At 61.6% G+C, this 114,625-nt stretch carries 106 protein-coding genes and 1 pseudogene; 30 read left to right on the top strand and 77 right to left on the bottom strand.

Annotation, left to right across the window (positions count from 1 at the left end):
- Positions 1-190: 190 nt before the first annotated feature.
- From ACTJLD_RS26045 to ACTJLD_RS26025, 5 genes are all read right to left on the bottom strand, one after another.
- A complete protein-coding gene (locus ACTJLD_RS26045; RefSeq protein ID WP_151062586.1) occupies positions 191-1,045 on the bottom strand; it encodes a peptidylprolyl isomerase in 855 nt (284 codons plus the stop codon).
- A gap of 96 nt (positions 1,046-1,141) precedes the next feature.
- Positions 1,142-2,875, bottom strand: a complete 1,734-nt coding sequence (locus ACTJLD_RS26040; protein WP_151062710.1) for a ShlB/FhaC/HecB family hemolysin secretion/activation protein — start codon at positions 2,873-2,875, stop codon at positions 1,142-1,144.
- Between the two features lie 207 nt (positions 2,876-3,082).
- Entirely contained in the window at positions 3,083-5,149 is a 2,067-nt protein-coding gene (locus ACTJLD_RS26035) for a two-partner secretion domain-containing protein (RefSeq protein ID WP_151062587.1), read from the bottom strand.
- Between the two features lie 132 nt (positions 5,150-5,281).
- Positions 5,282-5,794, bottom strand: a complete 513-nt coding sequence (locus tag ACTJLD_RS26030) for a replication initiation protein (protein WP_151062588.1) — start codon at positions 5,792-5,794, stop codon at positions 5,282-5,284.
- Positions 5,722-13,956 (bottom strand): beta strand repeat-containing protein, encoded by an 8,235-nt coding sequence (locus ACTJLD_RS26025; protein ID WP_151062589.1) that lies wholly within the window; start codon positions 13,954-13,956, stop codon positions 5,722-5,724. The genes ACTJLD_RS26030 and ACTJLD_RS26025 overlap by 73 nt, the downstream gene beginning before the upstream one ends.
- Positions 13,957-14,497: 541 nt before the next feature.
- Between ACTJLD_RS26025 and ACTJLD_RS26020 the strand changes: the two genes are divergently transcribed.
- From ACTJLD_RS26020 to ACTJLD_RS26005, 4 genes are all read left to right on the top strand, one after another.
- Complete coding sequence (locus tag ACTJLD_RS26020; RefSeq protein WP_151062590.1) at positions 14,498-14,791, top strand: H-NS histone family protein; 294 nt, start codon at positions 14,498-14,500, stop codon at positions 14,789-14,791.
- A gap of 107 nt (positions 14,792-14,898) precedes the next feature.
- Complete coding sequence (locus ACTJLD_RS26015; RefSeq protein ID WP_151062591.1) at positions 14,899-15,291, top strand: DUF2471 family protein; 393 nt, start codon at positions 14,899-14,901, stop codon at positions 15,289-15,291.
- A 149-nt stretch (positions 15,292-15,440) separates the two neighbouring features.
- On the top strand, positions 15,441-16,370 hold the full coding sequence (locus ACTJLD_RS26010) for a tyrosine-type recombinase/integrase (protein ID WP_151062592.1): 930 nt from the start codon (positions 15,441-15,443) through the stop codon (positions 16,368-16,370).
- Positions 16,371-16,441: 71 nt separating this feature from the next.
- On the top strand, positions 16,442-16,921 hold the full coding sequence (locus ACTJLD_RS26005) for a hypothetical protein (protein WP_151062593.1): 480 nt from the start codon (positions 16,442-16,444) through the stop codon (positions 16,919-16,921).
- Between the two features lie 131 nt (positions 16,922-17,052).
- Here ACTJLD_RS26005 and ACTJLD_RS26000 read toward each other — a convergent pair whose 3' ends face one another.
- From ACTJLD_RS26000 to ACTJLD_RS25955, 10 genes are all read right to left on the bottom strand, one after another.
- Positions 17,053-18,855 carry a phosphoadenosine phosphosulfate reductase domain-containing protein gene (locus ACTJLD_RS26000; protein ID WP_151062594.1) on the bottom strand — a complete coding sequence of 601 codons (1,803 nt, stop codon included), beginning with the start codon at positions 18,853-18,855 and terminating at the stop codon, positions 17,053-17,055.
- 72 nt (positions 18,856-18,927) lie between these two features.
- Positions 18,928-19,491, bottom strand: coding sequence for a phospholipase D family protein (locus tag ACTJLD_RS25995; protein ID WP_151062595.1), 564 nt, complete (start codon positions 19,489-19,491; stop codon positions 18,928-18,930).
- A gap of 67 nt (positions 19,492-19,558) precedes the next feature.
- Positions 19,559-19,756 (bottom strand): hypothetical protein, encoded by a 198-nt coding sequence (locus ACTJLD_RS25990; RefSeq protein ID WP_151062596.1) that lies wholly within the window; start codon positions 19,754-19,756, stop codon positions 19,559-19,561.
- A 22-nt stretch (positions 19,757-19,778) separates the two neighbouring features.
- Complete coding sequence (locus ACTJLD_RS25985) at positions 19,779-19,955, bottom strand: hypothetical protein (RefSeq protein ID WP_170297403.1); 177 nt, start codon at positions 19,953-19,955, stop codon at positions 19,779-19,781.
- Between the two features lie 80 nt (positions 19,956-20,035).
- Positions 20,036-22,357 (bottom strand): SMC family ATPase, encoded by a 2,322-nt coding sequence (locus ACTJLD_RS25980; protein ID WP_151062597.1) that lies wholly within the window; start codon positions 22,355-22,357, stop codon positions 20,036-20,038.
- The gene (locus tag ACTJLD_RS25975) at positions 22,345-22,869 is read right to left on the bottom strand and encodes a hypothetical protein (protein WP_151062598.1); all 525 of its coding nucleotides are present in this window, start codon (positions 22,867-22,869) and stop codon (positions 22,345-22,347) included. Before ACTJLD_RS25975 ends, ACTJLD_RS25980 begins: the two co-directional genes overlap by 13 nt.
- Before the next feature lie 192 nt (positions 22,870-23,061).
- Positions 23,062-24,426 carry a metallophosphoesterase family protein gene (locus ACTJLD_RS25970; RefSeq protein WP_151062599.1) on the bottom strand — a complete coding sequence of 455 codons (1,365 nt, stop codon included), beginning with the start codon at positions 24,424-24,426 and terminating at the stop codon, positions 23,062-23,064.
- A gap of 78 nt (positions 24,427-24,504) precedes the next feature.
- The gene (locus ACTJLD_RS25965) at positions 24,505-24,990 is read right to left on the bottom strand and encodes an NADAR family protein (protein ID WP_062911882.1); all 486 of its coding nucleotides are present in this window, start codon (positions 24,988-24,990) and stop codon (positions 24,505-24,507) included.
- A gap of 170 nt (positions 24,991-25,160) precedes the next feature.
- Positions 25,161-26,435, bottom strand: a complete 1,275-nt coding sequence (locus tag ACTJLD_RS25960) for a recombination directionality factor (protein ID WP_151062600.1) — start codon at positions 26,433-26,435, stop codon at positions 25,161-25,163.
- Complete coding sequence (locus tag ACTJLD_RS25955) at positions 26,432-26,698, bottom strand: DUF7696 family protein (protein WP_062911857.1); 267 nt, start codon at positions 26,696-26,698, stop codon at positions 26,432-26,434. Before ACTJLD_RS25955 ends, ACTJLD_RS25960 begins: the two co-directional genes overlap by 4 nt.
- A 616-nt stretch (positions 26,699-27,314) precedes the next feature.
- Between ACTJLD_RS25955 and ACTJLD_RS25950 the strand changes: the two genes are divergently transcribed.
- Entirely contained in the window at positions 27,315-27,923 is a 609-nt protein-coding gene (locus ACTJLD_RS25950) for an AcaB family transcriptional regulator (protein WP_151062601.1), read from the top strand.
- 950 nt (positions 27,924-28,873) lie between these two features.
- The gene (locus ACTJLD_RS25945) at positions 28,874-29,281 is read left to right on the top strand and encodes a bactofilin family protein (protein WP_151062603.1); all 408 of its coding nucleotides are present in this window, start codon (positions 28,874-28,876) and stop codon (positions 29,279-29,281) included.
- Positions 29,282-29,904: 623 nt separating this feature from the next.
- Here ACTJLD_RS25945 and ACTJLD_RS25940 read toward each other — a convergent pair.
- From ACTJLD_RS25940 to ACTJLD_RS25770, 35 genes are all read right to left on the bottom strand, one after another.
- Positions 29,905-31,626 carry an ATP-dependent helicase gene (locus ACTJLD_RS25940; RefSeq protein WP_151062604.1) on the bottom strand — a complete coding sequence of 574 codons (1,722 nt, stop codon included), beginning with the start codon at positions 31,624-31,626 and terminating at the stop codon, positions 29,905-29,907.
- 17 nt (positions 31,627-31,643) lie between these two features.
- A complete protein-coding gene (locus ACTJLD_RS25935) occupies positions 31,644-32,537 on the bottom strand; it encodes a hypothetical protein (protein ID WP_062911853.1) in 894 nt (297 codons plus the stop codon).
- Between the two features lie 347 nt (positions 32,538-32,884).
- Positions 32,885-33,490, bottom strand: coding sequence for a DUF4400 domain-containing protein (locus ACTJLD_RS25930; RefSeq protein ID WP_006757252.1), 606 nt, complete (start codon positions 33,488-33,490; stop codon positions 32,885-32,887).
- The gene (locus ACTJLD_RS25925; RefSeq protein ID WP_062911852.1) at positions 33,480-33,743 is read right to left on the bottom strand and encodes a hypothetical protein; all 264 of its coding nucleotides are present in this window, start codon (positions 33,741-33,743) and stop codon (positions 33,480-33,482) included. The genes ACTJLD_RS25930 and ACTJLD_RS25925 overlap by 11 nt, the downstream gene beginning before the upstream one ends.
- Entirely contained in the window at positions 33,697-34,215 is a 519-nt protein-coding gene (locus ACTJLD_RS25920) for a hypothetical protein (RefSeq protein ID WP_062883856.1), read from the bottom strand. The genes ACTJLD_RS25925 and ACTJLD_RS25920 overlap by 47 nt, the downstream gene beginning before the upstream one ends.
- 10 nt (positions 34,216-34,225) lie before the next feature.
- A complete protein-coding gene (gene traD / locus ACTJLD_RS25915) occupies positions 34,226-36,094 on the bottom strand; it encodes a conjugative transfer system coupling protein TraD (protein ID WP_151062605.1) in 1,869 nt (622 codons plus the stop codon).
- Positions 36,091-37,431, bottom strand: coding sequence for a TraI domain-containing protein (locus ACTJLD_RS25910; RefSeq protein WP_151062606.1), 1,341 nt, complete (start codon positions 37,429-37,431; stop codon positions 36,091-36,093). The genes traD and ACTJLD_RS25910 overlap by 4 nt, the downstream gene beginning before the upstream one ends.
- Positions 37,431-38,441, bottom strand: coding sequence for a type IV secretion system protein (locus ACTJLD_RS25905; protein WP_062911850.1), 1,011 nt, complete (start codon positions 38,439-38,441; stop codon positions 37,431-37,433). Before ACTJLD_RS25905 ends, ACTJLD_RS25910 begins: the two co-directional genes overlap by 1 nt.
- A complete protein-coding gene (locus ACTJLD_RS25900; protein WP_062911849.1) occupies positions 38,438-39,178 on the bottom strand; it encodes a hypothetical protein in 741 nt (246 codons plus the stop codon). Before ACTJLD_RS25900 ends, ACTJLD_RS25905 begins: the two co-directional genes overlap by 4 nt.
- 11 nt (positions 39,179-39,189) lie before the next feature.
- Positions 39,190-39,405, bottom strand: coding sequence for a hypothetical protein (locus tag ACTJLD_RS25895; protein ID WP_062911848.1), 216 nt, complete (start codon positions 39,403-39,405; stop codon positions 39,190-39,192).
- 10 nt (positions 39,406-39,415) lie between these two features.
- A complete protein-coding gene (locus ACTJLD_RS25890; protein ID WP_151062607.1) occupies positions 39,416-41,893 on the bottom strand; it encodes a VirB4 family type IV secretion system protein in 2,478 nt (825 codons plus the stop codon).
- On the bottom strand, positions 41,890-42,201 hold the full coding sequence (locus ACTJLD_RS25885) for a VirB3 family type IV secretion system protein (RefSeq protein ID WP_076889324.1): 312 nt from the start codon (positions 42,199-42,201) through the stop codon (positions 41,890-41,892). The genes ACTJLD_RS25890 and ACTJLD_RS25885 overlap by 4 nt, the downstream gene beginning before the upstream one ends.
- A complete protein-coding gene (locus tag ACTJLD_RS25880) occupies positions 42,194-42,574 on the bottom strand; it encodes a TrbC/VirB2 family protein (RefSeq protein WP_151062608.1) in 381 nt (126 codons plus the stop codon). The genes ACTJLD_RS25885 and ACTJLD_RS25880 overlap by 8 nt, the downstream gene beginning before the upstream one ends.
- A gap of 16 nt (positions 42,575-42,590) precedes the next feature.
- Entirely contained in the window at positions 42,591-43,637 is a 1,047-nt protein-coding gene (locus ACTJLD_RS25875) for a CpaF family protein (protein ID WP_062911845.1), read from the bottom strand.
- Positions 43,638-43,912: 275 nt separating this feature from the next.
- Entirely contained in the window at positions 43,913-45,121 is a 1,209-nt protein-coding gene (locus tag ACTJLD_RS25870) for a vWA domain-containing protein (protein ID WP_151062609.1), read from the bottom strand.
- 7 nt (positions 45,122-45,128) lie between these two features.
- Positions 45,129-46,058, bottom strand: coding sequence for a hypothetical protein (locus ACTJLD_RS25865; RefSeq protein ID WP_151062610.1), 930 nt, complete (start codon positions 46,056-46,058; stop codon positions 45,129-45,131).
- A gap of 99 nt (positions 46,059-46,157) precedes the next feature.
- On the bottom strand, positions 46,158-47,183 hold the full coding sequence (locus ACTJLD_RS25860; protein ID WP_151062611.1) for an ATP-binding protein: 1,026 nt from the start codon (positions 47,181-47,183) through the stop codon (positions 46,158-46,160).
- Between the two features lie 119 nt (positions 47,184-47,302).
- Positions 47,303-47,554, bottom strand: a complete 252-nt coding sequence (locus ACTJLD_RS25855; protein ID WP_151062612.1) for a DUF3717 domain-containing protein — start codon at positions 47,552-47,554, stop codon at positions 47,303-47,305.
- Positions 47,555-47,810: 256 nt separating this feature from the next.
- Positions 47,811-48,275 carry a hypothetical protein gene (locus tag ACTJLD_RS25850; RefSeq protein ID WP_151062613.1) on the bottom strand — a complete coding sequence of 155 codons (465 nt, stop codon included), beginning with the start codon at positions 48,273-48,275 and terminating at the stop codon, positions 47,811-47,813.
- 14 nt (positions 48,276-48,289) lie between these two features.
- Positions 48,290-49,810: a hypothetical protein gene (locus ACTJLD_RS25845; RefSeq protein ID WP_151062614.1), complete on the bottom strand. Its 1,521-nt coding sequence runs from the start codon at positions 49,808-49,810 to the stop codon at positions 48,290-48,292.
- A gap of 78 nt (positions 49,811-49,888) precedes the next feature.
- The gene (locus tag ACTJLD_RS25840; RefSeq protein ID WP_151062615.1) at positions 49,889-50,284 is read right to left on the bottom strand and encodes a hypothetical protein; all 396 of its coding nucleotides are present in this window, start codon (positions 50,282-50,284) and stop codon (positions 49,889-49,891) included.
- Between the two features lie 88 nt (positions 50,285-50,372).
- Positions 50,373-50,504 carry a hypothetical protein gene (locus ACTJLD_RS25835; protein ID WP_257737063.1) on the bottom strand — a complete coding sequence of 44 codons (132 nt, stop codon included), beginning with the start codon at positions 50,502-50,504 and terminating at the stop codon, positions 50,373-50,375.
- Positions 50,501-50,974 (bottom strand): hypothetical protein, encoded by a 474-nt coding sequence (locus ACTJLD_RS25830; RefSeq protein WP_124680441.1) that lies wholly within the window; start codon positions 50,972-50,974, stop codon positions 50,501-50,503. The genes ACTJLD_RS25835 and ACTJLD_RS25830 overlap by 4 nt, the downstream gene beginning before the upstream one ends.
- 8 nt (positions 50,975-50,982) lie before the next feature.
- A complete protein-coding gene (locus ACTJLD_RS25825; protein ID WP_151062616.1) occupies positions 50,983-51,375 on the bottom strand; it encodes a hypothetical protein in 393 nt (130 codons plus the stop codon).
- Positions 51,376-51,461: 86 nt separating this feature from the next.
- Positions 51,462-51,923: a hypothetical protein gene (locus ACTJLD_RS25820; RefSeq protein ID WP_151062617.1), complete on the bottom strand. Its 462-nt coding sequence runs from the start codon at positions 51,921-51,923 to the stop codon at positions 51,462-51,464.
- A gap of 268 nt (positions 51,924-52,191) precedes the next feature.
- A complete protein-coding gene (locus ACTJLD_RS25815) occupies positions 52,192-53,019 on the bottom strand; it encodes a PRTRC system ThiF family protein (RefSeq protein WP_151062618.1) in 828 nt (275 codons plus the stop codon).
- Positions 53,019-53,654 (bottom strand): PRTRC system protein A, encoded by a 636-nt coding sequence (locus ACTJLD_RS25810; RefSeq protein WP_151062619.1) that lies wholly within the window; start codon positions 53,652-53,654, stop codon positions 53,019-53,021. The genes ACTJLD_RS25815 and ACTJLD_RS25810 overlap by 1 nt, the downstream gene beginning before the upstream one ends.
- Positions 53,651-54,379 carry a PRTRC system protein B gene (locus tag ACTJLD_RS25805; RefSeq protein ID WP_062911837.1) on the bottom strand — a complete coding sequence of 243 codons (729 nt, stop codon included), beginning with the start codon at positions 54,377-54,379 and terminating at the stop codon, positions 53,651-53,653. The genes ACTJLD_RS25810 and ACTJLD_RS25805 overlap by 4 nt, the downstream gene beginning before the upstream one ends.
- Positions 54,380-54,390: 11 nt before the next feature.
- Complete coding sequence (locus ACTJLD_RS25800) at positions 54,391-55,533, bottom strand: PRTRC system protein F (RefSeq protein ID WP_151062620.1); 1,143 nt, start codon at positions 55,531-55,533, stop codon at positions 54,391-54,393.
- A gap of 99 nt (positions 55,534-55,632) precedes the next feature.
- Entirely contained in the window at positions 55,633-55,851 is a 219-nt protein-coding gene (locus ACTJLD_RS25795; RefSeq protein WP_046424183.1) for a PRTRC system protein C, read from the bottom strand.
- 8 nt (positions 55,852-55,859) lie between these two features.
- Complete coding sequence (locus ACTJLD_RS25790; protein ID WP_062911835.1) at positions 55,860-56,294, bottom strand: PRTRC system protein E; 435 nt, start codon at positions 56,292-56,294, stop codon at positions 55,860-55,862.
- Between the two features lie 77 nt (positions 56,295-56,371).
- Entirely contained in the window at positions 56,372-58,045 is a 1,674-nt protein-coding gene (locus tag ACTJLD_RS25785; protein WP_151062621.1) for a PRTRC system ParB family protein, read from the bottom strand.
- A gap of 265 nt (positions 58,046-58,310) precedes the next feature.
- On the bottom strand, positions 58,311-58,553 hold the full coding sequence (locus tag ACTJLD_RS25780) for a hypothetical protein (protein ID WP_062911834.1): 243 nt from the start codon (positions 58,551-58,553) through the stop codon (positions 58,311-58,313).
- The gene (locus ACTJLD_RS25775; RefSeq protein ID WP_233629406.1) at positions 58,553-61,684 is read right to left on the bottom strand and encodes an SNF2-related protein; all 3,132 of its coding nucleotides are present in this window, start codon (positions 61,682-61,684) and stop codon (positions 58,553-58,555) included. Before ACTJLD_RS25775 ends, ACTJLD_RS25780 begins: the two co-directional genes overlap by 1 nt.
- A gap of 70 nt (positions 61,685-61,754) precedes the next feature.
- The gene (locus ACTJLD_RS25770; RefSeq protein WP_151062622.1) at positions 61,755-62,543 is read right to left on the bottom strand and encodes a hypothetical protein; all 789 of its coding nucleotides are present in this window, start codon (positions 62,541-62,543) and stop codon (positions 61,755-61,757) included.
- A gap of 449 nt (positions 62,544-62,992) precedes the next feature.
- Here ACTJLD_RS25770 and ACTJLD_RS25765 point away from each other — a divergent pair, with 449 nt between their 5' ends.
- From ACTJLD_RS25765 to ACTJLD_RS25735, 7 genes are all read left to right on the top strand, one after another.
- Complete coding sequence (locus ACTJLD_RS25765) at positions 62,993-63,445, top strand: hypothetical protein (protein ID WP_151062623.1); 453 nt, start codon at positions 62,993-62,995, stop codon at positions 63,443-63,445.
- Between the two features lie 24 nt (positions 63,446-63,469).
- Positions 63,470-63,790, top strand: a complete 321-nt coding sequence (locus ACTJLD_RS25760) for a hypothetical protein (protein ID WP_062911832.1) — start codon at positions 63,470-63,472, stop codon at positions 63,788-63,790.
- A 66-nt stretch (positions 63,791-63,856) separates the two neighbouring features.
- Positions 63,857-64,192 carry a hypothetical protein gene (locus ACTJLD_RS25755; protein WP_151062624.1) on the top strand — a complete coding sequence of 112 codons (336 nt, stop codon included), beginning with the start codon at positions 63,857-63,859 and terminating at the stop codon, positions 64,190-64,192.
- Positions 64,189-65,418 (top strand): DUF1173 family protein, encoded by a 1,230-nt coding sequence (locus tag ACTJLD_RS25750; protein WP_151062625.1) that lies wholly within the window; start codon positions 64,189-64,191, stop codon positions 65,416-65,418. Before ACTJLD_RS25755 ends, ACTJLD_RS25750 begins: the two co-directional genes overlap by 4 nt.
- A 53-nt stretch (positions 65,419-65,471) precedes the next feature.
- The gene (locus ACTJLD_RS25745) at positions 65,472-65,891 is read left to right on the top strand and encodes a hypothetical protein (protein ID WP_151062626.1); all 420 of its coding nucleotides are present in this window, start codon (positions 65,472-65,474) and stop codon (positions 65,889-65,891) included.
- A gap of 110 nt (positions 65,892-66,001) precedes the next feature.
- Entirely contained in the window at positions 66,002-66,673 is a 672-nt protein-coding gene (locus ACTJLD_RS25740) for a Lar family restriction alleviation protein (protein WP_151062627.1), read from the top strand.
- An 81-nt stretch (positions 66,674-66,754) separates the two neighbouring features.
- Positions 66,755-67,336 (top strand): cold shock domain-containing protein, encoded by a 582-nt coding sequence (locus ACTJLD_RS25735; RefSeq protein WP_151062628.1) that lies wholly within the window; start codon positions 66,755-66,757, stop codon positions 67,334-67,336.
- A 78-nt stretch (positions 67,337-67,414) separates the two neighbouring features.
- Here ACTJLD_RS25735 and ltrA read toward each other — a convergent pair whose 3' ends face one another.
- The gene (gene ltrA / locus ACTJLD_RS25730) at positions 67,415-68,704 is read right to left on the bottom strand and encodes a group II intron reverse transcriptase/maturase (RefSeq protein ID WP_170297404.1); all 1,290 of its coding nucleotides are present in this window, start codon (positions 68,702-68,704) and stop codon (positions 67,415-67,417) included.
- 509 nt (positions 68,705-69,213) lie between these two features.
- The gene (locus ACTJLD_RS25725; RefSeq protein ID WP_044844244.1) at positions 69,214-70,434 is read right to left on the bottom strand and encodes an ISL3 family transposase; all 1,221 of its coding nucleotides are present in this window, start codon (positions 70,432-70,434) and stop codon (positions 69,214-69,216) included.
- 507 nt (positions 70,435-70,941) lie between these two features.
- Between ACTJLD_RS25725 and ACTJLD_RS25720 the strand changes: the two genes are divergently transcribed.
- Entirely contained in the window at positions 70,942-71,313 is a 372-nt protein-coding gene (locus ACTJLD_RS25720; RefSeq protein ID WP_151062630.1) for a hypothetical protein, read from the top strand.
- Between the two features lie 88 nt (positions 71,314-71,401).
- Here the strand turns inward: ACTJLD_RS25720 and ACTJLD_RS25715 are convergent, their stop codons facing one another.
- Positions 71,402-72,544, bottom strand: a complete 1,143-nt coding sequence (locus tag ACTJLD_RS25715) for an integrase domain-containing protein (RefSeq protein WP_151062631.1) — start codon at positions 72,542-72,544, stop codon at positions 71,402-71,404.
- A 1,467-nt stretch (positions 72,545-74,011) separates the two neighbouring features.
- Between ACTJLD_RS25715 and ACTJLD_RS25710 the strand changes: the two genes are divergently transcribed.
- The 4 genes from ACTJLD_RS25710 (at position 74,012) to ACTJLD_RS25695 (ending at position 75,883) form a co-directional block, all read left to right on the top strand.
- Positions 74,012-75,016, top strand: coding sequence for a PRTRC system protein D (locus ACTJLD_RS25710; protein WP_062911823.1), 1,005 nt, complete (start codon positions 74,012-74,014; stop codon positions 75,014-75,016).
- A 9-nt stretch (positions 75,017-75,025) separates the two neighbouring features.
- Positions 75,026-75,364 (top strand): hypothetical protein, encoded by a 339-nt coding sequence (locus tag ACTJLD_RS25705; protein WP_062911822.1) that lies wholly within the window; start codon positions 75,026-75,028, stop codon positions 75,362-75,364.
- 118 nt (positions 75,365-75,482) lie between these two features.
- The gene (locus ACTJLD_RS25700; RefSeq protein ID WP_170297405.1) at positions 75,483-75,632 is read left to right on the top strand and encodes a hypothetical protein; all 150 of its coding nucleotides are present in this window, start codon (positions 75,483-75,485) and stop codon (positions 75,630-75,632) included.
- On the top strand, positions 75,629-75,883 hold the full coding sequence (locus ACTJLD_RS25695; protein WP_062911821.1) for a hypothetical protein: 255 nt from the start codon (positions 75,629-75,631) through the stop codon (positions 75,881-75,883). The genes ACTJLD_RS25700 and ACTJLD_RS25695 overlap by 4 nt, the downstream gene beginning before the upstream one ends.
- A gap of 46 nt (positions 75,884-75,929) precedes the next feature.
- On the opposite strand, the gene ACTJLD_RS25690 is transcribed toward ACTJLD_RS25695, so the two are convergent.
- The 6 genes from ACTJLD_RS25690 to ACTJLD_RS25665 form a co-directional block, all read right to left on the bottom strand.
- Complete coding sequence (locus ACTJLD_RS25690; RefSeq protein ID WP_211195073.1) at positions 75,930-76,157, bottom strand: hypothetical protein; 228 nt, start codon at positions 76,155-76,157, stop codon at positions 75,930-75,932.
- A 94-nt stretch (positions 76,158-76,251) separates the two neighbouring features.
- Complete coding sequence (locus tag ACTJLD_RS25685) at positions 76,252-77,394, bottom strand: DUF7146 domain-containing protein (protein WP_151062632.1); 1,143 nt, start codon at positions 77,392-77,394, stop codon at positions 76,252-76,254.
- A 435-nt stretch (positions 77,395-77,829) separates the two neighbouring features.
- Positions 77,830-78,384: a single-stranded DNA-binding protein gene (locus ACTJLD_RS25680; protein ID WP_151062634.1), complete on the bottom strand. Its 555-nt coding sequence runs from the start codon at positions 78,382-78,384 to the stop codon at positions 77,830-77,832.
- A gap of 11 nt (positions 78,385-78,395) precedes the next feature.
- Entirely contained in the window at positions 78,396-79,235 is an 840-nt protein-coding gene (locus tag ACTJLD_RS25675; RefSeq protein ID WP_151062635.1) for a hypothetical protein, read from the bottom strand.
- Entirely contained in the window at positions 79,223-79,672 is a 450-nt protein-coding gene (locus tag ACTJLD_RS25670) for a hypothetical protein (RefSeq protein WP_062911817.1), read from the bottom strand. Before ACTJLD_RS25670 ends, ACTJLD_RS25675 begins: the two co-directional genes overlap by 13 nt.
- A 112-nt stretch (positions 79,673-79,784) precedes the next feature.
- Complete coding sequence (locus tag ACTJLD_RS25665) at positions 79,785-80,147, bottom strand: hypothetical protein (protein WP_062911816.1); 363 nt, start codon at positions 80,145-80,147, stop codon at positions 79,785-79,787.
- A gap of 425 nt (positions 80,148-80,572) precedes the next feature.
- On the opposite strand from ACTJLD_RS25665, the gene ACTJLD_RS25660 reads away from it, so the two are divergent.
- The 6 genes from ACTJLD_RS25660 (at position 80,573) to ACTJLD_RS25635 (ending at position 85,788) form a co-directional block, all read left to right on the top strand.
- Positions 80,573-81,274: a nuclease-related domain-containing protein gene (locus tag ACTJLD_RS25660; RefSeq protein ID WP_151062636.1), complete on the top strand. Its 702-nt coding sequence runs from the start codon at positions 80,573-80,575 to the stop codon at positions 81,272-81,274.
- A gap of 230 nt (positions 81,275-81,504) precedes the next feature.
- Positions 81,505-82,740, top strand: a complete 1,236-nt coding sequence (locus ACTJLD_RS25655; protein ID WP_062911814.1) for a hypothetical protein — start codon at positions 81,505-81,507, stop codon at positions 82,738-82,740.
- Between the two features lie 52 nt (positions 82,741-82,792).
- Positions 82,793-83,992: a FlhC family transcriptional regulator gene (locus ACTJLD_RS25650; RefSeq protein WP_062911813.1), complete on the top strand. Its 1,200-nt coding sequence runs from the start codon at positions 82,793-82,795 to the stop codon at positions 83,990-83,992.
- Positions 83,982-84,179, top strand: a complete 198-nt coding sequence (locus ACTJLD_RS25645) for a hypothetical protein (RefSeq protein ID WP_062911812.1) — start codon at positions 83,982-83,984, stop codon at positions 84,177-84,179. The genes ACTJLD_RS25650 and ACTJLD_RS25645 overlap by 11 nt, the downstream gene beginning before the upstream one ends.
- 7 nt (positions 84,180-84,186) lie before the next feature.
- Positions 84,187-84,552 carry a hypothetical protein gene (locus ACTJLD_RS25640; RefSeq protein ID WP_151062638.1) on the top strand — a complete coding sequence of 122 codons (366 nt, stop codon included), beginning with the start codon at positions 84,187-84,189 and terminating at the stop codon, positions 84,550-84,552.
- Between the two features lie 222 nt (positions 84,553-84,774).
- On the top strand, positions 84,775-85,788 hold the full coding sequence (locus tag ACTJLD_RS25635; protein ID WP_151062639.1) for a CAP domain-containing protein: 1,014 nt from the start codon (positions 84,775-84,777) through the stop codon (positions 85,786-85,788).
- Positions 85,789-86,665: 877 nt separating this feature from the next.
- Here the strand turns inward: ACTJLD_RS25635 and ACTJLD_RS25630 are convergent.
- The 14 genes from ACTJLD_RS25630 to ACTJLD_RS25565 are packed head-to-tail and all read right to left on the bottom strand — an operon-like array spanning position 86,666 to position 101,339.
- Positions 86,666-87,868: a hypothetical protein gene (locus ACTJLD_RS25630; RefSeq protein ID WP_151062641.1), complete on the bottom strand. Its 1,203-nt coding sequence runs from the start codon at positions 87,866-87,868 to the stop codon at positions 86,666-86,668.
- 10 nt (positions 87,869-87,878) lie between these two features.
- Complete coding sequence (locus ACTJLD_RS25625) at positions 87,879-88,472, bottom strand: type 4 pilus major pilin (RefSeq protein WP_151062642.1); 594 nt, start codon at positions 88,470-88,472, stop codon at positions 87,879-87,881.
- Positions 88,473-88,483: 11 nt separating this feature from the next.
- Positions 88,484-89,617 (bottom strand): type II secretion system protein, encoded by a 1,134-nt coding sequence (locus tag ACTJLD_RS25620; protein ID WP_151062643.1) that lies wholly within the window; start codon positions 89,615-89,617, stop codon positions 88,484-88,486.
- On the bottom strand, positions 89,614-91,920 hold the full coding sequence (locus ACTJLD_RS25615) for an ATPase, T2SS/T4P/T4SS family (RefSeq protein WP_151062644.1): 2,307 nt from the start codon (positions 91,918-91,920) through the stop codon (positions 89,614-89,616). Before ACTJLD_RS25615 ends, ACTJLD_RS25620 begins: the two co-directional genes overlap by 4 nt.
- The gene (locus tag ACTJLD_RS25610) at positions 91,917-92,495 is read right to left on the bottom strand and encodes a hypothetical protein (protein WP_151062645.1); all 579 of its coding nucleotides are present in this window, start codon (positions 92,493-92,495) and stop codon (positions 91,917-91,919) included. The genes ACTJLD_RS25615 and ACTJLD_RS25610 overlap by 4 nt, the downstream gene beginning before the upstream one ends.
- The gene (locus ACTJLD_RS25605; RefSeq protein WP_151062646.1) at positions 92,482-93,810 is read right to left on the bottom strand and encodes a hypothetical protein; all 1,329 of its coding nucleotides are present in this window, start codon (positions 93,808-93,810) and stop codon (positions 92,482-92,484) included. Before ACTJLD_RS25605 ends, ACTJLD_RS25610 begins: the two co-directional genes overlap by 14 nt.
- Before the next feature lie 2 nt (positions 93,811-93,812).
- Positions 93,813-95,417, bottom strand: coding sequence for a type II secretory pathway protein (locus ACTJLD_RS25600; RefSeq protein WP_151062647.1), 1,605 nt, complete (start codon positions 95,415-95,417; stop codon positions 93,813-93,815).
- Positions 95,418-95,422: 5 nt separating this feature from the next.
- Positions 95,423-95,980: a toxin co-regulated pilus biosynthesis Q family protein gene (locus ACTJLD_RS25595; RefSeq protein ID WP_151062648.1), complete on the bottom strand. Its 558-nt coding sequence runs from the start codon at positions 95,978-95,980 to the stop codon at positions 95,423-95,425.
- Positions 95,981-95,982: 2 nt separating this feature from the next.
- Positions 95,983-96,378 carry a lytic transglycosylase domain-containing protein gene (locus tag ACTJLD_RS25590; RefSeq protein WP_062911873.1) on the bottom strand — a complete coding sequence of 132 codons (396 nt, stop codon included), beginning with the start codon at positions 96,376-96,378 and terminating at the stop codon, positions 95,983-95,985.
- Between the two features lie 26 nt (positions 96,379-96,404).
- Positions 96,405-97,670, bottom strand: a complete 1,266-nt coding sequence (locus tag ACTJLD_RS25585) for a TrbG/VirB9 family P-type conjugative transfer protein (RefSeq protein ID WP_151062649.1) — start codon at positions 97,668-97,670, stop codon at positions 96,405-96,407.
- Positions 97,667-98,473: a transglycosylase SLT domain-containing protein gene (locus ACTJLD_RS25580; RefSeq protein WP_151062650.1), complete on the bottom strand. Its 807-nt coding sequence runs from the start codon at positions 98,471-98,473 to the stop codon at positions 97,667-97,669. The genes ACTJLD_RS25585 and ACTJLD_RS25580 overlap by 4 nt, the downstream gene beginning before the upstream one ends.
- Positions 98,470-99,744 (bottom strand): TrbI/VirB10 family protein, encoded by a 1,275-nt coding sequence (locus tag ACTJLD_RS25575; RefSeq protein WP_151062651.1) that lies wholly within the window; start codon positions 99,742-99,744, stop codon positions 98,470-98,472. Before ACTJLD_RS25575 ends, ACTJLD_RS25580 begins: the two co-directional genes overlap by 4 nt.
- A gap of 6 nt (positions 99,745-99,750) precedes the next feature.
- Positions 99,751-100,626, bottom strand: coding sequence for a TrbG/VirB9 family P-type conjugative transfer protein (locus tag ACTJLD_RS25570; RefSeq protein WP_151062652.1), 876 nt, complete (start codon positions 100,624-100,626; stop codon positions 99,751-99,753).
- Positions 100,623-101,339: a type IV secretion system protein gene (locus ACTJLD_RS25565; protein ID WP_062911797.1), complete on the bottom strand. Its 717-nt coding sequence runs from the start codon at positions 101,337-101,339 to the stop codon at positions 100,623-100,625. Before ACTJLD_RS25565 ends, ACTJLD_RS25570 begins: the two co-directional genes overlap by 4 nt.
- A 2,063-nt stretch (positions 101,340-103,402) precedes the next feature.
- On the opposite strand from ACTJLD_RS25565, the gene ACTJLD_RS25560 reads away from it, so the two are divergent.
- Positions 103,403-104,284 carry a replication initiation protein gene (locus ACTJLD_RS25560; protein WP_151062654.1) on the top strand — a complete coding sequence of 294 codons (882 nt, stop codon included), beginning with the start codon at positions 103,403-103,405 and terminating at the stop codon, positions 104,282-104,284.
- A gap of 117 nt (positions 104,285-104,401) precedes the next feature.
- Here ACTJLD_RS25560 and ACTJLD_RS25555 read toward each other — a convergent pair whose 3' ends face one another.
- From ACTJLD_RS25555 to ACTJLD_RS25545, 3 genes are all read right to left on the bottom strand, one after another.
- Entirely contained in the window at positions 104,402-105,433 is a 1,032-nt protein-coding gene (locus ACTJLD_RS25555; protein WP_151062655.1) for a ParB/RepB/Spo0J family partition protein, read from the bottom strand.
- Positions 105,430-106,089 (bottom strand): AAA family ATPase, encoded by a 660-nt coding sequence (locus ACTJLD_RS25550; RefSeq protein WP_151062656.1) that lies wholly within the window; start codon positions 106,087-106,089, stop codon positions 105,430-105,432. The genes ACTJLD_RS25555 and ACTJLD_RS25550 overlap by 4 nt, the downstream gene beginning before the upstream one ends.
- A 1,067-nt stretch (positions 106,090-107,156) precedes the next feature.
- Positions 107,157-109,292: a phage integrase family protein gene (locus tag ACTJLD_RS25545; protein WP_151062657.1), complete on the bottom strand. Its 2,136-nt coding sequence runs from the start codon at positions 109,290-109,292 to the stop codon at positions 107,157-107,159.
- A gap of 683 nt (positions 109,293-109,975) precedes the next feature.
- Here ACTJLD_RS25545 and ACTJLD_RS25540 point away from each other — a divergent pair.
- The 5 genes and pseudogenes from ACTJLD_RS25540 (at position 109,976) to ACTJLD_RS25520 (ending at position 113,143) form a co-directional block, all read left to right on the top strand.
- Complete coding sequence (locus tag ACTJLD_RS25540) at positions 109,976-110,797, top strand: type IV toxin-antitoxin system AbiEi family antitoxin domain-containing protein (RefSeq protein ID WP_151062658.1); 822 nt, start codon at positions 109,976-109,978, stop codon at positions 110,795-110,797.
- Positions 110,781-111,683: pseudogene (locus ACTJLD_RS25535) on the top strand (nucleotidyl transferase AbiEii/AbiGii toxin family protein); the annotation flags it as partial. The gene ACTJLD_RS25540 and the pseudogene ACTJLD_RS25535, both read left to right, overlap by 17 nt.
- A 269-nt stretch (positions 111,684-111,952) precedes the next feature.
- Positions 111,953-112,375: an RHS repeat-associated core domain-containing protein gene (locus ACTJLD_RS25530; protein WP_200076818.1), complete on the top strand. Its 423-nt coding sequence runs from the start codon at positions 111,953-111,955 to the stop codon at positions 112,373-112,375.
- Between the two features lie 67 nt (positions 112,376-112,442).
- On the top strand, positions 112,443-112,784 hold the full coding sequence (locus ACTJLD_RS25525) for a colicin E5-related ribonuclease (RefSeq protein ID WP_151062659.1): 342 nt from the start codon (positions 112,443-112,445) through the stop codon (positions 112,782-112,784).
- The gene (locus ACTJLD_RS25520) at positions 112,751-113,143 is read left to right on the top strand and encodes a colicin immunity protein (RefSeq protein WP_233629285.1); all 393 of its coding nucleotides are present in this window, start codon (positions 112,751-112,753) and stop codon (positions 113,141-113,143) included. Before ACTJLD_RS25525 ends, ACTJLD_RS25520 begins: the two co-directional genes overlap by 34 nt.
- Positions 113,144-113,591: 448 nt before the next feature.
- Here ACTJLD_RS25520 and ACTJLD_RS25515 read toward each other — a convergent pair whose 3' ends face one another.
- Positions 113,592-114,182 carry a dimethylsulfonioproprionate lyase family protein gene (locus tag ACTJLD_RS25515; protein ID WP_151062660.1) on the bottom strand — a complete coding sequence of 197 codons (591 nt, stop codon included), beginning with the start codon at positions 114,180-114,182 and terminating at the stop codon, positions 113,592-113,594.
- Positions 114,183-114,625 lie beyond the last annotated feature (443 nt).

The following is a 114,625-nucleotide window of genomic DNA, read 5'->3' as shown; positions in this document are numbered from 1 at the left end:
TACCCTAGATAGAGCACCCTGAGTAACGCAATCAACGTCTCATGAGTGCCCTTTCCACTTCGGATAGCCGCAAGTGCCAGGTGGTTTTCGAGTGAGATGGCGCGGACATGAGTCGCCGGTAGAGGCAATAGCTCAGCCTTGCTACGTGGTCGTCGATTCGGGCGTTTTTGCGACATTCTGAGGACGGCGCTTACTGTTGAATCGTTGCATTCTTCATCAGTCCACCAACGAAAATCGCCGTCGCCTTCTCGAGCGCCAACGCCTGAAGTTGCTGCTGAATCGTCGCCTTCGCTATGTCAAACGATGGGACCTGCGTCGGTCGCTTCGCGTCGACCTTTACGATCGCGCGTGGGCCATTGGCGTCATTGCCGAGCGCGATCGACTGTGGCGTCACACCGCCTGCAGGCAATCGCGTAATCGCCTGCGCAACCGTGAGCGGCAACCCTTGCGTATTCCCGTCTGTCACCGGCGTCTTGAAGCTCACCCACGGCAGTTCACCGCCGGCAGCAGCGGTCGGCGCCTGGCTGTACTGCCGAGCCAGTGCGTCAAACGACTGACCCGCTTTCAGGCCGGCCATCACCGTCGCAGCGGTAGCCGCATCTTTCGTCACGATGATGCGCGGCTTGATCTCTTCCTTTCCGAGCGATGCGACGATCTCGTCGTAACGCGCCTTGACCTGTGCATCCGAGACAGGCTCGGGCTTCACGTTATCGCGTACGAAAAGTTGCGTCTCGGCAGTCGATTTCGCAAGCTGCATGGCCGCCTGCACTTCGGGCTTGCTGCCGTAGCTCGCCTTGTCCGCCGCTTGCTGAATCAGCACGCGCGCGATCAGTTGATTCTTGATCGCCTGGCGAAACTGCGGCGTATCGGGCTGGTGGGACGCCTGCAACACCGCGTCGACTTCTGCCTGGCTGATCGGCGTACCGTTCACCGTTGCGACAACACCGGCCGCCAACGTCGAGGACTGTGCGTGAGCCTGGACAGGCAACGCCAATTGCCAGGCAATCGCCGTCGCGATCAGAATTCGGTTGAACGTCGTCTGCATACTTGATGCTCCTGCCTGTATGAAAAAGCACAGCAACCGCGGTTGCTGCACAAAGTATCCGAAACTCAGGGCGAACCGGACACGACCAAACTCGCTCTAGTAAAACCAGTTCAAGGTGCCGAGCACCAGTGTCGCCTTGTTGCCAAGTGCGGCCGGCTGTGTCAACGCGCGACCGACCAGCACCTCGCCCGACAACGATTGCTTGCGCCACTGCCATTGCGCCCGCAGACCGGCGCCGATGCCGGCGAGCGTCGGAAAGCCCGACGCACCGATCAGGCTCGTCTTGCCGGCGTCGAGAAATACATACGGCTCGATACGACCTTCCTTCCACATCGGCACGTTAACCCACGCGAATTCGTTTCGCGCATAGAGGCCGCGGTCCCCTGCGATCTCGCCCGACCGAAAGCCGCGGATCGTATCCATGCCTCCGAGATAGAGCTGCTCCGAGCCGTACAGCGCTGTATTCGTGTACTGGCCACCCAAAACGCCACGGTACACCAGCACGGCCCCGTTCAGCCTGGGTAGTGGCAACGTCACCGTCGCCGTCGCATCGAGCTTGGTGAACTGGCTATGCGCCGCGTCGCGCGCAATGCCGTGTTCATCGTGATTCGCGCCAAACCACGGCAGTCCCTGCGACACCCCGCCGTTGAGGGTGAAATTCCCTTGCGCGTCGTTCATCGCAAACTTGTGCAGCCAGTTGCCGCCGATTCGTAGCACGGCAACGCGCTGCGGATCGAGGTCTGCTCCGTTGATCGTCCGATCGGTGCGACGCCACGAGAGCGTCGTATCGATGCTGGTGATGTCGCTCACGGTCCTGCCGACCAGATAATTCCAGCCGCAAATGTGCGAGAGCGTGCGGCCATAGAGCAGCGCCGTCGAGCCGATCAGCTGCTGATACTCGGAGTCCGCGATCGTGTAGCTGAACGTACTGCGCCCGAACGGCACGGCAAAAGAACCGACCAGCGCGTTGCTGTCCTGACTGTCGAGGAAGTTGACGCTAAACGACTCTTGCAAACCAAGCAGATTGTTCGCTTCGACACCGGCCCGATATCGCGTCACGCCCGTTGCCGAGCTGCCGTAGTTGTCGACGCCGAGGTTGAAATACAGCCGGTCGCCAGGCTTGTTGTCGATGGCGACGATCGAGTCACCGGCGTTCTGGCCCGGCAGGATTTGCACCGCGGCCTGATTGCGGCGCAGTCGGTTGATCTGCGCGACGCCTTGATCGATGTCCGGCAGACGAAGCGGGTCACCGGGCGAGACTGGGAATGCATTCGCATAGCCGACGTCGGTGAACCAACCGCCACCTGCCGAAGCTTCACCAGGTTTGAGGCGATGGATCGGTTGCCCGTTGACGACAAAAGCCGAGACGTGACCGACTTGAATCGTGACCGTGAGCGTGCCGGACGAGAGGTTCTGTTTGCCAAGCAGTGCGCGAGTCGTCACGTAACCCGCCGAAACGAAGGTATCCGTGAGACGTTTCAGCAGCACATTAATCCGATGCGAGCCGAGTTCGTGATTCGCAAACTCCCCGACGATCGAATCAAGTTTCGTTCGCGATACACCGCTGGGCGAGGCGAACGGCTTACCGTCGGCCGATTGCAGCAAGATCTGTCCGACGCGAAACGTTGGACCACTTTCGACAATCGCGTCGACCGGCGTGCCGGGCGGAACGTCGAGCGTCGTATCGGCTGGCGGTGGGACAGTCACCGAAGGCGGCGGCTGCTCGAGCTGACGCTGGCGCGCCTGTTCGCGCTGCTGCTCGATGATCAGTTGAGCGGGGTCCTGCACCGGCCGGACCGCCGGAGGCACCGTTTGCGCATGCGCCGGCATGTACCACGCTGCGAGGCTCGCGACCAGCAGCGGTAGCTTGTATCGGGGGTAGACGGGTGCTTTCATCGTTGTTGTGCGTGCAGAAACCCGTGAGCCGACGTGGCGTTGCGGGTCGCGCCACTCATCGATGCGGCGAAGACGACCGCGATAGTCAGAAAAGAGACGACGACTATGCCGGGGCGATTTTTCGTTCGATAGTTCATTCGCTTAACGCCACCACCACGTCGTCAGGCCCAAATGCTGATCGATGGAAACCGGCGTTCGCGACGGCGCACGCACGGTAGTGATACCGCCTGCAGCCGTCACGCCCTTCCCGCCGCTGAACGAACCGCCGTCGATCACACCGTCTCCGGTCAGAAAGACCTGTCCGTTCGCGGCAAAGCCGCCACCGATATCCATCGCGATCAGCTGCGCCCACGTGCTACCGAAGAACGCCTTGAAACCACGATCCTGATTGATCGCTGAGTAACCGGTCACGCCCTGCGCATAGGTGACGGGCGCGTCTACCTTGATGTCGCCCGTTGCGAAGACATTGCCGCCGACGTTGCGTGCGACGGTGCCGCTCTTGATCGAGATGCTGCCGCCCGCGCCGGATTGCGAACCGCCGCTCGCCTGGATCGTGCCGCCGTAGGGCGTGACGTTGCTCGACGCGTTGGCGTGACAGAAGATCCAGCAGCTGCGCGAATAGTTCGCCTTCCCCGAGAACACGGCCGCATTCGTGAACGCATTCTGTGCCGCAATGGTGATATCACCGGTAGTCGCTTGAATGACACCGCCCGAGTTCGTCACGTTCCGCCCGGTGATCGTCAACGGCCCGCTGGTCGTCGCGAGGTAGGCAATTTGGTCGGGCCGGTTGACGGTGCCGTAGTCGATATTCACGCCCGTCGTCGAATGCGTGAAGAACAGGAAGCTGCCGCCTCGATCCGTGTACGCGGTCGGCTGGCCGCCATTCGTGCCACCCGAATGGTCGATGACGTTCAGCACGTCGCCTGCCGCGGTCAGGCTCATGCCGCCGTTCGATGCGACGCGCGCGTTATCGTTGATAATATTGCCGCCCGCAGTCAGCGATGTCTTGCCGTTGGCCGAAAAAATGATGCCTTGATTGTTCGCGCTCGATCCGTTGCGAATATCGCCGGCAGCGATCAGCGTCAGGTCGCCGCCGGAAGGCGTGCCGTTTGTCGTCGTACCCGCCTGAATCACGCTGCCGACGTTCGTAATGGCACCGCTGCTCGTCAAGTTGACAGCATTGGTTGCACTGAGCGTCGACGGGCCGGCTGCATCGTCCGAGAGCGAGATCGAGCTGGCATGAACTGTCGCGTTGTTCCCGGCGTTCAGTTGGGCGCCCTGTAGGGTAACCGCGCCTGTCGTCGAAATCGAGGCGTCATGCGCGCCGAAGAACTGGTTGTCGGCGATCGTGACGTCGCCGGTCGACGTGACCACGGCATCGCCCGCGTTCGCGTAGAGCTTCCCGAGGCTTCGGACGCCCGCGCCCTGGTCGGTGATGACGAGTTCAACCCGTCCGGCCGTCAGTCCGCCGGCGGCCGTGATATCGACGGCGAGCGCTTTGCTCGTCGCGCCGGCAGACGATGCACCGATACGCCAGTCGTGTCCGTTGTCCGTGGGCGACATCCCGCCGTTCCAACTCGTCGTACTGCTGCCAACCGTGCCACGGATAAAACTCGGCACGCCAGTTTTGTTGTCGTAGGTATTCGTGACCGGCCCGTTCACAGCCAGTTGCTTGGCGACAAGGTCGAGGCCAATCAGGTCGCCTGTCAGGCCGCCGGCACCGATCGTGACCGCGCCGCGGTCCGTGTTCAGTACGATGTTGCGCTGCACCGTGCCCGGTGCAAGCGTTACGTCGGTGAAACTCACTTGACCGGTCGACAACACGACATGACCGGTGTTCGTGAAGCTTCCGCCGTCTACGGTCACCCCGTTCGGATTCGCCAGGATGACGTTTGCGCGTGGACCAAGGACGTTGATGTTGCCTTGGATCAGTGACGGGTTTGTGCTCGTGACTTGGTTGACGATCGTGCGTGCATTGATGCCGACGTTGTTGAGGTCCGCGCCAGCTCTCGAGATGCTGAAGGACGAATAGGTGTTGTTCGAAACGCCGCCGATTGCAGGTGCGATGTTGACGGTCTGTCGACCATTTGCCCCGTTAAGGACAGCTGTCGCGGTACCGCCGTCGGCGGTGATTCCGCCAGCATGGGCGCAGTATGGAACCGTTGCCCACGCTAAAAATAGACTGCGCCGCAGTATGCCAGTTAGCATCGATCCCCCGAATCGTTCTTGTATCTTTTAATAGCTGGACTCTTGCCCGATCAGTCTCCGTGAGACGATCATGTTCAGCTGGATGACGAAATAATTGCTCTCCATACTCGCCTATTGGTATTTCCGAACTTGTCAATGTTCGACTGAGCACAACTTCCGAAGTGTTAAAAGATCGTCGGTCGCGGCATGGGCCTCATAGAGCGCCTCGCAAAAACCGCCGATGCTTGATGCACCAAGCGCGTATGAGACTGCCGAGGCCGCTCGCGCTTTGCGAAACCACGACATGGCCTCTCCCGCGTCATCTAATCCATCATGTTGCTCGACAATTTCAAAATACTTTTCATCGAAATAGGACGCGTCGTCGGCAATTGCTTGCAGCTCGTTCGTTGTCGCCTGATACGACGGATCGGAAAGAAATCGCAACCAGCCTCCACTCATAGAGTCTGTGATACCGGCAGAGCGGCATGCCCACTCTGCTGCACGACAAGCCATTGCCTTCTGCTGTACGGAAGACAGGGTCTTGGCGAGGACAACAAGGTCCGGCGCTACTGAGTTCAATCTTTCGCATGAAGTCATTTTGGACCCTTCAAAGGTGTTGCTGGAACGGCGTTTGCACCATTGATCGCTGCGGCGCAGTTTGTACATATCGGACGACCTGCTCCTACGGTTTGAACCGTATATCCATTCTGAGCAGCCCAAGAGGTGATGTCAGCTTCTGCATGGCCTGTTCCCTTAATGATGACTTCACCAGGCTTCAGGCTAACGCCCGGACGAAGATATCCGTTGGGTTCGCTGGTTGAAACGACAATTACCTGGTTGCCGCTCGGATCTAACACGACGCCTACACCCATTGTTACGCGACCTTGGGAGCCCGCGGGCAATTGTGACTGCAGCTGCGCAGCGCGGCCAGCAGCGTACGCTTGTGCATCCGAAAGGGACATTCTGCCACCGGCTGTACCCGCAGCTATCGGACCGTTACCGGTCGTGATTGCTTCTGGTCCAGCGCCCGGTTGTGGACCGGCGGCCTCGGCCGGGTTAGGCGGAAGGATGCTGACCGTCTCTTTTCCAGCGTCGACGTGCATGCCGGGCTCGCCGCCGTTCGTGTCAAAACTGGATGGTGTCTTAATGTGCCCTGCAGCGTTGTTTAGTGCCTCATTCTGCGCAGCCGTCGCACCGGCCATTGCGTTCTGACCGGACAGTCCCGCGAGCCCGCCACCGGTCCACGTCGAAATTGCCGCCAACATTGCCATCTGGCCCTGATCCAGCGGCACACCGCTCGGATCGAGCATCCCGATGACCTGCTGCGACAACACTGCGCTCGTAGCCCCACCAATCGCACCGCCACCACACCCTTGACCAGTTGCAGCACCGGCCGCGCAGCCGAGCGCGGCATGCGCGGCCACGTACGCCGCACCAGTCAGCGTGCCATCCTGATTCAGGTTGCCGATCGTGTAGGCAATGGACGCCGCAGCATTGGTCGCTGCGCTGTTGCGCAGGTTCGTCAGGAAGCTCCCACCCTGCAAGGCCGTCTGGACCGTCGCTTGAAGCACCGACTCCGCGGCGATCGCGGTAATCGTCGTTGGAAGCGAGCCGGTCGCCGCGCCCGCCTGCGGCACCAGCGTATTCCCCACCGTCTGGACGCCAGCCAAAGCAGCAAGACTGTTGTTCGACGCCGCCCACGACCACCCCGCCGCGCCATTGCTGAACGTGATGCCGTTCGTCAGCCCTGCCGTCAGCGCCGCCGCACCGGCCGTCGTGAGCAGTGATCCGAGGTTGAACGAGCCGCCACTGTTCAGTTGGCTCATCGTGCTGTTCATCATGCCGGCGAAGCCCGCCGACAGTGCCGCGTTTGCCGTACCGGCGCCCAGGGAGCCCGCGGTCGTTCCGGCCGCCGCAAACGCCGAACCCGATCCGGCCGACGCCCCTGCTGCTGCACCAATCGCCCCGGATGCAGCCATCCCGCCCATGATCGACAATCCAACGATCACGCCGGTCATGAAGATCTGGTCGAACCATGAATCGCCGTCGACTGCCTCGGTATTCAGGTGATCGGTCACGGTCGACTGGCTGAACTGCCCGCCAAGCTGCGCCTTCAGGTTGGACAGCATCTGCTGCGTCGCCGCCTGATTCACGCTGCCGTCGGCACTGGTCTGCTGCAATGCCCCGCCGATCTGGTTCAGGCTCTGCACGTTCAGGTCGTAGTTCGCGGCCGACATGAATCCGCCCTGTTGCGCGACAGTGCCAGTCGTGCGCAGGAACACGCCTTCGTCCCCGAACTGGTAGATCTCTCCGATATTCGTCGAACGCTGTTCGTTCGTGAGACTGCCGGTGTTGACCGTCAGGTTTTGCGCCGTCACGGAACCGGTATTGAGGATGCTGTTCGCGTAGTTCAGTGCGACATTCGTCCCCGTGATTTCGCCGTCCGCGTTCACGACCGCGTAGTTTTTCGGCAGCAGAACCTCGGGCATCAATGCCTGCACCGTCGGGCAGGCGGCGCCACCCGATGCCTGACACCCCGGTTCCGGCACCGCCTGCTGGACATACCAGAGCATCGGCGCATTGATCTGCGCGAGCTGGGCGTCGCTCAGTTGCGTGCCGAGCGCGATATTGTTCTGCTTCGCGTACTCAAGCGCCGCGCCATACAGCGCTGCCTTGTCCTGATTGTTGATCGACGCCTGGCTCGTGCTGTCGGTCGCGCTCGGGGTGCTGTAGAAGCTGCTCTTGCCGGTCGCTTGCAGCGCGGCCTGCTGGATCTGCTGGTTCTCCGTATACGGGTCGTAGTAGAACGGCACGCTGCCGGGCTGCAGGTTAGCCGGCAGGTTCGCAATCAGCGATGCAGACGAGAGCGAGTCGACTACCTGGGCGGCCGGATTGCTCGTCAAGTACGACACCGTCACGGTTTGACCGGACACCGTCTTGACGGTCGTGGCGGTCGGCGTATTCACGCCCGTCACAATCGGCGCCGTCGGCTTGCCCACCGTTTGTGCGCCGATCGGCGTATTGGGCGGCAGAGCCGCCATGCCGGTGACCGACGTCGGCCGCCCGTCCTGATTCGTCACCAGTCCGGCCTGGTTCACGGCGGCCGTCATCGAAGGCGGCAGCGTCGGCGGAGCCAGCGAAATCACCTGCCCCGACACGACAGGCGGCGGCGTAAACACGTTCGGGTTCGTGATCCCGTTGACGAGCGTCGAACCCGTCAGCGTGATCGATTGACCGATCACGTTACCGGTATTGGTCAGCGTCGGCGAGTGGACGCTCAGGTTGCCCGCCTGAATCGTTCCCGGCACGAAATCCTTCATGCCGACGTTCGATGGAAGTCCCGACGCCGTTTGCGTATCGCCCTGACTGAACGCGCTGCCGTACAGATTCTGGCAGTCCGCGGCCATGCCGAGACAACCCCACGTGCGGGTCGCGCCCGGATTGCCGGTCCAGAATGCGTGCAGGTATTGGTTGTCGCTCGACGCGCTCGTCGATGCATTGATCGTCGCGTTGTTCAATGCAGTTACCAGACTGCCCGTATTGCTGAACGTCCCTGCCGAGATCGAAAGATTGTTGTTGGCCGTGATCGTCGATGGATTGGCCGCTTGCACCTGGATATAGGCTTCGCAGTTCTGTCCGCAGCCCGTATACGGAGACGCAGTCCCATAGTTCTGGTGAACCGCGACCGGTGCGGCGATCGTGTTAGTCACGCTCGCCGCATTGATCTGCACGTTGTTGCCAGCCTCGATCGCGGCCGACGTGTTCGTCACGCTCGTAGCCTGCGTCGGATTGGCTGCGGTCGTACCTGCGCCGCCGATCACGACATCGTTTCTCGCGACCAGATTGCCGTAAGTATTGGCGACCTGGTTCGCGGCAATCACGATGTCGTGGCCGGCGGTGACGTTGCTGTTGGTTTGCTGATAGCTGTACGTTTCCGAGTTCGGGTTGGTCGTGTTCAGCGAACTGCAACCCGCGTTCGAGACTCCCGACGCACATCCCGCCGTCACGGCCTTCGATCCTACATTAGAGCCTTGGTTCGTAAAGCTTGCCGCCTGAATGTTGACGTCGTTGCCCGCCGCCAAGGTGCCGGTGTTGGTCAGATTGCCGCCCGACAGATTCAGGTTGTTGCCGGCGATGACCTGCCCGACGGCGCCTTGTTTGGTCACGCTGGAGGTGACGGTTTCCAACTGCACGGTGCCGGGCGCGCTGATGGTGTACGTGGCAGGCGGCGTCGGCGGACCAACCGCGCAATATCCACCCTCGCACTGGTAAGTGCCACTCGGATTGGCCGTGCCCGCTACGCCAATCGGTGCGGTCTTCTGCAAAGCCTGCAACGATGTCAGGAATGCGTTCAGCGATGCCGAATCGACGGAATCCGTGACCGTCGAGGTGAAGCTCGAACCCCCGTTCTGGAGTTGCTGCACGTTCACGTTGGCGTCATGGCCCGCGCTGACGACGCCGCTTTGGTTGTTGAGCGTATTGGCGGTCAAGGTGAGATCGTGGCCAGCCGCGATAGTCGATGGCGTTACCGTTGCACCGGTCGACGTCGTGGTCTCGGTAACAGTCGGCAAGGTCAGCGTCTGTACTGTCGTTGCGCCCGAGATCGGTGTCGAGGGCGGCACGACGACCCAGATGGCGCCTTTGGGCGCATTACTCGTCGGCACCAGAGCGAACTGGATCGGACCCGAGCTCGCGACCGGCGACGACGGATCGCCCCATCCCTGATAGATCAGCCGGACGCTGGATAGCGACCATACGGTCTGTTTGGTCGGCTGCTCGCCGCCGGGTGAAAGGAGCCCGCCCAGTGTTGCCGGCAGATTCGCCTGCCCGAGCATGAACGTCCCACCATCCTTGCCGACGTTGTAGATTGCATAGACCAGTTCAGAGCCGATCGGCGTGGCCATTAGCAGGCCCGGATTGTCGACCGTCTTCGTGGTCGTGGTCGTCGTGACAACGGACGCTGCGGAGTTATTGACGTTGTTGGCGGTCAGCGACAGGTCGTTGGTCGCCGTCAGCGTGCCGCCGGCATTCCCGAGATCCCCCGACAGGTTGATCGTCGCGTTGCCGCTGCCTGCAGGGCTGTTTGTATTTCCGGCGCGGGTCGTACCGCCAGAGTTGTCGTAGCTTGCCCCGGTGATCGCGAGCGTATTGGCGGCCTGAACCGTACCCGCGTTCGATCCCGAGCCGTTCAGCGTCAAGGCATTGTTGGCGGTCACCGTGCCTGTGGCTGCATTCGCCAGCGACCCGTTGATCGTCAGGTCGTTGCCGTTGATGGCGCCGGTGTTGCCCACGGCACCATTCAGCGTCAACGAGCCCGCGCCCTGGTTGATCGTGCCGGCGTTATTGATTCCCTGCGCAGCCGATACCGTTACAGTCGTACCCGGCAGAGTCCAGGTGCCCGAATTGTTGACCGATTGCGCGGACAGGTTCAGGCCGTAGCCGCCATTGATCGTCCCGTAACTGGCGGCCGACGGATCAAGCGCTTGATTCGGCAAAGCGAGCGTCGCGATGTTCTGCGCCAGAATTTTGCCGTTCGTATTGTCGAAGGATCCGTTGCCGCCCGTGACCGTCACGGTGGTATTGCCAGTCGCCGCGGTCGAATTATTGACGTCGCCCGCGAAGATGAGACCCGCGTTGCTCAGACTACTCGTCGTCAGGTTCAGCGCGTTCGTCGCCATCAAGGCGCCGGTATTAGTCGTCGCGTTGCTGACGTTGAAATTCGCCGTCGGCGCGTAGATCGAACCGCCGTTGCTCAGATCCGCGGCGTTGAAGGTCGCCGACTTCAGCGATGACAAGCTCCCTGAGTTCGTGACCGTCGAGCCCGACACGTTCAGGTTGCCTCCGGCCATCTGCGTGCCGACGTTCGATACGGTGCCGCCATTCAGGCTCGTGTCGCCCTTGAACGCGGCCGTGCCGCCTGTCGTGACGCTCTGTGAACCCGTGATTTGCGTGGTGCCGCCGACCACTGCGTTCGCGGTCGTGACGTTCGCCCCGCTCAGGGTCGCGTTGCCGTTCACCGACAGGGCCGGTGCTTGCGCGTCGAATGCTGCGTTGAGCTGGCCCGCCGACGTATCAAGATTGCTCGTCGCCGTGGCTGTCAGATTGCCGCCGATCGACACGCCTTGCGTCGTGATGTTCGCCGCCGTCAGCGTCCCATCCTTCGAGACGGTCGTCTGGCCGTTCAGCGTCAGGTTTTGGCCCGCATTCAGGCTCGCGTTCCCGGCTGTCGAGATGGGTCCGGAGGCCGTCACATTGCCGCCCTTGGCGTTCACGCTCAGGTCGCCGAGGCTCGTTACACTGCCTTGCGTCGTAACGTCGGTACCCGTGGTAATGGTTGTCGCGCCGCCGGACAGCGCGTTACCCGCGAGCGTCGCGCTTCCGTTTGTCGCCGTCAGCGTGGTCGTACCGACCGCCGTTGTCGCGCCGACGCTCAGATTATTCGCAGCCGTAGCGTTGAGATTGTTCCCCGTCCGAATCGCACCGCTGATGCCGACGTTGTTTCCTGCATTCAACGTTGTGTCATTCGCGACATTGACCGCGCCCGTACCGTTGATATCGCGGCCGGCCGAAACGGTTGCATTGCCGGTGTTGTTCACCGACAGACCGCCGTTCAGATTCGCATCGCGACCCGCCGAGATCGTCGTGCTTTGGCCCGTCTGCACCGTGCCCGCGACGGTCGCGTCCTGCGCTGCGGCGATGTTCACCGTGCCCGGCGTCGATACTGCCCCGGCGACCGAGACGCTGCCCGCGCTCGAGCCGATCGACGCGTTTCCACCGCTATAGACCGTACCGCCCAGATTGACGCTCTGCTGCCCGGTCGCGTTCAATCCACCGAGCGACACGACATTGCCGGTCGTACTCAGGGTCCCGCCATTCGCGGTGAGCGTCATGTCGCCGACAGACGCGGCGTTGCCGTTCACTTGCGTGTTGCCGCCCGACGTCACGCTCAGCTTGTCGCCGCTCGTGACGTCGCCACCCAACGTCGAATTCTGTCCCGATTGAATCGTTACCGCACCCGGTGCCGTCACTGTCCCGCCGAATTCAGCGTTCGTACCCGCCTTCGCGGCGATCGTGGTGCCGCTTTGCACGGCGCCGTTCAGGCCGATCGCCTGCCCGGCGTTCAGTGTGACCGCGCCTTGCGACGACGAAACCTTGCCTTGCCCGGAGATCGAGCCAGCTTGCGCGGCGATCGACACTGCGCCTTGCGCCTGCGTCGTACCGTCAATCGTCGCGTCTTGACCGGCCGTCACGGTCGCCGCTCCGTTCGATTGCAGATTGCCGCTCACGGCGGCCGACCCTGTCATCGCGGTGAGATTCGTATCGCCGACGGACGTGACCGCGCCGTTCACGGTCGCATTGCGCGCCCCCGCCAGCGCGACCGTGCTGCCGCCCTGTACCGCCCCTTTCACAGTCAGATCACGTCCAGCCCGCGCCGAGATCGTACCCGGCGCGCTCAGCCCGCCGACCGTCAGACCTCCGTTCGTCGTCTGCAGCGCAATATCGTGAGCCGACAGGGAGTCGATCGCCATCGACTCGCCGGCCGTAAGATTGGCCGAGCCATTTGCGGCAACCGACGCAGCAGTCAGGTTCCGACCGGCGGTCATCGACACGCTTTGTCCGGCCGACACGGCCCCCGGCGCAGTGATGTCGCCGTTCGCCGCAACCGTATAGTTTTGGTTCGCGAGGCCGGTACCGCTGATCGTCGTGTTGTCCGCGCTCGTCAAATTGACGTTCTGACTGGCAAACGTTTGACCGACCGTGACGTCGCCGTTTGAATTCACGACCACGTTCCCTGCCGTCGCGGTCAACGAGCCTTGCATGTTCGCGCCAAGGCCGGCTGCTGTCTGGACGATGTAGACCTGGCCAGCGGTGACCGATCCGAACTGGCTTGCATCGATCGCCAAACCGTTTGCAGTTTGGATTGCCGTGACATTGTTCGGCAGACCGTTGGCTGCGGTACCGTATGCAGTGCCGGTATTGCCCGTCGTGGTCGGCGTGACGAGCTGGTTGCCCGTCACGACGTTGATGCGCTGATCCGCACGGATCGGCGCCGCCAGCGTGACGGTTTGCCCGATGAGGTCAATATTCCCGACGGTCCCTTCGATCCCGGCTCCCGGACCGTTCACCCCTGCCGGCCCGTTGATCGAAATGTTGCCTGATCGAACGTCGTACGCGACCGCGCCGGCGTGCGCGAAATCGGTTGGAGCACCACCGACGCCCGTGATGAACTGCGGCGTGCCCGTGGTCAGCGTGAGATTCGGGATGTTCGTGAGCGACAGTCCGTTTGCGGATATCCCGCCCGGAGCCGCGATCACGATCGGTGCAGCAGCGCCGAAGGTCTCGAGCGGCCCGTTCAAGACCGCAATATTGTTCGACGTGACCTGGTTGATAATCAACGACGCTGGCCGGCCGTTCAGATTCGGATTCGCGCCAAGCGAGCCGCCGAGCAGCGGAGTCCCTGCAATCGTGCTGTTGTTCAGCACGAGGCCTTCAGGTCCCACATTGAACGACTGATACTGTCCGAGACTCACGCCGTTGGAATTCGGCGCAGGGATATTGATAGCAGGGACACCCGCGCTAGTCGCGGTGACCGTTGGCTGAAACGGAATCGGCGCCCGCGGATCGATGATCGGCGCAGCATGTGCTGTTTGGTCGACCAAAAGCATCGCGGGGCTGAGATACATCACGACCGACATGACCCATGCGGTCGCCTTGATCCAAAGGGCGTGCTCTTCGCTGTTCAGCGAAGGTTGACCGAAGACAATTTTCTGTTTGGCCGTTCCCCGTTGAACGTGCCGAGCTTCTATTTCGCGCATCAGTCGGCGCATGGTTGGTCTCACTCGGAATTTTCAGCGGATGTTCGCACAGCCGAAACCGAAAGATGGTCAACAATTGTCATGCCCCGTCTTGCTGTCGGGAACACGGTTACAAACAGCCTTCATGCTGATTCGAATATCAAAATATCAACGATGGCTTACTGTGACCAATATAAAAATAAATAAATGTTTTTGAGATTTATTTAATCAAAAAGACCCCCGTTCCCGGTCGACAGACCGCAGAGTCATGCCTGATAGGGCTTTGGCTCCGAGGGTGGCGACGGGCGCATCAACTACACGTGTGCACCAGGGTCGAATAGAAATGTCAAAAATCGTTTCTTAAAAACTTAAATCCGATCGATGAATACCTCCCGATCGGGAGGGAATAGCCGGTCGCAACGAGACATAACGCGGTCAAACGACACCAGCTGGCTCACAAGCCACCTGCGATTTTTACGAGGGAGCGTGTTGTGTTCTGTCGACGCGGACTTGACTTTCGTTCGAAGTCGGTAAGGTAGTCGATACCAATTTCTCAACCACGAATGGAGAAAGCATGTCGACATACCACGAACTTCTCGCAAAGCGCGCGGCACTCGAAGCGGAAATCGACGCCGCAAAAGGGGCTGCGCGGGAGACAGCTTTGAAAGAGGTGCGCCAACTCGTGAGCGAATTCGATCTCAGCGCCCGGGAGGTCTACGGGGCGCGCGCAACCCGCAAGCGCGGCCGCGTCGAAGCGAAGTATCGCCATCCCGACACCGGCGCGACCTGGAGCGGTCGGGGCCGCCCGCCGGCATGGATTGACGGCAAAGACCGCACGCCCTTCGAAATCCAGCACAGCGCCGCCTAGTCTTGAAATCTCGCAGAACACTGGATACATTTACAGTGTGCCAGGCGCAGCAGCCACTCGCAATTTGCCAAGTGGCTGGCTGCTGCTCCCTTGTCTCGCCGACTACTATGAACCTCGCCCCGACTGTTGATTGCCACGATGCCGAGCTCGATCCGATTCGGTACGGGTATGCGCTCGAGTCCGCAACGCAAGATCTGCGACGCATTGCGACGTCGCTCGCAGCTCGCTACATCAGCGCCGGCCTTGCGCACGCTTTGAGCTGGCCGCTATTGCTCGAGATCGAAGAGCAGGCATTCTCCGATTTGGCCTTTCAGAGCCGCAACGATCCAGCGATCGTCGGCGCACTGCCGCGCATCGGGCCGGCGACGCTGCCGGGCGTCGATTTCAGCGGTCTCATCGACTGGAGCCAGTCCTATCCATCGCTGCCAATCGTCTATCAGTGCGTCCGCGAGCTTCTGGTCGATGCCCCCAAGTTCGAGCGCAGTGAGGAAGCTGCGTGAGCGACGTAACCCGTGGGCTCGACGAGCGGCGTGCCGATGCCCACGTCCGAAACCGGATGAAGGGGCGCCCCACCCTTCTGCAGGCACAGGACGCGAATCGTAGATTCGCGCCATGCTTGGGGTAGCCAATATTCAGTATATAAGATCGAATGGACGAACCGACTCTCTGGCTGTCGGCACCGACCGAGGCCTATCAGCAGTGGCAACGCACGGAAGCCGCCGGCGCCGATCGGCGCGCGTTCTCGCCGCGGTCGATCGTCCAACACGAAGCGATGTTCGAACGCTTCATGCGCCACCTCGCCGCCGCTCACCTGTCGCTGGCCAACTTCGGGCCCGACCACCTCGAATCGTTCTTCGCTGACCTAGATCGCCGGTGCAAGCCCGGCACCACGACACGTCTGCGGTACCAGAAGCTCCTCGACCGGCTCGGGCGGCACCTCGTCGACGTCGGCGTGCGCAAGACCAATCCAGCTGCCGCATACACGCTGATGCAGACGTGGCCGGAGGACGAGCCCGTCCCGGTGTACCTTCTGGAAGCCGATGATCATCGACTGCAGGCGTCGATCCGGGCCATCGACGGGCTCGACGACCGCGCGTTGCGCAACCGAGCCATCGTTGGCTTGTTGCTCTCGACCGGCATCACCGCGCAGGAATTTCGACAGGCGAGCGCCGTCGACCTCGACCTGTCGCCGGCGCGGCCGTACCTCCTTGTACCGAAGCGCGGCCCGCGCGAGGCACGTCGCATCAACGTTGACGAGTTTGCGGAACCCGCGCTCGCGCGATGGCGAAATCTGGCTGCGGCTGCAGACAGCCCTCTGCTGTTCCCGTCCCCCCGTGCAGGCGGCCCAATGACCGACGAAATGCTCGGCCGCATCGTTCGAGACGAGCTCCTCGCGATCGACGTTCGACTCCCTGATATGAGCCCACGTACCCTGCGAAACACGTTCGCGAGGCGCCTGCTCCTCGCCGGCAGAAGCAACGACGACGTCATGCATCTCTTGGGCCTGACAAGCCAGCGCACTGTGATCCGCATTCGGGCGACGATCCCGAGCGGGCCTCAAGCTACACCTCAGACTTGACTTCCTCCCCGCCTCGATAGCCTGAAAAAGCCAGCAAGGTCGCTGGCTTTCTTGCTATTGGAGCATTCAATATGGACTACGTATCGCATTACACGGACCTCGTCTACTTCGCCAGCGGTGGCATTTCCGTCTGCCGCTACCGGATGCTCGCGCTCGCGTCGGAACCGAAGCGGCTCGTCATTCAGGTCGAGAACCACGGCGGCCACAAGGACATCCTGATCACCGATCACATCGTGCGCGACGGAGTCCTCAACCGAATCGCCGATCGCGACTTAACGGGGGTTCCGTTCGACATGCTTTGCGTCGCGTTGACCGAGGCCGGCCAACATCACATCGTCTTCGTCGAGGCCGATCTCGAGGACTACATTCATCGCGGGTATCCGTATGAGCGATCCGCTCAGCCGGCCGCACGTGGCCGACATATCGAGCGCATCTCGATCAATTCCCGTGACCTGGTGGTCGGCCGGGCCCGCCTGCAGACCGCGCATGCGACTCCTACGCTCGCAGCAGACAGTCTAGCGGCCATCCTCGACCGGCCGACGTCCGCGTAAACCGCCAATACGCCGACGAGTAAGCTCGTCTGGCCATCACATCCTGGGTCCGATCGACAACAACAACGGGAGCAACGGGCAAAAACAAACCCGGTGCAGACGCACCGGGTTTGGTTCCAAAATTCCGGACTTCAAGCCGCCTGCGAAAACAGATCGACAGGCGCCAGGTTCAGCATCGTGAGGTGCTCCGTGTTCGATATCGCGCGGTCGACGAGAAACCGATCGAGCTCAGCCGGCGTCAGGTTGTGCCGTTCGGCGAGATGCGCGAAGTACTGGCCACGCTTGGCCATCTCCTGATACCGGCCCGCCATACCGGCCGGAAGCCTCAGAATGCCTTCGTTGAGCCAGAACCGTGCCGACTCCATCCCCGAGTGTTGCTGCGCCTTCACGGACCAGCAAGCGTCGAAGCTGCAGGTGACGAACGCACACGCTGCCTCGACGTGCACTTCGAACTGGTCGCTCTCTTCGAAATAGACGATCTGCTCACCGGACCTCGTGCGCGCATATCGGCTCGCTCGCTCCGGATGGAGGTAGCGATTCCACTGTTCCGCGGCATAGTCGCGAAGTCCGTCTGTGGGCACCTCGGCATCGTACGCGCCGACAAAGAACCACCCATGATGCGGGATGTCGATCTTCGGCAGTGGGTCCACCACCGGCACGTAGTAGCGCCGTCCGAGCCGATGGACGTCGAACCAGACCGACAGCGCCGGAAACGCATGCGGCGCGTAGTGGTGCATCGAGAGATAGAAGTCGATCGCCACCAGCTGCGCCGGCGTGATCATCTCGAACTGCACGTCGCAAAGCGCGCGATTTTCCGGAGTGTCAGGTATTTCGCCCATGGCCAGTGCGCCCTCATGCCGCTCAGCGCGCTCGACCTCAAGCGCGTCAAGCGTTAGCAGGTACTGCAGCAACCGAACGCGCTCCAAGTACGACAGAACGTCCGGCTTGACCGCCAGATACCCGGCGTCACTCAGCTTCCGGCCTACAAGTTCGCGACGGCCAAGATCCCATTGCACGGCCATCAGGTAGTTGCGGAACCGATTCAAGCCCTCCAGATGACGGTGGCCAGCTTCCTTCACCATCGACTCCATCGAGCGATCGCGCTCGCCGGTCACGCAACAAAACGCGCACCCGAATCGCGAACCGCACGCGGCACGCGCGCCGCCCTCTCCCAGAATCACACCACATGTCCCCTCGTTCCCAGCTCGGTATAGATCCGACAGACGCCGGATTGACTGGCTGGACACGGGTGACGGAAAGGGGCGGTCTGAATCCTCCGCGAATAGCGAGAGCATCGTCCATACGCAGTCCGTGGACCACTCGGCGATCGGAGAAAAAGTAAGAAATCCGTCCGCGTTCCTGACGGGTCTTCGCGCATTCTCGTTGCGAGCGGCCATGGCCGCCGCGCGACTGCCGCTCTCTCCGAACCGGTTGCCGAGGATGGTAACGACTTCGCTACTTCCGCCGGCGGCCGCAGAACGTTCGAGCGTGACGCGCAGGCGGTTCTGCGGGTCGACCTTCCAATCCGCCGCACAGGCACGTATCCGCTTTCCGTTCTTCACCCCATTTTCCGGGGTACGGGGAAGCGTGCCACGCCCGATCGTTGCGACGACAAATTGCGACGCCAATGATGGCTTCGCTACGTGCACCGATACCGACGTGCCAGCGGCCGCAAAGGCGTCGCGGATCTCATCCAGCATGGCCTGAAGGTGCCAGTGCATGCTGGGATTTTCGATCGTCGTGTCGGCGCTCGTCACAAAGTGCTCGCGCGACACCTCCGCACCAGCGCGCCGCACCGCCTCCAGCATAAGGATCGCCGTGCAGGTCGAGTCCTTGCCGCCGCTCAGCGCGTTCGAGAGCGTGAATCCCTGTTGAATCAGCGCGACGAGCGCGTCGATTGCCGACTCCATCTTCACCAAAATTTCCGAGAACATATACTGCTCCTATGGCGCAGGAACAGCCCCACGCGGGAGCCGTTCCCGCGCGGGTTGAGAGAAAAGAAACAATCAGGGTGCGCGATACACTTCGCCGCGCGCCGACACCACTTCCCAGTTTTTCAGATACGCATCGGCGACACGCGTATCGCCGCGCAACACGATGACGTTCTCTGCGTTGTACCGCGCCGCCTGCTGCGAGTAGTTGTAGCTGCCCGTCTCGACGGTCTCGCCGTCGACAATGAGGTACTTCGAGTGCTGTGCTGGAAAGACGCTCACAAGTCGTACCGGAATGCCGGCGTAAGCGAGAGCACCGAGCGCAGCGCGAGCGCGGCCGCTACGGTCCTCTTCGAAGTTGCTGCGCGCGTCGACGGTGACCGCCACGTCAACGCCGCGGTGCTTCGCGGTGATGAGCGCGCGCGTCACCGCCGGAGCGGTGAACGAGTACGCCAGCACGCGAATCGATTGGCGCGCATGCCCGATGGTGCGAAGCACAAGGCTTTCGGCTCCGCCATCCGGCGAGAACGCTACTTCGACCGTCGGCAGCGTCTCCGCTTGCGCGCGCCCGGCAAACGCGATCGCAACACAACAGCACAGCGATGCCACGAGTACTGCCCAAGAAATTTGCTTCTTCATCGGAGCCTCCAATAGTGGATACGGAAAAGCCCCGGTCTCTTCCGAGAGCGGGCCGACGTTCAGGGGTTTAGATGCAGGGCTTATGCTGCCCTGCAGGAAAGGTATGGACTTGGCCATCCTTGCAGATGACCGCATCCGTTCTCATGTGCGGCCGCTTAGCTACGGCGGCCTGCGTGGAGACCGCATAGCGGTACATAGGCGCCGACTGCTGCGCACCGCCGTGCATCGCGATCAACAGCATCACCAGGTTCGTCATCCCGTTCATCAAACGCTCCTCCGTCGGCGAATCAGGACACGACGACGGCAGTCGTGGCCACCGTCACCCAGCGCCCGTTCACCAGCACGTCGCGCAGTCGCGAGCCGTTCAGCTCGTACACGTGCTCCGTACCGATGCGAATGGGTTTCGGCCGGATCGAGACCGTCAAGGTTCGGACCAGCTCAGCAGATCTGGACTTCAGTTTCATTGCGTTCCTCGTAAAGAAAAAGGGCGAGGAACGCCCCTGCGGGGAACGTTCCCCGCCAGGGTTAAAAAATGTGTGCCGCACTACCTCGCGAGTGCGGCCACGTCGATGACCGCATCAGCCTCGGCAATCAAGTCCGGCGTTTGCGAAATGAAAAACTCCCGTGCATACCCGCCCTGACGCAGAACCTCGCGTTTCATGCGCATGAATTGCACCTTCCGATCAGGGTCAAGTGGACCATCCGACTCGTCGCTGAACAGTGACTCGTACGGCTGGCCCGCGTTACCCGCGATATACAGGGCAACGCCGCGGGTCAGGCACTCGTTGATCCAGACCTTCTGACCGCCGGACATCACGCCGACTGCCTTGCTGCTGTCGCTATCGGCGTCGTGCACGAGGATTTCAAATCCCTCGCGCGTTTCACCATTGGCCAACGTCCGCTGCGTCTGGATCTCGACCGTGAACCGCGTGCCATAGCACGCGAGCAGCAGGTCATTCACCGTCTGCGTGAGTGCCGGCCCAGCGTCGTCGATCGTCAGCGCGATCACGCCGTCATTGCCGAGGCCCTTCGCGAGCAACTTCCACTGCGCGACCTCGTCCGAGATGCGCTCAGCGAATGCTTGCGTCGCCGAGAAGCCCTCTAGCTCGCGCTCGAGTGCCGCCAACGTCGTTTCGCAGGTGGCCTGTGTGCGGATCAAAGCTTCGATCCGAGCGTCCATCGCGGTACAGACGTCACGACGGGCAACCAGCTGTCGATCGACCTCCACAATCGCCTGCGTCACATCGACAGCAGCCAGGCGCGAGACCTCCGCGTCGACGTCACGCAACAACCCAGTGAGCCGCGTCGATTCCGTCTCCCGACGTTTTGACGCCTCGCTTCGCTCAACATCGAGCGATTCGAGTTCGCCTTGGGCCTTCGTCAGCCCGGCCTCCGCCGCGTCGAGCAATCGCTTTCGCGCAGCAAGATCGGTCGCACGTTGAAGGGCCTGACGCGCGCCCGTGAGTTCCGTGTTCACCTGCTGGAGCTCGGTCCGCTTGGCCAACAGCGCTTCTACCGACGGTGCGAGTTCCTTCAACTCCGTCTGGTGTTGCCGATAGCGCGCGCGCAAGTCTTTAAGCGAGGCGGTCTGGACGTCGACTTGTTGGGCCGCATTCCTCGCTTGCGCGAGCAAGGGGCACATCGCATGGATATCCATCCCTGCACACGGCACCGATCCGATCACTGATGATTGTTCGGTCAAGGTTCGAATCAGGTCAGATTTCGCCGTACCCTGCGATTCCAACCCGGAGAGCGTCGACTCGACCGAGGCAACCCGCAATCGCTTCGCATCAAGCTGTTCGATTGCACGCTGCAACGGTTCGATCAATGCCTCGGCCTTCGCGACACGAAGTTGGGCTTCATCTCGAGCGGCCGCAGCGCCACGGATCTGCTCTGCCTGCCGGACAACCGCTACATGACCCGCGATCGTCTCCCTTAGCGCCGAAGCGCGTTGGTCGAAGCGCTTGTCGTCGGCCTGCTTGTCACGCTCCAACGTCTGGAGCGATGCCTGCAGCTGGCTACGCCGCACACCGAGTTCACCTATGCGCGCCACAGTGCTCGCGTTCTCGCCCTGCTTGGCAACGAGCACCGCGTGCTGTTGCGTCAGCGTGGCAATCTCCGCTTGCGCAGCCGTACGCTTCTCGCGCGCCGCCGCGATATCTGCCGCAGCCGTCGCGAGCGCCTTGCGCGTCTCGTCAACACGCTCGCGCTTCCCGGAGAATGCAGCGAGCTCCTGTTGCACGACACCGAGTTTCCGCGAAAGCTCCTTCGCGACATCAGCAGCCTTGGTCGACAGTGCGCGGAGGTGATCGATCTTCAGCAGCTCCGCGAGGAGCCCCTTGATCTCGGTCGCACCGTAGGACGCGAGTGGCCGACGGTTCTGCGCCGAGAACACGCTCGTGAAGAACGACTCGAGGGAGCCGCAGATCGCGTCAACGCAGCGGTCGTAGGTCTCACCCTTGCCGTCCGACACCGTGCCATCCGGCAGCGATACCGGACGCCACTCGCCGTCCATCGAGCGATAGAACAGGAAGTAGTCCGCCTTGCCGGTCTTGCCTGGCTTGCGAAACACAAAGGTCGACCGATAGCGCAAGCCATCGTGCTCCCATTCGAACTCCTTGCGTGCCTGCACCCCGCAGACGTGATCCCAGTACGAGAACGCATCGACCGAGAGCTTCGACGCGCGCGACGGCATGATCCGGTATGGGTGCAGGTTGTCCATGATCGTCGTCTTGCCCGCGCCATTCGGCCCGGTCAACGCGATCAACCCGGTCGGCAACGACTCCAGATCGAGTTCCACGCTGTCGCGCTTCATCCCGTCCCGGACGCCATAGAACCCTTCAAGCAACAGTCTCAGTGGTCGCATGACTGGATCTCCGAAAGAGAGATGGGCTGCAGATACTCGTCCGGCAGGAAGAACGGGACATCGTCGTCATCGACCGGAAGCGTCGGTTCGGGCCGGGATGCCGGCTTCGCCAACGTACCGTCAACGGCGGCCTGCACCGTTCCACAGAGACGGCTGAACGCGTCCGACGTCTGCTTGAGCATCGAATCCCAGTTGGAACAACCGGTGAGAATCTGCAGCTCGCGGCCGGACCACTGGCCCGAGTACCCAGCGTCGAAGGACCACAGGAGGTTTTGCAGCTCGACGCCTGGCGTGACCACGATCTCGGCCTCGTCGGCGTCAACCACGTGGGCCAACACCAACATGCCGTCGCGTTGAGCAATGACCGCGCCCCGTTGGGTGCCGAACGGTTGGTGAAAGAGTGCTGCCGTGCACCCGCCGTGATCGACGAGAAGCTTCTGCAGCGATTTGGCGTCGGTAGACGCAGTGAAGGACTGGGCCCAACGGACGCCAGCAGGATAGAGACCAAACATGAGCACACTCCGGATTTGAGACGGAGTGCGCCCTTGCCGGGGACACGCCCCGTCAGGGTAGAAAGAAATGGATGCAGCGACGCTGCCTTCGATGCGCGAACAGGCGCGGGGTGAACCTCGTTTCGATAGCCACACGGGCTATCGGAACACGGCTAGTGTTCGAAAGGGACGGAGAGCCGTCGATGAGCGGCACTACGCCGCGAACAGGTCATCAGTGAGCCAAGACGGTTCGTCAGCGGCTGCCACTGCATCGGAGCTCGCGGCGGCCGTCGTGGGCAACATGACCGACGCAGCACCCGACGGGCACGGCTGATCGGTTGTTGACGCGCTGTCGCCAGCTAACCGCGCCAGGATCGAATCGGCGATTGCATTCGGATCTCCGGTCTCGAGCAATTGCAACCGATCAGCCAACGGTGAAGCGTTGACTTCGGCCAGCTCACACCAACGGCTCAGCTTCGCTTCAACCGTCGGCGCAGTGCTGATGCCTTCTGCCCGGCTGCGCATCACGGGAAGTACCCGCGGCTCAAGCTTCACGCCGGCGGCCGTCGAGAACATCGCTTCGATCGCCTTGCGGTCGACCAACTGCTTATGCTCTTCGTCGATTTGCCAGCGAATGCGCACGAACTTGCCGGCCGATGCTGCTGCGAGCGCTTGCAGCGCGTCCGTGTCAGGAGGCCCGTCAAACGCGACGGAGACCATTTCACGAGACGGCGTCGGAATCAGCAGGGCCCGAGCATCAACGTTCGACACATCCCACGACAGATAGCCCTTGTCGCCGAGCTCGCCGTAGTGGAAACGACCGATGGAACCGGGATAACCCACCAAGCGCCCCTCACGCTCCCACGTCTGATACTTGTGGATATGGCCAAGCATGAACGCAGAGCATTCCGCCGCAAACAGCGCTCCGAGGCTGAATTCGTGATCGAACCCCGCCATCGTGACGCCATGCTCCGTTTGACAGCCGTTCACGGTGCCATGCGACACACCGACGGTCGGGACACCCGCCGCCCGAAACGCCGCGTTAATCCGCCCGGCAGCGGTCAAGAACCCCGCGAGCGTATCCGCAAGATCCGTCGACGCCGCCAGCGCACCGACGCGCAGTGCCAGATCCGCTTTGTTCATCGTCGGGAGGCAGGTGAAGATCACCTCCGGCTCGCATTCCAGATGATGCCGAATCTCCTCGTCATCGAAAACCGCCCCACGCGAGAACCAGAAGTTACCGTCGTAGAGCGCCACCTGACATACCCGATCCGCTATGGCAACCGGATAACGTGCTCCCATCAGCGCGAAGTTGTCCAGCGTGCCCGGCGGCTCGTGCGAGAACGTGCCCTGCAGCATAAGCACCGGCATCGCTTGCGCGAGTCGGTGGACCTGCCTGGCGAGCGCATTCAGCGCCGGCGAGTGCGCGTCGAGACGATGGTCAGTCGAGTCGCCGCTGATCACCGCTGCAGCGGCGTCGCGCGCAATTGCGTCACCCACCGCATGCGAGAAGCACCGGTCCGCCTCGTCGAGGTTTCCCGGCGAGTAATGCAGGTCAGAAAAATGCGCGATCTTCATCAACGCCTCCAGAAAAAGAAATGGCCGCCCCAGGGCAGCCAAGAATTGTCGATCGCCGACGAGCGGCAAAAATGGAAATTACTGCCGGAGCAGGAGCTCACGTACTCGCATTAGGGTGTAGCCAAGAAGGTTGAGCCCAGGCCACTTCGTGGGGTCGGTGATTCGAGGATCGAATTGACCAATCCCAGCTCCCCAGATTTTGTCGGACCGGCTGGCCTCGACAAGAATTGTCGTGCCCGTTCCGCCTAACACACGTCCTTGGTCTGGGTTCTGCCGGAACTTCTCCCTGCAGCCCACAAACACGATCGATTCGCGGCTTCTCAGCCACGTGTCCTCGTCGAAGCCAGACACGTCGCGACCGAGCTCCTTCTGCCTCTTCGGAGATTGGCTCTCCAGAATCTTCGACCCGGTTTCGTGGTCATCGAACAGCATAGCTTTCGCGTACATCATGAACTGCTCGACGCAGTTGAATTCGACGTCGTGATAGGTAAAGCGGCTCGGGTGCCAATTACTCAAAACGTCCTCAGCACCGAAAAACGCCGTGAAATTGCCAATTCGGCGCATGGTTTGCTCCAAGTTGGAAGGTCAAGATATGGCCGCTTGCGCGGACGATTTCGATGCGTGAGCCACGCTGTCGAAAGCACTTGAGCAAATCACTTTGCTGAAGGACTCTCGGATTCGCGACGTGAGGAAGGAGACACCGGCCCCGAAGGGCCGGCGAAAAGGGGTGTCATTTAGCCGTTGTGAAACGATTCGACAGCCGCACCGATTTCGCGTTGAAGCGAAGTCGGATCCTCCAATGCCGTCGTCAGCCGCGCGACCATCTTGTCGACGTCGGCAGGGCGTTCGGCCCAGCCTCGGCCGAATCGAAAGTGACCGTAGACACGAAACGCCTTGCGCTGCTCGTCGTCATCGAAACGGAGCCGCTGCAGCAGGTCCTGCATGCGGTGACGCTTCTCTTCGATCGACTCGGGCGGGCCGTCGCCGGGTTCAACCTGATCAGCGCGCCTGGCGTGGGTTTCGCCCTCTGCCGGGTGAAGCTGAATCACGGTGCTGCCCGTATCTGCCGGCGTCGGCGTTCCAGCGACCTCGATCGCCAACGGCACTTCTTCCGCGCCGTCGAGCAGGGCGCCGATGTCGATATCGGCGTCGAGCACGGTCAGCATCTGCGGTTGACGCACCGCCTCGCCCGCCTCGTTGATCCGCGTGATGTCGAATTCCCGCTTCGAGATCCAGAACCGGGTGCCCGTCAGCTTCCCTCGGGCCAGCTGAACCGTCTTCATCGCCGCGTATGCCTTCTGCAGGACGTAGATCGAGTTCGTTGGGAGTTCAATCAAACCCAGTCCCTTGATATCGGGAATGGCGAAGATGAACTGGGCACCGAGGTTGCATTGGCGGCTCTGGTACTGCGGGCATTGCTCGGGGTTGCAGATGCCATCGGGGATCGCGTCATCCTGACGGAAAATCACGTCGCGACCACCGAAATGGCGAGCCGCCCGTTGCGCCCGCGGATCGCGCTCGACCTTCGCGTACGTCTTGCAGTACCGCAGACCGTCCGGCCCGTACTGCGAGAAGTACTTGCGACCGCTGGCGCCCCACGCCGCCATCTCGTTCGGGATGTTTTGCATCCAGTCGTTGAAGGCGAACAGCACCGGGAAGCGATAGAGCCGGACGCCCTGCCCGCGATCCTCACCGTAGAGCCGGAGAATCTCGTCGGCCACGTCCGGATTGTTGAAGTCCGAGCGGCGGCAGGTGAAGTAGTCGGTATTGCGCGGCGCCAGCGCGTTCCGGAGCCGGCAGCGAGATTCGATAGCCTTTCCGATCGTCTCGAAGGAGTCGCCGGCGGCCACCATCTCGTCGTACAGCGCGACCGCGTCCGGATTCCCCCGGGCAGCCGACGTCAGGACCTTGATGCCGGGCCGGATCTTCCCGATCACGGGCGGGCGCATCGCCCGCTCTTCGACGACGCTCCGCACGGGGCCGCCGACCATACTGACAACTGCATTCATGAAAGTTTCCTCGCGAGTTTGAAGATCGCCTGGGTGCGCAACGCGTCCGCCGATCGCTCGAGCGCGTTGGCAGCCGCCTCTCCGCGGCGGTGGGCGATACTGGACAGAAAAATCCGGCGGTCGGAGTCGGTGAACATCGCGACTTGCGCTACCTCGCAACGCTCCCGCCAGGCGGGTGACGTCGTGTCGGTAGCCGACCTTTCCTCCGCGATCGTTTGGCTGATCACGTCGGCAATCCGGGAATTGAGACGATTGGGAAGCACAGGGACCTCCGGGACAGAAAAACGACGAAATAAAAGCGCGTTCCTCGGCAGAGGAACGCGCTTCGTGGATTCGGATAAATGACCCAAGCACCACGTCCCTTCCGGGGACGTGGTGCTCAGGGAGCCGGTCGGCTCATATAGAGGACGTTAGGTCGTCCTCGCACAGCATGGTCACGCTGCGCTACAGCCCATTTTCGGAAGTGCCATTCCGACGCAGGTTCACGGCTCAGTCGACTACAGTCGTTCTACCCAGACAGAGGCCTGGAGAGAGACACCCGTTGTCCGGGCTCGAACGACGTCGCGGCGCAAATGAATGCGGCCAGCAACGAGTTTTATGACTGAAATGGGGAGCGCGGGCGAGGCGCTCATCAGAAAGGAATTCCACACTGGTTGCCAACCAGTCGGAGCATGCCCATTGGCACGGCTTGTACAAAAGATGGACTTCGGCCAGCGAAGTCAAGGTCGATGCGTCAGGGACGCGAGAAGTAGAGTCAGTATCGCGATTATATCGGCGCGTGATCCCCGGAAAGCTCACGAAAACAGCCACGCTTTTGCCGGTACGCGCCTGGAGCGGCTCGCTCAGAATTGTCAATGAGAGAGACCACCCGAAAAAATCATGTCTGCCGTTCTCGAACCACCGCACGAAGGGCGCGGGCAACCTGACACGCCCACGCAAAACGACACACCCGCCGCCGACCCGGCGGTTCGCCCCGCCACATCGACAGGGTTGAAGCCGATCCAGCGCCTGACGAGCGACAGCCGCATCGACAAGATCGTGCCGGATTCCGATGCGGTCACGATCCTCCACTACAGCTCTGTCTTCGCACGCACGTTCATCCGGAGCGACTACAACTTTTGCGCGGCCAAGATCGCCGTTGCCCGCGGCGGCAAGGTACTGGCGGTCCAGACCGCCCTGCGCGATACCGCCGACTGGATGCGCAAGGCCACTGCATGGGTCGAGCGGCACAACGCGCGCTCGTTAACGTTCCCGTACGAACAGATCGAACTGAAGGTGACTCGGCCGCTCGCGGGCTTGCTGGTCAGGTGCCTGACCCAGTACGACCGCCTGTTCGTCGCGTCGATGGAAGCCCAGCTCGCGGAGAAGATCACGCCGCAGGACCGGGCCAACATTCTCAAGAACGCCGAAGGCCGGATCCTGCACGTGAGAACCGTGTGCATCCCGGACAACGACCGATACGACGCCGACGGCACCGCGCGCGACTGACGCGACCGCGCCAGCAGCACGCCCCCACCGGCTTGACATTGGAATCCGGTGAATAAGCTCGCCTTGAGCCTGCCGCGACTTCAAACGCCGTCGCGGTATGCCGATCATCCACGGAGGAAGTCTTGGACATTCGAGAGATCCAGGCGCTACACGCCCAATACTCGTCGCAACCCGTCGTCATCGACATCAACAGCCACGTGCGGGCGCTCCCCGCTCCTGACCGACAGGAATCGGCGCGCAAGCGCGTCACGGCTCGACTCTCTTCTGCCAGTCGGAAATTCGGCCGGCCGGCCGCCATCGTCCTTGCTGTTGTAGCGGGGGCAGGACTCACGGGAATCAGCGCGGCTAAGCTTTGGCACGCACTCCATCCGCCCCAGGCTATTGCACACGCTGAGCGGACGACGATGCATTATGCGACTACTCCTGCGACGCCTGCAGCCGCCTCGACCTCACCCGGATCCAGACGGCAGCTCACCGGCGCTGACTTCGACGATTCATCTGATCGCGCGCCGACGGCCACGTCACGCGACAACGGACAAGCGCGGCAGATCGGCGAGTCCAGTGAATCGACTGCGCCGGCAAACGCCGCGAAGCCTGCGGCCGCAACCGACCTGGAAAAAGCGGCCGCGTCACCGATCCGAGCCGCGCGCGCAGCTCCGAGCCAAGTCGCCGGCCAGCAACAAGCTACTGCCCTCCAATCTGCGTCGCCACCGCCACCCACGACGTTGTCAACGCCCGTCACAGCACAACCCACGGTCCAGCCAGCAGAACAAGCGAAACGTGCGCTCCACCGAATCCACCGCGCCCCTAGTCGTCAGCGACAGGAGTCCGTCAATACCGAGACACCAGCATCGACGCAGCACAACGAAGCCACGAAGACCGAACACTCCCCGAAACCTTCGACGCCTGGAAAGACCGGCGACGTTCCACTCTTCTGAAAGAGGCACACCATGAAAGCGAAACCGAACAACGTGACGGTCCTCATGCCCGGCCTGGTCGTCGAAGGCAACATGATCCTCGACCACGGCCTGAGCGTATTCGCGCTCGCAAACGGCGACATCATTTCCACCGAAGGGCTGCTGCACGTCGGGGCCGGCGGTATCGTCAAGGGCAAGGTTCAGGGCGAAATCGTCCGGATCGATGGGCTCGTGGAGGGCGATGTCCACGCGCGCGACATGCTCGAAATCAACGGCCGTGTGCTCGGCAATGTGTTCTATTGCGGCACGATCCGGCTCGGCCAGCAAGCAGCACTCAATGGGCAACTCCGTCGCGTGTCTCGAGAACTCGTGATCGAAAACGCGCCCACCGATCGCGAGGCTGGACAAGAGCGTCTCGAATCGCACGGTGCCGCTCAATGACGACGTTCCGCCGACTTCATTGCGCTACTGATTTCGCCGTTGCATGTATTTGGACGATCCCCTTGATCATCTTCACGGGATACATAGTCTGGAGTCTCGTACCCTTCTTCCAAGACGACGCGAGCTCCCAAATCGTCTGGGGCATACGGACCGCCGCGTACTTTTGCGTTCGAGCGTTCACCGGCGTATGGGTCGGACAATGGGACTTTTTCCCGATCAGGTTCGATCAATTCGATCTCACCGAGTGGGCGTTGCTCTACTTCTGGGGAGTGGTTATCGATCTCGTGCTGGCGTCCCTGGTCCTTCAACTAGGGTTAGTGACAACCCTTTACCTCAATCACTGCGCCTTCGTTGTGGCGGTTCGAGTCCTGCGTTCCCAAACCAGAAGGTAACTCAAATGAAACAATTGCATCTCGTCGCATTGCTGCTTCTAGCAGGTGCCGTAGGACTAGGAATTACAGGGCTCGCAATCAGCCGAGGGGAGTTTCAGTTGGCATCACGCTTGCCCGCCAGCTTGTTCTATACCTGGGCTTGCATCGCGTTGGCAGGTGCGCTGATGTGCTTCTTCCTTGAGGCTAACAGAGACGGGTGATTGCTCCTCGCCCGCCCAGTCTCCGGCCGCTTCACGCGGCCGATTTTTGTTCAATCCCAGACTCGATCACAAACCGCGACACCGCGTTCTTCTTGATCGACGAAATGGTGAGGCTGTCGCGAGCCCGCGTCATCGCGACGTAGAAAAGGCGCCGCTCCTCCGATTCCGGGCTTTTTTCATCGGGCACCACGCCCTCCTCCGATCGGCTGATCCAGACGTGGTCGTACTCGAGCCCTTTTGAGCTGTGCATCGTCGTCAAAACCAGGACGCCGTCGCCCGGCTTGTTGTTGTCCCGCTTCAGAAACTCAATGCGCTCAGTAAACGAGCCATTCAGCCGGCCGACCACGTCGTAGATGCACTGGATCGCCCGGATCGCGACGTCGCCCTTGGCATACGTCATCATCCACTCGTACACCCCCTCGAGCGCGAGCGAATGGAACGATCGCTGACAAAGCGCTTGCCACTCGCCCAGCCGCTTCATGAAGGCACGGTATGCGGTCGCGGTCTCCTCGCGCAGCCCAATGCCGACCAGCTCCTGCTTTTGCAGCTGGACGAAGGCCGTGCCCATGCGTTTGTGCAACGCACCGAGGTCGTAGGAACTCATCCCCATGTACCCCAAGACGGCGTCGATACCGTTCTGCTTGTGGCCTTCGACCACCTGCAGCAGATTGCACATCAGCGCGGCCTGCGGCTTGTTGAGCACGGACCCGCCCGACGCCCGGTAGTACGGCACGCCGTGTGATCGACATACGGATTCGATCGGATCGAGGATCCGGTTGGTCCGCGCGAGAATCGCGCAGCTCGCGCCGGCAGCTAGTTTCGGTTGAAGCGCTTCGACAGCGGCCACCGCGTCGCCATACTCGTCGTCGAACCGACGTGCCGCAATCGCGCCGCCGGCGCCCCGCGCGGCATGAAGGATCTTCGGCATCCGATCGACATTGTTCTGGATCACCCGATCGGCAGCCGCAAGGATCTCAGCGCGACAACGATAGTTGCTCCCGAGCACTACGCGTTGCGCCTCGAACGTGCTCGCGAAGCTCTCCATCCCCCGGAAACCCAGAGCGGCGCGGAATCCGTAAATGCTCTGATCGTCGTCACCGACCACCGTGACATGCGTGCCGGCGCGCGCGTGCAGCTCGACCCACCGGAACTGCAGGGGATCGGTATCCTGGAACTCGTCGACGAGCAGGTCGGTGAACCGATAGGGTTTTATGTCACCGCTCTGCATCCGCTCGACGGCGAGGCGCAACATATCCTGGAAGTCGATCTTGCCGTTTCGTTCGAGCGCGTCCTGGTAGGCGGCGTAGAGCGCGGCCTCGGCCGAACCCTCATCGGCTCGCCCGAAGTTCGTCTTGATCCGCTCGATGACCGGAACAGCCTCTTCAACCTTCCAGTCGTACCCGAGCTCGGCCAGCACGCGCCCAAGCATCCCAAGGCGATCCCCTTCCGATGCGATATCCGGCCGGCCGCGGCCGGGCCGTTGCAGTTGCTTGTACGCGAGCGAGTGGAAAGTGCCGGCGATCAGTCGGCGTTTCGCATCCTGCGGCGCCAGCGCGAGAATGCGCTCGCGCAGCTCGACCGCAGCATCCTTACTGAAGGTAACGGCGCCCACGACCGCTGTCGGATCCTGCAGCAAGAACGCGGCCTTCGTCGCGCTCATCTTGGTCTTGCCCGCGCCGGGGCACGCGATAGCGAGGCAGTGGCGGCGCAGAAGTGCCACCTCGCGCTGTTGGGGATTCAACTCGTCGAGCATGGCACCGGTCTTCCCGATCAATTACCGCGAACGGTGTTCATCAGCTTCAGGTGGGTCGTGTAGCCGCGCAGGCCGATCGGGTGGAACTTACGCAGGAAGCGCACAGTCTCGTCGTCAACGTCGGACTGGTCACGAATACCGTTCCAGACGAGGAAATCGAAGTGATCCATCACCTGGTCGAACTTCAGGATCACGGAAAGCAGGCGCATCGAGAACCGCGAGTACGCCTCGACTTCGATATCGAGCGACGGCTTCGTTACGGTCGGCGCGAATACCGTCTCGCCGCGACCTCGCATTTCGGTTTCGGTCTTCTCGCGGAAGCCCTGCGCGACCTCGAGCTGTTCGTTCACGTAGGCTTCGAGCTGGTCGAGTTGCTTCTCGAACCACGTGCTCACGACTCCTTGCTCATTCGCGCCATAAGTCGCGCGACCGAAGCGCTGCATGTTGATCGTCATCCGATTCAGGTACGGCCACCACTGCTCGAACAACGGCCGAAGACGCGTGTGTTTCATCGTGACCCGCGCGGTCACGACCGCGGCGCCCGACAATTGCTTGTTCATCAGTTCGCGACCGATCTCGCGGCGGCGCTGGATGATTCGCGCGCGCTCTGCGGGCGACAGGTCGCGGAACAGCGTGCGAGTGCGCGCCACCTCCTCGAGCTTGAGCTTCGCCTCATCGCTGCTGATCAGCCCTTCACGCTGCAACACGTTGGCCGAATTCTCCATCTCGTCGAGTTCGCGCTCGACTTCACCATCGTCCGCGCCGTCGGTCGTCTGCCGGGAGTCGCCCACAACCAGGCTATCCTCGGTTGCTGATGCACCGTCGCCCGCCGGCGGGAGAACGGCTACGTGGTCAGGTGCCACGTCCGCAGTATCGGTACCGACGTGCGCTTCTTCGTTGATCGTGCTCATATGGATCCTATATGGTTGACTAACCGCACGTGCGGCTTGCGTCTATTCTTGCGGGCCTATGCTGCGACAGACGTCCAAAACCTGAACGATTTCGCGCGGCTTTCGGGAGCGCCACGGCACGCTGGACGAAAAAAAGCCCCCTCCGGGGGAGAGGGGGCAAGGCTGAAAGCTCTACGGGGAGTCGAGCCTTCTGAGGACCGTAGACCATGACTTATTGTGGCGCGGCCGGGCGGTCCCGTTCGGGGCAAATCGTCAGGTATTTCGACAGCCTTTCCCCGGTACCTGGCGCGCAACCGGTTGCGGGCCTTTCGGCACAAAGCTGTACGAAAATCTGGAGCTTTCCTGGGCTACTGGTATGAAGACGCCGCTTTCCAGAGCAACGCGCCGAGGCATCCGGCAATCGCCAGCCAGTACGGTGCCAGAAGCGGCACAGGCGCGATCAACACCGTGAACGTGACACCGAACACCAGCAAGATTCCGTGCCCGGCGAGATGGAACGACAGCGGACTGACGTAGCCGGCCGCAGCGGCCCTCACCTTGCGTCGAACCGTCCCGTCGATGAACATCGCGATGCCGAACACGAGCGCGCCGAGCAGCCAGTACTTCATCACGGTGAGCCGATAGACCATCCGGTACACCAGTCGCCAGAAATTGTGGACCCACCGACTGGCGAAGTTCGCCACCCCGCCGTCCTCGATCTGCGAATCGTTCGTCGACTCCATGGAGGCCTGCACCAACCCCGTCTCGACGAAGTAGCGCTTGAACGCGCGATTCGTCGCGTCGATTGCATCAGCGGTTCGCGCCTCTCCGAGGCTGGCCGCAACCGATTCGGCCTCGGCATCCGGGATCGCGAAAAGCGTCGGGTCAGGAAGCGCCGGCATGAGTGCAACCGAAAGCAGCGGCACAAAGAAGAACCACATCTTGATGTGGCCGACAAAACGGCTACCAGCCATACACTTCTCCCAAGAGGCCGCCGAGGAGATAGATCGGCAGGACGATCAGGCCCGCCAGGCCGACATAGAATCGCGCCGGCCGGCGATCGATGAACATCGCCAGCGCATACGCCATCGCGTTCCGTCCTTGCTGGAACTCCTTCGGCGGCCGCGCCGCCGGGTCGTCCTGCGCCGCTGCAGTCGTGATCGCGCGATGCACGGTATGGTCATCGACCCGCGTCAGTGTCCGAATCAGAATATGCGTGAGCGACATCGTATTCCTCGAAGTACAGTCGGAAGGTTTCACCCGTCAGCGCGCGTGCCGCAAGCTGGAACGCCGCCGATCGTTGGCTGATGTTCTCCGGGCAGCGCTCGTCGATCATTTCTGGTACATGCTTGTGGCGCGACTCGAACACGGTCACCGGCTCGAACATAGGCGACCAGACGTGGCAGCGCTCGCCGTCGCGCACGACAAAGCGCCGCGCGTACAGCATATGGGCGGACCCGAACAGGCCTTGCATGAACGCGACGTGGGGGTCGCCGGTCTTGCGCACGCGCTTGAACGCAGCAAGGCCGTCCACGAACATCTCCTTGACGAGCGGCTCCGCCTTCCCGATGAAGTGCTCACCGACGAACTCTGCGACACGCGTGCACACAAGCTCGAGCTCGGGCGCAAGGATGAACACCGGGGTCAGGTGGGCCGAAAGTTTGTGCTCGCGAATGATTTTTTTGAATACGGCAGACATGCTTGGTTGTTTAGCCTGTAAGAATTGGAATACGTCCTTGGTACACCGCGCCGCCTGAGATCCGCATGAAATACTGCAGGTTCGGCAGGCTCTGGATCAGGCGAGTCGGGATCAACGGCACTGCTTCCAACTGATGCGACCGCGTCACCGACCCGGTGAACTCGCCGACATGGCCCTCGCTTGCCTTGCTCGTGCTGCTGGAGACGATAAGGTTGCGGATCGCGGTATCCCCCACCTTTTTCGAGAACCACTCAGCCGTGTCGGTATCTTCCAAGCGTAAGATGATCTGATTGTTCAGGTTCCCCAAAACCTGCAGCATTTTTGCGGCATTCCCCAACTTCGCCTCGAGGTCGGCGCGCGTCTGGAACGCCACGAACGCCTTGAAGCCGGCGCCACGGCCCTTGTTCAGGATCTGGATCACCTGCTCGTTTATCGCCTCGGCGATCTCGTCGATGATCAGCACCACCTCAGGCGGCTTGTCGTAGAAGTTGTAGATTGAGCCGCACACGGCTGACACGTCCGCCAGGATCATCGACGCGATCGCCTTCGCGACGATGCTGTTGGACAGCGAGTCGAGGCCGATATGGAGCACCGCCTTCTGACGAATGACCTTCTCGATCGTCCAGATCTCACGTTCGTCCTCGAAGTCATCTACCTTCGGCGCGAGCATCAGGCCCGTTTCGCCTGTTGCAAGCATCTGCAGCAGCGGGAGTGCCGACGCGATGATCCGCATGTAGTGCTCGCGGTCATGCACGTGCGTCGCGATCAGGCCGTCGATCGCCTCGTGGCCACGATCGTTCGCGCCAAAGCGGGCCTGATACAGCGAGATCATCGCGTCGACACGCGTGGAACCTGGCTTGTTCGCGATCTTGACGGTGTCCGCCGTAACCAGCTCCTCCCAATCGGCCAGCCCGCTTTCGATAAAGAATCGCTTGAGCGCCTTCTCCAGCAGCGGATCGATGCCAAGTTGCGCGTATTTGAGGATGGATCGCAGGTTCGGCTTGTCGCCGATGTACAGTTCGCCATTCACCGAGCGGCTGATGAACAGGTAGGCGAAGTCGCGGAACGGTCCCTCCTCCATCAGCTGCGCAATGCGGCTCGGAATCTCCGAAGGCTGCGACCAGCTGTCGAGCGGCTCGAGACGAATCGACTCGGACGGCTTGGCCTGGTTGAAGTAGAGGAACTTCCGGCCGTTGCGGTGCGCCTCTCGCTTCGCACGCTCCTTCCATTCTTCGTCGTTCTTCGGATCGATGTCGATCAATACGTCACCGCATTGAATGACCTGTGTCGTAATAACTTCGTACGTGCGCGTCTTCCCTGAACCGGTCGTGCCACCCACAGCCGTATGACCGCCCATCGCCTTATAGTGGAACGGTACGTAGCCCTTGTTCGCCTCGAGACCGTGAATCCATGACGCGCCTTGCGGCGTTCGATCCCGAATACTGTCCTTCGGCGCAAAAAGCTTCTCGATCATCTCCTCGAAGGCACGGCCCGCCTTGGTCTTCGGTAACCACTTCGGCAGACCCGGGATCTCGGTGGTCGGCATCCGCAGGATGTCATGGGCCATCTGGCAATGCTTCTGCGTCCACTCGAAGCCGGTGCCGAGATACATTGCATTGGCCTGGACCCGCATGCGCTCTTGAATGACCAGCAACGCGGGCACCGCAAGGGTCGTCAGCCATTTTGTCGACAGCCCCATCCGGAACTTCAGCGCGCGCCAGACCTGACCCGAGCGGAACGTCCACAATGCCAGCGCCACGAGCGCAAACGCCCAGCCGTAAGGCATGCCCGAAAACGGAAGAAAGAGCAGCGCTACCAGCCACCCAAACGCAGCCCTGACCTCGTAGATCGGCCGAAAGTGATTGATATAGCCTCTCACGCTCCACGCTCCTGAATCAGCTCACCGATACGCGGCGCCAACGTGACTTCCACTGGCTCGTTGGCGAGCAGCAGGCTCCGGCGCCGCATGTGCTCGATCAGGGTATCGCTCGCGACGCCGTAGCTGCCGATGGTCCGCTTCGACAGGACGAGCCCCTGGTCGGTCCAGCGCACCTTCGCCTTCGCCGTCGCGACGTCCTGCTGCAGCGCCGAAAAGAAATCCACGATCATGCGTGGTGCACCCTTCAGCACCTCATCGAACTGATTGCCGTTTGGCGCGGCGACGGCTGGCTCGCGCCGAATCTCAACCGGATTGACGGCCCCGGCCGGTGGCGGAAGCTCAAGCGCCATCTGCCGCGTGTCCGGGCCTTTCGGCGCCACGTGCTCAGCCGGCGCCGCTGGCGTCGCGGCCGTCGTCGTACCTTCCGGGGCAGCAGCCGGCCGCGAACCTGGACCGGACTGCTCGCCGCCGCCGGCTGCGACGGACGCCGGCGCAAGGACATCTGTCGCAGGCTGCGCCGGCGCAGGTGCAGGTGCAGCCGTGGGCGTCGGCGTGGCCGCCGTCGGCGACACTTCGACCTTCGGCTCCAGTTCCGCCGCGACATGGATAGCAGAGGGAACGGCGAACGTCACCGGCTCGAAAACCGCCCGCTGCGCTTTCCGATCGAAGTCCGCAGCCGTCGCAACCGCCTGCCGCACGACCTTGTGGGTCAGCGACTCGACTCCCATCGGGCTCTGCGTCGGGTTGATGGCCCCAAATATCTCGGCCTGCACTTCGGAATCGAGCCCGCCGAGCAGTTCGGTGCCGACCAGCGCATGCGCCAGCATGCCGGTTCGCATCCGTTCGACCGGAAGCGGCGTAGCGCGACGCGTCACTCGATAGCTCGCGTCGGCGAGCCACGGCCCGAGTGCACCATGGACGGACGGGTTCCAGACCTGCCGGTCCGTTGCGCGCTCTACGTCGAAATGACGATACGGTTCGTCCAGGCCGGAGCAGATCGCCGCGAGAAACACGCCGTAGTTGTATTGCGGCTCAATCCTTCGACGGCGCTCGGACGACAGGTTCGTGCCAAACTTCAACCCACCCGACAGCCGCATTGCGTAGAACGCCGTTTCGACTGTCCATCGGAAAGCGCCGGCCGGCTCCCGGTACAACTCCGGGCTGAACGGTACAGACGAAAACCAGCCTGCACACCGCCGGATCAGTACCATCCATTTCCGGTCGAACTCCTCGCGCGACGATTCATTCGCACATTGAGCAATCAGGTCGATACGGCGTTCGTTACGGATCACGAGCTCTGGTGTGTCTGCCGGTACAAAAAGGCGTGCGTCGATCATCAAAGCATGCCCTTCGTCGCAAGCTTCGTCAGGCTCTTGAACGCCCCGCCGCTTGCGTTGGCGCCGCCACCGAACATCGATGCGAACTTCGGAATTTCGAAAGCGAGGATCAACACAAAGATCGAAAGGTCAAGCGTCAACGAGCCCGCGTAGGGTGTCGTCAGCCCCTTCGAGATCGTGTTCCCGAATGACGTCGCAAGCGTGGCGGTCATCAATCGTTGAAGAATCGCGGCAACGACCATGTACATGCCCGCGCCGATCGTAAAATCGAGCCAACTCTTGAACCATCCTCGCGTGAACTCCGACATGCCAAGAGCAAATGCGATCTTTCCGACCACGATCGCGACGGCCATCTGAATGGTTCCGAGTGACACGTAAAAGAGAAAAACCAACGCTGCAACCTCAAGGAAGACCCATGCGAACAGCAGCGGTAGAAGGTTGATCAACAGTGCGATGTACGTCCACCAGTGCTCTGCCTTCAGTGCTTCGTTGACCGCATCGAATATCGCCCCCGCCGACTTCACCATCGCCAAAGGCAGAGATTGTGCGTCGGTCCCTGACACCGCAATCGCCATGTCGTTAAACCATTTATAGAATCCGGGCGCCCACGTACCGTAGGCGAGATAGACGGACGCGAAGATCCCGAGAATGGCAAGGTCTTCGAACACGCTGCCCCAGGCCGCGACCGGGTCCTTCGTTGCTGCGAATCGGATAAACGCCACGATAATGGTGATGACCGCAAGGCCTCCCGCCATCTTGTCCGAATCTTTGTCGAGCGACTTGCTAACCGTTACGGCGAGATCGATCAGATCCTTCATGATCTTCGTGATCTCTTCGATGGCGGCCGTCGCGCCCTTCGCCACCTCGCCCACCACGTAGCTCGAACTCCATCCAGTTGTTCCCAACTGGGTCAACGTATCCTGCAACGATGCCCGGGCTACCGCGGGCAGCACGAGCGCGACGAGTAGCACGCCACTCAGCAGCCACTGACGGATCATGCTGCGCTTCATTGCGAGGTAATCCCGTAGGCGGCCCGTTCAGCCTGTTGCTTGGAAATGAACTTCTCCGCGTCCGCAGCCTTTTCCTTATCGTCTTCCGCCTGCTGCGCGTCCTTCTGCGCATCCTTCTGGGCTTTCGCCGCGTTGAGCTGGAGTATGTCCGCGTTCTGGCTCGTCACGATGTCGAGGTAGTGCGTCGTGATCTCGGCCGTCGCCTGCTGCGTCGGCGACATCGACAGCTGGGATTGCAACTCCTGTCGCCGTTGCGCCATCTCGGTTGTGTGCTGCATGATGTTCGAGCCCATCTGAAACAGGTTCCGCGCGACCTTGTCGTTCTGCTGGAACAACGTGTTCATATCGGAGAACCACTGTGCGTTCGACTTGCCGGAACGGCTGATCAACCCCTGCACCTGCGTGACCCATTCACCACCCTTCTGCAGGTCCCCGTACAGCCCCTGAAGCGTTCCCACCAGCCCCTTGACCTTGTTGATGTCGCCCGTGATCTGGTCGTACGCGGCTTTCCACGCCGCGGGGTTCAGGTTCTGCGCCTGCAGCAGATCGTTCACCATCATCTGGTACTGGTAGAGTATGTTGGTGTTCTGGTAGATCTCGCCCTTGACGGCCTTGGCCGCCGATATCACGTTCTGCACGTAGTTGATCGGGTCGAACACTTCGAGCGCCGACGCGTGCTGGGCGACGAAGAGGGAGGCCGCGAACGCCGCGGCGCGAAGTGACGGCAAGAGTTTCATCGTGGGGCCTTTCAGTCGAGGAATCGAAATGCCGCCGTACGAGCGGCGCACGGCGTCGTAGGTACGTCGTGCGGCTGTTCCTGAAGCGACCGAAGCGGGCCGCCCGGCGGCGCAATCAGAAGGACGCGAACGGGCGTCCCGATGGCGATCTGGTCAATTTCGTCTGCGGTGAGCGCGAAGAGGTCGCGGTACAGAGACTGCAGGTTGGGAGTCGGATTGAGCTTCATTGGGTCCCTCTCAGTCAACGGTGGCCATTTCTTCGAGATAATCTTCACGCCACGTCGGCGAGCCGGTGGCCAAATGCTTGTCGAGCGTGCGCTGAGCCGCGCCGTCTGCGCGCAAGATCGCGAGCGCTTCCTTCGGGAATTTCGCCTGCAACATCCGGGAGTGATCCGGCGTGACCCATAGGTAGTCGCGGTTGGGAATGCCCTCGCTGATCATGTCGATCTGGTCGTCGGTCAGCCCAAACACGTCGCGATAGAGGCGCTTGTTGTTCCGGGCGTCACGGTTCGGCAGGAAGAAGAAGTTCTGGATGTTCTCCTTCAAGATTTCGAAGTTCGGGACGCGCTCAAGCTGGCTCAGCGACTGCGTCGCCATGACGAGCGTGCCGTTCAGGCCGCGGATCGTGACCGCCCACATTTCCAGCCGTGCATAGAAGCGCGGGTACCGGAAGAAGAAGCCGCACTCCTCGACCTCGATGATCGTGACGCGCTTGCCATCCAGCCATTGCGAGATGCGGTAGAAGGCATAGTCCATGAACAGCGCCGCTGCGACCGGGTAGCTTTCGAACAGCTCGCCCATCTCGATCGCCAGATCGTCCGAAAGAGAGAACGCGTCTTCGACGTGATCGAAGAAACGACCGTTCTTTTCCCCCTTCGTCCAGATCTGCAGGCGCTCGCGCAACTCGACGGGCAACAACGTGGTCAGGAACGAAAGCGTCCAGTACTCCCGGCCATAGCCCTGCGCCAGCGTGACGACCCGCTCGTAAATCGTCCGTTGCTGTTGCGGGCTGCACGTGAAGTCCTCACCGTCGCCCTCAATTGCCATCTGGACCCAGTCCGACACGTACGTGTAGTGCCGCGGATCGGCCAGCAGGGATAGCGGGTTGACCTGTGTCGCGGCCGCAAACTTGCCGGTTGCATCGACGAATTTGCCGTCGGCAAACACGGTCGGGATGCGCGTCGACCGGTTCTTGTCAAACTTGATGCGGCGCGGTTGAAAGCGCCCCGTTTGCGAGACGAGAAAGTTGAGGAAAATGGTCTTGCCGGCACCGATCGGGCCCACAATCAGCGTGTGAGACTTCCCGCTCGGATCGTGCAACGTGACGCGCTGCAGGGTACGATGACGCGTCGGAAGAAGCGTCAGCGGGCCGACCTTCTGTCCGAGCTGCTGCGTGAGCCACTGGTTGACGTCGCTCCCTTCCGCAACACCGCGCACGGGTGCAATGTCGGACACCACCGGCGTTTCGACAAACTGCAGCCGCTTCTGCTGGTCCCACCTGCCCGGCAGCGTCGATGCCCATGCCGCGGCGAGGTTCCGCTTCTCGACGAGCACACCGAAGCCGGCGTTACCGATGCGGCCAACGATTTCGCGCGCGTTGTCGTCGCACTCATCGATCGTCTCCCCATAGACGACTACCGAGATATTCGCGAAGCCGTACTGCTGGCCGTCGGCGATCAGGCGCGCCAGTGCGTTCTCCGCCTCTTCGGCGAGGATTTCACGCCCTTTCTCGTTCTCCATACTTTCCTTTTTCTCATCCTTCGAGAAAAAGCTCTTCAGTACCTTGACCGGGCTGAATGCAGCGACCTTGTAGAACTTGCGCATCTTCTCGATGTACGCCTGCGCCTTGCTGGTCGACAGGAATCGAAACATCACGCACACATCGAACTCGGCGTCGACGTCGGCGAGGACGTCGAGCGCGGCCTCCTGGAACCCCATCCACTCTTTCACGGCGATGATCTTCGCGTACCGCGTGCCGTAGGCGGATTCGAACATGATGTGTTCTGCGCCGTACGTCACGAAGCTCTCTGTCAGGTGCGTGTCGAGCATCGTCACGGGATAACGTACCCGCCGCGGCGGAACCGACGGATTGGCGGTCTGGTGCAGAAAGGCGAGCGCGTTCTGCAGTTGAAGGCGCTTCATCTTGAGGCGGGCTACGCCCCCCTTGAACGCGTCCAGGATGCCTTCGAAGCGCTTGATATCCGACGTGATCCTTTCCATGTCGAACACGAATGCACTACGCGTGAACACCATATCCTTCACAGTCTCAAGCAAGGCGATCGGTACCGACTTGCCGCCCACCGTGATGTGATAGGCGATCTTCTCGAAAAGCTTGTTGATACCCGTCTCGGGCGTATACGCCAGCGCGAGCGAGTGGGTATTGCGGAAGTATTTTCCGCTCCCTACACTCTTCTGGTTGATTGCGTCGACGTGCTGATCCATCACCGATGCGAAGCGTCCACTGATCTCGCCCCGGACGCGACGATGCGACATACGCCACCACGCAGTGATCCGATGATCGAAGTTCTTGCAGGCGTGGTCGAGGTTGTCGCGGGCCGCCGAGATCTCGTCAGTGTTCGGGCTGTCCGCATCCACGCCTTCGAACGTGTAAAGCGTCAACAGTGACCCGTCCTTGTCGAGAACGACTTCGGGGGTCACCATCGTTGCCCACGGGGCGATTTCCTGAATCGCACGACGCTTCGGGTTCGCGCTCACAGCGGCAGCTCCTGATCAAATCCATACGGTCGCCGGAATCGGGCGGCGACATCGGCGGTAGGCAACGGCTCGTGCACATCGGGGTACCGGTTGTAGACGACCAGTACCTCTTTCCACCACGGATCGCTCGACGAAAGCCAACGAAGCACCCAGTGCACGACGATGCCGATGACAAGATAGATCGGCGACATGCTGCTGTAGCAGAGCAGCGCCGTCAGCGTGCCGTTGGCGATTGCGAGTCCGCGATCGGCGCCACCCATCTGGCGCGGCAGCGAAAGCGACCGGCTGACTTTTTTCGGTTCACGCACAGGTGTAGTTGATCTTCAGCTGGTTCTTCACGAGCGCGGTCGCGCAGGACGCAAAGCCGAGACCCACGATCACCGTCGAAAGCAGCTTCCCGAAGTTGCTCTCAGAGTTGGCGATCAGTACGCCACCGACGATGATCAGCACGATGCCGATCCCGAACAGCCACGGCCCACTGACGTACGCTTGAATCAGGCAGATGAAGTTGGCGGCATTGCCCAGATCGCCCAGGTCAACCGCTTTTGCGGGTAGCGCGGCAAACGAGAGGATCAGTGCGATCAGTGTCGAGAGCCGTTGTCCCCGCCCGAACAAATAGCGGGCGGTGTCCAGCGCCTTTTTCTTGATCAGCGAAAACAACGTTTGGATGTGCTTCTTCATCGAAAACCCCGTGTGGTTAGAAAACGCGTTCGAGGACGTAGTCCCCGTCTTTGAAACCCTTGATGGCCAGCACTTCGGACACGTGGCGCAGCTCGCCCGTGCGACGAAGGTGGATGACGTAGTGGAAGCAGTCGGCGATTGCCTTGCGCATGTCGGCCAGCTCCCAACGGCTGCCCGGCGGGATGCCTAACATTGCAAGGCTCTCGAGGCGGCTCAAGCCGCCGCGCGCATCGTTCGAGTGAATTGAACCCATTCCGCCGTCGTGGCCGGTGCTGAGCGCCTGGATGAAGTCGTACGCTTCCCCGCCGCGCACTTCGCCGACGATGATTCGGTCAGGTCGGAACCGCAGGCAAAGTGCAACGAGCACTTGCGCAGTCACCCCCTTATCCAGATTCGAGAGCAAGCGGACGAGATTCGGAACCGTCAGCTTCAGTTCCTTCGTGTCTTCGATCGTGATGACACGCTCGTCGTCCGGGATCGCGCCATTGAGCGCGTTGAGGAAGGTCGTTTTGCCGGTAGAGGTTCCGCCCGCTACCAGGACGTTGGCCCGGCTCCTCACCATTTCGGCGAAAGCTTCTTCCAGCACCTCGTTCTCGGCGCCCCGGGGGAAAATTGCCCGCTCGGCGTCGCGCTTCGCGTGCACACGAGAGAACGCCCCCAGCCGGGTGTAGTCCCCCAATGCCAGATTCGTTTCACGATGTCGACGTATCGCGAGCGCATCACCGTCGATGGCGGTCGGTTTCATGACCGCGGCGATCCGGAGGTTGTCGTGCCCCGCGTTGATGATCCCTTGCGCGGTTCCCCGCAGCGCCGACTTCTCGACGGAGGCTGCGAGCGAATGGATAGCACCGGTCAATGTCATCGGATTGAACTGGGCGTCCAGGCGATGCATCACGCCCCGCTCTTCGACCCAGATGTTGCCCGCGTTGTTGATCAACACTTCGGCGACGTTCGGGTTGTGTAGCGGTTCTTCGATCAACTTCAACGACTCGAAGAACAGCTTCACAGCGTTCTCTTCGAGTCGTGCGACCTTCAGGAAGGGACTTTCGGCAATTTCAGACATGCAGCTATTGTTCAAGCTGGCACATCCGCCAATCGCCTGAAAGAATGGCTAAATTGAGCAGCTTTTCCGCGGCTGGCGAAGTGCGCCGCGGTACGCACAAAGCACGGCATCGCGCGCAACTGGTTGAGGGGGTAAAACCGAAATGCTCCAGAAAAACGTATAGCTTTCTCCCCGCTCTTACCTCTGGACTGGTGGCAGGCGTTTGCGAGGGACCAAAAAAAACCCGGTCACGTGGACCGGGTGTGTTTCAGGAAATAGCGAGCCATTGCAGCCGCTCAACAGACGACTTCGATCGTCTCGCCGAACGGCGCGCGCCGGGCGCGCTTCAGCGGTGTCGTCGACGCCCAAAGGACCGGGTATGCCGGCTCTTCGGTGGGAAACATCCCCTCCATGTCGGTCAGGTACACCAGGAACGCGGGGCGGATGTCCTCACCCTTTATCCGGCGGAACGGATCGACAAACGAGGTGCCACCGCCGCCTTTCAGCGGCGCGAGGTCGACCGGATCTCCCAACTCGAAGACCTGAACCTGCGTCACACGCTCGTCGCAATCGATCACGATCAAGCGACGCGGGCGGATCGCACCGGCAACCGCCAGAATCTCGGCCGCGAACTGCGCCTGCGTTTCGTCCCAGACCGAGCCGCTGGCGTCGCGGACGAACACCGCATCACCCACCTGCGGCTCGTTCAGCGACGGCAAATACATGCCGAGGTGCAGGTAGCGCCGATTCGGCTGCGCCCACGTGTAGTCCGTCGGCACCGCATCCTGCGCGAATCGATGCAGGAGCGACCGCCAGTCGACCACCGGTGCCACGGATTGCTCGACCGCGGCCTGTAACGCGCCTCCGAGCTTCCCGCAGACCTGCGCCGCCTTGGCCGCCTGCAGCACAGCCAGCTTCCACTCGGCTTCCTTGGCCGCCTTATCGGGCCCGGCGTACTGCCGAACTTCCCCGCAAGAATTGGCAGGCCAGGCCGACCGATCATCCGCCGGATCCAACGGTTCAGCGCCCGGCGAGCCAGCGGATTTTCCCGGCTTGCCTCCCGACTGCGGAGGGGACGGCTGGCTGCCGCCCTGTCGCTTCGCCGTTTGCCGAGAATCGTTCAGGCGCTTGCCGTAGATTTCCTCCGCGGACATCCCCTTGAAGCACGGGTCGACGAGCGCACCACGTGGAAGCTGCATGCCGGCATCCAATACGATCGGGTTGATCGCGTAGTCGGCCGCCTCGTTCCAACCTGCCGGATCGCGATATCCCTGCCGCCAACAATGCCCGTTCGCGACGTGCCACACCTCATGGGCGAGCACGCCACGGATCTCCAGGTCGGTCAGGTCCGCCGCATACGCCGGGTTATAGCCCAGCGATTCGCCGTCCGTCCAAAACGTCCTGCAGCTCGGATCCTCGCGGACTTTGAGCCGAAGCGCCAGGGCGCCGATGAACGGGTGGTCGAGTACCAGCGCGGTGCGCTGCTTCGCGATGCGTGCGTCCATGGCGACCTCATGCAGCGGCGAGGAACGACAGACCAGTCGGGGACAGAGCCGAGACCTGGTCGGTCAGCGGCACCGACGGCGCTCCGCCCATGAAAGCCGCCATCAGTCCCTCGATTTCGGTCGCCTTGGTGGCCACCTGCGAACGCAGGACGCTGGACTCCTTGAGCTCGGCGCCGTTGTGCGCGGCGAGGTGCTGCTTCGCCTCCGTAAGGATGTGCGCGAGTTTCGGGTCGTTGCTGAAATTCAGCTTCGGCAACAGATCGCACAATTCGCGTACGTGATTCGCGACGTCGAGGCGGACGTTACCGGACGCGTACAGACGCGAAGCCATCGTCGAGACAGCCTCGTACAGCCGCCCGACCAGGTCGTGGTTTGCGGTCTGGATCGACGCCATCGCATGCTCGTCGATCTCCGTGCGCAACGTAGTCAGGACATCGTTCGGCAGGTCCACACCGAACTGGCTGGCGTCCGGGAACGGCAGCACCGACAACTTGACGCCGAACTTGCCTTTCAGCTCTGCCAGGCTCGGATAGTCCGCCTCGTTGTACAGGGTGTTCATCTCCGCCCTCGCCTGCTCCTTCAGGTCGAGGTAGTTCGTCAGGAAGATCGACACCGCGAGATCGAACTCGTCCTTCATCGCACGCAGTCGGTCGGCCAGCTCCATGTAGACCCTGGTCGGCAGCAAACGCACGCCCAGCTGGTCGTACTTCAGCGTCCGGCCATAGTAGTGCGAGCGAATCCTGTTGCCGATCGACAGCACTTCGGCATAGCTCGGCGCGTGCTCGGGGAGCAGGCGCTTATTGAAGCGTCCGATACCGCGCGCGCGGTGGCTTTTCTCGACCTCCTCGGTGACTTTCCCGTCGTAACGACGGGCAACCCACGTGGAAATTGCGAGGGATGACAACATGACCTTCGACTGCAGATCGGTGATGTTCATGAATAGCTCCAGATAGACAGAAAATGTCGAGACGAAAAAAAACCACGGACCGGAATCGGCCGTGGCAACAGGGAAAGGCACTACGGGGTTTGAAGACGGTTACTCGCCGCGAATGATCTTGCCGATCTCGCCGCCTTGCGCACGAATGAACGCATGGTGGTTTGCCAGCTCGGGCGTGCGCGCAGTGGCATCACGCACCAGCAGCGCCGTAAACTCGCGATGGCCGGCATCTACGAGGCGATCCGCATATCGCAGTACCCGCTCGAAATTGCCGTCGCTCGCCTTGTGTGCGAGCGCGGCGGTGAGCGCGTACAGGATGCTTGGCTCTTCCGGGATGGGGCCCAAATCGGGATTCAGGAGAATCGCGTCGACCGAAGGCAGCGCCCGGTAGATCGCGAGAAAGCTGAGCAGCTCGGTGCCGGCAGCTTCGCCGACCGTCGCACTGATCGCATCAGGCAGCATATCCGCCGGGACAGCTTGCATCGTCTTGGCCAGAAATCCCCATTTGCGGGGACTTGCCGACGCAACGATGTCGCGACTACTACGCTCCTCCCAGAGCAGGCTGGGCCTGAAACGAAGGAACGCGATCAGCTCGGGCGGCACGTTCTGTTGAACCGCCCAGGTCGTCCAGTCATCCACCGTGGCTTCAAGATCGACGACAGCCGCAAAGCGCGAGATCAGGGGATCGAGAATCCCGTTGACCGCAGCGTTGTCTCCGCGGCGATTGGTCGCCGCGACAAACGTGACGCAGTCCGGCAGTTGGTGTTCGCCGATTCGACGCGCCAGCAACAGCTGCATCTTGGCGGCCTGCACCGCCGGCGAAGCCTGGCCGAGATCGTCGAAGAACCAGACCAGTGGACGCGTCGCCGACAGTGCCCTCTCGAGGTCCCCGAAAGGTAAGAATCGAGCATGCGTGCCGTCTGACGACGGAAACGGCAACCCCTTCGAGTCCGTCGGGTCTTCGACAACCGGGTGGCTGATGAGGAGGTCGTGCTCGGCCGCCTTGGCGGCAGCCTCGACGATGTCAGATTTGCCGATACCCGGCCGGCCGGAGACCAGGACCGGGAAGCGATTCGGGATATAGGCGGCAAGCAGCTTGGTAAGACGTGCGGGAGAGAGTTTCATGGGGTTCCTGAATTGAAAGAGCCCCACGGGAACCGCGCCCGGCAGGGACGTGACCCTGCGGGGCGATTGAAGATGCCGCGATGCGGCGAATCGATGCGTCCTGGGACGCCGGTTTGTACTTACGCGCGTGCGCCGAGCAGCGCCGCGGCCTGCTTCGGCGTCAGTGACGATCGCGGGACACTGCTTGAGCGGTTCACGATCATGACGCCGTAGACGTCCGCGAGAACGCGTGCCTCGGCGCAGAGAACGAGCAGCTCATCGGGGCCAGTCGGCACCGGCGAGCGATTGCGCCACACGTTAATGGCCCCTTCGATCTCCGCGATCGAAACGGCGTCCAATCGCAAGGAGGTTGACGCGTCAGGTTGGCTCATGGGTGACCTCGAAAGTATCGCCCCGTGAACGACGCCCTGCGGGGCATGATCCCCTGGGGCTGTAGGTGGCCGCATTGCGGCGGATTCGATGCGTCGATGACGCGGTGAGTAAAGCCAGTGTAGGAGTCGCAATTCTTTGGGTCGGCCGGAAAGATCGAGAAATTCGCGGGGCTTTGAAACCATCCCGTTCCGTACGGACGAAAAAAAACCGGCGCACGTGGCGCCGGTTGTTCAACATCGGTGGGCGAACCACCTCTTACGTCCCAAGCAGGTCGCCCTGAACGTTCACCATCGGAAGGACTGCCTCCCGGATCTCAGCATCGCGCTCACGCATCCGTCGCGTTCGCTCCTCGCCGACACCGTTGTGCTTCTCAACCACATAGATGAAGTACAGCGGCGTTGCCGGTCCCCGCCACGCGGTCCATTCGGCCATGATTCGCGCACGAATCTCCGGCTCGCACGCGAAATAGGACGCACGACCGGCGCGCCATTGCCTTGCGTCGAGATCACGCATTAGCTGCTCGCTCTGGCGGGCCCTGTCGATACGCAGCGCCTTCTCCGCGTCGACGTCCGTCTCGGGTGCCGGCGCAAGCTGATCCGCGAACAGCGGGCAGTCACGCTCGAGCTTCCGAGCAACACGTATGTGCCGATTGAGAAACGCCTGCTCCTTTCGGCGGGTCCAGACGTAGTCTCCGTACCGCACGGTTCGATCGAATCGCATCTTTCGCTCCTCGATCAACCGGCGAACGACGTGAGCCGCGACCGCGCATAGTCCAGCGTGCCATTCGTCGCGTGAAGCGTCCGCGCCTCCGTGGAACCCGGCTTGGCCAACGCGTAGCGCGTCGCCGCACCATGGCGAAAACTGCGGATCTCGGAATAGCCGTCAGCGATCGCGCGATCGACGTGTTCGACACCGGTGATGACGGTGTTGTCGGGCGTCCGATACCGCGCGAGGCCGGCCTGCTGCTTCGCGTCGTTGGCGACCTCTTCGGCGAGACGTTGCGCCTTGGCGGCGTCCTGCTTCGCCTGCCACTCGGCTTGTGCCGCCTCATCGAAGCCGCAGAACGCAAAGATCGCGCGCCACCGGCGGGCCGAATTCAGCCCGCGCAACGACAGCCCAAACTGCTCGCGAAGCACCTGCTTGCTTTGGTCGTTCCGACCGTCGGGGTGATCCAGAAACTTCAGCAGGGTGGCGACGTCACGGGCCTCGACGGCGGCCGCAAACTGGTTCGGCCTTTCGAACGTCGTACGCCCTCGATCCAACCTCGCCATATCGGTCCTCAGGTCATACTGCCGTTGCGAGATCCGCCCTTTCTGTCGGTCAGATTCGAGACTGTCCAGCGCCTTCCTCAGGACCGCGTCCCCAATCAGCTCACGCAAGCGCTCAGCGACAGGAGACATCCCTATACCAACATCCAACGGGCGTTGGTATTGCTCAGGAAGGGCCGGCTTGTCCACGAGGCCATCGGCGAACAGCCTGTCGTCGACGTCGACATACGTGCTGTTCGCCGGAGCGGTCCGCAACGCCTCGACGACCCTCGCGCCGAGCGCCGCGTCGATCGTCCGCTTTTCGTGACGGAAGATCGCCACCGCAGACTGCATGACGTTGTACGGAAGCGAGTTACGAAGAACGGGAACCTCCAGAAGGACGGGGAACCACTCCAGGTCGTACCGGAAGTGTTTTGTGTCGCCACGATAGTCCGCCAACACCGCGTCAGGAATCGGCTGATCCTGGAACAGCGCATAGGCGACGTGGAGCTCGTGTCGACCGTTGACCCCGCCCGACAGCGAGAGACGCGGTCCTTGCGATGTGTAGCCGAAGAGGTCGACGGCGACCTGATCGCAAACATCGGGTAGGCGAAAATTGGATCCGGCGGCACGCGCAGTCTCTACCTCGGCCTCCAGTTGCTCGCCTGACAGCATCCACGCCGGCCGCTTCGCCAGCTCGAACACGAACTGGAAAACTTCCCAGCGCTTGCGGGTGATCTGCCATGGCTGCAGCTGCCTTCCGTCCTTGGTGAACCAGCGGTCACGAAGTTCGGCAAAGATCGACGTGAAGATCGCGTGCGCGGTGCCCGGCTGACGGACGGTCAAAATCCCGTTGTAGCGCAGGATCGGCAGCGCGGTACCACCACGTGTCAACGAGATTTCCGTCGTGTCGTAAGCGGACAGCGATGCGTCGTGGAAGAACACGTGGAAAACGTGCGCCAGGGTGTCGACTTGAATTGCTGCGTTAGGGGTGTGAATCGTGTACATGAGTGGTCGTCCTTGCAAAAGGGGCAACCACCCCATCCGGGCAGTTGCCCCGGATTGGGAGAGAGAGAGGGTGATGCGTCAGTCGAGGTCGAACAATCGCGATACGGCGGCAGCAATTGCCCAGGCATCGGACCGCGAGCGCGCGCCGATGCGAATCACCGGCTGGATGCGCCTATGCCCGTCCATCGCTCGGATCAAGTTCACTTGCACACCAGTCGCCGATTCGAACCGAACTACCGAGACGCAGGTCTGCCCTGCCAGATAAGGTGCTTTCGGCCACGCCGATGTTGCACGGAGCCCGCAAAGTTCTTCGGGTGCAGTCGCGTATTGGTTGGCAGGCAATACCCATTCGGGCTCGAGGCCGCCGTTTCGCAACGCACCGTCGATTTCTGCGGCGACCTCACCCACCGTCTTGCCGACCGGCTCGAACGGCACGCTCGCCAGTTCGACCGGCAAATCCAGTACTTCAGACATGGAAACCCCGAAAATAAAAAGGGCCACACCGAAAGGTGTAGCCCTTGATAGGAAGGTGGCCGCCCAGAGGGTCGGCCGTCAGTTCGATTTAATGCGTGTGGTGACGCAGAGAACGACGTTGGTCGCGCTCCGCCTTGCGACCGCGTTCGCATGCGACGATGCCGTAGCCGCAGAACACCAGCGTCAGAAGCAGTGCAACAGGACCGAAGTACATATTCATTCTCCGTTCATGGAATCCATGCCTACGATGTAGGTTATCACACCGATCACGACCAGAGCAGCGACGTTCATCGCGGTCCAGATCGAGAACTCCGAGATGGCGTGCACGTAGCCGACTAAGCCCACGATCGACGAAACCGTCAGCGTGTGGCAGAACCGCCCGAACTGCTGCCGCTGGTCCTTCGACCAGGACGCGCGAACAAGCCGCGTACCCAAGCGGGACCGCGACGAGGCCGCCGGCGGCACCACCGAGACGACAGCAAAGCTATCCCCAGTCGATTGAATGAGCTTGGCCTCATTCCCATCCCAGGATGCGGTGATCGTCGGCGGCGGCTCGCTGTCGTGCACTACCGCCAGGACGGCACGGACGCGGGCCGAGACATAGACCATGCCCAGATCCGCGTCATAGGACCCGCGATCGATGATCGTCACCCCCGAAGGGTACTCAATGCAGACGTCGACGAATTGCATCAAGCCCCCTATCGCCTGTCGCTATCGAGACCATCCACGAGCCGCAGGCCGCCAAGAAATGCCTGGTAGCCCTCGTCCGTGTCGAGCTGCGCGAGCGGCACGACGTTGTCGCCACCGCCCGACAGGTCACGGCAACCGCGCCGGGTGCGGAACGACACCGCGACATGCTGGCGCGACGTCGAATCCGCAACCTCGAGCATCATCCGGCTGGTGCGCAGGGTGACGCGGCAGCCGCGGCCGGCCTTCGCCGGCTCAGCCACCACCTCGTGCTCGCCCGCGCGCAACCGCAGATCGCGCGCAACACGGTAAAGCATTCGCGTTGCATGTTGGGTCAACGCCGCATCGGACGCGACGCCGCCCGCGCGCCGATCCGCATACAAAACTTTCGGTACCTTGAACATCTTGCCCTCGGAATAAAAAAAGCGAGGCCCCGGACGGGAACCTCGCTATGCAGGAAGAAGCCGGCGGCTGCCGGCGATTAAACGGCTCAGCGCGTGATGCGCATGCCGGCAGAACTGCTGACGAGCATCACGCGATCGCCGGGGGCGAAGCGCTGCTCGTCGGATTGAACGACCACCAACGTCCGCCCGGATCCCGTGCGTACGACGACCTCAAGGCCGGCGTGACGCGCAAGCGATTCCGACAGACGCTGCGAGACGTAGGCCGCACCGGCGCCAGCAAGCGCGCCGGCGATGTACCGCCCGTTGCCGCCACCGATCGTGCGGGAGCCGAGAAATGCGCTGACACCCGCGCTCAACAGCGACGCCAGGCCGGAACGGTCCGACTCGTTGGTGATCGTGATGCCGCGCACGCTGACGACGGTGGCCGCCTCGATTTCACCCGCGCGCTGAACGTCGTAGCGCTGGTAGACGTCGGGAGAGCCGAAGTCATACGAAGCACATGCGGTCAGGGACGCGAGAAGCAGGACAGAGATGAGAAGCTTGAGCATGACGATTGCCTCAAAAAAGAGGGCAATCGCCCGTCAGGGAGATTGCCCTGACAGGGGAGCCGACACGTTGTCGGTGAGAGAAATGCGCACGGACAGAGCCGATGCGATTGGGTCGATGCGCAGATGCGCGAGAAACAGATTCAGTGTAGGACCGCGCGCCGGCGCCGCGCGCCAGAATCATCGAGAAAACGGCCCCGCTTTCCACTGGACGAAAAAAAAGCGCCTGCCCGATTACTCGGGAGGCGCTGGTTGAAGTTGGGTTGGCAATCTACCACGGGATATCCGGGTCCATCGGATCCGCGCCCTTGCGCCGCCTCGACTTCTTCGGCTTTGGTGCGTCATATCCGAAGCGCGCCCACGCGACAGGATCGATCGGTATCGGGCTTGTGCGCCCCGTCTCGAGGTTCACAAAGCTGCCCGAATACTTCAGCGACCCCGTCCGATAAAGCGTCCAGAGTAGGTTGTAGGCCTGTACCGAGATCGCCTGATTGATGACCAGGGACTGCTTGCGCAGGGCATCAGCCATCGAGCAGGACGGCGCGTCGTCGTCCTTGTCGTTCTCGGCGTTCAGCAGGTCCGGGAACAGATCACCCACATGGGGCAATCTGTCGTGCCGGGCCCGGCCGAGCTCGCCAAGGATGACCTGGCCGCGATCCGTCTCATTCCCGCAGTCGAGGTAGTAACGACAACTCCCCCGCTTCGCTGCCCGCACAATGGCGTGCCGCGCGCGACGTGAGTCGACGCAACCCACCACGATGTCGGCGATGATCCGCACCGACGAATCGACACGCCGCGGCTCCGCAACCCAGTTGGTACCCATCAGGTTGTTGAGCCGATTCACGAGCAGCAGCGCCTTGTAATGCCCGACGTCATTGGGATAGAACCCCTGCCGCCCGACATTCGTCTCGCTTACCGTGTCATCGTCGTACACCGTGCACTCGAGCCCGCCAGGGTGGCCGAGCTCGATCATGGCGTGATGCAACCGCGCGAGACTGGGAAGAAATGCGCTCCCGGTCCCGCCGGCTCCAACAACCACGACACGCCACGGCCGACGGATCATGTCGGCCGGAATACTGTGAGTGATCACCTCGCTCATCACACCACCTCCGTCGTCAGCGCGGCCGCCCATGACTCGGGAACGCGTTCGAACTTCTCGAAGATTCCTTTCGCGCAAAGCCGCAGCGCGACCGACGGCGTACGATCGCAATCGCCCAGCACAAGCGCAAACTTCACGTCGTGCTTGTCATCCTGATTGTCCGTGCGCGAGAAGAACGCCTGGCCGGTGCCATGGGAATGGCAATCCACCACCAGCCATTCGTCATCTGCCAGTCGCGGACGCTCATAGACCAGATGCCCCGGCCCGTGCGACAGTGAAGGCAACGCAACGATACGGAACTCACCGGTCACGCTGTTCCAGACAATCCACGCGCCGACCTCGTTTGGCAACGCCGCCCGGGCCATCGCATGAAACTCCGCGACGAGCGTGACGGGAATCTGCCCGCACAAGAGCACCGTCGTCTCTTCGACGTTCCCGTACGGGACAGCCGTCGAGACCGCGTACTGCGCGATGCGACGCACCACGTGCACCCAGGGACGCGAGATTTCGAGATAGACGCCATCCGATGCGATGAGCAGACGCTCACCCGAACGCGCCATCGGGACAACGGCCTCCCGCGACGGAACCATCACCGAGGGGAACGACTGCTGAAGAACGGTATCGAGCGGATTCATGCATTCCTCCCGAGTTGGCCGTTCACCAGCTGCTCGAGCGTCCGCCTCATCGGGACCAGCGCGTTGAGCGGAAACGTCTCGCCGAACTTGCCGTCGAGCATGTCCCGCCAGAACGCGTACTCGCCGTCCTTGTACTCGATGCGTTTACCGCCGGCGTTCGGATGCGTGAAGGCCGAGTCGAAGAACCCGGCTTCCCAGCCATCGATCGACGCCACATCCACACGCTTCGGAACCCGCGCGCTACCGATGCAGATCCGACCCATGTCCCAGGTGTTGAAGTACGGCGGCTCGAACAGCGGCGTCTCGCGTACGGGGCGATCGCTGCATGCCACCGCAAACACGGAAAAACCCTGATTCGAGGCCTGGAACACCAACCCGGGATTCGGAACCACGGCGCTTCGCTTACCGAGGCTCTCGCATTCGAAGAACACCCGGCGCATCGCTGGCGGACACCACCACGTGACTGCTTCTGGCGAGACCCCGAGCACCGTCGCTGGCAAAAACTCCGCCCGCGGGGCAACGTGTTCGGCGAGATGCTGAAGCGTTTGAACAAGCACCTTCCGGTCAAGCGGACGACCGGCGCCAATGACGGGTCGACCGCTTTTGCGGTCAGCGATGACAGCGTGGGCTGTCGCAAAGTGCGCGCCATCCTTGCCCGTATAGAGCAACAGCGCTTGCGACAACGCGACATCAGAGCCGGTTCTACCGGCCGAGATACCAGACATAACACACTCCTTTAAGTAGGTTGGCTCACCAGCGCGAGAAGTCGGTCGAGATGCGTGAGAATTCGAAACGCCAGTGCCAGGTCGGCGTACTGGCGGCGGATAGCCTTCGGAGTCGACTCCAGCCGGGAGAACCCGCTATAGGTCGTTGCATCCCCGCATTGAGCGGCACCGTCAAAGTGATGGTCGAGAAGGTCGCCAACAAACGCGTTGTCCTCGACGATCACCGAACAAATTCCATAGACGGGATTTGCGTCGTAGCTCACGTGAAACAGATCTCGCGTTCGGCTACGGCGCATCAGCGCCCGGAGGTTGAGAACCTCGGTGCATACGCGCCGAGGCATGCCCCTGCTGCGAGCGCGAAGCCGCACCAGCTCCGGGTCGGTCATGGCGCGCCGATCACGCCACTTACCGCCGCTAAACACACACGGATCAGCGTCGTCCGGGCAAAGCTGTGGCCGAACAACCGACGGCAGATACGCGGAGCGTGTTTCTGTGTCGTCCTCGAAGCGTTCCTTCAGCGCTTCGTCCGCATCCTTGTCTGAAATGTTCGGATCGCCGTCCCAATACCAGCACGAAAATTCGTATATGAACCAGTCAGGCAGGCGGATGAACATCGTTCGGGCCGATGCGCGGTACACCGCGGCCATCACCGTTCGGAAGAGCAACGGGTGGGCCGACCGCAGTGTCTCGATCGCCCCTTCAAGCGAGTAGACCCACTCGTCTTCAAGACCGAATCCGAAAAATAGCGGCGTCGGATCCTCATCGTTGTTCCCGTTACCGAGGCCATCGAGAACATCACGAACCGCATGCGCGTCGAATAGATGCGGCGTGAATCGCAGCCGGGAAAACTGCCCATGCTGACGTCGCGTCCACGCATGAAACGCCTGCTGGAACGCGTCGCCGGCGTCGGCCGGATCATGAACATCGCCTGCGCGTAACGGCCCGTACTGGAAATGCTTAAGGACCAAATCGGACAGGTTCACGTTTTCGCGCCACTTCAACCGCACCGCGCCCGGCACCTCCGTCGAGAAGGAAGGAAGCGTCAGAAGATCAGCGGCAGGTCGACGTCCGGCAGCGGCAGCGCGTGGCGGTTGCCAGCGCGCGGCCGAGCCAGCTGCGATGCTTGAATCAGGGAGTGCAGGATCGAAGAACATTTCCGCATTTCCTCGTCATATAAAAAAACCGGCCTTTCGGCCGGTTCCTGTTGATTGAAGCCACCATCCGGAGCGGACAGGGCTTTGAGCAGATCGCGTTTACGCATGGGCACCCTTGGCACCCGCTGCGCGGACGAATTTGTAGTGCGCCACCTCGCCCTTCATGTCCGGGCCGTCGACCGCAGCGGTCGTCAGCTCCGGATACTGAGCGGTGTACAGGTCACGAACCTGATCCGGCGAGAATGCCGGGCCGGGATCCATGAGCGCCATACCGTTGTAGGTGAACTCGCGTACCAGTGCAGCAATGCTGATCGACATGATTTACCTCACAGAATCAACGAGGACAGATCCGTGCCGGCCGGCTTCTCAGCGGCAGCGGGCGCGACATCCGCCGGTGTGGCGGTCGCACCGTCTTCGTCGTCGGCGTCGCCTGCGCCCGCGTCTGCGGCCGTCGGCATCGATGCTTTCGCCAAGACCTTCTGCGCCTTCGTCGCCTGCGTCTGCTGCTGGGCTTCCAGGATCGCGTTGGTAGCCGCCACCTGTTCGCCGAGCGACTGGTGCGCCGCGGTAAAGCTACCGATCGCCGCCGCGAAACCCTCGTCGAGCTCGCTGGCCGTCGCTTTCAGGATCAACGGCTGTCGCAACATCGCGTCCTTACCGCCGGCCGGCGTCAAAAACACAACGATGTTGTCGCCATCCATCGTCAGCGACAAGACGAGTTTTTCCGCGGAACGAAGCAGCGGTTCGAGTGCTTGAAACATTTAAATCTCCAAAAAAATATGCGCCGCACGAGGCGGCGAAGAATGTTGATGCGGCTCGGCCATAAGCCGCCCGCTACTTAGAACTTGAGAACCTTCAGGAGCTTGCCCTCGTAGGTGAACCCTTCGACGGCGAGCAACGCCGTGATGACATCAGCCTTCGCCTTCGAGAACACCTTCTTGAAGTTGTCGCCCATCGCCGTGCGCAGCCCGAGCTCGTCCGCGATCACCATCATCTCGGCCTTGGTGACGAGTTCCAGAAACTCTTTGTCGAGCTTCCAGTACTGCGTCAGGTCGAGGTTGTGGTGCTTGCAGAGTTGCTTGAGATACGGAACGTCGAGGCCTTCGATCGCCGCGACGAACATGCCGGTGACCAGCGTCGCGGCCTGCTCATCCGACGTGGCGCAAGCGAGAAAAAGGGCCTTCGAGAGATCAGTTGCAGGAGCCTTCTCGTCCGTCACCTTTTCGTAGACGGATCGGAAAACGTCCTCCTTGATCTGGCGCGCGTATCCCGCGAGGACGATTGCGATCAGGTACTGTCGCGCGAGCGCCGCGTTCTTGCCGACGTCCCGCCGCAAAGCCTTGCGCCAAAGTGCCTCGCGGTACTGCTTCACCCGGTCGGACTCAGCGACGACGGTTACCGCCGTCGGCGCAGACGTATCGGATCCGCCCTTACCAGCTGCCTTAGTCGAAACGGTCGAACCCTTGGTGTCAGAGGTCGCGGCTTTCGCCGCCGCCTTCTCAGCCGTGATCCGGTCCGCGACCTTGCGCATATTGCACACAGTGTCGAAGCACTGGCCGCGGAAGGTCTTGCCGAGAGAGTCCGGCAACCCGCTGACCGCGACGCCGTAGTTCTGGCAGCCGTGGCACGCCTTCGCTTGCGCCTCGCCCACCCCGTTCGGCCCTTCGACCGCGAGTTGGACGCGCGTGTGGTTGTCACCGGCGCGCACGATCCGTACGGTCGGAAATTCGTCCCGCAAGCCGTCAGCAATCGCCTCGAGCTGCTTTTCGGTCTTTCCGTTGTAGCACTGGCGATTCGTGCAGTTACCAGTCGCTATCGACTCGCCGAACATCTCGGATTGCGTTGCCGAGTTGTGTGGGCACGCCGCGCAATCGGTTTTGTCGAAGATAGCGGCGGACAGAGAGCATGCCGCGCTCTCGACCAGCTTTCGCACGTCGGTGACGGACTTCTTCTCGGCGATGATCACCGGAAGAACGCGATCCTGATTTTCCTTGGAGAGCGCGGCCAGCAGCTCCGCATGACCAAGAAGAATCTGGCGCGTATTCAGGGCGATGAGGACTTCGTTACTGCAGTTCAGCAACGCGAGACGACTGTTGAGCGTGGGAAGGCTCCAGCCGATTCGCCTGGCAGCCTCTTCGCGATCGCCCTTGCAGCGGCCGAGCAGTCGCGCTGCGTCAACTGCTTCTTCACCGGGGGAAAGGTTCGACCGCTGGATGTTCTCGATGAGAGCGATGTCTTCAGCTTCGGCATCGTCGACAAACACCACCGTAACCGGCATGTCGTAGTCTTCACCGCGCGTTTCCATTGCGGCTTTGTACCGACGGCCTCCGGCTATCAGCTCGAAGTACTCTTCGTCGAGCGGCCGAACGATGACCGCGGTATGGACGCCGCTTACGCGGACCGTAGCCTTCATCTCCTCCATCTCGGCGTCGTCGAAGTACGTTCGGGGGTTTCGCCCGAGCTTGATCCGGCGCAGCTTGACGGTGGGTTGCTGCAGATGTGCGTGTTGCATGTCAGGTCCTCCGAAGTGGGAACCTGCCCCCGATCGGGAGTGGTTCCCGATGGGGTTGGAAAGGAATGCCGGCGACGCCGGCTGAGTCGATGCGTCAGAGACGCGGTAGATGAGGAAAAGATACCGCCTGAATTCGCGGGACTGCCGCGGAAAGCCCGAAAGAAACACCCAGCTTTCAAGCGCGTGCGCCCGCCGCGCGCATCAATTAAAAAGGCCCGATCAAATGACCGGGCCTGAGCAAAGGAACTGGGGCGTCCACTGAACGCTACGCTGCACCTTCTCCATTGACGGAGCGACTGAGCAACGTCGTGACAGCGCCGCTGACCATCCATCCAACAAACTCGGTCTCGTACGGTTGGTGGACAAGGCGATCGAGACATACCACTTCCGCACCGCCCTTCGTCACCTTTCCGAGAACTCCCGCAACGGTTGCGGTGCTCGACCCATCCCGCTTGATCGTCACCACGCCATCGCCAATCGCAACAGTCACGCGCCGTTCCGCTTTCATTACGCTGCCTCCTTCAACAATTTACGCATGTCGTACGTCTTTTCACCGTGAAGCCGTGCAATGTCTTCGACGAACGCATCCAGCAAGGTGTCCATGTGCAGAAACGCCTCGTCTTCGAGCTCGGGTGTCGCCCAGTCCAGACCTGCCTGCATCGCGTCACGCTTGTGCGCGACCATCTGGTCCTGATAGACATCGATGCTTCCGGGCAAGTGGAAGTACTCGACACTCAACCGCCCCTTGCGATTCCACCGCAAGGCCCGCCGCATCGCCTGGTACTCCGCACGCCAGGTCCACGACCGGTCGTAGAACAAGACATAGTCCGCGTTCGGGAGGTTATAGCCTGCCCGACCCGACTCCTTGGTTGAAAGCAGGCCCGTTGCGAGTCCGGTGAGGAACCGTTGGTCCTTTGCCTTCACCCGCTTGGCTATCGGGACACCGCCATGGAACAGCACCGTGTCGATCTTGCTAACGTCGAGCTCGCGGGCGATCAGATTCAGCACGCCGGGGTTTTCGGCGAAAACGATCGCCTGCTTACCTTCGGCTGCAATCTCCCGCATCCGGTCGATCACGGCACGCTGTTTGCTGGTCAGCCCACTGCGGCGCTCGATCCCCTCCATCCCGTACTGCGGATAGTTTGCGGCGAAGTGCACCGCCCGCATTCTCGCAAGGATCGTCACCAGATTGCAGGATGTACCGTCCTTCTGGCGATCTCGGTACCACGATGCGAAGTCGTCGGCCGCGCGCAAGTACATCGCGAGATGATCCGGCTCCCAGTCCACTGTGTGAACGCGGATTTCCGGCGCCTCGATCTGGATGTATTTCGCGACGTCCGGCTCGCACACCAAGCGACGCTTGAGGTGCGGCGCGAGCATCGCTCGGTAAAGCGACAGATTTCCTATCTTCGGCACTTCGCGCTTCGCCCCATCCTGCAAGTTCTCCGCGAATTGCCACGTGACCCACTCCGTCACGACGAAATCGTCTCGGAATCGATCTATGCCGCGGTCGGCGTACTCTACTGACTGGAGCCAGCTCTGTTCGAGATAGCCGCGACGATACCCGTACGGTTGAGCAGCGGTGCCATCACCCCCTGCAAATGCGATCAGACCGAACGCGTCTCGCGGGTAGTTCGGAATTGGGCTACCCGTCAGCACGTACCGCCGGCGTGCCGACAATCGCCACAGCGCACGGCTTTGCTCGCTTGTCGGGTTCGCTAGACGCTCCCCTTCGTCAGCGACCAGCAGCCCAATTCGACGCCGCAGGCGGTGCGCATACGTCGCCCGTCTCGACTGCGACGGATCGACCACCATACGCAAGCGCTCATACGAGATCAGGTTGAAGCGGCGCAGATCATCCAGATCGGCGGGCGACTCGATAACCTTGATTTCGTCCATACCAATCGGCGTTAGCGCAGCTTCGGCCAACAGCTCCGAGACCAGACGCGCTTCCACCACAATCAGCCCATGCTTGACGCCGGCCGCCAGAATCAACGCGAGCGCGAGCCGCGACTTGCCGCAGCCCTGCTCCCAAGCGATCACGCATCCCGACGGCTTCATCAGCGTCTCGATAAGATCGTCGACCTGGAATTCCCAGTCCAACCACGTGGGAATCCCGAGTGTACTGACGCGGGAACGAAGCGCCGCGGCGTGATCAGGAAAGCGCGCCGCCAACCCTTCGTGGACAACCTCCCATACCTGAGCGACGTTTTCAACCGCGAATCGCGCGTTCAGCTCGTCGACCGCGAGGCGGTACTTCGCGCCCTTGAACACGTACGCGTACGTGCCATCGGCTTCCCGCTCGAACACCACTTCGTCTCCTGCCTTGATGAGCGGGCTCGCCCACATCCGGTCGTCAACCTTATGCGTCGCACGCGCCCTGCCAACCACCGACGACGCCGATCCGGCTCCCGCCGAATACACAACGTGCCGCAACGGTGTCTGCTGCCGCAGTGATCGCCGGGATCGCGCGGCGAGGTGCTCACGCAGGCCGGGCGCGACGCTAGGTTCTCCGCCTGCGGCTCGGATACGCTCGATCAGCCTCTCGAAGGCGCCTTGCGGATCGTCCTGTACCAGATACACCTCCAGGTCGAGTAGCCCCTGACCCGCATATCGGAACCCGCGCGGCAACCGATGGCCATCCGTCGAGAAAATGCGGTGATCGTAGATAGCGTTCAGCACCATCGCTTCGGTGAATCCGCACCTGAAACCCAGTCGAATCCAGCGACCGTCATGCGCCACGCCAACGCGGGCGTCTCCGGTTACCGGTCGTGTGATTGCAGGAATGGAATCGTCGAGCGTCTGCAACTGCAGCCGTGGCCGATCAAACGACCGCTCCTCCCAATGTAGGCTTAGGAGCGGTGCGGGTCGGCCGAGGTCAGCAGCTGCACGGACGAAGTCGCCCGGCCGTGTCCTGTATCGATCGAAGACAAGCACTGCCGTCCGGACGTTTGCGCCCTCCAGCTGGAATGCGTCGTCCGGCAGCTCGAAGTAGCCGGCCAACCGTTTTGCGGCCCCGTAGTAGTGAAACGGCTTTCCGAAAGTCGCACCGGCGATTGCTTCGGCCATCGTTGCCGGTAACAAGGCAACGACCACGTTAGCAGCTTTCAGAGCTTGAGCCAGTGCATAGTCATGGGACAACGCGCTGGTGTTCGGGCCATATCGTCCGATCGTGGTGCACTCGAACGGATACAGGTGCGGCGACTCGAGGTGCAGCGAGAACGGCGGATTGATCATCGCAACGTCGAACCCGGACGGTCGGATTTCTTCCATTCCAGCCCGACGAATCGATACCTTGAAACCCGCTCCCTCGAATGCCGACTGACATGCCGCCACCGCAGGATCGTGTACATCGACGCCGTAGATCGAATGCCGCTCCGGATCACCGAACTGCAGGAGGCGCCCCGAGCCGATCGAGTTGTCGAGAACATGGACCTTGCGCTTCGGGTTAAAGCGCTCTACGAATCCCCACATATATCGGGCAACTTCGTCTGGCGTGAAAAATTGTCCGAGGTGGCGCCGTCGCGCTGCGGCCAGCTCACCGTGGTGGGCCACGCCGACATCGAGCGAACCGAGGCTTTTCATTGCCCGTAGCGGCGCATACCAGTCGCTGGCTTCGAAATCGAATGCAGTCTGCATAGAAATCTCTCGATAGAAATAGAAACGGCCCGCCGAGGCGGGCCGAAAAAGGAAGGTTGGAGCTACCGAACTATCCGCGCGATGCGAGATGTTCGGCTCCGAACTCGCTGATGAAGATCGACAGCGCATCGCCGATCGCGTGCGCGAACTTGAACTGCCATTTGTCGTTGTAGCGGACAATTTCCAGGCCAGTGAAGCTCTCCTTGTCTCGCGAGCGATACTCGTCACTCACGAGGCGGCAATGCCTTAGCTCGCCTGCAAGTGCCGCACAACCAGACTTCACGGCAAATGTCGTGAGGCCCGTCACCAGTGCTGCAACGCGGCTTTGCGAGTAGTAGCTAACGCGACGCCACCCGCTGCTGCTGAAGGAAGCTTCGCTTCCAACCGACGCCTCGATCACAATGCCGCTGTTGGTGCGCTTCATTTCTGTCGTCGGCTTCAACCAAAGCCCGTCGATGATCGCCTTGGCGGCTTGCTGATACGCGATCGATGCGCCGGCATCTCCTGCGAACTTCTGCTTGAGATGCGACCAGAATGCGTCCAGATCCGGCGTTGTGCCTGATCGAATGGCTTCGCCGATATCGATGCCTGCCGCTTCCAACTCGGCGGCTCGGTCGATCTCGATACGCGTGCCGGCGGGCGCCACTTCGCGCCGCGCGACTCGCACTACTACTTCGGAGAGGTCGACACAGAACTTCGTCAACTCTCGCTCGACCTTGTATTCGTGTCGCGAGCGTGTGGCACGCTCGTAATCTTCGCAGCCAGGAAACAGGGCGATTTCTGCGTCTGCAACTGCGCGATAGGCGTCGGCCGCTCTCGTCTGTGCCGACTTGAACTGCTCGATCAAAGCGTTGTACATGATGTGCTCCACCAGTAGAAGACGGAGCACCGCCCGGACCGGGAATGCCCCGATCGGGTTGTGTAGGAAGATTTGGTGCCACGCGAGGTGGCTGGTTGTCGATGCGTCGAAGACGCGGAGTACACGACGATCGTAGCCGCATCATTTCGGGCCACAAGGTGGAAATCACGACTGTTTGCGTGCTGCTTTCATCTCTGTTGACGGGACCAAGTTTTCCCCAAAAGCGTTGGACAACCTTGTGGAGAACGGGCGCAGACCCTTTAGTGCTGGGACCGTCGACCAGATGCTCAATTTTTAGGCATCACGGGCGGACGCAACCGGTTGAGGGGGCTTTGGAAGAAAGCTCCTGAAAAATGGTGGCCTTTCCCGGTCACCTCCTGCGCCCACCGGCTGCATGGTTGAGGTGGGCACATCCGTCGCCCTTGTCACTCCAACCGGGCAACCACACAATGATCGATCTATCCAAACGCGTCTCTCTCAGCTACGCGCAATATCTCTTCAGCCAAGCCTTGTTCGTGGGCAAATGGGCCTTCTACGTTTTCTTCGTGCTTCCGAGCGTAATCGTAGGTGGCGTGCTCGCTCTTTACAGCAACTTCTCCTTCCAGACGATTCCGCGTGAGGTTTTGCAGTTCGCCGCGCAGACAGCGGCCAATCCGCCCGCGCAGCATGGCTCGCTTTGGATCCAGGTTTGCAAGGACAAAGTTCCTGACTATGCGCTTCCGGCTTCTCCGATCTGCAAGTCGAAAGGTCTCGAGCAGCGACCGATCGAAGCACTGGCGAGGGAGGTAGGCGAGCGCCTCTCGTGGGCGTATGCGGTCGTCGTGGCACTTGCGGCAGGACTCGCAATCGTCTTCGGGCCATTCCTCAATGCTCACCGCGGGCGCCGGCGGCAAGAGAGCTAAATCCGGCCGCTGGCGTTATCGAAAGTGTTACTCCAGACTCTAGCGGTACCCAGCCCCATCGCCGTCGACCTGGTCGCTCAGCTCGCCAGTACCGGCGCGTGGCCATACATCGCCATTGGGACTGTTGCGGCCCTGCTCATCGCAGTCGTCAACACAGTCCGCGTCGTAATTGCGGCAATCCGTCGATACGAGCGCAGCCGCGCTGTTCGCATCATGCAGCTACGCCATCCGCATTGCCACGTAAAACGGCTTTCCAAGGGGCAGTGGCTCTTGATCGACAAAGACACCGGCACCGAATACGTGCCGCCACCGCTCGAACACCCACCAATCAATGAATGGATCTAGCCGCAGATTCACGTCCTGGAACACCAGCACTGCCGGTGATAGATCCGACCGCTCAATCCACCTGCCATGAACCTGTTCATTCCGATTCCACTGATGATCCTCACCCTTGCGGCGATCTTCGCAAGGCTCAGTGTCGACAACAAGGTGATCAGCGGCTGTGCAGTCGCGGTCTTCCTCGCGATCTGCTGGACGTACTCTCGCCTGTTACGCCGGCGCGAAGGCGGGAGAATACGACGCGACGAAGACGAAAAAGTCGCTATGGAGCAGCGCTATCCGTTTTGCCACGTGACGCTCCTATCGAGCGGGGAGTGGTTCCTCACCGAAAAGGCAACCGGACGCGAATACAAGGGCGGGGCCAGGGTCGGAGTTACGGCACCCGGCACCAATGAGGAAACCCGATGAACAACGTCTTCTTCTCCGGCCTTACCGTGCCGCTTAATGATGTCCAAGAGCACCCGGCTGCTTTTGTACGCCAGCTCGAGCGCGCGAAGATCAATCCGGGTTACGCGCAGTGCCTTTGCCTGGGTGCTGCGCGCCCTCTCCGCCTCCAGATCCGCCGATACGGCAGTCTGCTGCACCTCGCTGGGTGGCCGGATGAAGGGCCGATGCACGACGCCCAATCGTGTTCGTTTCACAAGGCACCGAACGAAGGCGAAAACGAGGCCGGCAAAACCCTGCCGGGCATCGTCGCGACCGCCGCGGGCTTGCGCGCAAAGCTCGACGTTGCCCTCACTCAGCGCACGGTCCGCACCGCCTCCAAGTCCGCCCGGCAAGCTAGCGGTCCGACAACCTCACGCCGCGCGGCCCCTCTTCTAGGCTTCCTGCAGGCGCTCTGGAACGTCGCCGGCCTCAATCGCTGGTCTCGCGCAGAGGGGACGCGGAACTGGGGTGTCTGCAATGCGCGCGTCCTCTCCGAGCTCGGTGACGCCGTGATCAACGGCGAGCCCGCCGAGCAGGTGCTGCACGTCATGCGTCGTTTCCAGGAGGCTGATCGCGTTGCGATCAACGCCGAATTCGATGCCTTCCTTGGCCGCGTCGGCCAGCGAGATGGAACGAACCATCGCGGCCTGGTCGTCGGCGAGATCTCAGAAATCGGCACGACGCCCTACGGCCGGTCGATCACTTTGCGCCAGAGCAAGAAGCCGTACTACTGCAGCTCCGGTTTGATCGCCCTCGCGGAGAAGCGATACGGCCACGCGCTACGCGCGCTCGGCGACCGTGCCGCGCGAGTCGTCACGATTCTCCTGATCGAGCGCACGTCCAAGGGCCATCACATCGTGGTCGATCTCGCCGCAATGCTTTGCTCGTCCACGTACATCACGTGCGATTCGATCCACGAAGTCGCTATGGCAAATCGGCTCGTTGCCGAAGGCCGCGCCTTCGACAAGCCGATCCGGCTAAACGAGGGCACCGACATGCTGCCGGACTTCGTCCTAACGGACACCGCGGAACCAACCCACATCGAGGTCTATGGGATGAATGGCCTGACCGAGTACGAGGCTCGCAAGCGGGAAAAGCAACGCCTTCGCACCGCGCGCGGCATCCAGGCAGTGGAGTGGGATATCGACCGATTTCAGCTGGCCGATGTCCGGTTCCCTCCCATTGCGCGGCGAAGGGCTGGACCTTGACATCGTCGTGCGGCCGGCAAGATGAATGCATCCTCTTAGCCTGGACGCCTCCTATGCACGGCAAGTCGCTTTTCCTCCATCGCGCGGTCTCCCGCACCGATCAGTGGGGGCCGCAGTTTCCCGCCCTCTCCATGGCATGCCGCCACCCCGACTCTTTCTCCGGTGGGCGGCAGCTCGCCGTCGCGGTGACAGACGCTCGCGGACTGCGATGCGCAGCCTTCACGAACTTCGGCGCCATCCTCGAGTTCCGCGCGTCGTGGGACGAACTGGAACGCGCCGGCACCTGGTGGCATTACGCGCGGGCATGGCATTTCTGGTTCGTTGACGATCCGCAATCCGCGCGACGAGTATTTCCTACCGATTCCGGGCAAATCGTCGTCGCATCCTCCGAATCAAGCCACACATCCAACACGTCGACCGACTCGCTCCTGTCCCTTATTCGCATTGCGGAACTGCGAGCTTCACGCGATTAACTCAGACTGGTGAGAAATAACCGGAAGGAATATTCGCGCTTTTCTCGGTATTGCCGCGCTGCAAAAACAGCAATAATGCCGGCGACGAGAAACTTACAACCTTCCGACAAATGATCGAACAGCTCTATCCATGTGAGCACTGCGGCGGCCGGCCGACCGTCGGCCGATCGCAGCGACTCGTTGATGGCGATGACAACCGCCTATTCGACTTTAGCCAGTTCGGCCGCTTCGGCGGCCCACCACGCATCGGTGACGTACAAGCTCGCCCACCCGAGGCGCCTCGGACCGAGCCCCTGGTCTGCATCTACTGCACTGGTTGCGGCATGTCGACGCCGTGGGAAGCGATCGGCGATGACGAAGCGGCCGCGAAAGACCGATGCGCCGAAACATGGAACCGACGCTTGAGCCGCCCGAAGGCAACGGCTGAGGACCTACGAAACCTGATCGAGAGAGAGCTCGGCGCCTGCGATACGCAGTTGGTGCTCGACATGTTGTCCCGCGTAGAAGGGGACTGGGACGAGATCGGTCCGATCTTCAAGATGCTGGCGCAGCGCCTGGTCGATGCTACCGTCGTCACCGTAGACACGTGGCCGATCGCACCCGTGCTCGAAGACGCGGCACGATATCGAAAGCTCGTCCAGCTGGCGAAGTGGATCGAGGTCGACGGCCGGGACTACGTTCAGTTCCCGAAAATCCATTCGCCGAACGAGCATCGAGATTTTCTGTTTGAAGACCGGATCGCGATCGCGGTCGACGCCATGCCGGACCGTGACCGTTGGTAGCAGGCGAAGGCCGCGACATGTCGGGCTATCAGGCGCCGGACGGATATCATTACGTACTCGACCAACTACAAAATCAGAACCATGCGAGGAACAATAAAGTGGTTCTCGAAGGATAAGGGCCACGGCTTTATCCACGGGGAAGCAGCCACTGACTATTTCTTTCACGTCAGCGACGTCATCGGAGCCGAGGCGCCACGCGACGGTGACATCGTCGAATTCGACGCCACTACGAACAATCGAGGTCCGCGCGCGGCCAAAGTGCGAATCGTCGAAAGGCAATCGCGAGCGTCCGCCTCGCAACATCGCGATGATCGCGTCGAATGCATTGCATGCAAGAAGAAAATGGTCCCCCGGATCATCACGCATCGCGGGCGGCCTGAGCGCTCCGTGTGTCCGTACTGCGCAGCGACGTTCAAACGGTTCGGCATGTGCTTCATCGCGTCCGCGGTCTATGGCGACTACAACGCACCGGAAGTCCTTGCTCTCAGGGGATTCCGAGACAATGTCCTCCGGACCACGAAGCCGGGCCGATGGGCGATCCGAATGTACTACCAGGTATCGCCACCGCTCGCGCGATTCCTCCATGCGCACCCGAAGCTCGCGCATCACATCAAGCCAATACTCGACGCAGTCGTTCGCAGAGTTCGGCGGCGCTCGCATTGAAATCGGGATAGGGGCAAGCCTCGCGACTCGACCCCTCCCACACCACCGTGCGTACGGGTCCGTACACGGCGGTTCGGATCAGTTGATCGGCACTGGCCCGACCGACGGCAGACCCAGCGAGAGGAAGTAACGATTCGACAGCGCCTTGTTCAACGCTGGGCTGCAGCTAAGGCGCCATACACCGTGTGGCGAACCTGCCGTCTGGGCAGCGAGGTTGCGGTTCACGCCCCGCGCGACCAATTCCCCGAATCGGGTTCGACCACGCCTCCATTGCTTCCAGAAGAAGCAGCGAAGGCGGCGGCGGATCCATTCATCGAGTTTGTGGAGTACGTAGGGCGTTTCGCAGAAGCCGTAGTAGCCCCGCCACCCGGTCAGATATCGTTTCAGCTCGCCAATCATCTGGTCGACGCTGGTCCCTCGCGTGCGTTGGGTTAGTTCCCGGATGCGTTCCCTGAAGCGTTCCAGAGCCTTGGGCGCAATGCGCCTTCTAGCTTGGGCATGCACAGTGAACGTAAACCCAAGGAACTTGCGCGTGTGCGGCTGTGCAACGGCGCTCTTCGCTTCATTGACCTTCAGCTTCAGTTTGCTGGTGAGGAAGGCCTTCAGACCTAACATCACCCGCTGACCCGCGCGTTCACTCCGCACGTAGACGTTACAGTCGTCCGCGTACCGCACGAACTGCAGTCCGCGTCGCTCAAGCTCCCGATCAAGATCGTCGAGCATCAGGTTGGATAGCAGCGGTGACAGCGGACCGCCCTGGGGCGTACCTTCGTCCGTCGCGCCAACCAGCCCGTTTTCCAGCACGCCCGCCGTCAGGAACGCGCGGATCAGCCTGAGCATTCGCTTGTCGCTGACTCGCTTTGCTACCCGGGACATCAGGATGTCGTGGCTCACGCGATCGAAGAATTTCTCGAGGTCCAAATCCACAACCCAGCGCAGGCCCGCTTGAATGTGGCTTTGCGCGCGCTCCACAGCCTGATGCGCCGAGCGCCCCGGACGGAAGCCGTAACTGGCATCCGAGAACGTCGGGTCCCATTGCCTTTGCAGCACCTGCAACACCGCCTGTTGAACGAATCGATCAAGCGCGCACGGGATGCCGAGCTTGCGCACGCCCCCATCCGGCTTGGGTATCTCGACGCGTCTTACAGGTTGCGGTCTGTACGTGCCGTTCAGCAGTGTGGTCCGTATCGACGGCCAATACTCACGCAAGTGCGCCGGTAATTCCTGAACCGTCATGCCGTCCACGCCCGGTGCACCCTTGTTCGCTTTCACACGCTTCAACGCCTGCTTCAGGTTCTCCCTTTCGCAGACTTCTTCCATCAGTCGGTCGCAAGCCGACGGGCTTTCAGACTCGAAGTTCGCCGCCATAGGTTCAGCCCCTCGAGCGTCGTCCTTCGGGGCTTCACCCCTATCTCCGCCCCCCGAGGACGCGATGCGTTTTCTGCTGCGCTCCCATGTCGAGTTCACCGGCTTACTTGCCACTCCTTTCCGTTTGGGCCTTCAGGCGTCGCCGCCCTAATATGCCCGCTGCTGACTCCTGCACGGCGATCAACGCCCCTTGCGGTCCGTTCAGTCCTGATTCCAGGACGCCGGGCAGGCCTCCCGAGGTAAGCACAACCGCCTTCACCACACACCTGCCAGATTTACCACCCCAGCCCTTGATGGTTGGGGACTTCGCGATCATTAGCTCGCTCGTCCGGCCGGGTAGGCCTCATATCTGGTTTCTGTTCGTCAGGTCATGGCTTTGCTACACGCTTCCTTCAGACCCCGCCTCGCGACGACGCCCTTGCGTTTCACTAATCCTTCGCCCCATCAGGCTGGACAGGGGACTTACACCCCCAAGCTGTTGCGCATGCTCGGCGCACTAAAAAAAAGGTTCATCGAGGATTACCGGGGAACGCGGCGCGAATCTTAAGGAAGAAGTATTCGTCGTCGCGGTACCCGTAAGCTCGACGCTTGATGACCTTGATGGTGTTGTTGATGCCTTCAACGATGCTGGTATTGAGCGGATGGCGGCAGCGAGTCACGATGCCGTGCCAGTAGCCCTGCAGACGCTCGGCGAACTTTTGCAGGGCCGCGATCCCACTTTGCTGAGCCTGCTCGAACCATTGTTCCCAAGCCTTTTGAGCCCAGGCCGGCTTTCGGTAGAACCAGAGCCGCTTGAGCTCGTCGCGTAACACGTAGACGCATAACAGCGCCTGATTGGCCGCCAGCAATTCCTTCAGGTGCACGGCCTGATCCGGCTTGAGGTTGTGGCGGTTGCGCAGCAACAGCCAGCGGCTGGACTTCAGAACCTTGCGGGCTGGCTTGTCATGTCGGAGTTGATTGGCCTGATCGACCCGCACCCGATCGATCACTTCGCGGCCGTACTTGGCCACCACGTGGTACAGGTCGAAGACGATTTCCGCCTGCGGACACTGTTCCCTGATTTCGAGTTCATAGGCCGTGGTCATGTCGATCGCGACCGCTTCGATACGCTTGGCCGCGCCTTCGGGAAGCTGTTCGAAGAAGGCCCGGGCCGTCTCACGCGAGCGTCCCGGTCCGATCCAGAGTACTTGCCGGCTGATCGGGTCGACCACCACCGTGGCGTAGCGATGACCTTTATGCAGCGCGAACTCGTCCATCGCCAGATAGCGGATCGTTGACCAATCGGGCTCGCTCACGCGCGCCCGCAGGCGCATCTTGTCGATCGATTTGACCGTGTGCCAGCCCAGATCGTAGAAGGCCGCCACCGCCTGTACGCTGGCCGCTTGCAGCAGTTTCTCGCAAGCCTTGGCGAAGCGCTCCGTCACTCGCTGGTAACGGCCCAACCACGCCAGCTTCTCCAGTCGCGGGCCGCCGCAGCGTTCGCACCAGACCCGGCGACGAGGCACATGCAACACCACCCGGTATTCGAATAGCGGCAAGTCACGCACCCGACGAACCGTCGTCTCGTGGATCTGCTGGCAACGTGCCCCACACTGCTCGCAGTACATGATCTTGCTGACCGGCTTCAAATACAGCGACAGCGTGCGGCCTTCGCCTTCCGGCCATTCCACACGCTCCAGTCGGTAACCCGTCCAGCAGCCCAGTGCCTGAAGTGCCTTGCGATCGAGCAATTGCATCTCCTGACGTCCTTAAAGTCAGGCGTCAGGTTACGCAATCGCTCTCAAACCCTCCACGGTTTCCTGCGATGAATCAAAAAAAAGCCGGCTTGCGCCGGCTTAACGAAGGTTCTAGCGATTTCCGAGGGCCTGTGCCAGAACCTGAGAGACAAGGCTATCTTACCGAGCCCGTCTTTCCTCCAGCAGGCGTTACACCGACTATTTCTCGCCTCATTCTCCGATGCTCCGGCTAACGCTAGCCTCGACAAGCGGGCGCACCCCCGCTTCGCGACCTGCATTTGCGATCCGGCGCGTTTGGCGCTCGGACGTCAGTTGCTTTGAAGACTCCGCACGCATCGCCTATGCGCCCGAGCACACCAGCGACGACAATCTCAAGGTGCTCTGTCAGCGCTGCCGCCTTGCCCATGGCGCCGAGCATCGATGTGCCAGAGTCGCAGCCACGCGCCGGGCACGAAGAGCGATTGGCGACCTGTTCGACGATGCAGTAACGGGAGAAAGTGAATGAGTGCTGTCGATAGGAAACACCCGGTTGATGTCCCGACCGACCTCAACTCTGCAGAGAGACTCCGGCAACAGCCGTCGGCGAACGGCCCCGTGCCGGACAAGGAGATTTTCGTCGTTCACGCGTCCACGATGTGCGAAGGCAGCGACCCGGTACGCGCGTTCGCCACCAGAGAATCCGCCGAAGCATTCGCCCAAATGTGCCGCGACCACGAAGAAGCGCGCCCCCTTCCTCCTGGGATAGACGCGCCTGAACACGAATGGGACCGTTGGACGGAGTTGGACCGCACCTGGGAACAAACGCATCCGGCCGCGCCGCTCTCCCGCCGGGAGAGCTACGACGTCCTGACGCTCCCCTTCGACCCGTCCTGATCCGCAACGGATATTGCATGTTGCGGCGTCGTCCTATCGACGCCGGCAACAGCCTCCGCGTCAACCCGACAAGAACCCGCTGCGACCGTCACTTACGTGGCGACGGCGACGCAAGCAGTCTATACAGCGCCTGCCTCGAAATCCCCAGCGCCGCCGCAGCGTGGCTCTTGTTGCCGGCGGCCGCCTCGAGCGCGGCCTTCGCTTCGGCAACGCTCGGCAACGGTTTCTTCAGCTCCGTCTGCCGGGCGAACGTCGACAGGTACGCGTTCGCCTTCGACGGACGGCTGTGGCCGGCGGCCTCGACGACCCGGCGCTTCGCGTCCTCATGCGCGGCAGGATCAGGACGTGCCGGCGAACCCTTGATCGGCGCCGGCACCTCGGCCACCTGTTCATAGAGCGTCTGCAGATATTCGTGACGCAGCCCGTGGCTCGTCACGCCGATGCCGCTTTTGGTTACGCCATGCTTCGCGAGCACGTAGTAGTACCAGTCTCGCCACTGCTTCAGCGTTCGTCCGGCCGGAATCGTGGATCCCGTAACACCGTTGCTCAAGCGCGCCGCTTCCTCCAGGATCGCGACCTTCTTCTCGATCGGCACCTCCCGCGGCCGCCCGCCCTTCGTTCCGCGCGTCACTGCGAGCATGTGCGGATCGCGCACCGCTTCTGCCGGGCGCAGCATGAAGCTTTCTTCGACACGCAACCCAAACGCCGCCTGCATTTTGAGTTGCACCGCGGTGTACGGACACGTTTGCGCGATCTCTTCGATCTTCGCGACCGCGTCCACTCCGTTCACTGCCCATGACTTGTCTTCCGTCGCCACGTAGCTGCGCTCAAGGCCCATTTCACGGCGATCGACGTAGTCGCCGAGCGTCCCGACCAGATTCGCCTTGCCCAGCCATTGGGCGAGTGCTCGCAGATACGTGAGCTTGTTCTCGATCGTGCCGCCCGACTGCTTATCCTTGACCCATCGGTCAACGAGGTACTCGACGTGCTTGGTCTTCAGCGACCATGGCGTCTGCAGCGCGAACCCACCCTCGCGCAGTTCGACGAATGCCTTGCAGATCGCCGTCGCCCGATATTCCTGCGTCTTGATCGACAGCGCCCGTTTGCTGATCCGCGTCGCGCTATGAATCTCGGCGACATGCTGATCGAACAGCACCAGCAACGCGTCGCGAAACTCGGGCGACAGTCGATAGCGTCCCACAACAGACCGAACGTTGAGGATCGCAGCCATCCAATTACTCCTTGCGGTCGATACCGCTCCCACCAGGCGCAACCCGCCCGCCTCTTCCTATCGTCAATCGATCATCCGGAGCGCCGCATGCATCCGCATGCGCCCGTCCGCCAATCGCGCTCCGCGAAATCGCCGGCCACGATCCCAAGGATCGGTACCGACGCCATTCGCGAACCCATCGTACGATGCGCGGCCGCTCGGTCAAGAACCGCTCTGCGCTGCCCAGTCGGTCCACGGTCGGTTCCGCAGACGCGATCAGTCCGTGATCCGCCGGCGGCCATCGCTTCGCGCAAACGCTCCCCACGTCAGCCGACACAAGCCGGTCTGGATTGCTCGGGGCGACCCATAGGCGTTCACCTTTTCCGTCCGTTGCGCGCCCCTACCTGACGCGCCAACGGCTACTTCTTTCGCCCTCGCTCGCGCGAATGGCTCCGCCGGAATCCGCCGGCGCGGTCTTGCTGCTTCCTGTCCTTTAGCGATTCCATCCGATCAGCCCGCTGCATGGGAAGAGCATGCAATCCGACTGTCCATCCCGCTGCAATGACCGACGCAGTCCGCGCTTCGCGCAAACGGTCGCCGACCATTTCGCGCCCGCTTGTCGGACGCGCTGCGCGGATTCGCTCCGCCCAGTCCAGCTTCGTGGCTACCCTGCCAGCCTGACGCTCACGCGTCTCGGCGTCGACGAACCTGGCGGTCGCCGGCGCCGGGCTATGTGCCGGGCAATTCCTGTTGCGCATTTGGGTTACGGCTGCGCCTACCGTTCGTTCTTCCAATCAGGGAATCGCGACACCGGTTTTTCCGGTTCGCAAGACTTCCCCCGCCCCCAAGCACGTTCATGTCGGCCGCGGTGTGTCGGGCTTCCTGAACGCACCCAGCTCGTTCGCTGAAAGGGCGTGAGTAGACGCAAATGAGGTCGCGTGGACTGTCCGGTGTCCGGTGTCCACATGTCCTCATTGCGTCCCATTGCGGCAAACCGCCGCCGATCGTATGGATATCGCACTGTCCAGGGGTCCTCAAGGTGGACCACTGTGTACTTGATTTGCTTCAGAAAAAGGCCGCGTCAATGTGCGGCCCGGACATTTCACTGCGTTGGAGGCCCTGAACGGGGCCAGAAGGGACGTGTGAGCGCCAGGCGCTCCGGTTCGATGCGTCGATGACGCGGTAGGTGATGCCCAGAATAGGCCTTTTCGTCACGCTTAGCAGCGCGAAAGCTGTCGGGAAGTGCGCCGCTTTCCAAAACTTGACTTTGCGTACCGCTCGATAGACTGAATCACGCAATCTCGGACTTTATCCGGGAGATTCAAGGGCTCGCCGTTGCAATCTCCCACTCTATGTCCGACTTCGGTAACGGCCCATTCTCAATGTCCGACTTTATCCAGGACTTTCGTGAAGCGACGGTGCCGAAGTTCGACTCGGGGTTCGACGTTGCACTCGCCTTCCCTGAAACAGACACCAAAGGAGTCGCCCTTGAAAACTGCAGTCTTCGCTATCGACGTCGGTTACGGCAATACGAAATACGCGCACCGTGCCGCGAACAACGCCGTGGCCTCCGGAATGTTTCCGTCGCTCGCGCCGCTTGCGGCGAGTCGCTCGATCGCCGGATACGGCGACAGCGTATTGACGGCCCGCAAAGTAGCCACGATCGTGATCGACCAAGTCGAGTACGAGGTCGGCCCGGACGTTTCCCTGACTGCCGCGTACGGCAACACCGGCCGCGCGCTGGCGGACGACTACATTCTCACGAACAACTACGCTGCGTTGCTCCTCGGGGCGATCCACTTTTCCGGCGTGACCCATATCGAACGCCTGGTGCTCGGCCTGCCGGTTCACAACCTGAAGAAGTACGCGGGCGCGTTGATGGAGCGGTTCACCGGCACGCTGGATTTCGGCGCTGGACGCGTGAAGATCGACAAGGTCATGGTGATCCCGCAGCCGCTCGGCTCGCTCGTCCTTGCCTCCAGCAACCGGAAAGGCGGGTTTGGCCGGGACGTTGAACATCTCGTCGTCGACGTCGGCTACTTCACGACCGACTGGGTATACGCGAGCGGCTTCGCGATGGATGACAAGCGCAGCGGTGGCATGCCGGGCGGCGCATCGCAGATCTATCAGCGCATCGCCCAGTTAATTGCACGCGACCAGGGCGACGCGGTCGAGGACATCGAGCGGATCGACAAAGCGCTGCGCGAGCAGACGCCGTTCTTCTTCTACGGGAACGACATCGATCTCGCGCCCTATCTCGAGAAAGCGCAGCCGTTGATTTCGGGCGTCGTGAAGGAAATGCAAAACAACGTCGGCCGTCTGGCGAACGTTCGATCGATCATCCTGTCCGGTGGAGGCGCGGCACTCTATGCGTCCGTCATTCGTCAAGCGTTCCCGCGAGTCGTCATCGAGGTGATTGACGCACCGTGCCTCGCGAACGTTCGGGGGTTCCTGCTGGTCGGGGAATCCAGCGTCGCTCGCGAACGCCGATAAGGAGCGGACATGAGCGACAAGATCGAGATGACCATCACGATCAACGAGCTCGTGTCGCCGCTCCTGTTCGAGCGGTTGCGCACGTGTCCGTCGGCCCGTCGCCGGGCCGCCGTCCTCAAAGCATTGGCCGAATCAGCGCTTCGTCAGGAATTGACCGGGCAGGCGCGCATCGTAACGCCTGCAGTGGCCGCGCCTCCCGTCACGCCCGCATCACCCCTGGCCACGCAAGCGCGCGCGACCGGCGCCCACGACGACGACGCGTTTCAGGTACTCAGTGTTGGCGATGGGAGCCTTGACGGCGCGGGCTTCGACGACTCGCTTCACGATCAGCTGGGGGCATGGGCGTGACAACCCATCGGCTCGTTTTTTCGTGGCTTGCTTTTTGCATAGACCTGAGAGAATTGCAGTACGAGGTAGGTGTTCAAAACGTGTGACGCGTCTTGCATCGATAGAAAAGGAGAAGAAAATGCTGGAACTGATCGGGTGGATTCGGACGGGTGAAATCGTGGACAAGCTCACGTCGCCGCTATTTCTCGCGTGCGCTGCAGCGTTCATGATCGCGGGCTACTACTGCGCGGGCGCGCTCAGATCGGCGCAACGCCAAGGTGACGAATGAGCATCATCGGCGGTCTCCCTTCCACCATCGCCAGCGGCTACAGGGCATTGCCTTTCGTTTTGCGCCGCCTCGTTCTGGTCTTGGTGTACTCGCTGGTCTTCACGGCCGGCGCTTTCATGCACAACCATGGCGCGGGCGACATCGCCAGTCTGTTTCTTCTTGTTGGCGCGATCGGCACCCTTTGGGCTGCCGGGGCGTGGCGAGTCTTCAAGGTCGTCCTCCTTCTCGTCCTGGTTATCGTGGGCGACTAAGCAAAAAAAAAAGCGACTTCCCGAGGGAAGTCGCTTGTCGTCAGGTTTAGTGCGTCCGGCTCTTCTCTTTTTCTTCAAGCCACGCCATGCAAAAATCGACCGCCGGCTGAAACGCTTCATCCCGCAGGATATAGCGATCGTCGCCTTCGAGCTGCCGGTCGATCACATCGAAGCGCGGACCTTCGGAAACGTCCGCCGCCCCCTCTGACGCCACCCTGGCCGTCACCTCGATCACTTCAAACTCATCCAGCACCAGTCGAAACGCGCCCATCATTCACCTCGTGATGTGGCCCGGCGCAATACGGCCCGGAGGGGACGTATCCCCACCGGGTAAGATAAAAATGTGCCGACGAATGCCGGCGTCGAAATCACATCGCTGCACACATTCCGCTACTGCCGGTACGCGACAGGTTCCGCCTCCGCGATTCTTCGCGTGCCAGTTGCCTGGCCCGCACGAGATCACGCTTTTGGGCCCGCCGCTGGTGCTGCAGTTTCCATACGTCGCAGAAATCCACGCCCTCGACCACTGACTTAACGATCGAGACGCGCTTGCCAAGCGCACGAATGCGATCTGCAAGAAGCTGCGCATGATGTTCGCCCGGCCTGACGCCGCGCCGTTGGTCAACCTTGTCGCGATCGGCGTAGATGATCACGTGGTCGTAATCGTCCCAGTTGATGTCGGCGCGCTCGAGGCCACCACAATTCAGCAGGCAGCGGACTTCGATGCGATTCTCGTACCGTGCGACGACCGCAAAGCCAGTCTCGGCGCCCTCCACCAGCGCCAGGGTGCGAGACCTCGTCGTGTTAAGCCGCACCGATGACCCAAAACTGCCGGCCGGCGCACTCATCTCCAACTTCGCTCGCGATTTCCCATTCTTGGTGAGAAAGGGAACCTTCTCCCCGTCGGCCGTGAGGTAGGTGCGATGGACACGCCGCGGCTTGCCGGCCTGCGACCGTGCTCGCTGAAGCATCACGGGAAACTTCCCCTGCTTTTTGCCAAAGGCGTCGACGTACTCCATCCCAGGGTGACAGCGCACGTCGCGCCCGATCCACTCGAGCCGTAGCCCGGGAATCCGCGTCGAAAGGTAGGTCCACGCGGGCGAGTCGACCGTCACCGGAGCGGCACCGTCCCACGCAGCCTGCATGTCGCGACACTTCTGCTCGTCGGTTTTTTCGGGCCGGACCGGGACAGGCTTCGCCTTGCGCACCATCGCGGGGGGAATCCCGCCGTTGTAATTGTCGGTCTCGAGCTCGTAGAAGATCTCGCGATACGGCTTGCCCGTCACCTCATGGATCAGCGTCGCCCCCATTCCACCCTTCAGGCAGCGGGCGCAATGCCAACCCCCGTTGGGGTCTCGTTCAGGCGGGAAGATCCGGAAGGTCTCCTCGCCATCGCAAAGCGGACAGGTCCACCACCGCCCTTTTCCACTCAAAAATCGGCTGTCGATGTAATGCGGAAAAACATTGGTCCAGTCGATGGCCGCGAGATCCAGCTTCTTCAGCTCTCCCATGATTCGTCCTCCGTTCGCACAACGGCGAAAACGCGTGCATCCGCCACCCATCGGATAGCAGGCACTGTTGAATCAACAAACCTTCCTACCGCCGCGAGCTCCAACGGGACGTCGAATCGACGCGACAGGCAGAGCCCCGCGCGGGACGAAAGGCAAAAACACTTCACGTTCACGGATCTCTCCAGTTGGACTGCGGGTTTTTCGATGCCTGAGACAGGCGCAGAAACGCTTGCTCAACGAAGCCGCGCGCGGGCGCGTCGGCTTGGTTCAGCAACGTCAGCGGAACAGGAAAATGCGGGAGGGAAGGAAGACGGCGTGCGATGTGCCCGAAGGCACGTCGCACGCTATAGGTGAGAAAAAACGGGAGGGAGAATCGGGATGGTGAGCCCTTGCGGGAAACCCTTCGAATCAGACCGATTTAATTAGGGTCTGATACTAAAAAGGGATGTCGTCATCCATCTCGTCGAAACCACCACCACCGCCATACGACTGCGACTGAGCCGGCGGGGGTGCCGAGTGTTGCGGACGCGCCGCAGCGTTTGCTGGCGACTGACCGGACGGCTGTCGTGAGGCCGGGGCGCTTGTATGACGACGCGTGCCCTGCTCGAACTCGTTGTCGCCACCGTGGCCACCGCCGTCACCGCGACCGCCGCCGTTGCGGCCGCCGAGCATCTGCATCTGGTCGGCGACGATCTCGGTCGAGTAACGATCCTGCCCGTCCTGGCCTTGCCATTTGCGAGTGCGGATGCGGCCTTCGACGTAGATCGAGCTGCCCTTTTTCAGGTACTCGCTCACGATCTCGGCCAATCGGCCGAAGAATGAGATGCGATGCCACTCGGTCATTTCCTTGTAGTCGCCGCTCGCCTTGTCCTTATAGCGATCGGTCGTCGCGACGCGAACGTTCGCGACCGCGTCGCCGCTGGGCAGATATCGCACTTCCGGATCGGCGCCAAGATTGCCGACGATGATCACTTTGTTAACAGATGCCACCTAGAACTCCTTCACGTGGTAATCGACCACAGCCACTTGTCCCACATGACTTGCTGGCCGTTTTTCAGAATGGGGGAGCCGTCTTCCTTGCGGAAGGCCGGCACTTTGATCTTGCGGAGGCGCTTCACAGTGACGATTTCACCGACGCGGCAACCGCACTCGTTGATCGCCTCTTTCAAGCCTTCTCCCTGCAGAACACGCTCGCCGCTACGCGTATCGAGACGCAGCGCGAAAGACGTGTAGGTGGAAGCCCTTCCGGGACGACGATTGGGAAACTCCTCTTCTCCCCAGCCGGTAATCCGGCCTTTGACGGCGGCTGATTGGCCCACGTCATCGCTGCGAGTACGATGAGTTCGAAACCTACTGGACTCGCTTGTGGACTCTGCGTGGTGCCGCTCGTCTTCGGCGTCAGTTGCCGGTTGCTGCGCATCTAACGCCCGAGGCGACCAACCGTCCGAGCCTGCAGCGGTTGAAGCGCCTCCCAAAGCAGAAGACGCCGGCACGCTTGCGCGGCGGATCGCGGTCGCTATCGCGTCCTTCAGCGAGACCGAGTGCTGATGCAGCATCGCCCAGTGCGGCGCGAGCGCCGGCAGGATCTTCGTGCCGAACATCGTGTCGCCAGGTGCGTCATCGAACGCGGGCACGAACTCGACGACACAGTCGCCCTCGTCGACGAACAGATGGATGACTCCCTCGATCGTCACGAGCGTCTCGTTGTCCGCGCCAGTGCCGACAGCTTTCGCGCTGCCGCATGCTGACGAGCGCGGTTCGACCGCCGACACCGATGCCCGAGGGCTGCCCGGGAAGGCCTGAGCGAGCACGCGCGTGAAGAACATGGCTACACCGCCCATTGCGCCTCCAGCGAAAGCTGACCGCTGCACCAGCGATTGAGTCGGTTGAAGTCATAGTTGAGCAACGGAACATCGCGGATCGCGTCCTGCATCGCGCGCGGTCGGACACGACCGAGTGCGCAGACGATCGAGTAGGGAATCGCCCCGGTCCATAGCTCCATGATCCAGCCGAGCGTCGCGTAGTAGTCGACCTTGTCGACCGGCCGGTTGCACAGCCGTTGATGCAGCATTTCGGCGCAGTCGATCAACGCCTCGGGGACGTTGTCGCTATGCCGGCTGTCGAGAGCGAAGAAGACCACGGCCTCGGCGAGCTTCTCCCGCACGTGCGGCTCCCAGCGATCGGGATCCGGCAAAGGATCGGGTTTGGGTGGAGTGATGAGAATCGGCGAATCACCGCCGAACATGTCGAGCTGCCAACCAGCAACTTGCGGTTTCATGAGCGTGCTCCGGATATCAACCGGGCACCTCATTCCCCTTACCGGGAACGTGGTTCCCGGTGGGAGATAGGACGACCATGCGAATTGCTTCGCACGGTCGGACTGGGGCGACTTACTTCGTGCCAGTTTTCAGATGGTGGGCATTCGTCTGGTTCGACGAAGCCTTGATGGGGATGACAACTGCGGATTTCGCATACTGACGTTGCGGGGCAACCGGTGCCTTCCCATCGGAATGCACAGGTGCGACGGCACTTCGGTTCGCGTGCCGCGGACTCTCGTCAGCATCGTGACGATCGGCGCTATCACGCTCGGGCTGATGCGATGCTTTCTTCGCGCCATTCTTGAAGTGGTTGTACGCAGCACCCGCCATCAACAGCGCGACGATGATCGAGTGCGCCGCGATGTAGACCGCCAAGCACAGTGCGAGGAACTTGACCGGCGATTTGAACGCGCCGCTGAAAAGGGACTTCAACATGTTTCTCTCCAGAGAAAATCGAACAAGGGAATGTCCGGACAACGCCCGGTGGTTTCGATGCTCGGAACGAGCAAGGAAATCGGCGCAAAGCGCTTTCGTCTGCGACCTCGTTGGTCAACACACGAAATCGCTCAAGGCCGATTAACTGGGAAGGCGCGGGCAAGCCGCGAAATGGCAGAGCCGGATGGCTCAGGAAGGTCGATGCGTCGGAAACGCGTGATAGAAGTAGGGTAAGCCGCACCAACGCACGGTGCACTCGGAATGCTCGCCAATCGCGTACAGCTTTGGCCGAACCGTCCGAACGCAACCGGTTGTGGGGCAAAACCGAGAATGCTCCAGAAAATCGTATAGCTTTCTCCGGAACTTGACTTCGAAAAATCGGAGACAAACTGGACGCGTCACTTCATCAACCGAGGCGCATCCCAATGTTCTGGATTCTCATCGTTGTCGCCAGTGTCTGGGCACTGGTCAAGCACTACGCGAAGGCCCATCCCCGTCGCCAATCGCCTCCCCCGGTTACCAGGAGCCAGGCATCGGGCGATGCTGGCGAGGCGCGCGTGCTCGGCGAGCTGCGCCGCGTCCTGTCGCAGCTCTGCGGCAACGACTTCTACGTCCACCCCACTGCGCTGCTGCTGCTCCACGCGCCTGGCACCGAGTTCCCGACCGCCGAAGTCGACCATCTGGTTGTCACGCCGTTTGGCATCTTCGTGATCGAGACCAAGAACTGGGCCGGCACCATTACGCCTGGCAGCAGCGCCGATACGGTCGTGTGCCACCTGCCGAGCGGCAAGCTCGAGGAACGGCGCTCGCCGATCAGCCAAAACCGGGCCAAGGTTGCCTTCCTCCGCGGCACGTTGCCCTCCGTCTGGAACGTCCAGGGCCTCGGCGTCTTCGCGAACGACAACCGCTCGCTCTCCCCCAACCTGCCGCTTGCGCTCGTCACTCTGCCCGATCTGGGCTACTGGTTGCGTACCCAACGAGATCGCCACGCGAAGTCCGGAAATCCGAACATCAACGTGCGGGCCGCGTGGAGCGTCGTGCGCCGCCTGAGCGTGGACGACCCGACCGGATCGGCGCTATCGGCTCACCGCCATAAAGTTGCCGCAGATTCATCCGTAAACATATGACCACCGGTTTACATTTTCTTACAGTCTGTAACTTCTAGTTTCAGATCGCTGACGCGCGCCATTTGGCGAAAGACACATTGTTTCGTGCAGCTTTCGCTTCTTGGCACTGAAAAGCGCCGCGTAAGCTGGTGCAGGCCGCCAGGTCTCAATTCCGTCGGACGGGGCGTCACCCGATCCGGCAATCCGCCGAACCCGTGCCAGGGAAGGCCCAACCTCTACTGGAGAGCGCTTTGTCCAAGAAGCCGCCGAAGAAGCCCGAAGACGACGAGAACTTCAACCCGACCGTTCCTGACAATGCCACGTCGGCGGACGGCGATCTCGAACTGAAAGCCACGTTCGCGCATGTGCCGGACCAGCTTGAACTCACCACCGCCGCCCGCGAGATGTTCACCGGGCTGCCGGACAGCCTGATTAGAACAATCATTCAGGAAAGTGAGGAAGTCGCCCACTCGACGCGCAAGATCCTGCAGGAGCACATGCGGATCGGTGGCAATTTCGCCCACATCCATGCATCCGTCATCGGCCATTTCGTCAGCACGCAAGGCGACAACCAGAAGGTCAGGAACCGGGCGGCCGAGCTGGTCTACTCTTTCCTCACCAAGGTGTTCCAGAAGTCGAAGTCGTCGGTCAGCCTGTACATCCGTGTCTACAACAAGTTCTCGAGCAACATCGGCGCGGTCGAAATGTTGACGTACAGCGATATGTCGCTGCTGGTGCACAACCACATCGGCGACGACATCATCGAGAAGGTGATCGAAGCGAAGCGCGATGACCCGACGCTCACGAAGAGCGAAGTCAAACAGCTCATCGCGACGCTGGAAGACCAAATCGCCGGAAAGGACAACAGCATCGAGGAGGCAACTTCGCAACTGCATGCCACCATCGGCCGGCTGGACGACGCTCAGAAGGAAATCGACCGCCTGTCGGCCGAACTCAGCAACGTTCGGCAGGAGCAATCTCGCGAGAAAGTGAGAGCCCAGGAGACGCAGGTTTCCCTCGCATCGACCGGCAAACAGGTCGCGACGCTACAACAGACGCTCGCCAACAAAGAGCGCGAGGTCGAGCAGCTCACCGCCGATATCGTCAGGCTCAAGGCGAACCCGGTGAAGACTGAAGTGCCGGTACCGACCCTGCCCGAGTCCTACACGAGCCTTCAGGAAGCGGTAAAGGACAAGCTCGCCGAACACGAGGCCATCGACCTTCAACTTCAACAAGCCAAGGCGGAATTGTCTGACCTCGAGGCACGTGCGAACGAGCAGCGCGCAGCGATCGAAGCGAGCGAGGTGCTCGAAAAGAAGATCCGCGGCCTGATCGACACCTTCAGCTCATTCGTGCAGGACTATCACAGCGCGCAGTTGCTCGCGACAGCAGACGGAAACCCGGCCCGCTTCAAGCCGCTGTTCCAGGCCTTCAGTGACCTGATCGGCAAGTTCCACGGTGAGGTGACGGCGGCCGTACGCGCCTGATTTCGCCCGGGCCACGCTTTATTGTTGTGCAGTAGAAGAGAGACTCAGAAAAATGGACAAGAAAAACTCGCGCGAGACCTACCGTTCGATCGAGCGACTGTACGTACCCAACTGGTTGGCCGAGCGCATCCAGGTGACAAACTTCGACCTCGTCGATCAGATGAGATGGCTGCTCGAAATGAATGGGGATTTCAACGACATCCTCGCCGTCGAGCGCAAAGAGATCGACCACGTCAAACATAACGAGGAGTCGTTGCGCAACCTACTGCGCACGCCGTTCCTGATGGTCGCGCCGACCCTCGAGTCGGTCGAGGACTGGCGCTGCTTCGTCGACGACACCCCCACGACCATCGCGGTCGACCAGCTGATGCGCAAGCTTCCCCCGCTGGACGCGCTCGCGAAGTTCTCTGTCGAACAGCACAACCGGGTCTTCCTTGATCTGGTCACGAGCGTCATTCACCTCAGCGTACTGGCCGCTCCGCTTCTCGGGGTTACGACCGAGGTGGTCGCCTACCTCGCGTCCGTACCGACCTACAAGCTGCGGATCGCACTCGGCCGAATGAACGGACTGCCGCTGTTTCGTTGGCGCTTCAACACGCCGACCTTCTGGTATCAGTTCACCGCCAGTGATCTGACCGACGAGATGGTGGCGCACCAGATCATGGCGACTTCGCCGATCAGGATGAACAGCGCGCCCGGCAAGGCCGGCTGGAGCGAATTGCGCTTGCCCCGCGAGAAGAACGAGACGTACGCACATGCCCTGATGGCATATGGATGCCGCGCGTCCACGGCCGCCAGCCTGTTTCGCCTGAATCAGAACGCGATGCGCCAACGGTATGTCGAAATGCATGGCACCAGCTCACCGTGCGGCAACACGCCGAACTCGCTCAACTGGTTTGTCGAGACGCCGACCAATCGCCTGCACGGCACGATCTTCACGTGGCTGTACCGCGCGGCGCTCGCTTCAGGCGCCAACGCACCGCAAGCGCTGATCGCAACCAACGACGTCTACCAGCAGATCTTCGGTGGCCAACACGCAATCTCCGTCGACCGCGGCTGCAACCTTACGCGGGCGATGGCCGCCGATAACCGGCTCACGATCGCACCGTGCCGGACCTGCCGCACGGAATACATCGTCAGCAACAACGATACCAAGATCGAAATGCACCATAGCTTCGATTGCCCCGCCTGCACGGGACAGCTTGGCGCGAAGCGACGTAGCACCAAGGCGAGGACGCGCAATGGCGAATGACGATAATTGCGCGGCGCCTCACGCCCTTCCGGACTTGCCGGCAAGCCTGATCGTGATCAACGGCGATCGCCGGCCGCAGTTCGCATGGTATGACGCCGAAACCGAGCAGTACTACTCCGAGGCCGACGGGCGCGTCATCGTCGACGTCCAAGCTGCGCTGCCGTGGGCAGCGGTCTATGTTCACTAGAGGGCACATGGACGATCTCGCCTACCTGGTCGCCGAAAGCAACGCCGCGTGGCTCGACGGCCGCGGCGATGGCCGATTCGAGCGCTACGAACGGTTCTATCAAGCGCAGCGGGAGACAAGGGCGGGGTCGTTCGAGCTCGAGCAGATCAATGAGGCTTATCCCGATTGGGTTGGAAGTCAGCCTCCGCCGGTGCTTGGAATGCTGGCCAAACCGTGGTTCGGTAAGGTGCTGGTCGCCCTCACCTGCATGTACGTCGGTGCTGCAGCCGTCCCCGCCGTGTCAATGGCAATCCCGTATAAATCAACCGCGTTGCTGGGCGTGGCGTTCATCGGCCTGCGGATATTCCACTGGAAGCGGCGCAAGTCCCGATGACGGCAGACCTTGACTCCCGCCTGATGGCGGGATTTTTTTGCCGACTCGCCATTAAGTCTGATGAAATTTAACCGTAATTTAGAATTGGCGTTTTTTTGGCTCGCCCAAGCCATTTCGAAAACTGGGCCGTCGGCCACGCGGACTTGACTTCGCGGCCACGTCGGTAGGATGGAATCAAGGGTTCGCGGTGGGCGAGCCCAACAACAATACGAGGACCAACAAATGAAGAAGATCACGACCATCAGTCTTTCCGCACTCGCAGCGGCATCGCTGCTCGCGCTCGCCGCATGCGGCGGCGGTGGCGATGGTGGCAGCACGAACACCGGCTCGACGGGCAACAATCCGAATCCGTCCAACCCCGGCACGCCGTCGACGACGGTCCCGGGCACGGTCGACAGCCCGCAATATGCGGCCGGCAGCGCGCAGCTCGCGGCGCTGAATATGCTGAATCAGTACCGCACGCAATGCGGGTTTCCCGCGCTCAAGCAAAACACCGTGCTTGACCAAGCTGCGCAGGCACATGCCAAGTACATCGGCCTCAACAACGCGGTTACGGATAGTGAGGTGTCGGGCAATGCTGGGTACACTGGCGCAACCTATGCAGATCGGGCAGTCGCCGCAGGATTTCCAGTGGGCGTGATCGGAATCGGGGCGAGCGGAGCGAACGCTGTCTTCACTACCAATTTCAACGCTACTGTTGCCGGTCAGCAGTTTGTCGACTCTCTCTTAGGGGGCGCATATCACGCCGTCGTAGCGACCTTCCCGGTTGATCTCGCGGGCTTTGGCGAATCGGAAACGCAGACCACCTCCGGATCCTACACATTTACTGAGTCGTGGCAATCGGTCAGCATGTATAGCGCCAAAGCGCAAACGCTCCAGGGTGGCCCGAAGACGTTTCCGTGCGATGGCGTAACGGGCGTTCCCTACCGTGGCATCGGCGAAGTCCCTACCCCTCCGAGCGTGTCTTCGTCCGGTTGGGGCACGCCAATCACGGTGATGGGGAACCTCACCGACGTAATCGTTTTGCAATCGGCATCGGTAACCGGATCTTCGGGAGCAGTCGCAATTCAGGTGCTGAATTCCGACTCTGATCCGAATAAACTCGTTGGCAAGTACCAAGCTGTAGCCTATCCGACTTCCCCGTTGCAGCCCAACACCACCTACAACGTGACGCTCAACGGTACAGTGAACGGGACAGCTTTCTCTCGAAGCTTCAGCTTCACGACCGGAGCGTAAGCGTATAACAAGCCTTCGGCTCCAACGAAAAAGCGCCCTCTCGGGCGCTTTCTATTTGTCGAACACTGAGCCTAGTGGTTGCATTGGCCGTTGGGTGCACCGGTCGGATTGATCCAGAAGTTATCGACGCTCCCCGTCGACCGATTCACATAGCAGAACGCTTCCCACGTGTTGCTCTGGTGGCATGCGAGCTGATACAAGTACCACGGGCCGGTCAATCCGCCATAGAAAACCACATACCGATCCGCGCTGAAGCCGCCGCCATATGGGTAGTTAGGGTTCTTGCCGGGTATGCTGGTCCAGTCCCTCCACTGGTTACTGACTCGGAACGGGGCGTTCTGCGTTATTTGCCCGTCTTGGTTATAAAAATTCGTCTTATCTGCATCGCTCATCCTATAGCCATTCGCTACGGCCGTGCAGACCTGATTTGGATCGACAACTACAGGAGGCGGCGGGGTAATTTTGGTGCATCCTGGCTGAGTCCAACTTGAGCCGGTCCAGGACGACGGCACAGAGGTGTCAAAGCCTGCCGGACACTGCGGCTGAGCCGCATAACTGCACTGTGGTTCAGACCATCGGGCCCCCTGCCAAACTGAGGAGACCACGGTCGTCCAGCCCGCGCCTGTTTGACACTGCGGCTGCGGAATCGCCCCGTTACGCAACGGAGCCGCGCACGTGGAATCCTGATAGCCCGGGGTGCAAGGGATCGGCGCGCATGCCTGCCGCATTCCGATATATGCACCGGCCTTGTCGTAGAACGGATACGACCGAAGACCGAACCCCGGCTGGCACGATCCGTCAGCAAATGCGCTGCTCGCAGCGACGGACATCAGCGCTGCCAATGCCCACTTCATCCAGCTTTTCACTTACCTCTCCCTCAATACGAACAATAAGTTTCGACGACGGCTGTACCGCTGATCCCGTTACCGTTGCCGTCGGTAATGAACACGGTCCAGGGTCCGCTGCCCGAAGCGGAAACATTAACGGTCGCCGTCGGATTTACGTAGAAGCTCACCGGACTGAAGACGATTTGCGGCGTCCCACCGGTAGCGCAATTCGGCGCCGGAACGCCCCAACCGTTCTGGACCATGAAGTACCCGTGCCGGAGCGCTGGCCCACCAATCGGTAACCAGGCGTGATCCTGACACGACAGCATCTGCCCACGACCGTCGCTGTTTTGTGCCATCGCGCCATTTGTCGGACACCACGCGCGCGGCGTTGCAACCGCACCCGGTGTGATCGTCTGCGTCACCTGCAGCTGGCCATTCACGGTGCTGTCGCCTGTCGAGATCGGCGCCGGCGCAGACCCATCCGCGTTCTGCACGACCAGCGTCCCCGGGCTTCGCACCGCGTTGCTGACCGCAACGTTCGACGCAGCAAGCGTCGGCGCGGCGATCGTTCCGGTCGCGTCGATGTTGCCGACGTTGTGCAAATCGACACCGTTGACGTCCTGGCTGCCCGTCCATTTCAGCGAACCGTCGCGCCGGATGAAAACGGCATTCCCGTCCGATGACGGGCCGTTCGTTGCCATCACGATGCCGGCCGGCGCGCCGGGAACGGGATTCGTCGCAGTCCAAGAACCATTCAGCCCCTTGATCGTCGCCGGGTTCTGACTCGTCGAGAACCCGAATCCCGTGCCAGCTGCTTGCGCGACTACCCCCGCGCCGGCCACGTCCGGAGTTCCGCGCCTCGTTACGGGCTGCGACGAATAGAAGACGTAGCTGACCTTGCACGACGTCGTGCTGGTGCCGCAGTCGTCCGGACCAACGCTCATCTGGATCATGTAGGAGCCGCCCCAGAACGGCCCGGCCGCGTAGTCCGCCTTCAGGTATTGACCAGCGCGCAGTTCGGCGAACGTCGGCGGTGTGATCGGCGTGGACTTCCCGCCAACCATCTGTGCCACCAACGTGCCGTACTTGTCCGTCACCCAGTTCGACAAAGCAGTGTTGATCGCCGCCTGGTTCTTGCCTTCGACGCTCAGCACGTCATGCCGGCGCGTCTCGACGTCACGCTGGATGGCTTGCAATGTCATGAGCCCTGCAGCGACCAGCACGACCACGACTTCAATAATGCTGAGCATCGGTCTGTCCTTAGTTGCTCTTCGTCGCGTACATCACAATGCTGGCGGTCGCGCCCGCCGATGAGCACGCCGTGTTCGCAGCGGCCGAGCTATAGGCGGTCGTCGGACTCGAGATCGTCGTGTTGTTCACCTTGACCATCGTGTACGCCGCTGAGACCGTATCGGCCGAAAGCGCACAAACTGTCGCCGGCACGGGATACGTTACGGCAACCGCGTCATTCGTTGCCGTCACCGTTGCAGGCGCTGCTGAAACGCTCCCGCCGAAGAGTCCCGTCAAGGCACCTGACGTCTTGTTCAGGCGTCGACCCGCGGTATCGAATGCTCGCCCCTGCGTAAGCGACTGCATCGTGACGGACGAGAAGTCGATCTCGCTCGCGGTCGCGTCCTGAATCCCGCTCCGGAAGTACTGCGCCTCGCTCTTGAACTGCATCGCATGAATACGGTCCATCACGTATCCCCAGCCCATGTAGACGAGAAGCGCGATCAGTGCGCCGCCCGCCATCACGCCCGCGGCCTCGACCAGCGACAGCTCCCCTTTCTGCTTGCGACGGCCCTTCCCGATGTAGGGACGCTTGCGCGGCTGCTGTTTGTTGTGTTCGTTCATGTCGTTGGCTCCTAGAAATTCTGGTTGATAGAGGTCGGCGCGCTATCGAAAGCGACAGCACCCGTTGCGAGATACGATCCCAGGCCGAATACAAGGAACGCCAGCACCGCGCCAGCGAGTAGCACGTAGTGCGTGATCTTTGCGTTTCGTCGGACCGCCTCGACGACACGCTCGAGCGACGTCTGCCCAAGATCCTTCACCGCCTCGACAAACTGGTCCCGGCCGGCCGCGTCGGTCAGAATGTCGATGGTGGTTTCCGAGAAGATCCCGGTATCGAGTGCGAGCATCGGTTGGTCGGGGTTCGCAGTCAGCCGCGCGCTCATCCGGCGCAGATGCCAACGCATCCACGGGTCAGCCGACTTGGTGAGTTTGTCGAGGGCAGCGCGCAGGGTGAGGCCCGAGTCGAACAAGCCCGCCAACGACACGATCAGCAATGCCGCACGCAGATCCCGGCGATTGCGCCACATCAGCGGCATTGCGTCGACGCGGTTCCGAAACTCGCCCGTCCAATGCTTCAGTGTCTGGAAATACCCCACAACCAACCCCACGACGACAGCGGACGTCAGCCACCAGTAGTCGGCGCAAAACGTGTCGAACGCGTAGATGAACTGGCCGAACGCCGACCACTTCTCAAGCGGCTTAACGTCCAGCGTCGCCGGCAGAATGTGCGCGCCGAACAGCACACAAAACGAATAGAGATAGACCAGCAGGAAGGCCGGATACGCCATCTGCAGCGACGTTGTCGCCGACAGCACGCGCTTCGCATGCGCCGCCATCTCGGCCAGCTCCAGCCCTCGGATCGCGGCATCGTCACGGGGCGACTGCCCCGCGAGTTCGAGCAACACGAATTCGTCGTTCGGGATAGACGGCTTGATCGCAGTCGCAAAATCATCACCGGCGCGCATACGCTGGGCGATCTTCTGGAACACCGGCCACGAGAAGCTTTTCCGCGAGCGATGGCGCACCTCGAGCGTCGTCAGCCGTTCGAGCAAGGTCTCGCTGTTGCGCAGCCCCTTCTTGGCGATATCGAGACGAGTCTCCCGGAAGAACATTTCACGCATTGCCCGGAATCGAAGCGTTGCAAGGCGCAGTCGCTCTTTCGCCGGAAGTACCACGAAGACGGAGTAGATGAGCGACTTGATCACGATGGCAACACTCCATCCGCGTCAGGGGTCACGCGATATGCGTCGAAGCTGCACATCGACTCATCGATGAATCGCGGATCGATGAGGCCGCGCGACGCCTTGTACAGCGCGTGCTCGTAGACGGTCTTGCCCGTCATGTCGGCGTCTGCGAAATCGCTCTTCCGGCTGCTGCGCCACACCTGCTCGGCGCCCCGCCAATCACGCACGGAAACACGCTCGAGGAACTCGGGCGAAGGTCGGTACAGTTCCATCGCGAGCGTCTGCCCTTTGATGCCCGCCGCTACTTTTCCAGTACGCGTGAAAAGCCCCGGCCGGCGGCAGTGCTCGCACCCGTCCTCGTCCCGGCATGCCATGCCGGACGTGTCCAGGCCGAACTTACGCTCGAGCGTCGCGATCTGCTGCGGCGACAGCACGTCGCGCGCCGGTCGCTTGCAGTGCGGGCAAAGAACCGGGATCAACTTCTGGTTGCCGACCGCATTCAGGAAACTACCGGACGCCACCTCGTCCATCGGCAGCTTGAGCCGGCCACCGACCAATCGCATCACCGCGCCGAGAATGCTGTTTCCGTGCAGCGTCGTGCGCACCGGGTGGCCGGTCAGCGCGAGCTCGGCGACCAGACCGGCAAGGACAGAGTCGCGAACTTCTCCGATCGTCAGGTCGTCGGGATCCATTCGCATCAGCGTGCGAACGACTTCGACGATCTTTCGGTTGGCGTCCTCTTCCGTTTCGTTCGGCCGGCGCTGGATCGAAATGTCCGACAGCCACGGCGCGGGAACCTCAGACGGCTCGTTGACCGCGAACTGCTTGATGCGGTCACGATTCGGCACGAGATACGACATCGCGCGCAGCAACGTCGTCTTCGCTGACCCGGTTTCGCCGGTCAGGAACGTGGCGCCGCCGGTTACCTTGCCGAGACTCTCAAGGATCTCCAGTTGGGTCGCCTCCAGGCCCATCTCGTGCGGAAGCAGCACTTTCACATGTTTGAAGTTGCCGTCCAGCAAGCGCAGCGCGACATCGAACCCGCCGACAAGCGGCGCACTCTGCCAACGGATATTGACGAGGTTCATATGCGCGACGAGCGGAATCATCGCGGACTGAGGTGCCGACGGCTGGAACGTCTCGCCAGAGTTCGTATTGCGTTGAACGAGGTCCTGATAGGTTGCCGAGAGTGCCCGGCGTACCAGCGCCTTCGGCATCTTCCGGTATGAATACATTTCTCCGTCGACACGCAAACGCAGCTCGACGTCTTCTGCGTATTCCCGGTACTCGTAGTGAACGTCTCCCGCGCCGTACGCCGTCGCCGCCTCGATCACATCCCGGAACGCGCCGATGGCCCGGGACGACTCCGGTACGTTCGACGTCGCCCGCTGCTTTTCCGATTTGTAGAGCGCCGCAATCACTTCCTCGTCAGCGACCATCTCTTCGTGCACGGAAATATCCGCGCGCGCGAGGTCCTTCAGATAGGTCGCGTACAACTGGCTTTCGTGGAAGCGCTGCGTCGACACAACGATCGAGATTCCTGCCTGCAGCTCGACCGCAATGAACTCGCGGCGTGCCGATTCGCTGACGGCCAGCGCAGCGTTTTCATCGCGCTGGCACAACACCCGTTTGAACGTCAGCGCGTCTGCATGCACCAGACGCGGCCGACCCGTCTCGATCGAAACCTCCGGCGCCTCGGTCACGACCGTGCCGATTCGGCGCACCGTCGGCGGGTCGTCGTATCCAGCCGGACGCGACGATGCGGCTTCGCGCCCATTCACTGCGTCGGCGTCCTGCGACTCGGACCGCTCGGGCACACGTGCTGCCTCATGCGCCGCGGCATCCGCCCGCGCAGCCGCCGGGCCCGCCTCGGGTTCCGACGAAACTGCCGTGTCGGCCTTCATCTCGACCGTCGAAGGCGGAATATCGGAACTCGCGGTCGTACGCATGTTGTCGGGCGTGGCACTCCTAGCATCGTGAGCCGGCGGAGCATCGGCGGCGACAGCACGCGGCGACGCAACGTCCTCCTCGAACACCGACACGTCTTCGATTTCATCCTGCGCGCGACGCAGCATCATGCCCATCGTCATCGGTTGACCGTGATTGGCCTGCCGCGGGTTCACCGGTTTGCTCGTCGTCTTGAAACGCGGCTCGCGCGGGCGATCGACTTCAACGGCTGATTCGCCGCCGTCCACCGGCTCTCGACCGACGATCGGCATCGCACTCGACGAGCTATCGGTAAAGCCCGCTTTGAATGCCTTGAGCCGGCCGAACAAACCGCGCTTCTCCGGCTCCTGCGACTCCATCTCCGCAAAGAGGCTCATTGCGTGCCTCCGAGCGGGATACCCGGCAACGGTGCGCCGGCTGGCAACGGCGAACCCAGATCCACGAGCGAACGAACGGCGTTCGTCGCCGGCGACTGGAGCGGCGCGGCGCCGCGAATCGGCTCTTTCCACGTCCGCTTGCCTTCGGCCACCGTGACCGCGTAGCCGTCGACGCTCTTGACGCTCCAGCCGTTGAGCAACGTTGCACCGACCCGCGCCGGGTAGATCGCATCGCGGAACGAGTACAGGACATGGGCTCCGGTTTCGTCGTTGAACGCACCGAGGAACGAAACCGGCTCGGCATGCGCACGCGGCGGGCGGAGCGGTTTCTCTACCGGTTTCGGCTGAGCGTCGCCTGTCACTCCGCTCGCGACGATGCCCGGCTGCGGCTGCGACATGGCACCGGGCGGCAACATACCAACGCCGGGCGCACCCCCACCCAGTTGGCGGGCAAGATTCGCGCGCGCCAGTTGGTCAATGTCGTCGATCGACAGGCTGGCGCCAACGGGTCCGGCATGAGCGGACGCGGCAATCCCAACGCCCGCCGCGATGAGTGCGTGCTTAATCGAAAACATAGTATTTACCCTTCGCGGTGAAGTGAACGCCATACGACGATTCGCCCGTTTCCCTGTTGGGGGTCGCTGTCGCACCTTCATTAAGACGCAGGTCGACCGTCAGCGATTCGATCGTCATGTTCGGCGGCAGCTTGGCGAGCAGCGGTGATTGCCAGCGAAAACCTTCGATCGTCCAGCCGCCCTGTTTGAGCAACGGCCCGATCCGCCCTCCTCCAACGGCACCAGGCGCCGCAATCAGAGACCGCGGTTCATCGAGCGTGACGACGTAGCCATAGGCGCGAAGCTCCAGGGTCTTGGACGACATGCGTTGCGGTGGCGTCTGGAGCATGTCGATGAACGCCTGCAAAGCGGGCCAACTCTTCGACTCACTCTCCTTCAGGGACGCGACCTTCGGAACAGCCGGACCTCGCCACTCGAGCGAAAGGCCGTCACGCGCGAACGTCACCGGACGCATGTCCGCAGTCGCTGCCTGTGCGAACCCAGCGAAGGTCCCCCCATTCCGGCGGAACTTCATCGTGCAGAACCCGGACGACGGACAGGTCGCCTCCTGGAACAGCCACCCCTTGATGACCGATTCCTTACCACCAACAGCCGCGAGCAACGCAGGCGCGAGTTCGGATGCTCGCGGTTGCACGCGCGCGAACGCCTCTTGAACCGCCGTCGCGTACCGTTCGGCGAAAGTTGGAGCACGGGGAGGCGGCGGAGGCGGAGACAGCACATCCATCAGCTTGGGAACGCCGAACAACCCGCCGACCACGATCGCGATGACCGGAACGAGGGTCGGCACGGACATCGGAAGCTTCGTGACGCGACCGACCTTGCCGTTCGCGAGCAGCTCGCTCGCCTGGAACGGCTCATCAACGTCGCCGATCCGATCGCCCGTACCGAGCGTGTCGAGCTTCAGATTGCCTCTCAGGCATTCCTGCTCGATCTCCAAACGCCGCGATTGCGCCGCCTCGGGGGACAGCACTTCGTCGTTTCGCACCGCGCCGCGCACCACGAAGATCAGGTAGATGCGTGCGCCGTCCTGCAGCAGGACCAGCGCCGCGGCGCGGCTCTTGATGCGCTCATGGAGGGCTACGCGCGCCGCACCCGAGTACAGGCGAGAACCTTTCACGTCGGGGGTATCCGGCATCGCAAAGCCGCCGATCAGGTCGGTACCAACTTTGAACTCGACGTAGTGCGTCGCGCCGAAGGCATCCGCATAGCGCCGGCGTTCGGCCTTTCCGCCCTTTACCGGGTAGGCCCGCCAGTCGATGCCGAACACAAGGCGTGCGCGCTTGTCGGTCGGCAGGGGTTCCGTGATGTGCATCATGATCACATCGACGGGACGACCGTCGCCTTCAGCATGATGATCTGGAACGTCTTCGCCTTGTTCCAGCTACCCGTGATGCCTGCGATGCCGGTATTCGTCGTGCTGTCGGCCTGATCCGTGATCGCGCCATACAGGACGATGGTCTGACCGTCCGACAGTGCAATCGTCTGGTCGTCCTTCGTGCCAACCGTATGTGCGAGCTGGATCTGCTGCTGAGTCTGACCAGACCCAGCGCCCGCGCTCGTAAACGGACCGTTGAGTTTCGAGCTGTCCGCCCAGTACGCGAGGACGATCTGGTTGTGATCGTTGACCGCGGGCAGGACGTTCACGAAATCGCCCGTGGTGATGGTGCCCGGCGTCAGACCCGGCACACCGCCGGACGTCGCCGTCAGCGAGCCGGACGACGGCGTGGTCGATCGCAGGTAGTCGTCGCTCTTGAACGACGCAACCGAGACCGGCAGGCCGTTGAGCGTCATCTTGGTCATCGTGTTGTCCTGCACCGTTCGACCGTACTGGTTCAACGCATTCACGACCGCATTGGTTCCAGAGAACGGCGCGTCCGGGCGCAACACGGAGACACCGACCGAGCCGCCACCCGTGGCAAGCGACGTCGGTGAGGAGAAGCTGATCGCGTAGCGCGCGAGGCCGGCATGCATCGCATTGAAGACAACGTCCGCGTTCATGCCCGCCTGGCTGCCTCGGTTCAACGCGATCTGGATCGTGCGGACCGTGATGGCCACCTGACGCGTCGAGATCGCGTTTTCGTGCTTCAGCAGCTTCCCGATGTTGTCGGCCGCTTCCTTGGTGTCGTACACCATCACGAGTCGGCTCTGCGGGTTCACGCTCACCCTGCCCATGGGCGATTTGAGCTTCTCAATTTCGGCCGTGATCGCGGCGATCTGATCGAAGTCGCCTTCGCGCCCCGTCGATGTCTGCGCCGAGAACGAACCCGTGTTGCCGCCGGAGCTACCGCCACCGCCGCTACCCGACTGATTGCCGGTCGACGTGTCCATGCCCTTGCTCATCGTCGATTTGATCGACACCTTGCCGGGGATCGCGGCGATCTGGTACATGCGCGTGACGAACCGACTCACGTTGATCGTGCTGCCATCGAACGACCAGTCGAGACCCAGGTCGGTCGTCATGTTCTTCATGTACGTACCGGACCGGCCCGTGAATGCCTGGCGGTAGACCGGCTCTTCGGTTCTCGCGGTATTGTTCTGCCCCTTCGACTCCGTTTGGCCCGGCACCAGCGAGTCGCGTGGCACGAATACGTCCGGGCTCAGATGCACCGGGTAGCCCGTCGCGGTCGAAATCAACGTCGCGATCTGCTTGATGCCGAGGTTCGCGGGAAGCGTGACCGTCTTGTCGCGGAATACGGCCGGCAGCGTCGCTTCGTACGCGAGCGGCACCAGCCGGTCACCCAGAAACGCGGTCGGCACGTCCTCGACGAGCGCCATCGGCGCGGGCCCCTTCCCAAGCGCGTCCGAGATGGTACGGTGTGCAGCGTCGTAGCTGTCGTTGACGTCCTGCTGCGTCACGGCGCAGCCTGCGGCCATCAGCGCAGCTGCGATCGCGACAGCGGATTTCAAAAGGTGAACACGCATGGTTCTCAGTCCTGGCAGTTGCCCGCGCGTGCGATCACGCGGATGACGTTGTTCGAGTGGCGGCACGCGCGCGTCGGCGTGCGCATGTGATTGGTCGCCTTCATCACCTGCTGCAGGACGGAGGTGAAGTCGCCCGTGAAGGACGCGTTGAACTCGAGCGGCAGGTCGTCGTCAATCTTCCAGGCGAGCTGCCAGCCCTGCTGCTGCAGCCAGCGGTCGAGCGCATCGCGCAGATTCACGTCTGCCGGCGTCACTGAGAACGTCAGCGTGCCGCTCGCGGCCGGCGCACCCGCGCCCGGCAACACGACAGCGGCGACGTCGGTAGACGGGGCCGCTGCCATGCTCGTCGGCGCGGAGATCGGTGCTGGCTGCAGCTGTGACTGCCTCGAATTCTCTACAGCAGCCGGTTGCGTCTTCGGCGCAGAGGCGAGCACCTGCCAGCCGTCCGCATCGATGGACTTCGCGGCGGGATCGGCCGCAGCGTGGGCCGCGATATGCAACACGGCCAGCCCCGCCGCAACAAGCGCGCGCATCCGCGCCAGATTCGAATGTGTCTTCTGCATGGTTACCGGCCCTGTTGCATAAAGCGGCGATAGATCGCGCTGGCGTAGACGAGCTGCTTGGATGGCGTAACCGCGTTGTAGGCACCGACCGCCTTCCAGTTCGGGCCGAAGCGGCGGACGTTCGACGCGAGGATCCACGCGCCGACGTAGGCACTGACGCAGCCGTTGAAGAGATGCTCACGACGGATGCCGTAGCGCGCCAACGTGGGTAGCCAGGACGTGTTGATCTGCATGAGCCCGATGTCCTCGCTGCCGTTCGTGTTCCGATTCACCGCATTGGCCCGCATGCCCGATTCGTGCTGCGCGATCACACGCAGCAGCCGCGGATTGACACGGTGAAATGCGGCCGCGTCATCAAGGCAATCTGCGCGAGCGGGCAGCACGGCGAACGCCATCATCGCGGCAACGATCGATACGATGTGCTTCACGACGTTGGCCCTCCGCTCGCCTGCAGCGTTGCGTCCGGCGTTTCGCGATAGACGACTTCCTTACGGCGCTTGACGTGAATCGTGTTGCCGTCTGCGGTCACGGTGAACAGATCGGAGGTGCCCTCAAACATGAAGTAGCGGCCCTTCTGCTCGCCGATACCCAGGTTTCGCGCATCCGTCACGCCGACCCGCACAACCGATTCTGCGAACTTGAAGTACGTCCGGCCCTCCCGGTCGAACACGGCTTCGAGCTTCGCCGGGTTCGGTTGATCGAAGTCGTAGACCGTCTTCGCGTCCCGCGTCACCTCGACGCGGTTTGTCGCATCGGACACAATGAAACGTTCGGCGCGGTCGATCGTCATCACGCTCTTGGCCTCGTCCCAGCTGGTACGCAACGTCTTCCCGTCCGGTGTCTTGAACGTGACGGCCTTCGCCGGTTTCGCCGTGAAGCGGATCTGCATATGCGTGTCGTCGCCATCCCGGATCGCCTGAGCGCCAAAGCGTTCAGCCAGTTGCGACACCGGCGGCGGTTCTGCCGTGACTCGCGCGACGACGCGATTCAGGCCGGCTTCGTCGGCATCGGGGCCGGCCGACGCATAGTTCAACGCCGCTGACTTCGGCGGGTCGCGATGCAGCCGCACGTGCCGCGCGCCGAAATCGACATCTGCGTACAGCCCGGTTTGCGTCATCAAGCGATCGAGCGCCTGCATCCAGTTCTCGCCGTCGCGCGTCGCGAACAGCTCCGAGGTCGTCAGGTCAACGTCCTTCTGCGCGGAACCCGTCCAGCCCTGCGGGACGAGCGACTTGACCACGTTGCCAATCGGCATCGACGCATGAAGCGCGCGGACCGGAGCGAGCGCCGAGCGCGTGCCGATCAACACCAATCGGTTCGTGAAGCCATCGAATCCGGCTGGTTGATCGTCCTTCATCGCAGCCAGTGCGCCGGTGCCGCCGATGAAGGTGTTCGCCTTCTTCCAGCGGGCTGTGGCCGAATGGGCACCGACCTTGTACGTGATCGACGCCGGCGTGCCTTCCACGACGACGTACGGGCCTTCGGTATGCCCCCCTTCGGCGACGATGACCTGGCCCGCCCGCGGCTGGATATAGGTTTTTGCCCCGTCGTTGAAGATCAGTGCCGGCCGCTCGGAGATGCCGCCGAGGATGTCGTAGTCGAAATCGAACGGGTCCGTGTTCGCCGCCGATGCGGCCACACACACAATCGCCGACGCGACGCACGCGAGAATCTTGGTCGTGTGCTTCACAGGCCTGCCTCGATCAGGGAAAGGTGTCGAACGAACCGGGCAAGGTACGAGCGACCGGGATTGGGATTCGCGCTGTGGTAATAGGCAACCGCCTTCGCCACCGAGTCAGTTCGCGCAAAGTTCTCGGTCAGAATCGCCTCGGCGACCGCGACGTTGGTCGCTGGCGCGAGCGCGTCCCATGCCGAGGCGAAGCGCTTGCCGTGGTAGCACCAGTTCACCTGCATGAGGCCGACGTCGAAGTCGCATCGCTCGCGCGCGAGCAGCGTCTCGATCGCCTTGTAGGCGTCTTCGCGCGACTTGAAGAAGAAGCCCTGCCCTGCAACGTTCAGGGTCCATGGCCAAGCACGGCCGCGGTAGTTCGATTCATTCAGCGCGATGCCCGCGAGGATCTTGGGATCGACGTTGGTGTGCAGCAGCTCGAATGGGACGACCGCACGCGAGCACGCCCATCCACCTCGCCGCTCCGCAAGGGCTGCCTGCGCACCGTCATCCAGCACGGGTGGCTGGAGCCAGCCGCGGTCGATGAAAAGGTCGTCCAGTGCGACATCGCGGCCGTCGATCGAGACCGTGAGGCCCGCTTCGCTCGAGCTGCGCACGGGCTGGCCGATCAACGGCGATGCCCATTCGACGAACGCGTCGAGTCCGCAGTAATAGACCGGCTTGCCCGGCAGCATTGCCACGCGGCGCACCGCGCCATCCTGAATGACGACGCTCACCGGGCTGATCACCTGCGCGATCACCGCCGAATGCGCGGCTGCGCTCGCCAATGCCACTACGGCCGCGAAGGCTATGCGTTTGATCATCGGGGCTCCCGGTACGGCTCGAGCACCATGTCGCGATTGATCTTCATCATGAAGTGCCGTTTGCCGGGCTTCGACGAGATCGTCGGCGGGATGTTCTTGTACCGATCGAGCACCGACTGGGCGGTTTGCGCCGCGATCTGACCGCCCGTGCTGCCCACCGTGGTGACGCCAAGCGGGCCAGTCGTCGTGCTCTGGTCGCTGTTGGAGAATGCTTTAACCAGGATGGCCGTCAGGAACGAGGTCGAGTAAATCTTGATGAAGTGGTTGTTCACGTCACCACTGAAGCCGGCCGTGCCATCGCCGTCTGCACCTTGTGCGCCGTACAGCGGCACGTGCTTGCCGTTCGGCAGCCGCATCTCCGCGCCGGCGACGAGAATCGACTCCTGCCCCGGCTGAATGTCCGAGCTATAGGGCGCAACGATCGTGGTGCCCCACGGGATCACCAGGCAACGCCCGTCGCCATTGTTCGCATACACATCGCTTTCGACGATCAGCGACGCAGTGCCAGGACGATCGGAGTTGAGCGCCTCGTTCGAGAGAACCGGAATCTTCGCTGGCGGTGACAGCGTGCAGCCTCGCGACTGGCCGACAAATCCGGTTTGCGCGAAATCCTTGTCGCCTTCGCTCAGCTGCGCGACGTCGTGCATGAACGCGTTGTCGCGCTGCTGCGTCGTCATCGGTCCCGCAGCTTGCCCGCCGCGCGAAGCCAGAGCAGCCTGCGCCGTCGCTTCCTTCATCGCAGCATCCTGGGCCGCTGCCTGCTGGAGCAGCATCTGTTGCGGCGAAATGATGCCGTTCGGCAGTTGCGGCTGCTGCGGCTGCCCTTCCTTGACCTTGACGCCCGCGCGGAAGATCGGAGAGACGTAGATACTGTCCTGGTCGTTCGCAGCCTTCAGCTCCGCGGTACTCGCGCTCGGCAAAACGGCGTCGGCCGAGAGCGTCGGCTTCTTCGCGTTCGCGGCTGCAGCCGCGCTAGCTGCGGCTGCGGCTTCCGCAGCGCGCCGACGTGCTTCGGCCTGTTGCTGCTCGATGATCTTGTCGACGTCAGCTTTGTCGGCGTTGCTCTTGTCAACCGCTTCGGCCGCTCGTTCGCGCTTCGCTTTCAGTGCTTCTGCCTCTGCCTTATTCGCTTCGACGGTCTGCGTGTAGAAGCCGAGCGAGCCGATGCCGAGGGCCGCAATCGCGCCGATCGCAATCATGACGTTGCGGGGCACCTTGCCCTTGAACAAGGCTTTCTCTTCCGGACTGGTCCGATCGATCTGCTTTGCCATACGCCCTCAGAACCCAAACAGGCCGCGACGGCCGCGCGTGATCGTCACTTCCTCGCCCGGTCGCGTGAGCTTCACTTCGTCAGCCAGTCGCTGAATGACGATGTACGGCCCACGGCGGATGAAGTTCGGGCTAACAATGTCGCCACCGTCGTTGATGGTCGGCACGGCGAACGGGGTACGCGGCGGCATCCGGATCCAGATGAACGTGCCATCGTCGAAGACCGTCTCGGGCTTGAGCGAGCTCGTTCCAGAAACTGTGTATTCGAAGTTCAGCTTGTCCGGCGGCACGCCGATCGGCCCGGAATCCGTTTGACCAGCATGGTCAGCATCACGATCGTCGCCCGCGGCATTCGCGCGCGTGCGCACTTTCGCCATCAGCGAGTTCGGGTAGTTGAAGCGGACGTTCTGATAGAACAGGCCGCCGAGCGGTGACGAGACGAGCGTCAGCTCGTACTCGCGCTTGTTCGTGCTCAGATGCAGGGTGTTGACGAGGCCGGGCTTTGTCGGCTTGACGTACACGTGGTTTGCGCCGTCCGTATCGATGACCCACTGGACCGAGTCGCCCATCGCCGGCTCGCTGATCAGGCTCTCACCGCGCTCCAGCTCGATCGTCGTGAGCTTGAGTGGGGCCGTCATCACGCGGTAGATCTGGTCGCGGCTGTACGGAAAGACAGCCATGCGCGCATCGCCGGGCATGGTGATGGGATCGGCGCCGGAGTTGTATGGATTCACCGGGCTCATCGCGTCGCCGATGATGCTGCCGACATCGAACCCGGGAATCGGCGACACAGGGTTCGCCGCACTCTTTGCAGCGAACGCATTGACCGACGCTGCGATCAACGCGAGCGCGCCCCAGCTGAGAAGGGAACGTGTTCGTTTCATGCGCCGGTTTTCTGGAGGGTGAAGAACGGGTAATAGAGCCCGTACGGATTCGTGCCCAGCACGTCCTCCGCGGTCGGGGGGATGATCTGGTAACGCATCGTCAATGCAAACCGGACGTCGACAGGCTTGTCTGTCGGCGATTGACGCGTCGAGGTCGTGAATTCGACGACGACGGTCGAATCCTCCAGCAGCGAGACGTTGGTGACCTTCGGTTCACGGACCAGCTTCGGATTGGTCGTGATCTGGTCGAACGGTTTGTCGTCGCTGATCCACGACGCGAACTGATTCTTCGCGTTGCCGACCATCTTGGCTTTGACGGCGTTGATGTTCTTGGCGAGGCGCGAGGTTCGAATGTCGTCGGTGAGAACCGGCTCGATCGTGAACCAGTGCTCGACGTCCTGTTTGATTGCCGTGCGCTTCGCCTGATCGTCGGGGTTGTACGCGGCCAGTTGCTTGACCAACGGATTCCCGCCGGCATCCGACGAGACACCATAGGCGCGCACAACCGACGGCGGCGGTTGCCGGGTGTACACCGCGCCACCTGCGATGATCGCGAGGATGAAGCAAAAGGTCTTCCAGTGATTGGCTTCGATGCGCAGACGCGTCCCCTGGTCGAAGATGATCTTTTCGGGATCGTCGTTCGAGTAGTGGCCGGGCGCCGGCGACAGGGCGACCTGCTTCTTGCTACGGGGAAAGAGTCGAGGGAATCGCATCACGGGGTTCCAATTGGTACGGATCAATTGGAACAGCCGAGGCGACAACGGCTCGTGGGAAAAGAGCCGTCATTTCAGCGACCTTTTCGCGACGGCTAGGATTGCCGGCCACGGGCGCCAAGCCGCGCAACCGGTTGCGGGGCATACGGCAAAAAGCCCTATGAAAATCGCGAGCTTTTCGGTCTTGCGTTTACTACTACGTCGATAGAATCAGTGCACTGTCGTTGCACGCGTTGCACACCTCACTATGGGGCCGATGAAACGGCGGTCATTCGCAAATCATTGTTTTCGCACGATTCTTGACCCAGTCCTCGCTCGAGGAATCCCGGGGCCGCCCCTCAACCGGTTGAGAGGCATTTTTCAGAAACAACAACAATTGACGATCAACGATCGTCCGCTCCCATGACCCTTTCCAATTCGTGTAATAGTTCGGCCGCTGACAAAACAGCCATCCTGAGAGGTCGCTCAGCCGCGATCGCGCGACATGACGATCTTCGCGGGGCGAGCTCTCCCCCCGTAGTACTGGGCAATTTCTATCGGGAGCAGTTGGATCAGCAGCTTTGGCCGAGTCAAGCAACGCTCGCTGCGGACTTCAACGTGTCGAAGGCCATGGTCACACGGTCTATCCAAGCCTCCCTACTTCCTCCCGAAGTGATCTCCTCTTTCGGCGGGCCATGCCAAATCTCATACCGGACAGCAGAAATCGCTACGAAATTGATCCGTGAAGTTGGTAAGGATATTGTCACGCGCAGGGCCCTAACCGTGCCCGCCAACTTTGCTCCATCGAAAGTGATATCGATCCTGTCTACGGGCAAAGTTCAAGCCGAAGACGGTGTCGAACTTCGATTGTCGCTAGGTCCGAACGGTAGGCATCTCAGAATCGATGCGCGTCATATCGACCTCGTGGTTCCCCATATTCCTCTACTGCAGGATCTGTTGAACACTCTCCTTCCGTCGGTCCTTCCGCGAAGACGCTGACGACGCTTTGCGGGTGGGTGACAGATTCCGACCTCGAAGCACTTGCCATACGATCGGTGACATTATCCGACCCAGTACTTTCGGCAAACTGCCGGAACGAGAGAAGCCACGAGAGCATATGGTGACGGTTTCCGACCCAACGGCTGTCGAGGGGTGACATTTCCCGACCCGAGGCAACCGTCGTCAAAGGTGACAAATTCCGACCTGCTGACTTACCACGAACAGTGACAAATTCCGACCTTCCGACGCGCGGGTCGCGAAAGTGACGTTTTCCGACCCGGTGGGCTACACCGAAAGGTGACACGATCCGACTTGCGGGCGACGTCAATGGTGACAAATTCCGACCCGTTTTGATGTTTTGAGAAGTGACATATTCCGACCTTAGACCGCCGCTCTGTTCCCCTCTCGGACGCTGGGCTTCGGGCCAAAAGTGACGTTTTCCGACCCAAGATCGCATCCGTTCTATGACTTTTTCCGACCCGCGAGATAGCTTCTCTGACGACGAACCGCCCCACGTTATAGGAGTGACTGTCTTAGCTTGCAGTAAAGGTGACGTTTTCCGACCCGGCACCCAAGCTAAGGGTTTGCACAGGGGCTTGCTCGGTTGAAGGTGAGTGAGTACTTAGTAGCTTTCGGCCATTGAGGTCGGAAAGCGTCACCTTTAGCGCTGGCAAACATGTGCTTGCGACCAATCAAGAGTGGTTCGGGGGCGCGACAGGCGCATTGGGGTCGGAAATTGTCACTTTTCAGATGTCCGGCGAACGCCGGAGGTCGGTGTAGGGGTGGATTTTGTTGTATAGAAGCAACTTTCTAACGGTGCTCTTTGTAAGACAGTTTGTAGAACCGTTTGTAAAACCTTTTGTAAACGCTGTGCCCTGCCTCGCACAGGCTTGTCAGTTAAGGCTTTGCCGGGTGTCACAGTAATGAAACTGTGACGTTTGCCGACCTAGAGGTGACGCAATCCGACCCTAAGTAGACACAATCCGGGCCGGCAGTGACAAATTTCGACCGTTATCCACAACGGTGACTTGCAGCCTGGCCATGTCACCTTATAATTGTGACACTCACCGCTGAAGGTCACCTTTGTGAACAAAAAGGCAAAAAACCAGTCCGAGCCCGCTCAGGTCGAGATCGTTGAGATCGAGCCTCTCAAGATCGAGCCGTTGGACGAACCGCCTCTGGACGGTGACGGCCGAGTGCGGGGCACTGTTGCCATGAGTCGCGCGCTGGTCAATGCGCAGCAAGGGCTGACCCTCAACGAGAAGCGAGTCATGATGGCGGCGCTGCGATGCATAGACAGCAAGAAGTCACCATACTTGCATGGTAAGGGTAACGGCTATGTGAGTGTTCGTGTACGAGCCGACGAGTTCGCCGCCCTTGCAGCACTTGCTCCGCGGTCGGGTGAGAAGCAGGCAACCGCTGCGTATGAGGGACTGAAGGAAGGCTGTGCGAGCCTTCAAAAGCGCCAACTGACGTATATGGATGGCCCGAGGAAGGTAGTACTGAATTGGGTGTGGAAGGCGGTTTACCACGAACGAGAAGGATGGGCAGAGGTTTCCTTCTCTCCGGATTTAACGCCCCATATCTTCATGTTGCAGCGGCGGTTCGTCTCGTATCAACTTGAGTTTGCCCGAGGGCTACAGTCACTTTACTCGTGGCGGCTCCTCGAACTATTGATGCGCGAGCGGGATCGAGGCCGGCTCCTGATAACGTTGGAAGATTTCCGGCATGTGCTTGAAATTCCTGCGACGTACCGCTTTGCCGACATCAAGCGTCGGGTAATTGAAACCGCCGTGAACGAGCTGAACGCAAAGGCAGACCTTGTGATTTCCTGGACACCGGTGAAGCTTGGTCGCGCTGTGAATTCGCTCGATTTCAAGTTTATCCAGAATCCGCAAAGCCGCCTGGCGCTGGACGGTGAGTTGCCCTTTGAAGAATCCAGTGCGGCGGCAACTGCCGGAAGCTGAAGCGCGACCGTCCCGCAGTAGTTCCGTCGCGCTACATTGCTTTGGGGGACGGCACGGAGTGAATGCCAGCTAAGCTGCGGTGCCTAGCCGGCAGACATACCTAGGTATCGCACGTCCCTACTTCAGTTGATGACCGTCTTCGGCAAGGAGCTTTTTGAAGGCGGCAACGTATGCCTCGGCTTTTTCGGCCGAGCCTAGAGCGAGGTCCAGACGGACCTTCCCATCGCCCCACTCCTTGATCGCACCGATCTCGGCCCCGTCAACAGTGGACACCTTGTACTGTCGCGAAAGGGACTTACGTGGGGCTCGGCCATTCTCGAGACTTTCGCGGATAGCCTTCACCTTCTGGAACGGCAATTCCTCGTCACGAATGCGCTCCGCGAATGCCAAGGTGCGCTTCTCGTCCGATGCCTTTAGGAACAGGGTGAGTTCGTAGCTAGTCGATAGGCCAAATTGTTTGGGATGCGAACCGATTACGTCCAGGACGGATTGCGGCAGATCCAGGAGCGCGAGGATTTTGCTGACCTTGGATTTGCCCTCCTCCACCAAGACTGCCAGTTCGTCATTCGATTTTGCATGACCTTGATCGAGAAGCTTCTTGTACCCGAGTGCGACGTCCAAAATGGTTTCCTGCTCGCGCTCGTTGTTTGCGGCTCGCGCAAGGCGGTAGAAATCGATCGGATCCAGGCCTTCGAGAAGCTTCACATCCAGCGTCTCGGAGCGATTCCTGAGCGCGCCAAGCTTTCGGAACTGGCCGTCGATCAAGATTGCGCGATCCGGAAAGTCGGGGTGGCGTCCGGCGAGCACAGGGACGAGTTGGCCATCTCGCGCCATTGAGGCTGCGCGTGCGGCGATGAGCTCTTCTTTGTAGATCGTGCGACTGTTAAGCGGGTTGTCGTCGATATGACTTATTGGCATCGTTATGTACCGCGCCTGCACCTTCCCCGCTTGTTCCAGGCTTGCCAAATACGCTTCTGCAGACGATCTTGTCGGGGCAGCGACGTTCTCCGTGGGCTGATCCAACAGGCTGCTTCGACCGCTCAATGCCTCATCCACTCGGTCGAACCTCGAAGGTGTCGCCGTCTCTCGCATTGTTTTGTCCCGCTTTACGCCGGCATTAATCGCAGCAGAGAAGTCCTTTTTGCTCATGCTTGCACCTCAAGAACTTCGAGAATTTCGTCAACAAGATCATTCAGTTCTTTGTGGGCCGCTTTGGCCGAGCGGAGTTGAAGGACTGTAGCCCCAGATACCTCAGCTTCCTTGTATGCGGTCCGGAAGCCGAGCTTCGTTTTAAGCATGGGAAGCTCATCGTCTCCAGCTGCAGCTTCAAAGATCTGCTTCACGATCGTGACGTTCTGGTTCATGTTCGCGAAAGAACGGAGCTTAAGATCCGGGTTGCGGATCTGGGCCTCCATCCCCAGTTTTTTTGCCTCCTGAACCGCCCAGAGATTGCCGCCCGATGCTGCGATGGGAATCAGTCCCAGATCGGAAATGAGGAGGGCAACCGAAGGCGCTGCCGATTTAATGGCGGGCGGACAGTCTATGACGATAAAATCATAGTCATTCACGTATTTTGCAATCTCCCGATCCGGCCGGGGACTTAGCGCTAGGTTCGAGATAGCCGCCGGGTACGGTCGATCGTCCGGCGCCGCGCCGACTGACAGTGTTGCGGTGCCCTGCTCATCCAAGTCGACGAGCATGGTCCGGTGGCCTCGCAGGCCCAAGGCGCCTGCGATATTGGTCGAGGTCGTCGTTTTTCCCGACCCTCCCTTCTGATTGAAGACGGCAATAATTTTTGCGGCCATGCGTTCTCCTCATGCAACTAGTGCTCGGACAGGACCAGTTTCTACGTAGAAACTGCGCGCCAAACGGCTGCCGGGAATATTAGGACGACATCAGGAAAATATCAAGAAAAACGACGTGATTTCGAGAGGTTCTAGAATCGCAGCAACGACTCAGCTGAAACTATAGTTTGGTGTGCGCCGCCCCGGAGCAGTTTCTACGTAGAAACTTAGGGTGTGGCCAGCGGCGTCTTTGGTGGCCTGACTTTGTGGTGGAGGAATCTGCGAATTGAACGTAAACGGGCAGTCGCTGGCGTCCAATATTTTGAGTCGCGTGCAGTTTCTCACCCATTGTGCTGCCTCCCTTCGGGCAGTTTCTACGTAGAAACTGCGATCGCGTACTGCGGGCGCACGCAACGTTTTGCGGCGGGGAAGCCTATGCGAGGCGCGTCGGAGAGGACTTTTCGGACCGATGGGAGGGATTCAGTTACTAAAAACCGGCTGAGATAAGCGATTACAGACCGCAACCCATCCATCGCTCGCATATTGACCGCGCGGAATGCTCGCGGCCCAAGTTTCTACGTTGAAACTACGGGCAATGCCTTTGGTGCGGTACCAGGGGCAATTGCTATCTGGCGCTGGCCCTTCGAGTTTCTACGTTGAAACTGTCACGAGCTTGCACGACGGAAGCGACAACGAACTGCTTTGCCAGCGGAAGGAATTGTGCGGATTGCAAGTGATACGTCGTCGTTTGGGATCATGTGCAAAGTTTTTGGTTTTCCTTATATACTGATTTTCTGCCGCGCACCCGTAGATGGCCGCGGCGTACTCTCGATCGCAATGTGCGGGATTATCTGGGAGATCGGTGGCCTGTAAGGGCGGAAGTCGGAGATAATCTGGTAGTTCGACAATTCACACGGAGCTAACTCCAACTTAATCTTGGAGAAGTCGACGGTGGGACGTCATCGCTCCCGATGCTGGTGTTTCGTCAATCACCTTCAGAGTGGCAGCCAGATCAGTAATATTGGCGTCGCAGCTTCTTCCAATTCTGGGCGACTCCCCATCAAGCGACTTTGATAACCCGAGCTGCACTAAGCTCCAGCTAGTCTAAGGAAGGTCTCAGCCTCTCGGTATTGGCGTCCAAGCTCCGCAGTCGCATAGATCGATGTGGTGTCGAGCGAATCGTGACCGGCGAAATTCCGCGCACTTTCAAGACTCATGCCATTGGCCAGCGCGTGAGACACGAAAGTGTGTCGCAGCCAGTGCGGGCTGGCTGCGCTGAAAGCCCGCGCGTGCGGTGAGTCTTCGCGGAGCGCGGCAGCTGTCGCCATCGCAAAAAACTGCCTAACCGCCTTATAAAGCTGGATCGGATGGATCGGCCCGGTTTGCCGCGCGCGCGCCGCGAGTTCGGGCGTTGGATCGGTTTTGCTTGCCTTCGCCGCGCGCCGGATCCGGCCGATCTCGGCATTCGACAGCAGCGCCGGGATCAACGGGGTGGCGGCAGGGCAGGCGAGGGGATCGCGCGGCAGCCCGCGCGATTCCAGATGGTCGCCCATCAGATCCAGCACCGCCGGCACCAGCGGCACAAAGCGCTCCTTCGCGCGCTTGCCAACCACGCGCAGCAACCGAATCGTGCCCAGCTCAGGGCCGGCGTAACGCTCCTGCACGTCGTCCGTGAAGGCCCCGCACAACTCGGCACGTCGCAGCCCGGTGCTGTACGCAAAGCTCAGCACGAAGCGCATGCGTGTCGCCGCGGCCGTGTCCGGCATCGCGTCGAGGACGCGCATCGCGAAGCGCCAGGCGTCGGAGGTCAGGCCGCGCTCGATCTGCAGACGCGATTTCGCGGCGACGCGCCGCTCGTTGCCGGCGGCGTCGTGTGTCGACCCAGTGAACACGCGCACCTTCGCGAATGCGTTGTGATCCAGATACTGCGCGTCGACCAGCTCGCCGAAGAATTTCTTCAGCGCGGACAGCGCATCCTGCCGGCTTTTGATCGACAGCGGCCCACGGAACGGCCGCCAGCCCAAATCGCCGCGATGCGCGGTGCCCGTCATGACCCATTGGCTGGCCGGCTGCGGATCGACCAGGAACCCGTTGATGTAGTCGCGCGCATCATCGGTGTCGAGGCTCGACAGCGCCTTGCGCTTCACGAAGATCGCCCACAGCAGCAGCCGCTCGGCTTCGGTGCGGTAGCGCTGGCGCGTATGTGGGTTCTCGTAGTCGGCGAGCCAGAAATCAATCGCCTCGCGGTCGTTGTTGGCGCGACTGTTGTTCCTGACGAGATTGCGGTGCGTGCCATGCGAGCCGTCCAGCTCGGGCGGCAGCAAGAAGCGCTCGAGCGGCACGATCGCAGTGACGGGACCGGCCGCGGCCAGCTGCGGTCCCGCCAGCGTGCGCTCGGACGGGTGGATTTGCACGCCGGCGGCGAGCTGCAGGCCGGAGACGTCCCCGTAGTGTGCGAGCCACGCGGTGATGCGACGCGCGCCGACTTCGCCCAGGCGCGGCACGCGTCGGTACCAGCGGTAGCCGAGCGCGTTGATCGACTCGACCAGCTTGCCGATCGTGGTGAGGCCGACGTCGGCGAGACGCAGCGCGACGGCGGTATCGAACCAGCCGAGCACGTGGTGCTCGGGGCGTGGATCCTCGACCACCAGACGCGCGAGCGCCTCGAGCGCCGCCATTTGTCGCGCGCGCAGGCGGGCGTTGCGCTGCTGCCGACGTAGGGTCGCGCCGGCGTCGGTGTTCGCGACGGCGTGCCGGGCGGCGAACAGATCCAGCAGCTCTTTCTCGGTATAGAAGCCGTCCGGATCGTGCTCGGCGGCGAAGTCGTCCAGCGATGGCGTGGATTGCGCCGGCGCGTCGGCCGCTGGCGTCGCGGCAAGGGCGGCCGGACGAATCGCAAGGAGGCGCGCGGTCGCGAAGTCCTGGCGCTTGCGGGCCGCGGCGACGAAGGCCGTGACCAGCCAGGTGCGGGTGGCGGCCGCCTTGCGCGCGTCGCGACCAAATTCGAGGTACTGGTCGGCCAGCTCGGCGAGATCCAGTCCTTCCAGATAGCCGCGGAAGAAGGCAAGGTGCTGCAGGCCGATTCGGCGCGCGGCGGCCGCTTCGCGGCGTGCGGCGCGCGAGCGAGACTTGCGGCGGGCAGCAGGCGTGGTCGCGCGGCGCGGCGTGGCCGGCAGCTCGCGGAACTCGACATCGAGCACGTCAGGATCGTCGGCGGTCGTCATGGGCGGATTCGAGAGCGGTACGTAAAGCGTGTTGTTTGATACACATCCTGCGGCGTGCGCCGTTTGGTCGGCTTTGGCTTCGTCCGGGGTAGACGCACGACAAACCGTGCCGATGGTCGGCGGCCGCCCGGTGTGCCTTGTCAGGCATGGGTGAGCGCCAGGTTCCCTCAGAAACGGGTCAATTCGTCCAGAAAAGCGAAGGGTAACATAGTAAGGGCTATGTTACCCTTCATTTCGGGACATCGCGCCAAAGCGCTACGCTGGGGTGCTTCTGTATGCTTGGCGCGGGCACCGAGGGCTTGGAGGTTCTTTCGATCCGGGTGGGACCGCCGGAGAGGCGGCTTTGTCTCAAACGGTGCTGAATCTCAATTGCAAGCGCCTACATTTAGCGTCGCGAAAGGCGAGGGCCTCGCCAGACAGATTGCTTAATTCTCTCCGCGGTGCGGAGAGAATTAAGGGTTTGAGCGCTCGGTGGTAGGTAAGCCACCCACATATCGATTTGTCGTCGATCTCGACGCTGCAAAGATCAGAAGAGGGACCTTCCGGATCTCCTTGTACCGGGCGCACCTAGGCCGAGTCTGGTTTGCTTGTCGTAGCAAAAGATCACTAAGAGTGATCTTTTTTATTCAAATCCAAACCACGCTGCCTTGGCAGAAGTTTTCAGAAGGTGTATTTTGTTCACTATGAGTGAACAAAATCCTGGAAAATTAAACCTGTTGCTAGGTGAGCTGGGTGATACGAGCCTGGTGTCGAGCCGATGGCTGCGGGTTCACGGCTACTCCAATAGCCTCGTCGCGCGCTACGTGAGCAGCGGTTGGCTGGTGTCGCCGGCGCGCGGCGTCTACATGCGCAAGAGTGGGCGCCTACAGTGGGACGGCGTGGTTCGCAGCCTGCAGGTTGGGGAGGGCACGCCGCTGCACGTCGGAGGTCGTTTTGCACTCAACCTGCAGGGGCACGAGCACTATCTACGTCTGGGCGATGCCGGCACCGTCACCCTGTATGGGGCGGAGCGGCCACCCGCTTGGCTTGGCAAACTGCCTCTGACGCAGCGTTTCGAGTATCTGGGGAAGGGGCCGTTCGATTGGCCGCCCATGCCGTTCGAGGTGGAGGCGTCCGCGGCAATCCTGTCCGAACAGGGTCTGGCGTGGCATCAGGCCGCCCCCGGTGCCGATGCCTTGGTTTGTTCCATGCCGGAACGGGCCATCCTAGAGCTGTGCGATGACGTCTCAGACGCTGCCTTGATCTACGAGGTGGATGCGCTGATGCAGGCTATGACCACGTTACGGCCGCAGCGCGTCGGCGTGTTACTTCGCCATTGCCGAAGCATCAAAGCCAAGCGGCTGTTCCTGGCGTTGGCCGAGCGCCATCGGCATGCGTGGCTACCGCACGTGCCGCGGGATGGTGTCGATCTGGGTCGGGGAAAGCGCGCGCTGGTGCCTGGCGGCCGCTTGCATCCGGTCTACCAGATCACCTTGCCGGGAGACCTCGATGAACACTTGGCTTGATCACTGGGATCGGCGCTATACCGACCGCGTACGGCTGCTGGTCGAGATTCTGCCGGCGCTGGCGCAAGAGCCGCGCTTCGCGCTCAAAGGCGGTACGGCGATCAACCTATTCGAGCACGACCTGCCCCGGTTGTCTGTGGACATTGATCTGGCCTGGTTGCCGGTGCATGACTATGCCGAGGACGCAAGGCTCATCGCTGAAGCGCTTGGGCGGCTGGCTGATGTGCTGCGCGCCCGGCCTCTGCAACTGCAGGTGCAATTGTCGGCAGGCGAGGGCGCAGGCGTCACGCGACTGGTGGCCAGTCGCGGTCGTGCGCGCGTGCAGATCGAGACGACGCCGGTGATGCGCGGCACGGTGCATCCCGCGCGGAACATGGTGGTGCGCCCGAGGGTCGAGGAGGCATTTGGCTTTGCTTCGGTGCAGGTGCTGCACTTCGCCGACCTTTATGCCGGCAAGCTGGCTGCGGCATTGTCGAGACAGCATCCGCGCGACCTTTTCGATGTCGGCTTGTTGCTGGAAGACGAGCGGGCGGATCAGGCGCTCTGGCGGACCTTTCTCGTCTACCTAACCTGCAGCCCGAAGCCTGCGTGGGAAATGCTGGCGCCCCGCGTGCCTGCGGATTTCGCCGCGACCTTTGAAGCGCACTTCAGGGGGATGACGGCAGAGCCTGTCGAAGCCCAGGTCCTGCTGGACATCCATGAGCGCCTGCTGGCGCGTGTTGCCGGGTGGCTGGATGAGCCATCGTGCGCATTTCTGCGATCAGTGGAGGGTGAACGGCCGGACTTCGATCTGATCGGACTCCCGCACGCGGCCGGGCTGCCAGCCGTGCGACGCAAATTGCTCAACCTGGCCCAGCGCAGCGACGCCAAACGTGCGGCGGATCAGCCGTTATCGCGAGAAGCGAGTGTTCAAGGACCGCAGATGGCTGCGTTAGCAGAATTAACAGACACGATTAGCGTTGCAGCGGACGCCATTAGCACAAACTTCGAACTTCAACACCTGGCCAGTCTGGCAAGGCGACCAGTTTCCGCTATGACGGGCTGGGACGTAGAACGTCAATTAGCAGCACGCCGGCGGGCGGTGGCGGAACGGTAACGACTTCCTACATCTGGTGTGGTCTGCATCCTTGCCAAGCAAGAGGCATCAGCAACGCCGTGACACGCGGCTACTACGCCGAGGGCGAATTCCAACCGGGTAGTCCGGCGCAATACGCCTATTACGCGCTCGATCAACTCGGATCAGGTCGACGGGCCTTTACAACCGGCAGTGCACCGGCTTACGACTACGATGCATACGGTGCCGCGTTGCAATCGAATCCGCCCTTGACCGACTACGGGTATGCGGGGATGTTCGCGAACGCGGATAGCGGTCTATACCTGACGATGTTCCGGGCCTACGATCCCGTGTCGGGTCGATGGCTCTCACGCGATCCGATTGGCGAAACCAGCGTTTCGAGGGGGGAATCTGTACGCCTATGTTTCGGGCAATCCGGTAGGATTAAACGATCCACGCGGCTTGGACAATCCCGGGATGGGGCCATACAATCCATGGGATCCGCCAGGTCCGGGTTCCTGTAGCTCCGGGCCGGGTGAGCCTGGGCTGTAGCCGATTTGCCGGGAGTGTATCCTGAGCCCAGCGATTCGGATGGCGTGGAGCGCCGCCAACGCGTTCCGTAACGCGGATAGCGCTGCTGACACAAGCTCACGCAATCTCATTATCGACGACAAAATCGCGCGGCAGATCGACGAGCGCGGGTGGACGGATAAAGAGGTTCAGGCGACCGTTGACGATGGCCCGGCAGGGACGACGATGGACAATCGGGGGGCATCGAAGACCCCGGATGGTATTCCCAGAAATGACCCGGCGACTGTGTATGGGTCACCGGATGGTTATTTCGTAGTAAATGACATAACTGGAGAAGTTGTCCAGGTGAGCGGGAAGAATGAGCCGACATGGATTCCCGATGGTCGGATAAAATGGAAATGAACACAATGAATATCGATCATCACCGCATATACGATTCATCGAATGATTTTTTCTCCCTTGCCGGCAGTATTGTGATGAAACTCACGACAGAAGCGGCAATCGCTGTTTGCGAGCAAGCAGCCCAACAAGGTTTGGTTGTCGCTCGAATTGAAGGTGGAATCTGGCGTAACCCCGGATTCGAAGCGAGAGTCGATTGTATTTGGGATGGCGCTGATCCTCCTATTGATGTGGACACTGCCCAACGAAATAATCAAAGGGCAGCCGAGTTCATTCGGTCGGAGAGTCCTCCGCATGACGTTTTCTTGGTGACGGCCCCGCCGATGACAGGCTGGAAACCCAGACGGCGCGCCGATCCTTGACAATCTATGTTGTTCCTACGCGACGCTACCCCTAGATAAAGCATTGAAATCTAGTGGCGACCGAGATTGCAGAAAGCTCCGTCAGGACACGCTTTCTTTGGAACCTTATCACCTTGGCACGATTGGGTGCTCAAACTCAGGTTTCGCGCAACGCACGATAGGTTCTGCCGACGTTGCAACGGAGTGTCGTGGGACTTGACACCGCCGACGCGACGCGGCGAAGTGACATTTTACTCGCACACGGCGACAACTTTTATTTGGTCTCCGGCTGCGTGCTGCCCATGGCGATTCCGCGCAGAATCCTGCCGGCACCGGCCGAGCGGTAGGACGTTTGGCATTCCTCGAGGCGCGGCGCCGCCGCTTCGTGCCGGCGGCGAGATGAGGTGGTGACGACTTCATTTTCGTCTTGGGAAAGCGAACCCGTCGGCACATCGCGACGATCGCCGGATCAATTCAGCAGACACCAGATCGCGAGGAACGGCGCGTCGCCGGAGCGCATCGCATGCAGCGCGCCGCGCGGGTTGTAGATGCCGCCGCCGATCCCGGGATCGAACCATGCGCCATTCTGCTGCCGGAATTCACCGGCGGTCATCAACACGTACGCTTCTTCCGGTGCATGGCCGTGATCGGGATATCGCACGTGGGGCATCATCAGCGAGAAGCCGAGTTGAATGTCGTCACGGCTTTCCGCACCGCCGGGCCCGCAGATCATCCCGTTCACGTGCCCATCGATGTAGTTCGGACTACCGTCCTTTCCGGACGTGCGGCGCGTCCAGCCGACTACCGGCTCCAGCGACCCGATCAGCCGCGCGACGGTGGCGAACGTCGGGTTCACGCGTGCGACGCCCTGAAGCGCCGGGCCGAGCCATTCGCATGCGGGGTAGCGCACTGCGTTGCGCATGCAGTTGTCCGACGGCTGCTGCAACCGTGCGAACACATGCGGTGCGAACGCGCGCGCGGCGGCGGGCAGCTTTTCGGACTGGAACAGTTCGCCGGCGATCCGGACGAAATCCGCGATGTGCTTCGGACGTTCATGCATGCTGCTTGCCGCTCCCTGAGTGATGTGGGCCAATCAGCGAAAGTCTAGGCAGAAACCTGCCGATGCGGGCGGCGAAAAAGCGTGGCCGGCTTGGCATCGGCCGCCATCTGCGTGCCGCGGTTGCCGTTCGGACCGTGGCCTGCCCGCTAACCGCACGGTCTTCACGGGCACTGCTCCGCCCGCGCCGACGCGGCGGGCCGCGATCATCACGTCCAACGCCGCTCGCGCAGTCACGGGCCTGATTTATCGGTAGTTTCCCTTAAGTCCCCGTGTCGGGATTTTCCCCTACTGGACGCTTCCGCGCGCCACGCGCCGCTGGGCCAGCGTCCCCGCAAAATTCCGCAAAGCCGCACCGGCGTTGCGTTTCGCTTATTTCGCACCGTTTTGCGGCGATCAAGCCTTTTCGCCCCGAAACGATGCATTACCAAAGGTATGGAAAAGCG

The organism is Burkholderia sp. 22088 (assembly GCF_052045915.1).
Taxonomy (GTDB): domain Bacteria; phylum Pseudomonadota; class Gammaproteobacteria; order Burkholderiales; family Burkholderiaceae; genus Burkholderia; species Burkholderia cepacia.
This window is presented reverse-complemented; position numbering and strand designations above follow the sequence as displayed.

Excerpts from the sequence above, each read along its gene's own strand:
- ACTJLD_RS25660 (WP_151062636.1), top strand. The coding sequence starts at position 80,573 with ATGTTCTGGATTCTCATCGTTGTCGCCAGTGTCTGGGCACTGGTCAAG.
- ACTJLD_RS25930 (WP_006757252.1), bottom strand. The coding sequence starts at position 33,490 with ATGGCTGGTAGCCGTTTTGTCGGCCACATCAAGATGTGGTTCTTCTTT.
- ACTJLD_RS26025 (WP_151062589.1), bottom strand. The coding sequence starts at position 13,956 with ATGCGCCGACTGATGCGCGAAATAGAAGCTCGGCACGTTCAACGGGGA.
- ACTJLD_RS25705 (WP_062911822.1), top strand. The coding sequence starts at position 75,026 with ATGAGCGACAAGATCGAGATGACCATCACGATCAACGAGCTCGTGTCG.
- ACTJLD_RS25540 (WP_151062658.1), top strand. The coding sequence starts at position 109,976 with ATGAGTGAACAAAATCCTGGAAAATTAAACCTGTTGCTAGGTGAGCTG.
- ACTJLD_RS25765 (WP_151062623.1), top strand. The coding sequence starts at position 62,993 with ATGATCGATCTATCCAAACGCGTCTCTCTCAGCTACGCGCAATATCTC.
- ACTJLD_RS25690 (WP_211195073.1), bottom strand. The coding sequence starts at position 76,157 with ATGATGGGCGCGTTTCGACTGGTGCTGGATGAGTTTGAAGTGATCGAG.
- ACTJLD_RS25595 (WP_151062648.1), bottom strand. The coding sequence starts at position 95,980 with ATGCAGAAGACACATTCGAATCTGGCGCGGATGCGCGCGCTTGTTGCG.
- ACTJLD_RS25570 (WP_151062652.1), bottom strand. The coding sequence starts at position 100,626 with ATGAAACGAACACGTTCCCTTCTCAGCTGGGGCGCGCTCGCGTTGATC.
- ACTJLD_RS25940 (WP_151062604.1), bottom strand. The coding sequence starts at position 31,626 with ATGCTCGACGAGTTGAATCCCCAACAGCGCGAGGTGGCACTTCTGCGC.
- ACTJLD_RS26000 (WP_151062594.1), bottom strand. The coding sequence starts at position 18,855 with ATGTTCTCGGAAATTTTGGTGAAGATGGAGTCGGCAATCGACGCGCTC.
- ACTJLD_RS26020 (WP_151062590.1), top strand. The coding sequence starts at position 14,498 with ATGTCGACATACCACGAACTTCTCGCAAAGCGCGCGGCACTCGAAGCG.
- ACTJLD_RS25555 (WP_151062655.1), bottom strand. The coding sequence starts at position 105,433 with ATGAGCAAAAAGGACTTCTCTGCTGCGATTAATGCCGGCGTAAAGCGG.
- ACTJLD_RS25770 (WP_151062622.1), bottom strand. The coding sequence starts at position 62,543 with ATGTACAACGCTTTGATCGAGCAGTTCAAGTCGGCACAGACGAGAGCG.
- ACTJLD_RS25565 (WP_062911797.1), bottom strand. The coding sequence starts at position 101,339 with ATGCGATTCCCTCGACTCTTTCCCCGTAGCAAGAAGCAGGTCGCCCTG.
- ACTJLD_RS25640 (WP_151062638.1), top strand. The coding sequence starts at position 84,187 with ATGGACGATCTCGCCTACCTGGTCGCCGAAAGCAACGCCGCGTGGCTC.
- ACTJLD_RS25610 (WP_151062645.1), bottom strand. The coding sequence starts at position 92,495 with ATGTTTTCGATTAAGCACGCACTCATCGCGGCGGGCGTTGGGATTGCC.
- ACTJLD_RS25520 (WP_233629285.1), top strand. The coding sequence starts at position 112,751 with ATGGATTCCCGATGGTCGGATAAAATGGAAATGAACACAATGAATATC.
- ACTJLD_RS25795 (WP_046424183.1), bottom strand. The coding sequence starts at position 55,851 with ATGTCGATCAGCATTGCTGCACTGGTACGCGAGTTCACCTACAACGGT.
- ACTJLD_RS26015 (WP_151062591.1), top strand. The coding sequence starts at position 14,899 with ATGAACCTCGCCCCGACTGTTGATTGCCACGATGCCGAGCTCGATCCG.
- ltrA (WP_170297404.1), bottom strand. The coding sequence starts at position 68,704 with ATGGCGGCGAACTTCGAGTCTGAAAGCCCGTCGGCTTGCGACCGACTG.
- ACTJLD_RS25850 (WP_151062613.1), bottom strand. The coding sequence starts at position 48,275 with ATGCGATTCGATCGAACCGTGCGGTACGGAGACTACGTCTGGACCCGC.
- ACTJLD_RS25960 (WP_151062600.1), bottom strand. The coding sequence starts at position 26,435 with ATGAATGCAGTTGTCAGTATGGTCGGCGGCCCCGTGCGGAGCGTCGTC.
- ACTJLD_RS26005 (WP_151062593.1), top strand. The coding sequence starts at position 16,442 with ATGGACTACGTATCGCATTACACGGACCTCGTCTACTTCGCCAGCGGT.
- ACTJLD_RS25665 (WP_062911816.1), bottom strand. The coding sequence starts at position 80,147 with ATGTTGAAGTCCCTTTTCAGCGGCGCGTTCAAATCGCCGGTCAAGTTC.
- ACTJLD_RS25685 (WP_151062632.1), bottom strand. The coding sequence starts at position 77,394 with ATGGGAGAGCTGAAGAAGCTGGATCTCGCGGCCATCGACTGGACCAAT.
- ACTJLD_RS25970 (WP_151062599.1), bottom strand. The coding sequence starts at position 24,426 with ATGAAGATCGCGCATTTTTCTGACCTGCATTACTCGCCGGGAAACCTC.
- ACTJLD_RS25845 (WP_151062614.1), bottom strand. The coding sequence starts at position 49,810 with ATGTACACGATTCACACCCCTAACGCAGCAATTCAAGTCGACACCCTG.
- ACTJLD_RS25545 (WP_151062657.1), bottom strand. The coding sequence starts at position 109,292 with ATGACGACCGCCGACGATCCTGACGTGCTCGATGTCGAGTTCCGCGAG.
- ACTJLD_RS25700 (WP_170297405.1), top strand. The coding sequence starts at position 75,483 with ATGCTGGAACTGATCGGGTGGATTCGGACGGGTGAAATCGTGGACAAG.
- ACTJLD_RS25900 (WP_062911849.1), bottom strand. The coding sequence starts at position 39,178 with ATGAAACTCTTGCCGTCACTTCGCGCCGCGGCGTTCGCGGCCTCCCTC.
- ACTJLD_RS25870 (WP_151062609.1), bottom strand. The coding sequence starts at position 45,121 with ATGGACGCACGCATCGCGAAGCAGCGCACCGCGCTGGTACTCGACCAC.
- ACTJLD_RS25830 (WP_124680441.1), bottom strand. The coding sequence starts at position 50,974 with ATGCAATTCGTCGACGTCTGCATTGAGTACCCTTCGGGGGTGACGATC.
- ACTJLD_RS25550 (WP_151062656.1), bottom strand. The coding sequence starts at position 106,089 with ATGGCCGCAAAAATTATTGCCGTCTTCAATCAGAAGGGAGGGTCGGGA.
- ACTJLD_RS25855 (WP_151062612.1), bottom strand. The coding sequence starts at position 47,554 with ATGAGCCAACCTGACGCGTCAACCTCCTTGCGATTGGACGCCGTTTCG.
- ACTJLD_RS25810 (WP_151062619.1), bottom strand. The coding sequence starts at position 53,654 with ATGAATCCGCTCGATACCGTTCTTCAGCAGTCGTTCCCCTCGGTGATG.
- ACTJLD_RS25980 (WP_151062597.1), bottom strand. The coding sequence starts at position 22,357 with ATGCGACCACTGAGACTGTTGCTTGAAGGGTTCTATGGCGTCCGGGAC.
- ACTJLD_RS25525 (WP_151062659.1), top strand. The coding sequence starts at position 112,443 with ATGGCGTGGAGCGCCGCCAACGCGTTCCGTAACGCGGATAGCGCTGCT.
- ACTJLD_RS26035 (WP_151062587.1), bottom strand. The coding sequence starts at position 5,149 with ATGCTAACTGGCATACTGCGGCGCAGTCTATTTTTAGCGTGGGCAACG.
- ACTJLD_RS25605 (WP_151062646.1), bottom strand. The coding sequence starts at position 93,810 with ATGATGCACATCACGGAACCCCTGCCGACCGACAAGCGCGCACGCCTT.
- ACTJLD_RS25975 (WP_151062598.1), bottom strand. The coding sequence starts at position 22,869 with ATGTTTGGTCTCTATCCTGCTGGCGTCCGTTGGGCCCAGTCCTTCACT.
- ACTJLD_RS25785 (WP_151062621.1), bottom strand. The coding sequence starts at position 58,045 with ATGCAACACGCACATCTGCAGCAACCCACCGTCAAGCTGCGCCGGATC.
- ACTJLD_RS25645 (WP_062911812.1), top strand. The coding sequence starts at position 83,982 with ATGGCGAATGACGATAATTGCGCGGCGCCTCACGCCCTTCCGGACTTG.
- ACTJLD_RS25745 (WP_151062626.1), top strand. The coding sequence starts at position 65,472 with ATGCACGGCAAGTCGCTTTTCCTCCATCGCGCGGTCTCCCGCACCGAT.
- ACTJLD_RS25865 (WP_151062610.1), bottom strand. The coding sequence starts at position 46,058 with ATGAACATCACCGATCTGCAGTCGAAGGTCATGTTGTCATCCCTCGCA.
- ACTJLD_RS26040 (WP_151062710.1), bottom strand. The coding sequence starts at position 2,875 with ATGCCGGCGCATGCGCAAACGGTGCCTCCGGCGGTCCGGCCGGTGCAG.
- ACTJLD_RS26045 (WP_151062586.1), bottom strand. The coding sequence starts at position 1,045 with ATGCAGACGACGTTCAACCGAATTCTGATCGCGACGGCGATTGCCTGG.
- ACTJLD_RS25875 (WP_062911845.1), bottom strand. The coding sequence starts at position 43,637 with ATGTCTGAAATTGCCGAAAGTCCCTTCCTGAAGGTCGCACGACTCGAA.
- ACTJLD_RS25985 (WP_170297403.1), bottom strand. The coding sequence starts at position 19,955 with ATGAAACTGAAGTCCAGATCTGCTGAGCTGGTCCGAACCTTGACGGTC.
- ACTJLD_RS25755 (WP_151062624.1), top strand. The coding sequence starts at position 63,857 with ATGAACCTGTTCATTCCGATTCCACTGATGATCCTCACCCTTGCGGCG.
- ACTJLD_RS25635 (WP_151062639.1), top strand. The coding sequence starts at position 84,775 with ATGAAGAAGATCACGACCATCAGTCTTTCCGCACTCGCAGCGGCATCG.
- ACTJLD_RS25990 (WP_151062596.1), bottom strand. The coding sequence starts at position 19,756 with ATGAACGGGATGACGAACCTGGTGATGCTGTTGATCGCGATGCACGGC.
- ACTJLD_RS25815 (WP_151062618.1), bottom strand. The coding sequence starts at position 53,019 with ATGAGCGAGGTGATCACTCACAGTATTCCGGCCGACATGATCCGTCGG.
- ACTJLD_RS25750 (WP_151062625.1), top strand. The coding sequence starts at position 64,189 with ATGAACAACGTCTTCTTCTCCGGCCTTACCGTGCCGCTTAATGATGTC.
- ACTJLD_RS25805 (WP_062911837.1), bottom strand. The coding sequence starts at position 54,379 with ATGTCTGGTATCTCGGCCGGTAGAACCGGCTCTGATGTCGCGTTGTCG.
- ACTJLD_RS25775 (WP_233629406.1), bottom strand. The coding sequence starts at position 61,684 with ATGCAGACTGCATTCGATTTCGAAGCCAGCGACTGGTATGCGCCGCTA.
- ACTJLD_RS25515 (WP_151062660.1), bottom strand. The coding sequence starts at position 114,182 with ATGCATGAACGTCCGAAGCACATCGCGGATTTCGTCCGGATCGCCGGC.
- ACTJLD_RS25800 (WP_151062620.1), bottom strand. The coding sequence starts at position 55,533 with ATGTTCTTCGATCCTGCACTCCCTGATTCAAGCATCGCAGCTGGCTCG.
- ACTJLD_RS25880 (WP_151062608.1), bottom strand. The coding sequence starts at position 42,574 with ATGAAGAAGCACATCCAAACGTTGTTTTCGCTGATCAAGAAAAAGGCG.
- ACTJLD_RS26010 (WP_151062592.1), top strand. The coding sequence starts at position 15,441 with ATGGACGAACCGACTCTCTGGCTGTCGGCACCGACCGAGGCCTATCAG.
- ACTJLD_RS25910 (WP_151062606.1), bottom strand. The coding sequence starts at position 37,431 with ATGATCGACGCACGCCTTTTTGTACCGGCAGACACACCAGAGCTCGTG.
- ACTJLD_RS25580 (WP_151062650.1), bottom strand. The coding sequence starts at position 98,473 with ATGATCAAACGCATAGCCTTCGCGGCCGTAGTGGCATTGGCGAGCGCA.
- ACTJLD_RS25735 (WP_151062628.1), top strand. The coding sequence starts at position 66,755 with ATGCGAGGAACAATAAAGTGGTTCTCGAAGGATAAGGGCCACGGCTTT.
- ACTJLD_RS25600 (WP_151062647.1), bottom strand. The coding sequence starts at position 95,417 with ATGCGTGTTCACCTTTTGAAATCCGCTGTCGCGATCGCAGCTGCGCTG.
- ACTJLD_RS25860 (WP_151062611.1), bottom strand. The coding sequence starts at position 47,183 with ATGAAACTCTCTCCCGCACGTCTTACCAAGCTGCTTGCCGCCTATATC.
- ACTJLD_RS25920 (WP_062883856.1), bottom strand. The coding sequence starts at position 34,215 with ATGTCTGCCGTATTCAAAAAAATCATTCGCGAGCACAAACTTTCGGCC.
- ACTJLD_RS25935 (WP_062911853.1), bottom strand. The coding sequence starts at position 32,537 with ATGAGCACGATCAACGAAGAAGCGCACGTCGGTACCGATACTGCGGAC.
- ACTJLD_RS25825 (WP_151062616.1), bottom strand. The coding sequence starts at position 51,375 with ATGTTCAAGGTACCGAAAGTTTTGTATGCGGATCGGCGCGCGGGCGGC.
- ACTJLD_RS25720 (WP_151062630.1), top strand. The coding sequence starts at position 70,942 with ATGAGTGCTGTCGATAGGAAACACCCGGTTGATGTCCCGACCGACCTC.
- ACTJLD_RS25925 (WP_062911852.1), bottom strand. The coding sequence starts at position 33,743 with ATGTCGCTCACGCATATTCTGATTCGGACACTGACGCGGGTCGATGAC.
- ACTJLD_RS25575 (WP_151062651.1), bottom strand. The coding sequence starts at position 99,744 with ATGGCAAAGCAGATCGATCGGACCAGTCCGGAAGAGAAAGCCTTGTTC.
- ACTJLD_RS25675 (WP_151062635.1), bottom strand. The coding sequence starts at position 79,235 with ATGGGCGGTGTAGCCATGTTCTTCACGCGCGTGCTCGCTCAGGCCTTC.
- ACTJLD_RS25695 (WP_062911821.1), top strand. The coding sequence starts at position 75,629 with ATGAGCATCATCGGCGGTCTCCCTTCCACCATCGCCAGCGGCTACAGG.
- ACTJLD_RS25895 (WP_062911848.1), bottom strand. The coding sequence starts at position 39,405 with ATGAAGCTCAATCCGACTCCCAACCTGCAGTCTCTGTACCGCGACCTC.
- ACTJLD_RS25590 (WP_062911873.1), bottom strand. The coding sequence starts at position 96,378 with ATGATGGCGTTCGCCGTGCTGCCCGCTCGCGCAGATTGCCTTGATGAC.
- ACTJLD_RS25630 (WP_151062641.1), bottom strand. The coding sequence starts at position 87,868 with ATGCTCAGCATTATTGAAGTCGTGGTCGTGCTGGTCGCTGCAGGGCTC.
- ACTJLD_RS25950 (WP_151062601.1), top strand. The coding sequence starts at position 27,315 with ATGTCTGCCGTTCTCGAACCACCGCACGAAGGGCGCGGGCAACCTGAC.
- ACTJLD_RS25995 (WP_151062595.1), bottom strand. The coding sequence starts at position 19,491 with ATGAAGAAGCAAATTTCTTGGGCAGTACTCGTGGCATCGCTGTGCTGT.
- ACTJLD_RS25905 (WP_062911850.1), bottom strand. The coding sequence starts at position 38,441 with ATGAAGCGCAGCATGATCCGTCAGTGGCTGCTGAGTGGCGTGCTACTC.
- ACTJLD_RS25740 (WP_151062627.1), top strand. The coding sequence starts at position 66,002 with ATGATCGAACAGCTCTATCCATGTGAGCACTGCGGCGGCCGGCCGACC.
- ACTJLD_RS25780 (WP_062911834.1), bottom strand. The coding sequence starts at position 58,553 with ATGAAAGCGGAACGGCGCGTGACTGTTGCGATTGGCGATGGCGTGGTG.
- ACTJLD_RS25820 (WP_151062617.1), bottom strand. The coding sequence starts at position 51,923 with ATGCTCAAGCTTCTCATCTCTGTCCTGCTTCTCGCGTCCCTGACCGCA.
- ACTJLD_RS25615 (WP_151062644.1), bottom strand. The coding sequence starts at position 91,920 with ATGAGCCTCTTTGCGGAGATGGAGTCGCAGGAGCCGGAGAAGCGCGGT.
- ACTJLD_RS25670 (WP_062911817.1), bottom strand. The coding sequence starts at position 79,672 with ATGAAACCGCAAGTTGCTGGTTGGCAGCTCGACATGTTCGGCGGTGAT.
- ACTJLD_RS25650 (WP_062911813.1), top strand. The coding sequence starts at position 82,793 with ATGGACAAGAAAAACTCGCGCGAGACCTACCGTTCGATCGAGCGACTG.
- ACTJLD_RS25715 (WP_151062631.1), bottom strand. The coding sequence starts at position 72,544 with ATGGCTGCGATCCTCAACGTTCGGTCTGTTGTGGGACGCTATCGACTG.
- ACTJLD_RS25945 (WP_151062603.1), top strand. The coding sequence starts at position 28,874 with ATGAAAGCGAAACCGAACAACGTGACGGTCCTCATGCCCGGCCTGGTC.
- ACTJLD_RS25625 (WP_151062642.1), bottom strand. The coding sequence starts at position 88,472 with ATGAACGAACACAACAAACAGCAGCCGCGCAAGCGTCCCTACATCGGG.
- ACTJLD_RS25835 (WP_257737063.1), bottom strand. The coding sequence starts at position 50,504 with ATGAATATGTACTTCGGTCCTGTTGCACTGCTTCTGACGCTGGTGTTC.
- ACTJLD_RS25790 (WP_062911835.1), bottom strand. The coding sequence starts at position 56,294 with ATGTTTCAAGCACTCGAACCGCTGCTTCGTTCCGCGGAAAAACTCGTC.
- ACTJLD_RS25965 (WP_062911882.1), bottom strand. The coding sequence starts at position 24,990 with ATGCGCCGAATTGGCAATTTCACGGCGTTTTTCGGTGCTGAGGACGTT.
- ACTJLD_RS26030 (WP_151062588.1), bottom strand. The coding sequence starts at position 5,794 with ATGTACAAACTGCGCCGCAGCGATCAATGGTGCAAACGCCGTTCCAGC.
- ACTJLD_RS25840 (WP_151062615.1), bottom strand. The coding sequence starts at position 50,284 with ATGTCTGAAGTACTGGATTTGCCGGTCGAACTGGCGAGCGTGCCGTTC.